Below are 115,343 nucleotides of genomic sequence, written 5' to 3' on the forward strand. Positions count from 1 at the left end.
GTCCGGATGTCAAGCCTGAAACCCCGAAGGGGCGGCCGCCAGGCCGGGCTTGACATCCGGACCACAGCCCCCACAATCCCCCAAACCACGGGGATGACCCCCACCACAACACAACAACATCAGTACCACGCACCTTGAAAACTCAACAACAGAGCCAAAAGGAGCCTCAGACCAACCGGCGACCAACCACACCCCCATCCGACTGACGCACCGGACACCGACTAGCGGTAGCACCCATCACGCCCCTCAGCGATGCTGGAGGCGAGATCCGCACAGGAGGTGGCTGTGAAGGTCATCATCGTCGGAGCCGGGATCGGCGGGCTGACCACCGCGCTCCGGCTGCACCGCGAAGGCATCGACTGCGTGGTCCACGAGCAGAGCGAGCAGACCACCGAGCTGGGCGTCGGGATCAACGCGCTGCCGCACGCGGTCAAGGAGCTCGCCGCGCTCGGCCTGCTCGACCCGCTGGACGAGGTCGGGATCCGCACCCGCGAGCTGCGCTACGCGCACCGGCTGGGACCGGTGATCCTGCGCAAGCCCTGCGGCCTGGATGCCGGGTTCGCGTTCCCCCAGTTCTGCCTGCACCGGGGCAGACTGCAGGGCGTGCTGCTGCGCGCCGTCCGGGCACGGCTCGGTGCCGAGGCGGTGCGGACCGGGCACCGGCTGACCGGGTTCGCCCAGGACGCGGACGGCGTCCGGGCGCGCTTCGCCGACCGGCGCGGTGGTGAGCCGGTCACCGAGCACGGCGATGTTCTGGTGGCCGCCGACGGTATCCACTCGACGGTGCGGTCCGTCCTGTTCCCGGCGGAAGGACCGCCTCGGTGGAACGGCGTCATGATGTGGCGCGGCGCCACCGACTGGCCGGAGTTCGACGGCGGCCGATCGATGATCGTCGCCGGCGGCACCGCGGCCAAGCTGGTGGTCTACCCGATCGCGGAAGGCCGGAGCATCGGCACCAAGCTCACCAACTGGGCGATCTGCATCCAGACCGGGCGACCTGGTGACCCGCCGCCGAAGCGCCAGGACTGGGCCAAGCCCGGCGACCGGGCGGAGCTGGCCCGGCACATCGGGCGGTTCCGGTCGCCCGCGGTCGACCACGCCGGGCTGGTCGAGGCCACCGAGGAGGTCTTCGAGTTCCCGATGTGCGACCGCGATCCGCTGCCGTCCTGGTCGCACGGCCGGGTGACTCTGCTGGGCGACGCGGCCCACCCGATGTACCCGATGGGCTCCAACGGAGCCGGTCAGGCGATCCTCGACGCCACCAGCCTCGGCCGCCACCTGGCGCAGTGCGCCGACCCGGTCGAGGCGCTGCTGGCGTACCAGGACGACCGCCTGGCGACCACCAGCGAGGTGGTGCTCCGAAACCGCCGAGGCGGCCCGGAGAACGTCATCGACGAGGTCGAACGCCTTGCGCCGAACGGTTTCTCCGACATCGACGACGTGATCGAGCCCGCGGAGCTGGAAGCGATCATCGCCAGCTACGCCCAGGTGACAGGGGCCTCCCAGCAGCAGGTGAACGACCCGCCGCGCAGCGAGGCCTAGCGCTGGGCGAGCGATCTTGATTCACTGGGCGGCGCCTCGAAGCACGACGACGGAGGAGGAACCGCGGAATTGACGGACAACGCGCCAGCTCAGCCCCGTGACACCGCCGAAGCCACTTCCGGGCTGGGTTTCGGACTGCACCACGTGCAGCTGTCGATTCCGCCGAACAGCGAGGACGACTGCCGCCGGTTCTGGGTGGACGTGCTGGGCATGATCGAGGTCCGGAAGCCGCCGGTGCTCGCCGCCCGCGGCGGCCTGTGGGTCCGGGCCGACGACCTGGAGATCCACCTCGGGGTGGAGGAGGACTTCCGCCCGGCGAAGAAGGCGCACCCCGGCATCCTGGTCGCCGACCTCGACGGCCTCGCGAAGCGACTGGAGAGCCGTGGAGTCGAGGTCACCTGGGACGACAGCTTCCCCGGTTACCGGAGGTTCTACGCGGCGGACAACCTCGGCAACCGCCTGGAATTCCTGTCACCCGACCCGGACGCCCGGTGACCCGTCAGTCGCGTGGCGTCAGGTAGCCGTGGGTGAACGCGGCGGCCACGGCCGCTGCCCGGTCGTTGACGCCGAGCTTCGCGTACACGTGCAGCAGGTGCGTCTTCACCGTCGCCTCGCTGATGAACAGCTGCTTGGCCGCCTCGCGGTTGGTCGATCCCCGGGAGATCAGCTCCAGGACCTCCAGTTCGCGCTGCGAGAGCGGTTCCGAGGCGGGCCGCCGCATCTGCCCCATCAGCCGGGTCGCGACGGCGGGGGAGAGCATCGTCTGCCCCTGCGCGGCCGCCTCCACCGCGCGGAACAGCTCCTCCCTCGGCGCGTCTTTCAGCAGGTAGCCGGTGGCGCCTGCCTGGATGGCCGGGAGCACGTCGCGGTCGGTGTCGTAGGTGGTGAGCACGAGGACCCGCGAGCGCACCCCGCGCTCGGCCAGCTCCTCGATGGCGGTGACGCCGTCGGTTCTGGGCATCCGCAGATCCATCAGGATCACGTCGGGCCGCAGCTTCATCGCCGCCGCGATGGCCTCCGCGCCGTCACCGGCCTCCCCGAGAACCTCGAAGCGCGGGTCGGCGCTGAACATGCCCCGCAACCCGTCCCGCACCACCGGGTGGTCGTCGACGATCAGCAGCGAGATCACCGGTCGCCTCCGGCCGGGATCGCGGGCACGGAAGCCGAGATCGCGGTACCGCCGCCCGGCTCGGACTCGATGTCGAGCCTGCCCGCGAGGCGCTGCACCCGCTGGCGCATGCCGGCCAGCCCGAACCCGCCGCTGCCGGGACCGCCTGCGCGCTTGGCGTCGGGCTCGAAGCCCACTCCGTCGTCGCGCACGTCCAGCGTCACGAGATCCTCCATGTAGGACAGGGTCAGGCCGACGCGGCCCGCCCTCGCGTGCTTGGCCACGTTGCTGAGCGCTTCCTGGGCGGCCCGCAGCAGCGTCACCTCCACGTCGGTGTGCATCGGCCGCGGGTCGCCGGTGGTGGTCAGCACCGCGTCGATGCGGTTCACCTCCGACCAGCGACTGGCCACATCGCTGATCGCGTCCGGGAGCCTGCTCTCGGCGAGCACCTCCGGCTGCACCGCGTGCACCGTCCGGCAGGCCTCGGTCAGGCTCTCCCTGGTCAGGTTCATCGCGTTCGCCACGTGCCGGTGCAGGACCGGCGGCCGGTCCATCGTCTGCTCGGCGGCCTGGAGCTGGGTGAGGATGCCTGCCAGGCCCTGGGCCAGGGTGTCGTGGATGTCCCGCGCGATCCGCTGCCGCTCGTCGAGCACCCCGGCCTCGCGCGCTTGGACCAGCAGCTGGGCGTGCAGTCCGGCGTTCTCCTCCAGCGCGGCCTCCAGCATGGCGTTGGCCTCGCGCAGCTCGACGAGCGCCTGCTTCTGCTTGAAGATGCGCCGGTCGGCCTGCTCGGCGATGTGGGAGAACGCGCTGGCCAGCACCGTGATGATCACGCTGAGCGCCAGCCACGCCCAGCCCATGTTCTCGTCCTGGACGCTGACCGCCCCGCCCAGGTAGCCCACCGCCGAGATCGTGGACGTGGCGGTGACTCCCGCGTACCGCCAGTGACCCGTCAGGTAGTGGAACGCCTGCGGGTAACCGATGAAGACGAACAGGGCGAACCAGGGCGCGACCGCGACCAGGCAGGCCGCCAGCACCATCAGGCCCGTGTAGTACACGCCCATCAGCGGGCGGTTGCGGTGCCACTCGGGGTGTCTCGTGTGGAACCAGAACAGCCAGGCCGCGACCGCGGTCGAGAGCCCGAGCACCGCAGGCAGGGACACCTGCACGTGCCAGATCGGCAGCATCAGCAGCGTGATGAGGACGCTGATCGCCAGGAGGACGTACGGGAGGAACTTGAAGACCGCCGTCTCCACCCGCTCCCAGCGGTCGAACTCCGCCCGCAGCTCCGCTTCGATGCTCACGTCCTACTCCCAGCGGAAGTACCGGGCGGCCAGCCCGCCGGCCACGATCGTCCACCCCAGCATCACGGTCACGTGCAGCAGTTGCGGCCAGTGACCGGCTGCGGCGTCCTGCAATGATTGCACGCCGGCGCCCAGCGGGGTGAAGTCGCTGATGGTCCGCAGGACGTCGTTCATCTCGGTGCGCGGGATCCAGAGACCGGCGAAGAACAGGAACGGGAAGAACAGCAGGGTTCCGATCGCGCCTGCGCTCTTGCCCGTCGGCGCGAGCGAGGCGACCAGCAGGCCGATCGCGAACATCGACAGCGCGGTCAGCAGGTAGGCGATCAGGTGGGCGGGCAGCTGCCGGGGCAGGTCGACGTCGAACGCCAGCCGGCCGATGGCCAGCACGACCAGCATCGTCACCGCGGACAGGACCGTGGACATCAGCAGCTGCGCGCCGAGCATCACCCGCGGTGTGACCGGGGTGGTGCGCATGCGCCGCAGCACGCCCTTCTCCCGGTAGGTGGCGAACAGCTGGGACAGGCTGTTGAGCGCGAACACGGTGACGCTCATCGCCACGATGATCGGCACGTACACGGTGATCGCCCGGGCGCCGCCGAGGTCTTCGCTGGGTTCCCGCATCGCGGGGATCGAGCCGAGGATGACGAGCAGGACCGGCGGGAGCGCTAGCGCGAAGAACACGAGCACCGGTTCGCGGAAGAAGAGCTTGGTCTCGGTGGCGGTGAGCCTGAACAGGGCGGACACGGGTGGTCTCCTCAGGAGTCGATGGGGCGGCCGGTGAGCGCGACGAACGCGTCGTCCAACGAGGCCTGCTCGACCCGCAGGTCGGCCGCGACGACCCGGTGGCGGGCCAGCACGGTGGTCACGGCGAGCAGCAGGTTCCCGGTTCCGGTCACCACCAGCCGGTCACCCGCCCGTTCGACCGACGCGACCTCGGGAATCGCGGCCAGCACGGCGTGGTCGAGCGGGGCGGACGGCCGGAACCGGATGCGCTGCCGGTCGTCGACGCTGGAGACCAGCCCGCTCGGGGTGTCGACCGCGACGACCCGGCCGGAGTCGATCACCGCGAGCCGATCGCACAGCCGTTCCGCTTCTTCCATGAAGTGCGTGACCAGCAGGATCGTGACGCCGCGGTCGCGGACGAGCTCGATGAGCTCCCACGCGTCGCGGCGGGCCTGCGGGTCGAGGCCGGTGGTGAGCTCGTCGAGCACGGCCACCTTCGGGTTGCCGATCAGCGCGAGCGCGATCGACAACCGCTGCTTCTGCCCACCGGAGAGCCTGCGGAACTGGGTGCCGATCTTGTCGGTCAGGTCGAGCAGGTCGAGCAGTGCTCGCCAGTCGGCCGGGTCGCGGTAGAAGGAGCTGTACAGCTCCATCGCCTCGCCGACCTCGATCTTGTCCGGCAGATCGCTCTGCTGGAGTTGCGCGCCGAGCAGTTGCCGCAGTTCGCCGGTGTCGTGCCGCGGGTCGATCCCGCAGACCCGGACGGTCCCGCCGTCCGGGGTGCGCAGTCCCTCGATGCACTCGACCGTGGTGGTCTTGCCCGCCCCGTTGGGGCCCAGGATGCCGAAGATCTCGCCCGGCTCGACGGCGAAGCCGACCCCGTTGACCGCGGTGTGGTCGCCGTAGCGCTTGACGAGGTTGTCGACCTCGATGATTGCCATGCCAGAAACCATGCCGCCCGGCGCGGGCGCGCAGTATCGACCGCGCAGTCAGGACCGGCGCGGAACGCGGTGGACCCGGCATCAACCGATCGGTGGATGCCGGTCAGGGACCGATGTGGATGTGGGACGTCCACAGGGCCGGGGTGTGCGGGTAGGCGTCGCGCAGTTCCCGGGCGACTTGGTGGAGCGCGCGGGCCACGCGGGTCAGGTCGAGTCGTCCTTCGCGCCGGGCGAGGTCGTAGATGCGCCGTGAGATCTCCGGCGCCGGCCGATCGGCGATCGTCCACAGCGTTGCCACGACGTGCCGGTAGCCGGCCAGTTGGAGGGCGCTGGCGAGGTGGATGCTCTCGTCCGGGAGGCTGGTGTCCCCGATCGCGGTCTGGCAGGCCGACAAGAACGCCAGTTCTGTGGTGTCCAGTCGCAGCCGGGCGATGTCGAGCACGCTGAGCGGGCCGTCGTGCAGGTAGAGGCAGCCGGTCGACGGCCGGTCCAGCGCCAGCCCGGCGTGGCCCGCGAAGTGGAAGTAGGCGTGCTCGCGCAGGTCGTCGACGACCTCCGCGCGGGTGGCCCGGGCACCGATCCGCCGGGTGTGGTCCGGGCCGAAGCACGCTCCGACGAGGTCGGCCTCCGTGCGGGCCGCGGGCAGCGGCGCGAATCCGTCCGTCTCGGGCATGGCCACGACGAGCGATCGCTCGTGCGCGGTGCCGGCCGCCGGTGTGGTGCGCGCGCGGACCAGCGTCTGCAGGGTGGGTGTGTACGACGAGATCACGCGGTCCAGCACGGTGCTTCCGGGGGGAGCGTCGGCCGGGTCGTGGTAGCCGGCCGCGTGCAGCGGCAGCAGGGTCAGCGGCCCGGTCGGGCACCAGTGCAGGTGCGGCCCCGGTTCGCCGGACGGCAGTTGCACGTCGTGGCCGAGGTGGCTGAGGACCGGCTCGGCGACGCTGTCCCACAGCCATTCCAGCGTCGCGTGCACGGTCTGCTCGGCGGCGGCGCGGTCGAGACCGGAGACGCGCTCGGACTGCGAGTCCAGAAGAGCGCGTGCGGACACGTATGCCTCGGCCCTGGTGTGCGCCTGCTCGTGCAGGTCGGCGTCCAGCGGCACGGTCCGCACCGAGCCGTCCGCGATGATCAGCGCATCGCAGCGCGTGGTGTGCAGGTTGACGATCACCACGGTGCTGGGCTCCAGCCCCCGGCGGAGCGCGTCGAAGGACGGTGTGCGCAAGAAGTCCGCCAGGCCGGGCAGTCGTCGTGCTTCGGCGAGCAGGGAGTCCCACTGGTCGGCGAGGCGGATGCGCCGCTCGCGGACCTCGTCCGTCGTGCTCGGCTCGCTGGGCACGACGTCGAGCGCCGCGGTCGTTTCCCGGAGCCGGTCGGCCAGCCGGGAGTCCTGGGCGCGCAGCCGGGAGTGGTCGTCGCGCAGCCCGAGCGTCTGGTTCCACAGCACGGATCTGCCCTGTTCCAGCAGTGTCACCGCGCGTTCCGGATCCCCGGCGGACAATGCGCACGCGGCCGCAGCGGAGGCCAGGCCCTGCCAGTCGCGCAAGGCGTGTTCTTGCGCCGTCCGGCTCGCACCGAGCCAGGCGAGGCGGGGGAGCAGCTCGATGGTCGCGGTGAATCCGGCCAGCGCCTGCGGATGCCGGTCCGCGCTCGCGGCGAGCAGGCCGAGGCGGAGTCCGGCCGTCGCGCGGATCCGGGCCTGTCCGGCCGTTTCCGCGACGACCTGCTGGTAGGCCTCGACGGCCGATTCCAGGTCGGCCTCGGACTCGCTGATCTCCCAGCGGAGCTCGTGCGACATCCCCAGGTGCAGCAGCGCGGTGCTGCGCAGCGGGTGACCGGGACGCGCCGCACCGGCGGCGGTGCGGGCGGCCGCGGTCGCTTCCACGAGGTCCTCGACCGATCGCGTTCGCAGGAAGCGATTCCTGAGCACCAGGCTGAGATTTCCCTGGCGTTGAACCAGTTCATCGCTCCCGACCGACATCGCTCGCACGGCTGAGCGGGTGATCTCGACGGCCTCGGCGAGCACGCCCGGATCGTCGGTGTGCTCCGACCACAGGGTCAAGCACCAGCCGAGATTGGCCGTTCGGCGGCCGAGATCCGCGTGGTCGGGGGGCGTTTCGCCGACGACCGACCTGGCGACATCGGTGGCCTCGACGATGTCGGGGAGTGCGCGGGTGCGGACGAATCGCTGGGTGAGCGCGAGTGCCAGGTAGGTCCGGAGGATCAGCAGCTGGGGATCGTCGGCGGAGGTCGCGGCGACCACTTCCCGGGTGGTGTCGACGGCTTCGGTGATGTCAGCGTCGTCTCCGGCGAGTTCGAACCGGAGCCGCAGGTAGTTGCCCAGGCCCCCGAGGCGGGCATTGCGGTCCGGGTGCTCCGGCGGCGTTGCCGCGCATGCCGCCCGTGCCAGCTCGATCGCCTCCGACAGGTCGGCGACCTGCCCCAGGCGCTGGAACCGCGTGCTGAGCGCGATCGCCAGGTTGTGCAGGGCCTGCCCGTTCTTGGTGTGCCGCTCCGGTAGCGCCTGCGCCACTCGTCGCCCGGCGGCGACCGCCTCCTCGAGATCTGCGAGGTCGTCGTGCAGACCGTGCCGGCTCAGCAGCGCATTGGCCAGCGTGCCCAGCCGGTGGACGAGGTCGGGGTGGCCGTCGGCGGTCGTCCGCACGGCCTGCCGGGCGAATTCGACCGACTCGTCCAGGTCGGCCGCCGTGCCCAGCCGCCCGAACCTGCTGTGGTGACCGACGGCGAGGTTGGACAGGTGCAACGCGTGCAGCGGGTTGTCGGCCGGGGTGTGGTCGAGCGCAGTCCGGCAGGAGGTGAGAGCCTCGTCCAGGTCCGCGAGCCGACCGTACCGCTCGAACCGGTGGCGCAGTGCGATGCTGAGATCACCCAGCCGCCGTGGCTGCTCCGGGTGACCGGCAGGAGTGGCGGTGACCAGCTCGCGGCAGAGCTCGATGATTTCGTCCAGGTCGGCGTCGTCGCCGGCGGCCTGGTACCGGCGGAACAGGGCTTTGTACAGGTTCGCCTGCCTGCGGGCTCGTTCCGGCGCGCCTGCGGGCATCCGCGACAGCACGAAGCGGTCGGTCTCCACGGCTTCGGTGAGGTCGGCGCGGTCGCCGGACCAGTCGTAGCGCAGGGTGAGGTCGGCGGCCAGGTTGGACAGGTGCCGGAGCAGCGCGGGATCGTCCGGCGGTGTGTCCGCCACCGCGGATCTGCCCAGTTCGATCGCCTCGTCCAGGAGAGCAGCGCCGCCACCGTGGGAGAACCTGGACGACAGCGCGTTCGCGAGGTTCGACAGGAATCCGGCGCGCCCGATGTGCCCCGGCGGGATCGCCGCCAGCGCGGCGCGCTTCGCGGCGATCGCTTCGTCGAGATCGCGCAGCTCGGCGTGGCGCGTGAAGCGGGTGTGCAGAGCGGCACCGAGATTTCCCTGGATCTGGCAGTGGTAAGGGTGTTCGGGCGGTACCGATCGCAGTGCGGTGCGCAGCGAACCGATGGCTTCGTCGAGCGCGGTGCGCTCATCGGTGAGTTCGTGGTGCTTGAGCAGGGCGAGCCCGAGGTTGGACAGCGCGGCGGCCCGGCTCGGATGGTCGGCGGGCACTCGCGCGAGCGCGGATCGCAGCACTTCGATCGACTCGGCGACGTCGCCGCGGTGCCCGGTGAGCTCGTAGCGCTCCCGCAGCGCGGTGCCGAGGTTGGACAGGTGCATGACCAGGGTCGCGCGCCCGTCGGAGCTGAGCGCGACGGCTTCCCGCGTCGCGTCGATCGCCCCGGCCAGCGCGGTGGGGTCGCCCGTCCGCTTGTACCGGGCTTGCAGGATCCCGGCCAGGTGGCCGTGGACCTGGTCGCGGCGCGGATCGTCGTCGGAGGTCAGCGCGAGGGCCTCTCGGGTGACGGTTTCGGCCGCCGCGAGATCGCTCTCGTCGCCGTCTCTGGTGAAGCGTTCGAGCAGGGATGCGCCGAGCATGGCGAGGCAGTCCCGCCGCTTCTCCTCCGATTCCGGCAGCGCTGGGAGTGCGCTGGTGAACAGGTGCACCGCGGTGTCGAGGTCCGCACCGTCGCCGCTGGTCTTGAACCTGCCCATCAGCGTGGTGGCGAGCTCGGACATGAAACCGGCGCGGTCCGGGTGGTGGGCAGGCGTGCGGTCGACGGCGGCTTGCAGCGCGCTCACCGCCTGGTCGATGTCGTCCGCTGATCCGGTCTGCTGCGCTCGGTGCACCAGTGCCGCGCCCAGGCAGGAGAAGTCGTTCGGATCGCCCGTTTCGCCTGCCGCGGCCGTGGTCAAGGCGACGGTGGCGGACAGCAGTTCCACGTTTCCGGTCGTCATCGCGATGGGGAGCAGGAAGTAGTGGTAGTAGAGCCACAACCGCCCGTCGAGCGGCCCGGGTTCGCGCATCGGCTCGTACCACGTGCGTGCCGGCGCGGGCAATTCCCGGTAGGCGTCCGGGGGCAGCAGCGCGAAGCACACCCGGGCGCACTCCACGTCCTCCGCGTTGAGCGGTGGTTGCAGCGCGTGCTGGCGGTGCCAGTGCAGCAACCCGACCGCGCGCAGCACCTCGACCGGGGTGTCACCTCGGCCCAGCACGGCGGTGCCCGCATCGACCAGCAGCGAGATGTCCATGATGGACGCGAGGACGGCCGGGTCGGCGAGACGATCCTGCAGGCGGCGCAAGGCCGGTTCTCGATCAGCGGGCAAGGTCCCTCCGGTGAATCCGCCGGAAACCTACTGGAAGCCACCGCGTGGCGTGGCAGTATCGGGGAGGCTTACCCGATCGGCGCACCAGGGGGACAGGTGGACCACAGCGACGAGCCCGGTGCCCTCGCCCTGTGGTGCGCGATGTTGCCCGTGCTGCGGGACCGAGCCGCCGCGGGCCTGTGGACCGGCAGGCTGGAACGCGCTGAGAACCGGGTGCGCAACGGCGCTTCGGCGCTCCGGGCGTGCGAGCAGTTCGGCTTGATCGCGCAGGACGGCGCGCCGGGCGATTCCACTCGCGGTGCCGGAAGCGGTGACGTGGTGGTCGTGCCGGGGCTCGACCCGGTGCCGCTGGCAGGGGGCGGCGACTACCGGTGCCCCGCTCGCCGTTGTCCGCGCCGCGATGAGCGCGACGCCACCGGGCGTCCGCCCCGGTGCACGCTGTTCGACGAGCCGATGCTGCCCGTGGCGAGAGCATGACCACGTTCCTGTCCTCGATCGGCAGCAAGCTGGCGGAGCGTTGGGCGTCGGCGTTGCTGCTGCCGGGAGCTTTGTACCTGGCGGCGGTGTGGTGTGCGATGCAGCTCGGTCACCGCCACGCGCTCGACCTCAACCTGCTGCGGCCGCCGTTCACCGGCTCCGGCAACCATCCCGGCGCGCAGGCCTCGATCGTCGTCGGCCTGGTCCTCGTGCTGCTCGGTGCCTCGGCCGCCGGTTTGAGCGCACAGGCGATCGGCCGGATCGTGCAGGCGGTGTGGTTCGGCCGGTGGCGCGGTCCGGCGGCCCTGCTGGCCCGGCCGCTGATCGCGCTGCGGGTCGCGGTGGCCGTACGCGCCGCGAGCCGTGCCGGGGTGACACCGGTGGCCGCGTACCTGCCCCGGCGGCCGACCGCGATCGGCGAGCAGTTCCGGTTGCTGGAAGCGCGGATCTCGGCGCAGTACCACGGTTTGCGGCTCGCGCTGGTGTGGCCCCGCCTGTGGGTTCTGCTGCCCGATGGTGCGCGTGCACCGATCCAGTCCACCAACAACAACTTCCACTCGGCAGCGGTGCTCACCGGGTGGGGGTTGCTCTACCTGGTGCTGGGCGCGTGGTGGTTCCCCGCCGCGGTGGCCGGGACGTGCGCGGTGATCGCCGGCTGGCTCCGCGGTCGCAATCACGCCGTCACCCTTGCCACGCTCATCGAAGCGACCGTCGACACGCACTTGGCGGTGCTGCTCGACGCCCTCAACCACGGACTGCCCGCCACCGGGATGACCGGCGACCTGGCCGAGAAGATCAACGACCAGCTGCACAAGGGCCGATGAGACCCGAGCGCGTGTCGGTGGCTGCTGGTAGCAATGGCGCCGTGCGGTTTGACATCGAAGGACGGCGGGCGCGGCTGGTCGCCCGGCAGCACCTCGCCGGGACGGCGCGCGATCCGGTGCAGGCGGCGGCCGACGTGGTGGTGCTGCACGCGACGGATCCGGCGACGGTCTTCCTGTCGGTGCTCGCCCGCTGCACGTCGGCGTCGGTCGAGGACGTCGCGAAGGTGATGTACGACGACCGCGAGCTGGTCCGGATGATGGCGATGCGCCGCACGTTGTTCGTGGTGCCGGCCGATCTGGTCGCCGTCGTGCACAACGCCGCGTCGCTGGAGATCGCCGACCGGCAGCGGAAGCGGCTGCTCCAGCAGCTCACCACGATTCCCACCGAGCCGGAACTGCCCGCCGACGCGGACGGCTGGCTGCGATCGGTGGAGTCGTCGGTCGAACGGGTGCTGGCCGAGCGCGGCTCGGCCACCGCGGCCCAGCTGTCCGCCGACGAGCCCCGGCTGCGGACCGCGCTGCTGCCGACGTCCGGCAAGAAGTGGGACGTCAAGCGCAACATCACCACGTACGTGCTGGTGCTGATGGCGGCCGAGGGCCGGATGGTGCGCGCGCAACCGCGCGGCTCGTGGACTTCCCGCGCGCACACCTGGGAACCGGCGTCGAGCTGGTGGCCGCGGGGAATCCCCGAGCTGCCGGACGCCAGGGCCCGACTGGTCGAGCAGTACCTGCGGCGCTTCGGCCCGGCCACCGTCGCCGACGTCCAGTGGTGGACGGGCTGGACGCTCGGCGCCACCAGGAAGGCCCTCGCCGCGCTGGAGACCGCCGACGTCGGCTGCGGGCTGGTCATGGCCGACGACACCGAGCCCGACGAGCCCGCCGCCCCGACCGCGGCGCTGCTGCCCGCCCTCGACCCCACGCCGATGGGCTGGAAGGAACGGGACTGGTACCTGCCCGAGGACTCCCGGCCCCTGTTCGACCGCAACGGCAACATCGGCCCGACGATCTGGTGGGGCGGCGAGGTCATCGGAGGCTGGGCGGTGCGCCCGGACGGGAAGATCGCCACCAGCTTGCTGACCGATCGCGGCGCGGCGGCGACCCGTGCGGTGCAGGAGGCCGCCGACGTGCTCCAGCCCCGCCTGGACGGAACTCCCGTGGTCCCGTCCTTCCCGACACCGCTGGAGAAGCAGCTCCGCACGGCGTGAACCGATGAGCCGGCGGGCTGGTCACGCGAGCGCCGGCTAGGCGGGCGAGGCGTTTCCCGTGCGCCACTGGTTCCAGCGGGTGCGGCCGCCGGGCTTGTAGATCGAGAGCCACGTGGCGGCGCCGATCGTCAGGACGTGGAACACGGCCATGCCGATGAGGTTGACCTGCGCGTCGAGGTGATCGCCGGTGAACGGAGTGCCGGAGGGCCGCAGGGCGGTGGCGATCCAGCCGGGCGTGAGGCTGGCGGTGATCGAGATCGTGACGACGACCAGGACCAGCTTGACCAGCGGCCAGTAGTGCTTCGCGATTCCCCACTTGGTGCCGGCGCAGAGGATGAGCCCGGTGCCCAGGGTGATCAGCGACGCGGGGCGGGCCAGGGAACCGATGAGCAGCTCGTGGAACTCGTAGCCCGCGCGCACGATCGCGGCGTCGGACGAGGTCAGTGCCGCGACGGTGAGCACGAACGTCACCGCGGCGATCCCGAACCAGCCGACACCGGCGACGATGTGCAGGAACAGCACCGCGCGCCGCGCACGTGCGGAGAGCCGGCGCCGGCCCCTGCCGGTCCGGGGCGGCGCAGGGCGGGTGGCCGGGCGGATTCCGTTGGTCTGCACGATGTCTCCAGCATTTGCGGGTGCGGATCTGCTGCTGGAGATGGTGCGCTGCGGACCTCGCGGCGTCGTCGGCGCGAGCGCGACACCTGGCGTACGCAGATCTGCGTACGCCAGGCCGAAAGCCCCATCGCTGCGCCGAAGGGGTGGTTGGCGGTGGCCGCACCGGATCGGGATCATCGGGTTGACCGGGTGGGCCGGGTGGCCGGGTCACCGCAGTCATGGCGAAGACGGGGAGGGCACGTGGTGGTCCGACGGATGTTGTGCGCGCGCTGTACAGGCTCCACGATTTCGACAGCATGGCAGGGGCTGCTGGCTGTGCCTGATCCGTGTCAGCACGCTGCGAGCCCGGGTTGCGACGCATGACGGAAGGCACAGGTGATCGCCGCGTGGTCGTCCTGCGCACGAAACGATTGCGGTTGACCACCTGGGCTCCCGGAGATGCCGACGACCTGCACCGCCTCCATTCCGATCCGGCCGTGATGAGCTACATGACGACCGGAACGCTGACGCGAGCACAGACCCGGGAGCGAATTCGCACCTGGAGCGCCGAGCACGTCGCACGCGGCTGGTCCAAATGGCGAGTCGAAGACGACGCCGGGCAGTTCTTGGGCCGAGCAGGGTTCGGACGGGCGCACCGCACCGGGCACCGCGAACTCGGGTACCTCTTGGCGTCGGACTGGTGGGGCGTCGGCTACGCCACCGAACTCGTGGCCGCGCTGGCGCACTGGCACTTCACCCACCTCGACCCGCAACTGGAGCCGGATCTCCTGGCCTACGTCTTCCCCCCGAACAAGGCCAGCCGCCGCGTCCTGGAGAAGAACCACTTCAGCTGCCTCGGCACGTCTCCGCACGCATCCGATCAACTGGTCTACAGCTGCACCAGCGGTCGTCGGTGCGGCTGCGGATCGCTACGGGAGGGCGTCGGCGGGGTCGGTGGTCAGGTCGGCGGTGTGGGTTTCGCGCATGAACCAGACGCACACGGCGCAGATCAGGGCGATCAGGACGAGGTAGGCCGAGATCGGGAGGGACGAACCGGTTGACGCGATCATCTGGGTGGCCAGGATGGGGCTGAGACCGCCGCCGACGATGCTGCTGGCGTTGTAGGCGACGGAGGATCCGGTGTACCGGTATCGCGTTGCGAACAGTTCGGGCAGGAAGGCGCCCATCGGGGCGAACAGCGCGGCGAACGCGATCATCCCGACCGACATGCCGATGGCGATGAGCAGCGGGTCCCCGGTGTTGATCAGCCCGAACAGCGGGAACGCCCACACAACGGCCAACCCCGCGGCGCCCAGGCACACCCGACGTCGACCGACCCGGTCGGAGAGCACCGCGAAGATCGGGGTGGCGACCCCCATCACCGCCGCGGCGACCATGGCGCAGACGATCAGCATGTTCTTGTCGAGGTCCAGCACCTCGGTGCCGTAGGAGAGCGAGAACGTGGTGATCGTGTAGAACAACGTGTGCGCGAGGATGAACGAGCAGGTGGCCAGCGCCAGGGTGCGGGGCTGGCGCCTGATCACCTCGACGATCGGGGCCTTGGACTTGTCGTGCTCCCGCATGGCCTTCTCGAACACCGGGGTCTCGGCGATCTTCATCCGGACGTAGTAGCCGACGACGAGCAGGAGCGCGCTGGCCAGGAACGGCACCCGCCACCCCCACGATTCGAACGCCGCGTCCGACAGCGTGCCGCCGAGCACCAGGAACGCCGTTCCCGCGACGACGAACCCGACCGCCGGTCCGACCTGCGGGAAGCTGGACCACAGCCCGCGGCGGTTCTCCGGGGCGTACTCGGTCGCCAGCAGCACCGCACCACCCCATTCGCCGCCGAGACCGAACCCCTGCAGGAACCGGCACAGCACCAGCAGGGCCGGGGCACCGATCCCGATCGTCTCGTAGGTGGGCAGCAAGCCGATCGCGACCGTCCCCGTTCCCATCGTCAGCAGGGAGACGATCAGCATCGTCTTGCGCCCGATCCGGTCGCCGAAATGACCGAACACCACTGCACCCACGGGGCGGGCCACGAACCCGACGCCGAACGTGGCGAACGCGGCCAGCGTTCCGGCGAGGGCCGAGAACGTGGGGAAGAACAGGTGCCCGAGAACGAGTGCGGCAGCTGTCCCGTAGATGTAGAAGTCGTAGAACTCGATGGCCGTGCCGATGAAGGTAGCGGCCGCGATTCGCGTTCTCGGCACCGAGGTCGACGGTGCGGCGGTGGTGGACATGGCTGCTCCTTCGTGGCCGGTCGAGCCGCGGCTGGGCGGCTCCGCTCCCTTCGTGGACCACCCGTGGTCCGTCCTCGGCCCAGGTGTCCAGGGAGTATGTTCCGGCCCCGGGCACGTCACGACCTCCTCGTGTCGAAGTCTCGCCCGACGGCTTCCTCCCGTTGTAGAAAACCGCAGGCCGAAGCGCTCAGCTCCGATCGTCGAGCAAGGCCATCAGCCGCACGCCGAGATGCAGGGCCAGGCGGTCGTCGCCGTTGCTGAGGCTGAGCCCGGTGATCTGCTCGATCTGGTGCAGCCGGTAGTACAACGAGGTCCGGTGGATGTGCAGGGCCGCGGCTGCATCCGGCCCGGAGCCGGCGTTGTCCAGGTAGACCGCGAGGGTTCTGACCAGCCGTCCGTGCGGATCGTTCGCGATCAGCCGGGTGAGCGCTGCCGGGAGCAGCAGGGGAGTGAGCCGGTCCTCCGGGATCTCCAGCAACGTCGCGTAAACCCCGAGCTCCTCCCAGAGCACGACGTCCGCCGCATCGGGCAGCATGCGCGCGCTGCGCGCCGCGGTGGCTGCTTGTTCCCGCGAGATCCATGCTTCGGCCAGACCGTCAGCGGTGGTCCCGATCCCGACGGCGCATCGCGCCGACTCGCCGAGGACCTCGCGGACCTGCTTGGCGACGACCGCGCCTTGATCCCGCAGGTGTTCCTTCGGTGCCGGTGCGCTCTGCAGCAAGAAGCCGCGGTTTCCCTCGACGGCGAGGGCGAATTCGGTGAAGCGGTTGCGCGCGACGGCCTCGAGCGCCACCCGGAGGGCCACCTCGACATGCGCGTTCTCCTTCTCCGGCGCGACGACGTCGGCCACGCTGACGGTCGCGTGGTGACCGTTGCGGAGCCACCCCTGCCTGCCCAGCGCCCGCTGTGCGGCCGTTCGTCGTTCCGCCGTTCCGCAGAGCAGTTCGAGCACAGCTGCTTCCCCCGCGACGCGCTGGGCGTCTTCGGCGACGAAGTCCCGGTACAGCAGCGCCGCTATCGCGGCAGCGGAGTCCTCGATGGCCGCGGTGTCGGCTTCGGCCAGCGATTCCGGATCGATCACCATCAGCAGGCCGAGCAGCTCGCTGCGGCATCGGATCGGCCTGCACAGGCGGGCCCGCATGTGCAGGTCCGGCCGGGCCGGGATGACGCCGGGCCCGGTCCACCCGGTGATGCCTTGCGCCAGCATGTGCCCGATGACCGCGCTGGCGCCCTCGCGCTGCAGCACCGCGTGGACGCGCACCTCGTCCTCGTCGCCGAAGTGCCTGCTCGCGCACTTCAAGTGGACCGAAGGGTCGTTGATCGCGACCGACCGACCGATCTTCTCGGCCAACGCGTCGACCACCCGTTGCAGATCACTACCGCTCATGTCCAGTGCGTGCGGCTCGTGGTCCGCACTGCTCCTCTCCGCTGCGTGGCAGGGGCGCAAAGGCGTTGACTGGGCATTTTCTACAGCGGAAGGAAGATTCGCGGCAAGGTCTCGACGACGTGTGGTGTCGGCGGCCCGGCCGTGGTGCCGATACTCGGCTCGCTGCGCCGGCGAATCCTGCGCGGCCACGAGAACACGAGGATGTGGATCATGGGAAACCGGCTGGCCGGAAAGGTCGCGCTCGTCTTCGGCGCTGGTTCCAGCGGCGCGGGGATGAGCAACGGAAAGGCAGCAGCGCTGACCTTCGCGCGAGAAGGGGCCGGTGTTGCCGCGATCGACATCAACCCGGAAGAAGCCGACCGCACCGCCAGCGCGATCCGCGACGAGGGCGGTGTTGCGGTCGCGATCGAGGCTGACGTCACCTCCGAAGAGCAGGTCGTCGCAGCTGTCATCGACGCCGAACGACAACTCGGCACGCCATCGGTCCTGCACAACAACGTGGGGTTCGCGCACACCGGCGACCTCGCCGATCTCGACCTGCGGACCTGGCAGGACGTCTTCGCGGTCAACGTGACCGGAGCGTTCCTGACCTGCAAGCACGTCCTGCCGCGCATGGTCGAAGCAGGAGGGGGTGCGGTCGTCAACGTCTCCTCGATCGCGGCCATCCGCGATACCGGCTACCCCTACCCCAGCTACAGCGCGGCCAAAGCCGCGGTCAATCAGCTCACCGTCGCACTGGCTCTGCGGCACGCAGCCGACGGTGTCCGGGTCAACGCGGTGGTCCCGGGGCTGATCGACACGCCTCTCGTCGCCCAGCAGGTGATCTCCGGATCCGCCGATGCGCGAGCCGCCCTCGACGAGCGGAACGCCACCAGCCCCACCGGCCGGGTCGGGACGCCGTGGGACGTCGCTTCCGCAGCGCTGTTCCTCGCCTCCGACGAATCCGCCTACGTCAACGGGGTTTGCCTCCCCGTCGACGGAGGGCTTTCAATGAGGTGCGCCTGAAGGAGTCCTGTTCGGCCGGTCGGGCAAGCCGAGTTCATCTGCAGGGGAGACAACGTGAACCTCCATCGTCTGCTGGTCGAGCGGAGCAGGAAGTCCGGGCCGATCAAGGTCGGCGTCATCGGGGCCGGGAAGTTCTCCTCGATGTTCCTCACCCAGGCACTGCACGTTCCGGGCCTGCACCTGGTGGGCGTCGCGGATCTCAGCCCGGATCGCGCCCGCGCTGCGCTCGCTCGAACCGGTTGGCCGTCCGAGCGGTACGCCGCCACGTCCTTCGACGAAGCGCTGCGCACCGGTGGCACGCACGTCTCCGACAGCGCGGACGACCTCATCGACGTTCCCGGTCTCGAGGTGGTGCTCGAGATCACCGGCGATCCGATCGTCGGCACCTACCACGCCGTCCGCGCCATTGATGCGGGACGTCACGTCGTCATGGTCAACGTCGAGGCGGACTGCCTGGTCGGCCCGCTGCTCGCCGAACGCGCCCACCGGGCAGGCGTCGTCTACACCATGGCCTACGGCGACCAGCCCGCCCTGATCTGCGAGCTCGTCGACTGGTGCCGCACGGTCGGCTTCGACGTGGTCGCCGCTGGTAAGGGCACCAAGTACCTGCCGGAGTACAGCGGCTCGACCCCGGACACGGTCTGGGACCACTACGGCTTCACCGCCGAGCAGCTGGCCAGCGGCGACTACAACCCCAAGATGTTCAACTCGTTCCTCGACGGAACCAAGTCGGCCATCGAGATGGCCGCCGTCGCCAACGGCACGGGCCTCCAGCCGCAGGAGGAGGGCCTGTTCTTCCCGCCGGTCGGGGTCGACGACCTGGCCACTGCGCTCCGGCCGGGGGAGCTGGGCGGTTCGCTGACCCGGCGCGGCACGGTCGAAGTGGTCTCCAGCCTCGAGCGCGACGGGACGGAGGTCGACCGCGACCTGCGCTGGGGCGTCTACGTCACGTTCGAGGCCCGCACCGACTACGCGGTCCAGTGCTTCGCCGAGTACGGCGTGCGCACTGATCCCACCGGCCGCTACGGGGCGCTGTACCGCCCGTACCACATGATCGGCCTGGAACTGGGCGTCTCGATCGCCTCCGCGGTGCTGCGCGGCGAGCCCACCGGCACCCCCGACGGTTTCCGCGGTGACGTCGTCGCCGTCGCCAAGCGCGACTTGAGGGCAGGCGAGGTGCTCGACGGTGAAGGCGGCTTCATGGTCTACGGCAAGCTCGCCCCCGCCCGCACCTCGCTGGCCGCTGAAGCGCTGCCGATCGGCTTGGCGCACGGCTGCCGACTGGTGAGCGACGTACCCGCGGGCGCGGTCCTCAGCTGGTCGGACGCCGATCTCGACGACTCAGTGCTCGCGGTCAAACTGCGCCGCGAACTCCAGGAGAGCTGACCTGGGTCGCGCTGCGGTCATCCGCATCCGGGGCGGCTTCGGCGGGGTCGCCGAAGCCGCCTCCGCCGCCGGATTCGCACCGCAGGACGTCACCTCTGCGAACTCTCAGGCTGTTGGCTTTGAGCATCTCGCGGGCGTGTTCGGTGCCGGGGTTGAGCACGACGCGCGGTGGTGCGCCCGCTTCACCGCCGAAGAGCCCCCACGCGGGAGTGATCGAGCGCTCCCACCATAGGGAGAGGTCCTGGTCGGCTTCCATGACGTATTCGCGCACAACGCCGTTGCCGCCGCGCCACCTGCCGGCTCCGCCGGAGTCGGCTCGGATGCGGTACTCCGTGACGCGCACGGGGTAGAGCGTTTCGAGGACCTCGACGGGCAGGTCGCACAGCGACCCGTTCACGTTGTTGATCAACGCGGTCTCCCCGTCGCCGCCGTGCCACGCGCCCCAGCCGCCGACGGTGGCCTCGAGGGTGACGAAGGGCTCGCCGGTGCGCGGGTTGTCGCCGGCGAACTGCACGATCATCGAGTCGCCGTAACTGGCGGCGGCGACCTCGTCGGGCATGGCGGGGGCGAGCGCCTTGACGATGAGGTCGATGAGCATGCCGAGGCTGGAGTAGTAGTACTGGCAGGCGGCGGGTTCGCGGGCACCGAGCATGGAGCCCTCGCGGACCTCGACGTGCAGCGGGGCGAACGAGCCACCGTTGAGGCTCACCGAGGGCGAGATCAGCAGCTTGTAGCCGACCCGCGCGGCTGAGATCGCTTGCGCGCGGCCGCAGTTGACCGGTCCGGTGGTCTGGTCGGCGCAGTCGGTCAGGTCGATCGTCATGCGATCACCGTCCACCGTGATCCGCACGGTGACCTTCAGCGGCGTGTCGAGGTCGATGGCGTCGTTGTCGAGGTGGCCGGTGGCTTCGTAGGTCCCGTCGGGAATGGCTTCCAGGCGTTGGCGCTCGAGCCGTTCGGTCTGGGCGAAGATCTCCTCCCGGGCCTCGTCGATCGTCGCCGCGCCGTACCTGGCGAACAGCTCGCCCAGGCGCTTCACGCCCATGCGGGCGCAGGCGATCTGCGCGCGCATGTCGCCGAGCGTCACGTAGGGGAAGCGGACGTTGGTCTCGATGAGGCGCAGGACGTCGGCGCACTCCTCGCCCGCCGCGACGATCCTGGTCGGCCCCATCCGCAGGCCTTCCTGGTAGATGGTGGTCGAGTCCATCGAACCACCCGGGTCCTTCGAGCCCATGTCGATCCAGTGGGCGCGCGAGGCGGCGAATCCGACGAGCTCGTCCAGCACGAAGATCGGTGCGTACACCGTGCAGTCGTTGAGGTGGGTGCCGCCGATGTAGGAGTCGTTGAGCACCCAGACGTCACCGGGCTGCCACACGTCGAGGCCGAACTCGGCCTCGGTGCGCCGGGAGCACTCCTCGAGGTTGCCGAGGAAGATCGGCAGTCCGGACGACTGGCCCAGCACGCGGTGCTGCCGGTCGAGCAGGGCGACCGCGCAGTCCTTGCCCTCGTAGATCGTCGGCGTGTACGAGGAGCGGATCAGGGTCGTGTTCATGTCGGTGGCGGCCTGGATCAGCGCCGAGCGGATGATCTCGGTGGTAACCGGGCTGATCGTCATGACAGCGCCTCCGTCTCCGGCCGCGGGGCCAGGGTGATGGTCAGGAATTCGTTGTCGTCGACCCGCAGTTCGGCGTCCGGGGGAACGACGGTGGTCGAGGTCTCCTCGTGGACGATGGCCGGTCCCGGGAGCCGGGTGCCGACCGGCAGCGCCGAGCGCGCGACGATCGTCGTGGGCAGTGCCGTCCCGTCGAACACGACGTCGCGGACGACGGGAGCCTCCGGGGCGGGCGCAGCCGCACCGACGTCGGCGACGGTCCGCTCCACCCGCCCGTGGCCTGTGGTCCGGATCGTGACGAACTGGACCGGCGCGCCCGGGGTCGCGTGCCCGTAGCGCTTGTGGTGCGCTTCGGCGAAGCGCTGCTCGAGGGTGCCGACGAAGTCGGGGGACACCACGTCGTCGGTGTCCCAGATCGGCACCGTGAGCGTGTAGTCCTGGCTCTCGTAGCGCATGTCGATGCTGTGGCTCACGGAACGCACGTCCTCGCTGATGCCCTGCTCGATCAGCGCATTGATCGCCTGGCCGCGCAGCGCGTCCAGTGCTGCCGACAGCGCTTCGGTGTCCAGAGTCCGGTTCGTCGCGAAGAACTGCATGGTGAAGTCGCGCCGCACGTCGGATTCGAGCATGCCCCACGCGGAGAACGCGCCGGGGAACCGGGGAACGATCACCTCCGTCACCCCGATCTCCCGCGCGATGAACGCCGCGTGCATGGGCCCGGCCCCGCCGAAGGCGAGCAGCGCGAACTGGCCGGGCTCGCGACCGTGCTCCACGGTCAGCGTGCGGATCGCCTGGGCCATCTTGGCGTTGCCCACGTCGCAGATGCCGGAGGCGAGTTCGACCGGGTCCATGTCCAGCTCGGCCGCCAGTGCGGCGACGGCGCGGTGGGCGGCGTCGAGGTCGAGCCGCATCCCGCCACCTGCGAACGAGTCCGGGTCGACTCTGCCGAGGACGCAGTTCGCGTCGGTGACCGTGGCCTGCGTGCCGCCGCGCCCGTAGCAGGCCGGGCCGGGAACGGCGCCCGCCGACTCCGGTCCGACGCGCAGTCCGGTGCCCTCGGCGTAGGCGAGCGACCCGCCGCCCGCGCCGATCGTGTGCAGGTTGACCAGCGGCATCAACAGCGGGAAGCCTTCGCACGAGCCGTCCGGCGACACGTCCGGTTCGTGGTCCATGACCAGCGAGACGTCGAACGAGGTGCCGCCCATGTCGATGCAGATGACGTTCGGCCGGCCGAGCAGCTTGCTGACCGCGACGCCGCCCATCGTGCCGCCGACGGGACCGGAGAGCAACGTCTGCAACGGGTGCGTTCGGGCGAAATCGGCGTTGACCAGGCCGCCGGACGACTGCATGACGTGCACGGGGACGTGCAGGCCGTTGTCGGCGAAGCGCGCCTCGATCTTGTCCAGGTAGCGGTGCACCGACGGCCCGGTGTAGGCCTCCATGACCGTCGTCGACGTCCGCTCGTACTCGCGCCACTCGGGCGCCACCTCGTGCGAGAGGACGACCAGGACGTCCTCGCCGAGCTCCTCGCGCAGGATCCGGCCCGCGCGGCGTTCGTGCTCGCCGTTGAGGTAGGCGAACAGGAAGCACACGGCGACGGCGTCGAACCCCTCCTCGCGCACCCGCTTGGCCACGAGCCGGACCGCGTCCTCGTCCAGCGGTTCCAGCTCCTCGCCCGCTGCGTCGAAGCGGCCGCCGACCTCGACGATCGCCTCGCGAGCGACGAGCGGCGCCGGTTTGCGGTAGTGCAGGTCGAACAGGCGCTCCCGGTTGCCGCGGGCGATCTGGTAGACGTCGCCGATCCCCCGCGTGGTCATGATCAGCACGTTCGCGCCCCGGCGCTCGAGCAGCGCGTTGAGGCCCTGCGTCGTGCCGTGCACGAAGAACCCGATCTCGTCGAAGGGGAGCTCGAACCCGGCGAGGGCGTCGAACACCCCGCGCGCGAGGTCGTCGGGCGTGGTCAGAACCTTGCCCGCCCGCACCTGCCGCGACGCTCCGTCGAAGGTGACGACGTCGGTGAACGTGCCGCCGATGTCCATGGCGACCCGGTATGTCATGGGGAACTCCTTGCCGTTGCGGATGTCAGTCGAGGGCGCGCCCCTCGGTCTCCGGGAGGGGGAGGACGGCGATCAGCGCGAGGACCAGGAAAGCGCTGATCGAACCGATGGTGATCGAGGACGCCACGCCGAGGTCCATCAGCGAGCCGATGACGGGGACCGAGACGGTGTTGGCCAGCAGGATCGCCGAGGTGGACCACGAGTAGCCGAGACCGCGCAGGCTGGTCGGCAGGATCTCGCCGGACCACGTGTTCCAGATGCCCCACGCGCCGAGCGAGAAGAAGGCCAGGACGAGGTTGCCCGCGTACATCTGGGTCGATCCGGTCGCGAAGCCGAACAGCGCACCGCCCGCGGCCGAGGCGAAGACGAACACCAGGAAGATCTTCTTGCGGCCGTATCGCCTGGTCAGCACCGCCGCGAGGAGATATCCGGGGATCGACACCAGCTGGGTGACCGCGACGAACCACAGCGCGTCGGACACGCTGAGCCCCTTGCTCTGCAGCAGCACCGGCAGCCACGTCTGCAAACCCCAGTAACCCCAGCTGAAGGTGAACGAGACGACGAGCAGGAGCAGGAACCGGCGCCGGACCTTCGCGCCGAAAAGGCTTCGCATGGCGCCGTTCCGGCCGTCCGCGTCGACCGCGAACCGGGTGTCCTCGGCAACCGGGCTGCCCAGCCAGCGCAGCACCCGCGCGGCCTCGGCGTGCCGCTGCTGCTTGGCGAGCCAGTACGGCGACTCGGGCACCCACCGCAGGATCGCGAACGCCCAGAGCCCGGCGACCGCGGCCACGATCGCGACTGCGCGCCAGCTCACCGCGCCCAGCGTCTGGCTGACGCCGATGCACAGAAGTGTTCCGATCGGAAACCCGATCGACAGCGCGACCGCACCCTGGCCGCGCCACTTGGTCGGCAGCAGCTCCAGGAAGTACGGGAACGTCACGGTGTAGACGCCGGCGAACGCGACCCCGGAGAGGAAGCGCAGCACCAGAAACGCCCAGTACGCGGGGGACAACGCCGCCAGCAGCGCCAGCGCCGCGTAGAGCAGCAAGCTGAACACCGCCACCTTGCGGCGCCCGAGCCTGTCGATGAACGCGCCCCACAGCAGTGCGCCGGGCACCATCCCGAACGCCACGGCCGACAACGCCCACCCGAGCTGGGCGTCGCTGATGCCGAGCTCCGCGGCGATCCCGTCCGAGACGTAGACGAGGCCGACCTGCTCCCACGCTTCGACGACGAACGTGACGAACAGGACCGAACCGGCGACGAGGTGCGCCCGGCTCAGCGGCATCTCGTCGAAGACCTGACCGACCGATCTGCGCGCGGTGGCTCGACCGGCCTCGGCCGAACCCGCGTCGCCTGATGAGGGAGTCATGCCGCCTCCGGTCATCGAAACGTTTTGACGATTCGTGACATACAACGCCCGCGGCCGTTCGGTGTCAATAGCCCGGCCCGGCCGACCTCGGACCCGGGTGCGGGATACTGGGCGTGCCAGCCGGGTGAACGAAGGGAGCGGGCACCGTTGAACGGCAGCACCGCCCGCCGTGTCACGATTCGCGACGTCGCTGAACGGGCCCAGGTCTCGATCAGCACCGTCTCGCACGCGTTCTCCGGCAGCCGGCCGATCTCCCAGGCGACCCGGGACCGCATCTTCCGCGCAGCCGCCGAACTCGGCTACGACCCGAACCCGAGCGCTCGATCACTGCGCACCGGGCGCTCGGGCATCATCGGGCTGATCCTGCGGCCGCGCTTCGCGCTCTGCGGCACCCCGGACCGCGCGGAGACCTTCAACCGGTTGGTGGGCTCGGTCGCCACCGAGATGCTGCGCCGCAAGGTCGGCCTGATCCACGTGCCCGACCTCAACGACCCGTCGGTGTCCAGCGTGCCGATGGACGGCTGCATCGTCGCCCACCCCTACGGTGCCGACGAGGTGCTGGCCGAGCTGCTCCGCAGGGGAGTACCGGTGGTCACCATCGAGGAGGACCCGGAACGGCCCGAGTTCACGTGGACGGTCCGGCTCGACTACACCACCGTGGTCACGGCCCTGCTGGACCACCTCCGCGATCAAGGTGCGGGCAGCGTCGCGCTGCTGACCGGATCCGAGGACAACGCGTGGAACCGGCGCACCCGCGAGACGTACCTAGCCTGGTGCGAACGGCACGGCCACGCGGCGCGCGTCGAGCTGCTCAGCGAAGGCCTCAGCGTCGATGACGCCGCCGCGACGATCCGGCCACTGCTCGCCAGCCCCGAGCGCCCGGACGCCGTGGTTGTCGACACCAGCGACTTCGCCGCGATCACCGCGGAGATCGCCACGACCCGGGGACTCCGCGTGCCCGAAGACCTCATGATCGCCTCCCTGACCGACACCGAGCATTCGCGGAGCGCGGTCCCCCCGATCACCGCGATGGACCTCAACCACGAGCGCCTCGCCGAGAACGCCGTCGAACTCATGCTTTCCAGGCTCGCCGGACTGGAAACACCGCCCGAAGCGGTGGTCATCGCGCCCGCCCTCCGCGTGCGCCCCTCGACGCAGCGGTCCGCCGGATAGCGGTGTTCCCCGCGGCCGCGCTGGTCCTTCTGACCGGGCCGTCGAATCGCAGATCGTGGAGCCGATCCGCACCACCGCCTTCCTCGACGGCGTCGCGGCCCGGACGCGGTCCTAGCCGGAGGTTCCTTCGCTGCGCTGGTGCAGGGAGGCCATCTGGGCGTCGAGCCCGGCTGCGGTCTCGGCCGCGGACTTGAGCTCGGCGGCGAAGTGCTCCGGCACCTCGCCGCCGCTCTTGTAGAGCAGCTCGTGCTCGACGGCGGCCCAGAAGTCCATCGCGATGGTGCGCAGCTGGAGCTCGACGGCGACCAGCTCGGTGCGGTTGGACAGGTGCACGGGCATCTTGATGATCAGGTGCAGGCTGCGGTAGCCGTTCGGCTTCGGCTCGGCGATGTAGTCCTTGGTCTGCACGATCTCGATCTCGTGCTGGCGGATGACGTCGCGGAGCAGGTAGACGTCGGAGATGAACGGGCACACCACGCGCACGCCGGCGATGTCGGTGAGGTTCGCCCTGGCCGACTCGGGGCTGACCGGCAGCCCGCGCCGCGCGAGCTTGGCCGCGATCGCCTCCGGGCGCTTGATCCGCGAGGTGATGTGCTCGATCGGATCGTGCTCGTGGGCGTAGTCGAACTCCTCGCGCCAGATCCGCAGCTTGGTCATGAGCTCGTCGACGCCGAACTTGTGCATCATCAGCAGATCACCGGTGCGCCGCATGAACGCCAGCGCGTCGTCGCGATCCGCGTCGCTGAGCTGTTCGAGAGCGCTGAGCTGCGGGTAGGGCCACTGCCGGGAGCCGCCGCGCGCTGATCTGACCTCGGAACTCATCGACGCTCCCACTCCTCCCGGTCCGCTCGACTCCAGACTAGGCCGAACGGACCTGCGCTCCGACTCAGGGTGCGGCCGGAACCCGTGGGCGGGGCCCGCCCGGGCAGGCCGGGTGCGGGTGCCCGGCGACCGCGGACCGGAGCCGTCGCCGGTGGTCGCGGCGACGGCTCCGGCCGGTCAGAGGACCTTGTCCAGGAAGGTGCGGATGCGGGGGTGGGTGTTGCCGTCGGCGAAGAACTCGTCCGGTGGGAGGTCGGCGACGATGCGCCCGCCGTCGACGAAGACGACGCGGTCGGCGACCTTGCGGGCGAAGCCCATCTCGTGCGTGACGACGACCATGGTCATGCCGTCCTCGGCGAGCTCGGACATGATGTCGAGCACGTCCTGGACGACCTCGGGGTCCAGCGCGGAGGTCGGTTCGTCGAAGAGCATCAGCTTCGGGTCCATCGCGGCGGCGCGGACGATCGCAACGCGCTGCTTCTGCCCGCCGGACAGCCGGTTCGGATAGGCCTCGGCGCGTTCGAGCATGCCGACGCGCTCCAGCAGGTCGCGCGCCTTCGCCTCGGCCTCGGACTTCGACCTCTTGAGCACGTTCACCTGCGGCAGCACGACGTTGCGCAGCGCGGTCATGTTCGGGAACAGGTTGAAGTGCTGGAACACCATGCCCATCCGGGACCGCAGCCGGTCGAGGTCGACACCGCTGCCGGTCAGCTCCTCGCCGTCGAAGCGCACGCTGCCGGAGGTCGGGGTCTCCAGCAGGTTGAGGCAGCGCAGGAAGGTGGACTTGCCGCCGCCGCTGGGGCCGATCACGGCGACCACCTGGCCGGGTTCGACGGTGAAGTCGATCCCGCGCAGCACCTCGACGTCGCCGTAGCTCTTGGTCAGGTCCTTGACTTCGAGTAGTGCCATCAGATGTACACCGCCATCTTCTTCTCGATGGTGCTCGTCGCGAAACCGATGAGGTTGGTGATCAGGTAGTAGAGCAGGCCGATGAACAGGTAGACCGTCAGCGCGTCGAACGTGCGGGAGATGATGGTCTGCCCGACCAGGAAGAGCTCGTGGATGGTCACGAAGGACACCAGCGCCGAGTTCTTCGTCATCGAGACGAACTCGTTGCCCAGCGGCGGGAGCATGCGCAGGAACGCCTGCGGGATGACCACGTGGCGCATGGCCGCGGCGTGCGACATCCCGCACGATCGCGACGCCTCCAGCTGACCGCGATCGACGGACTGCACGGCACCGCGGAAGATCTCGGTCACGTACGAACCGCTGTAGAGCCCGAGGGCGATGATTCCGGCCGCCATCGGGGGAAGTTGCAGACCGAGCTGGGGGAGTCCGAAGTAGATGAAGAACAGCTGGACCACGAACGGCGTGCCGCGGATCACCGAGACGTAGGCGGTGCCCAGCCACCTGAGCGGTGCGATCCGGCTGAGCTTGGCGAAGCCGCCGATGGTGCCGAGCAGCAGGCTCAGCACCAGTGCGCTGAGGATGACCTGGAGGCTGACGAGCAGACCCTGCCAGATCTGCCCCGAGGACTCGACGATGGTGGCGACGTTGAACAGGGGACGGTCGGCGGGCTTGGCCGCGGTGGCCTCCGCACCGAACCACTTGTCGGTGGTCTGCTGGTACGAGCCGTCCTCGTGCATCTGCTTGAGCGCGGCGTTGAACGCGTTCCGCAGCTCCGCATCGGCCTTCTGGAAGGCGTAGCCGTAGTTCTCCTCGGTCAAGCGGTCACCGACCTGCTTGAGGCCGCCCTGCTGGGCGATGAAGTACTTCCCGCCAGGAGCACCGGTCACGACGGCGTCGGCCTGTCCCAGCCGCGCCGAGGAGAACATCTGCTCGTTGGTCTGCACGGTGATCAGCTGGGCGGCGGGTTGGTGCTGCTTGAGCCACTCGACGGACTTCGTGCCCACTTGGACGGCGACCCGCTTGCCCGCCAGGTCGTCGAGCGAGGAGATCGAGTCGTCCTCCTCGTCGACGAAGATGGCGAGGCCGCCGGGGTAGTAGACGTCGGTGAAGTCAACGGCTTTGGCGCGTTCGGCGCTGATGTAGATCGCCGAGGCGCCCACGTCGATCTGGTCGGCCTGCAACGCGGGAACGATGTTGCCGAACGGCATCTGGACGAACTCGACGTTCTTGATCCCGGTCCGCGCGGCCAGCGCCCGGACCAGGTCGACGTCGAAACCGAGCTGATCTCCCGCGGCGTCGGTGAACTCGAACGGCGGGAAGGTGGCGTCGGTGCCGACCCGCAGCGCGAGCTGACCGGACCGCAGCGCTGCGAGCTTGTCGGAGGGGGGAGGTTCTTGCGCGGTCGCCGCGTTCGCGGGCGCGAGCACGAGCAGGCAGGCGGCCAGACCGGCGAGGAGCGCGGTCGTCAGCCGCCTCCGGATCCGCTGACGGGGCATCTCAGCGTCCTTCCAGGACAGATCGGTCGGCAGCGCTCGTCGCGATCGTGTGCACGAGGCGGGCCGCGACCCGAGCGGTGCGGTTGTCGATGTCGTAGGTGGGGTTCAGCTCGGTGATGTCGGCCAGGACGAGCTTCGGGTCGTTGCCGACCAGCCGGCACACCTCGATGACGACACCGGCGGGTACGCCGAGGGTCGAGGGGGCGCTGACTCCGGGCGCCTGCGCGGCGGGGAGCACGTCGAGATCGATCGACAGGTACAGCGCGTCGACGTCCGCGGTGAAGGCCCGGACGAATTCCACGACGTCCTCGACGTGCCGTTCCTGGCAGTCGAGGTCCGGCAGGTGGCGGACGCCGAGCTCGGCCGCCGTGGTGAACAGCGCGGCGGTGTTGCTCGGCTGGCTGATTCCGACGACCGCGTAGGTGAAGTCGGCGCCGCGCTCGGCCTCCCCGGCGGCGATCTGCCGGAACGGGGTGCCGGACGTCGCGCGATCGGCTTGCCGGAGGTCGAAGTGCGCATCGAGGTTGAGCACGCCCAGGCGCCGCCCCTCCAGCAGGCCGCTGCGCGCGAGCCCGAGGTAGGAACCGTAGGCCGTTTCGTGCCCACCGCCGAGCACGAACGGGAGGTTCCCGGCGCCCAGCTGCGCCGCGACAGCTTCGGCGAGGCCGTCCTGCGCCGCTTCGAGGGCATCACCGGCGACCGCGACGTCGCCGGCGTCGTGCACGACGACCTCCGGCTGGATCGCGAAGGAACCCAGCGCAGCGCGGATCGCGCCCGGGCCTGCTTGCGCCCCCGGCCGGCCACCGTTGCGGCGGACTCCGATGTCGCTGGGAAAGCCGATCAGCGAAACCCCGGTGGCGCCGGGTGATTCGTTGATCGCGCTGTGCCACCTGCGATGTTCTGGTCCGGGTCCGTCAATGCGCCCGGTCCACTCGGGAGCGGATGTGCTCACGTGTGCGCCTCCAGTCTGCTGATGTCCTGCGCTGCGGCGTGGGTGAGCGTGATGAGGGATTCACGCCGCGCTCGGACGCGGAAATCGGGGGCCATCGTGCTGACCACGCCGACGAGGTCGCGGTTGCGGCCCAGCACGGGCACGCTCACACCCCACACGCCTGGATCGACCTGGCCGACGCTCACCGCGAAGCCCTGGTCCCGCACGCGTCGCAGGTCGCTGTCCAACTTCTCGGCCTGCGCGGTGGTCAGCCCGTGCGCCGCGGCGGCCCGCGCGACCCGGTCCCCGGGCAGGTGCGCCAGCAGGGCTTGGGCGCTCGCGCCGAAGGTGAGCGGCTTGCTCAGGCCGGGCGAGAAGCTGCACCGGATGACCCGCGTTCCCTCAGCGGCTTCGATGCAGAGCACGTCGTTGTCGCGGGCGATGAGGAACGCGGCGAGTTCGTCGGTGTCGCTCGCCAGCCGCCGGAGGCGGGCCCGCACCCCGCCCTGGTTGAGCACTTCCCGCCGGTAGTTCTCGGCCATCTGCACCGTCAGCGATCCAGCGCAGTAGCGGCCGCGCGTGCGTCCCTGGTGCACCAGGCCGATTTCGACGAAGGCCGTCAGGTGCCGGTACACGGCGCTCGGGGGAATGCCGGTGCTGGCGGAGATCTCCTCCGCCGTCGCGCTCTCCTGCTCGGCGAACACCGCCAGGATCCGCGCTGCCCGCCCACCGGCTCTCCGGTTCGTTTCCGCGCTGGTCACGGCGGGGACAGTACGTCGGCGACGTGCGGCTGCCCAGTCCGTTCTCCCAGTGAATGGGAATGTAATTCCCAGTGTTCGGGCGGATGCGGAGAGAAGCGGTCGATGGTGGCGAAGCGAGCTGGCCGACGGTGCCGACTCGACTACGGACGGCAGCGCTCTCGGGACTCATCCGCTGGCCACAGTGGACGCATCCGGGCCGGTGGTTGCGACAGGACTGGGACGCGACGTGGACGGTGCTTCGACATGGGGGCGCCAAAGTCGGCTCCATGACGCAGGTTCAGCCGATCAAGGCCACTGGGGTGAGCGGGGCGCATCTGCCCGCGCTGGACGGGTTGCGGGGGATCTCGATCCTCGGGGTGCTGTTGTTCCACACCGGCCACCTGTCCGGTGGTTTCCTCGGGGTGGACCTGTTCTTCGCGCTGTCCGGCTACCTCATCACCGGTCTGCTGCTGCGGGAGATCGCGACGACCGGTGCGGTGTCGCTGGTCGCCTTCTGGGGACGGCGGATCCGCCGGTTGCTGCCTGCGCTGGTGGTGGTGCTGGTGGTGGTCACGGTGCTCGTGTGGGCGGTGGGCCCGCCGGACGTGGTGCGGACGACGCTCTCGGACGGCCCGTGGGTGCAGTTGAACCTGATCAACTGGCACTTGCTCGCGGAGTCGGCCGGCTACTGGGACCGGTTCGGGCCCGGCCGGGTCTTCGAGCACCTGTGGAGCATCGCGGTCGAGGAGCAGTTCTACCTGCTCTGGCCGGTGCTGGTGCTGGCCGTCGCCAGGCGCGGGCGGGTCGGCCGCCGGGTCGCGGTGGCCGCGGCCTCGATCTCCGCCGTCTCGCTGGTGCTGATGGTCGTGCTCGCCGACCCGGCTGATCCGACCCGCGTCTACACCGGCACCGACACCAGGGCGTTCTCCTTGCTGCTGGGCGCCTTGGTCGCCACCCCACCGGTGCAAGCCGCGCTGGCCCGCGCGGTCGGTCGATCAGCGGGCGTCGTGATGGCGCTGCTGCTGATCGTGATCGGTGCGATGTGGTTCCTCGCCGACGGGGTGGATTCGCCGTGGCTGTTCACCGGTGGGATCTTCGCGCACTCGCTGGCCGCCGCACTGCTGATCAGGCTGTGCGCGCAGGCACCGCACGCGCTGGTCGGCAAAGCGCTCGCCTGGCGGCCGCTGCGCTGGCTCGGGCTGATCTCCTACAGCCTCTACCTGTGGCACTGGCCCGTCATCGTGCTGCTCCGACCGCAGTTGGCCGGACTCGGAGCGTGGGCGCAGACGGTGCTGGTGTGCGCGGTGTCGATCGGCTTGGCCGCGCTGTCGAAGCACCTGGTCGAGGACCCGGTCCGGTTCCGCGCCAGGTGGGCCCGGGGGCGGAGCGGCTTGCTCGTGTTCGCAGCGGTCATGACCGGCCTCGCCGCGCTGTGGCTGGCGCTGCCCGCACCGGCTCCGGCCACCATCGACATCACGGAGCTGGGCTGATCAGCGGGCAGGTCCGCCGCTCGTCGGACTCCGGGGTGGGCTGGACGAAGCGGACCTGCACCGTCGTGCTCCTCGGCCCGCCGCTCTGCACGTGGACGCCCAGCGCCGTGCACACGAGCTGGTCGATGCCCCGCGGAGTCACCTCGTCGATCGTCAACGGCACGCCGAGCTGGATCACGCCCGGCGTGGTGACCACCTGGACCCGCGTCACCCCGGTCGTCGCGATCTCGGTGTGCAGGTCCGATCCGCCGGGTCCCACCAGCAGCAGCGACATGGCCTCGGAGATCGTGCCCAGCCGTTCGGTGCGCCGCAGGTCCGGGCGGAGCTCGCCCCGCGAATCGACGAAGTACAGCGTCACCCCGGGTGCCACCCCTGTCGGGGCTTGCCCGCCGGTGGTGACCTCGGAGGGCTGGACGCCGCAGCCCGCGAGCAGCAAGACCGCTGCTGCCAACCAGATCCGCTTCACAGCTCCTCCAGGTCGCGCGGCAGTCGCAGCACGAACCGCGCACCGCCACCGTCGGCGTTGGCCGCGCTGAGATCGCCGCCGTGCAGGCGGGCGTTCTCCAGCGCGATCGCCAGTCCGAGCCCGCTGCCCGGCGTGCGGGTGCGCGCGGCGTCGGCCTTGTAGAAGCGGTCGAACACGTGCGGCAACGCGCTTTCGGGCAGCCCCGGCCCGGCGTCGGTGACCTCGATCCGCACCTGCTCGGGGGACGCCGAGATGCGCACGTGCACCGGCGGTTCACCGTGCCGCAGCGCGTTTCCGACCAGGTTGGCCACGACGACGTCCAGCCGCCGCCGGTCCACCCGCAGCAGGAGCTCCTCGGGCGCCACCAGGTCGACCTGCTCCAGCCAGCCGCGGGCGCGCAGGCAGTCCCGCACGGCGCCGACCACGTCGACCTCCTCCACCCGCAGGTGCGCGGTTCCGGCGTCGAAGCGGGAGACCTCCATCAGGTCCTCCACGAGCTGGACCAGCCGGTGCGTTTCGGTGATCGCCAGCTGAGCGGACTCCCGGGCGTCGGCGTCCATCCCGCCGGTGGTCGTCGCCAGCACCTCCACCACCGCTGTCAGCGTGGTCAACGGGGTGCGCAGCTCGTGCGAGACGTCGGCGGCGAACCTCTTGGCGTCGGCCTGCATGCGCTGCATCGCCGCCATCGACGTCTGCACCGACTCGGCCATCTCGTTGATGGTGACGGTGAGCTCGGCCAGCTCGTCGGCGCCCTGGGGCGAGGTCCGCGCATCGAGCTCGCCGTCGGCCAGCCGGCGTGCGGTGTCGCGGAGCTCGCGCACCGGGCGCAGCACGCTGCCCGCCGCCAGCACCGCCAGCAGCACCGCCAGCGGCAGCGCCAGCGCTGCGGTGATGACCGCCTGCCGGGCGAGGGCGTCGATCTGCCGGTCGACGTCGGTGAGGTCGCGAGCGGTGTAGACCTCGATGCCCGACGGGGTGCGCGCCCCATCGGCAGCGGTGATCACGATCGGCGTGCCGACCAGCAGCCACGGCCTGCCCTCGGCGGTGATCCGCTGCGTGACCAGCCGGTTCTGGACGCGTACCGCGGTGCGCAGCGCATCGGTGACCAGCTCGGGTCCGGCACCGTCGGCGGACCGCAGGTCCTGGTAGGTCACCAGCGCGTTCGCGCCGACGGCCGCGCGCAGCCGGTCCAGCGCGCCCTGGTCCGGCGGATAGGTCAGCTGGGGCGCGATCGGAGCGATCTGGCCGACGACGGCCTCGGTGAGCCGCTGCTCGGTGGAGGTGACCAGCGCGGTGCTCGCCGATCCGGCGCTGGACCAGGCCGCCGCGGCGGCACCGAGCACGGTCACCAGCGCGAAGGCGGCCAGCAGCCGGGCGCGCAGCCCGCGCGGCCACAGCCGCCGGGTCACACCGGTCCGAACCGGTAGCCGAACCCGCGCACGGTCTGCACGTACTCCGGGGTCGCCGGACTGGCCTCGATCTTCGCCCGCAGCCGCTGCACGCAGTTGTCGACCAGCCGGGAGTCACCGAGGTAGTCGTGCTCCCACACCTGCTCCAGCAGCTGTTGCCTGCTGAACACCTGGCCAGGGGCCTGGGACAGGGTCAGCAGCAGGCGCAGCTCGGTCGGCGTCAGCGCCACCGGTTCGCCGTGCAACGACACCGTCAGCGAGGAGGTGTCGATGCGGAGGGCGCGGTGCACCCGCACGCCGTCCGGGGTGCTGGTGCTGCGGCGCAGCACCGCGCGGATCCGCGCGTCGAGCACGGTGGGCTGCACCGGCTTGACGACGTAGTCGTCCGCACCCGCCTCCAAGCCGCTGACGACGTCGAAGTCGTCACCACGTGCCGTCAGCACGATCACCGGTACGTCACCGGCGGCCCGGATGCGACGGCACACCTCGAACCCGTCGACGACCGGCAACATCAGGTCGAGCACCACCAGGTCGGGCGCGGCCGAGCCGAACTCGCGCAGCCCGTCCTCGCCGGTGTCCGCGGTGCGGACGTCGTGACCGTGCCTGGACAGCGCGAGCTGGAGCCCCCGCCGGACCAGGGGGTCGTCTTCGATCAGCAGAATCGACGCCACCGGTCCATTATCGACAATCCCGGCACCCACCGGCGGCTGCGGCGGGATCCTGCGACACGACCGCGACATGGCGGCGGAGGTGCTGGGACACGGCGACGGCATCGTCGGAGCCATGAGCAAGACGCGAAACCTCGCCCTCGGCCTGACCGGGCTGTTCCTGCTGACCACCGCCTGCGCCACCACGACCGGAGCGCCTGCCGGTGCGGGCGACCGGGCACTGCCCAAGGTGGTCCTCCTCGGCGACTCCGTCGCGGCGGGGGAGGCGTTGCCCCTGGCCGCGGCGTTCGAGGCCAGCGGCGTCGAGTTCCAGTCGCTGGCCTCCGACGGTGGCGGGAACGTCGTCGGACCGTTCGCCGAGGAGCAGTGGGAGGAGCTGCCCGGCAAGCTCCGTTCCGCCGCACCCGGCGTGGTCGTCTACCAGATCACGTCCTACGACTGGGGCAGCCCGCAGGAGCAGCAGGCCGCCTACGACAGGCTGCTGACCACCGTGACCGGGATCGGCGCGAAGCTGGTCTTCGTCACGATGCCGCCGATCAAGCCCGACGACTTCTACGCGCCGCACGTGGCCGAACTGGAGCGCGCCCCCGAGGCCGCCCGAGCGGTCGCGGCGGGTTCGGCGGGCCGGGCCGGCGTGCTCGACGCCGGCGAGGTGTGGGGCAGCACCTACCAGCAGATCAAGGACGGCAAACCCGACCGCAGCGACGACGGCATCCACACCTGCCCGCAGGGCGCGGCCCGCTTCAGCAACTGGCTGCTCGGCGAGCTGGCCGAGCAGTACCCGGGCTTCACCCCGGCGGACCCGCAGACCTGGGCCAACACCGGCTGGGCGGCGGACACCCGCTTCAAGGGCTGCTGACCGCTCAGCCCCGCTGCGCGCTCCCCGTGCCGTGCGCGAACGAGCTGTGCTCGGCGCCGCGCACCGGTTCGGGCTGGTGCCGCAGCTCCGCGAGGGAGCGTTCGAGGTCTTCGACCAGGAGATCGGCGAGGTCGTGGGTGAAGCCGTTGCGGACCACGAACCTCAGCACCGCCAGGTCGGTGCGGTTGGCCGGGAACGCGTAGGCCGGGACCAGCCAACCGCGTTCCCGCAGGTGAGCCGACACGTCGTAGACCGAGTAGCCGGTGACCTCCTCGCGCAGCGCGCAGGCGAACACCGGCAGCTGGTCTCCCCGGGTGAGCAGCCGGAACGGCCCGAGCCCCGCGATCCGGCCGGCCAGCGAGGTCGCCACGTCCCGGCAGTTCTGCTGGACCCGGCGGAAGCCGTCGAAGCCCAACCGCAGGAACGCGTAGTACTGCGCGACCACCTGCCCGCCCGGCCGGGAGAAGTTCAGCGCGAAGGTCGGCATGCTGCCGCCGAGGTAGTCGACGTCGAAGACGAGGTCCGGCGGCAGCATGGCCGCCTCCCGCCACACCACCCAGCCCACGCCCGGGTAGACCAGCCCGTACTTGTGCCCGGAGGTGTTGATCGAGGCGACCCGGGGCAGCCGGAAGTCCCAGTGCAGGTCCGGGTCGCAGAACGGGGCGATCATCGCGCCGGAGGCGCCGTCGACGTGCACCGGGACGTCCCAGCCGCGCTCGGCGGACAACTCCTCCAGCGCGGCGCAGATCTCGGCGACCGGTTCGTAGCTGCCGTCGAAGGTGGAGCCCAGCACCGCCACCACCCCGATGGTGTTCTCGTCGCAGCGGGCGACGGCTTCGGCGGCGTCGAGGTGGAAGCGCTCTCCGTCCATCGGCACCAGCCGCGCCTCGACGTCCCAGTAGTTCGCGAACTTCTCCCAGCAGACCTGGACGTTGGCGCCCATCACGACGTTCGGCCGGTCGGCCGGACGCCCGGCCGCGCGCCGGGCGTGCTGCCAGCGGCGCTTGAGCGCCAGCCCGGCCAGCATGCACGCCTCGCTGGAACCGGTGGTGGAGCAGCCGATGGTGGCCTCGGGATCGGGGGCGTGCCAGAGCTCGGCGAGCATCCGCACGCAGCGCTGCTCCAGCGCGGCCGTGCGCGGGTACTCGTCCTTGTCGATCATGTTCTTGTCGAAGCACTCCGCCATCAACCGGTCGGCCTGCGGTTCCATCCAGCTGGTGACGAAGGTGGCGAGGTTGAGCCGCGCGTTGCCGTCCAGCATCAGCTCGTCGTGCACGATCTGGTAGGCCACGTCGGGATCGAGTTCCCGCTCGGGCAGCCGGTTGCGCGGCACGTGCGCCGGTTCGGCGACGAACACCGGGTTGATCGACAGCTGCTCGCGGCGGGAATCCCGGCTGCGTCGGTGCCCCCGGTTCCGTGCGGTCATGAACCCCAACGCTAGGACAGCCGACCACCACCCGCAGGACGCGAACCACGACCGCGGCGGCGGCGTTGGAGACCGCACCGGGCCCGGGGTCAGCGGGTTCGCGGGGTGGCGAGGGCGAGGATGGTGCGGGCTTGTTCGAGCATCGCCACGTCGAGGAAGGTGCCGTCCGGGAGGGCGAGGGCGCCGACTCCTGCTGCCGTCGCTCCGTTCAGGCGGGCTACGACCTCGCGCGCTCGCCGCACCTCCTCGGTGGTCGGGAGGAAGGCCGTTCGGATCGGGTTCAGCTGTGCCGGGTGGATCGCGGTGCGGCCGCGGAAGCCGAGGGCGCGGCCGGTCCGGCACGATTCCGCCAGGCCGTCCAGGTCGCGCACGTTCGGGTAGGCCGACATGACCGGCGGCGGCAGGCGCGCGGCGCGGGCCGCGACGACCACTCGGCTGCGCGCCCACGAGAGGCCCGTCTCGTCGACCACGCGCAGATCCGAGCGCAGGTCCGCTTCGCCGAGCCCGATCGATGCCACCTGCGGCGCGGCCGTGGCGATGTCCATGGCGTGTTCGACGCCGAGCGCCGACTCGATGAGCAGGTGCAGTGCCCGCTGCGGCAGCGCGGCTGCGAGCTTCCGGACTTCCGCGGTCGCCTCGACCTTGGGGATCCGGGCGCCCACTGCGAGCGGCAGTCCGGCGAGCGCGGCGACGTCGGCTTCGTGCCACGGCGTGCTCGGGTGGTTGATGCGCACCTGCACCGGGCGGGCCGGGGACGCATCGGCGAGCAGCCGCACCGCGTTCGCGCGGGCTTCGTCCTTGCGCGCCGGGGCGACCGCGTCTTCGAGGTCCACGAGCACCACGTCGGCGTCCGACGTGAGCGCCTTGCGCACCCGGTCCGGCCGGTCGGCGGGCACGTACAGCAGCGTCAGCGGGGGAGGTGGTTGGCTCATACCGCTCCCTGCGCGCGCAGTTCGGCGATCCGGTCCGGGGTGAACCCGAGTTCGCCGAGCACCTCGTCGGTGTCGGCGCCGTGCGGGCGGCCGGTGAACCGGATGACGCCGTCGTTGCCGGACAGCCTGAACAGCGGGCCCTGCACCAGCGTCGGCCCCAGCTCGGGGTCGGCGATCTCGTGGATCGTGCCCAGGGCGCGGAACTGCGGGTCGGCCACGATGTCGGCGGCGTCGTAGATCGGTGCGATCGCGGCCTGCGCCTCCTCGAACGCGGCCACCACGTCCTCGCGCGTGCGCTGCGCGATCCACGCGCCCACGGCTTCGTCGAGCTCGTCGGCGTGGCGGGCGCGGTCGGCGCCGCTGGCGAACCACGGCTGCTCGACGAGGTCGGGTCGGCCGACGAGCCGCACGACGCGCTCGGCGACCGATTGCGCCGAAGTGGAGACGGCGACCCAGTGGCCGTCGCTGGTGCGGTAGGTGTTGCGCGGCGCGTTGTTGGTCGAGCGGTTGCCCGTGCGGGGCTGGACGGTGCGCAGCTGGTCCCAGCGGGTGATCTGCGGGCCGAGCATCGCGAGGATCGGTTCGATGATCGCCACGTCCACGACCTGGCCCCGTCCGCGCTGCTCGCGGGTGGACAGCGCCACCATGATCGCGAAAGCGGTGGCCAGCGAGGCGACGCCGTCGGCGAGGCCGAACGGCGGCAGCGTCGGCGGGCCGTCGGGTTCACCGGTCGTCGCGGCGAACCCGCTCATCGCCTCGGCGAGCGTGCCGAAGCCGGGCCGCGTCCGGTAGGGGCCGAACTGCCCGAACCCCGTGACGCGGGCGAGCACCAGCCCTGGATTCCGCGCGGAGAGCTCCTCGTAGCCGAGGCCCCACCGTTCGAGGGTGCCGGGCCGGAAGTTCTCGATCACCACGTCCGCCGTCGCGGCGAGCGCGAGGAACACCTCGCGGCCGCCCTCGTCGGCGAGGTCGGCGGTGACGGTGCGCTTGTTCCGGCCGAGCGTCTTCCACCAGAGGTTGACGTCGTCCTTCGCGACGCCGTGCGTGCGCGACGGATCGGGCTTGGCCGGGTGCTCGACCTTGATCACCTCGGCGCCCATGTCGCCGAGGTGCATGGCCGCCATCGGCCCGGCGAAGAGCGTGGCGGCGTCGACGACGCGCAGGCCGGCGAGGGCGCCCGCCGAAGGATCCCGGGACACGGTCATCGGCAGTCCCGCCTCTCCCTGTCCCGCCTCTCCGAGATTTTCAGTGGTGGTTGCGTTTGGGAGTGATCTTGCGTTGTGGGGGTTTCTTGTGGCTGGGTTGCGTCACGGTCCCCTGAGGTGCGGTTGCGCAGGACTCCGGTTGACGCAGGGGGTTTCATCGTACCTCCTCTACAGTGGACACATCCCAGGCGCAGCGGAAGCTGACCGTCGCGCTGCGCGCCAGTCCCAGCCCGGGGAGCAGCAGCTTCACGCTGAAGTCCGGGTCTTGGCGGCCGCCCTCCAGGTACCAGTCGGCGCCCTCGGCGCGGTGGTCGCAGCCGCCCTTGAGCATGACGAACCGCGTCCGGCCGTCGGAGTGCTCGCTCTCGGTCCAGTTCCACACGGCCGGTTCGCCGCGCCGCAACCGGCCCGACTCGCCGGCGAGCTGCCACTCGTCCTCGGTGGGCAGCCTGCCGCCGCGCCAGGCGCAGTAGGCGCGGGCGTCGTCGAGATCGACGAAGCTCACCGGAGCGTCCGGTGTGGACGGACGGCCGTCCGTCCAGTGCGCGAGGAACCGGTGCGGCTCGGCGGGCCGGTAGCCCGTCGCTTCGAGGAACTCGGCGAACTGCGCGTTCGTCACCTCGCTCGCGGCGACCGCGACGGGCGCGGCGAGTTCGCCGTCCCGTTGCAGCGTCCGCGCATCGTGCAGCCTGGGCGGCAGGGGCTTCCACTCGTCGACGTAGGGTGCGCCCTGGTACATGCCCGTCTCACGCGCGCGGTAGCGCACGGTCAGCACGTACCGCCCGGCGGGCACGACGACGGCGTCCGGTTCGGCCGCACCGGTGCTCGGGCCCGGCGTGCGGCGAATCGCCAGGCGGTGCGGGAAGCGCGCATCCGAGTCGTGGCGCATGCCGCGCAGCACTTCGAGCAGTTCGGGCAGCCACACCGGCTCCGCGGCGCCCGGTGCGATGTGCAGCAGCGCGCCGATGCCTCGACCCGGCACGACGCCGTCACCGAAGAGGTCGACCAGCCTGCCGCCGGAATCGGGGATCACGGCGCCCGCGTAGTCCTGCTCGCCGCGGTTGACCACCGTCCACAGCGTCAGGCCGTCCAGTTCCCAGCGCGACGCGTACACCCCGGCGGCCTCGGCCTGGCCGGTGAGCTCCGCCAGCGGCGTCCACTCGCCGGTGAGCAGCAGGTCGCCGACCGCGCGCTGGACGGTGACCATGCGGCGCACGGTCGCCGCGTCCCGGCGCGACCAGCCCACCCAGACGCCGAACACCACCTCCCACACCATGACCCCGACGCCGTTGAGCCACGCCGAGTGCAGCTCCTCGGTGTGGTCGCGGTGCCAGCGGCGAACGTGGTGCTGCATGTGCCGCCGCTCGTACCAGCGGGCGCGCAGCACCCCGGGCACGGGCGAATCCGCGAAGAACTGCGCCCACGAGCACGAGTGGTCCTCGATGCGCTCGACGGGCAGCTTGGACTCGCCTTCCAGCACGATCCCGGGCCGGGCCCGTTCGAGGCGCGCGACGAACTCCGGTTCCGCCTTCTTGAGGGTGTCGAGGAAGACGCCGTCGACGTCGAAGTCCGCGACCAGCGCGGCGAGCTCGGTCAGGTCGTCCGCGCCCCGCCGGGTGCCGACGTCCCACGGGTTGTAGTCGACGAACACCCGCAGCCCCGCGTCGTGCAGGGCCTCGACGAGCCGGGACAGGCCCGGCACGTCGCGGTAGAAGTCCCACTGGTTGCGGTCGTCGAGCCCGATGACGGGGTAGGCGTGCCACAGCACGACCGCGTCCAAGCCGCCGAAGCGCTCGCGCGCGTCGGCGATGAAGCGGTCGGGCGTGAACCGCTTCTCCTCGAAGGAGTAGAGCAGCTCGTCCCACAGCCACACCTGGGCGACGCTGTAGCAGCGCATCGCCCAGGCCGCGGCGGGCCGGTCGTAGGCAGCGCCGGTGTAGTCGTGGCGGCTGCGGGCGTCCTCGCGCCACTCGTGCAGGATCCGCCGCCACGCGGGCCGGTCGGCGGGATCGGACGGCCCGGCGAAGATCTTCGCCTCGTCGAGCACGGCGGCATCCGGCGTTCCGGTCACCGGCACTTCGGTCTGCCGGTCGATCGGGCGGGGGACGAGCGGGTCGAACGCGTAGTTCATCGTGCCTCTCCTCCGGTCGAGAGCGCGGCGGTGCGTTCGGCGAGGTCGGCGATGCGCTGTTCGCCGCCGGGCAGCGAGGTCGCGATGCGCCCGTCGAGCGGTGCGGTCCACTGCTCGCCGATGCCGTCCACGCCGCGCAGGGCGCCGACGACTCCGCCGACCGTCGCCGCAGCGGAGTCGGTGTCCCAGCCCGCCAGCACCGCGAGCGACACGCTCGGCCCGAACTCGCCCCGTCCCTTGGCCAGCGCGTAGGCGATGACCGCTGCGTTGTTGAGCACGTGGACCCAGTGCAGGTGCCCGTACTCCGCGTGCAGGCGGTCGAGCCCGGTGCGCACGTCGGACTCGGCCGCCGCCGCGCGGCCGGACCGGATCGCGCGGGCGAGGCGGCTGCCCGGCGGGACGACCGCCTCGGCCGCGTCCAGGACGTCCTCCGCGGAGCCGCACACCATCGCCGCGGACGCGAGGCCCGCCGCCCACATCGCTCCGTAGACGCCGTTGCGCGTGTGGCTCAGCCGCGCGTCGGTCCAGGCCAGCCGAGCGGCGGCTCGCACATCGCCCGGCGACACCCAGCCGAAGACGTCGGTCCGGATCAGCGCGCCGATCCACTCTCGGAAGGGGTTGTGGTGCGTGGCCGTCCGCGGAACGGGCCGGGCGTCGAGGATGTTGCGGTAGGCGGCGCGTTCCGCGGTGAACACCCGTCCGGCGGGGAGGTTGTCCAGCCACAGCTGCGCGACGTCGTCGGTGGTGAACGCGCGGTCGTGCCGTTCGAGCAGGGCGAGCGCCAGCATCGGGTAGTTGAGGTCGTCGTCCTCCGGCATCCCGGCGATGTTCTCCTCCAGCGAGGTGCCCGCGGAGCGCCGGTTCCACGGCCAGCGCGCCGCGACGTCGCGGGGGAGGCCGACCGCGGTGAAGTACCGGTCCAGCGGCCAGCGCCCGGTCGCGCGCAGGATCTCCTCGATGCCCTGCCGCGGGATCTTCTCGACCGGTTTGCCGAGCAGGCAGCCCGCCGCGCGGCCGGTCCACGCCCCGAGCACCCGTTCCCGCGTCGGGAGCGGCAGATCCGGTGCGGGCGGGAGCAGCGCGGCGATCGCCTCCCAGTCGTCGGGCTCCTCCGGCGCCGGTGCGGCGGCGATCGCGTCGAGCTCGTCGAGCAACGTGCGCGCCAGCGAACGCATCGCCGGCGTGGCCGGGTCGGGGCTGGCGCCGCTCACCGCCGGAACCGGGTCACCACCGGCGGCCACCCACCGGTCGCGGATCCCGGTGACGTCCTTGCCCTCCGCCGCGGACTGCACCAGCTCGTGGGCGAGCAGGTCCTCCGGCTGCGCCCAGGTGAGCCTCATGCGCCTTCCCCGATCGCGGCGCCGATGCCGGCGACGCGGGCGAGCGCCCGTTCCCGGTCGGCCCGGAGGATGTCGGCCGCGGCCGAAGCCATCAGCCGCCCGGTCGCGCGCAGATCCGTGCGACTGGCCTCGTCGATCGCGTCCACCCACTCGGCGGGCACGACGGCGGTGCCGCCGAGGCCCGCGCAGATCGCGCCCGCCATCGAGGCGATCGAGTCGGCGTCGCGGCCGTAGTTGACCGAGGCCAGCACCGAACCCCGGTAGTCGCCGCGGTGGCCGAGCAGGAGCCCGAGCGCGGCGGGCAGCTCCTCGATCGACTTCGTCCGGGACGGCCGCCGGGCGTCCATCGACATCTGCCGGTAGTGCGGGCCCACCGAGTCGAACGGTGCGACGACCTCGCGGACGCGGCGCGCGAGCGCGCGTTCCTGCTCGTCGGTGCTCGGCGGGGTGGCGTCGGCGAAGGCGTCGACGACGGCGCGCAGGGCCCCGGCAGTCCCGTCGTGCGCGACCGAGAGAGCCGCGTCGACCACGTCGTCGAGCCCCGCGCCGGGCGCGACCGAGGCCGCCACCATCGCGGCCAGCACTCCGGCGGCCTCCCGGCCGTAGCTCGACTGGTGCGCGCCGGTGAGGTCGATCGCCTCCGCGTACGCACCGCGCGGGTCGCCCGCGTTCGCGATGCCGACCGGCGCGATGTACATCGCCGCCCCGCAGTTGACGACGTTGCCCGCGCCCGCCTCGCGCGGGTCCGCGTGTCCATAGTGGAGCTTGGTGACGATCCACTTCTCCGCGAGGAAGACCCGCTGCAGCAGCAGGGCCGAGGCCTCCAGCTCCGGCACCCAGCGGGGCTCGCCGATCATCAGCGGGACGAGGTCCTCGGCCATCGCGTAGGCGTCGAGGTGGGCGCGGCGCTTGGCGTAGACCTCGACGAGCGCGCAGGTCATCAAGGTGTCGTCGGTGATGTGCCCGTCGCCCTTGTGGTACGGGGCGATGGGCCGCGCGTCGCGCCAGTTCGGGTACCACGGGCCGACGATGCCGGTCACCCGGCCGCCGTGCCGCTCCTCGATCTGCTCCGGCGTCCACCCCTCCGTGGCGCCGCCGAGGGCATCGCCCACCGCCGCGCCGGTGATCACCGCGACCGCGCGGTCCTCCAGCCAGGTCACCGGATCCGGCCCCTTCCTCGTCCCGCGCGGGCCGCTCGCCCGCGCTCGATCGTCCGAAGTGGACTGGCGGCGGAGCTGCCGCCGGTCCGCCTGCGACTGCTAGCGCGTGATGTTCTGCCAGCCGTCGGTGAGTTCCTTGGCCAGCCCGGCGGAATCGGTCTGCTGCGCGAGGAACCGCTGGTAGGCCGGTGTGGCGACGGTGTCCTTCCACTGCGCGTACTTGTCCGCGAACAGGTAGGGCGCCGAGGTCAGGTGCTCACCGGTGGCCAGGATGGCGTCCCAGCCGTTCTGCGCGCCGAGCTTCTCGGCCAGCGCGTTGCGCGCCGAGGTGGTCGGCGGGATCAGCGCGTCCGCCTCGTTGAGCGCCACCAGGTTCTCGGTGCTGGTGAAGAACTCGATGAACTGGGCGGCCTGCTCGACGTGCTCGGAGTCGACGTTCACCGAGAGGGTCTGCGGGTTGGCCGCCTGCGCGGGCCCGGCCGGTCCGGCCAGCGGCGGCAGCACGATCCAGTCGAGGCCGGCCGGGGCGTCCTTCGCGATGTTCGCCGCCTGGAACGAGCCCTGCACCGTCATGGCGACCTGTCCCGCGTAGAACGGGGCGAGCGCATTGGCGCCGGTCTGCGTGAGGGTGACCGGGAGGATCGACTTGTCCTGGAAGGCCATCTGGCCGACGAGCTCGGGCAGCGCCATCTCGCCCTGGCCGATCTGGGCCGTGGTGGCCTCACCGCTGCCCTGGAAGTACTGCCCGCCGAAACCGGGTGCCAGCGCCACGAACGCCGCCGTCGGGCTCTTCAGGCCCCAGCCGAGGCCGTAGGTGCCGTCCTTGGTGGTGGCCTTGGCGATCTCCCGCAGCTGCTCCCAGGACATCGTCGGACCGGTGGGGATCTCGACGCCCGCCTGCTGGAGCAGGGTCTTGTTCGCGAAGACCACGTAGGACTGCATCTCGGTCGGGTAGCCGATCACCTTGCCGTCGGCGGTGACGGAGTCGAGCACGCCCTTCGGGATGTCCGCGCGCTTGGCCTCCGACAGGTGCGGGGTGAGGTCGGCGAGGTAGCCGTCCTTGGCGAACGGGACGATCCCGGCGGCCTCGTAGTGCACGATGTCGGGTGCGCTGCCCGAGTTGAACTGGGTGATGAGCTTGTCGTAGACCCCGTCCCAGCCCGCGGGCACGACCTCCACCCGCGCGTCGGGGTGCTGCTGGTTCCAGGCCTCGACGATCTTGTTCGTGGCTTCGATCGCGGCCGGCTGGTCGGACAGGGACTGGAAGGTCATGGTGACCGGTCCCGACTGGTCGCCACCGCTGCCGCAGGCGGTCAGCAGCAGGCTCGCGGTCAGCAGGCAAGAGCCGATTAACGTGCGTCTGGACCTCATCTGAATCCAATCTGCGGGTACCTCGGCCTTCAGGCCGGGGAGGGGCAGGTCTCGGGTGTTCTTCGGTGACCACCCGAGATCACTACTTTCAAGTTGACGTAATAGTGTGTGGACGATGTCCGGGACGCAGGTGAAGCGGGCGTATAAGTACCGTTTCTATCCGACTGATGCGCAGCGAGGGGAGTTGCTGCGCACGTTCGGCTGTGTCCGGAAGGTCTACAACCTCGCTTTGGATGCGAGGACCCGCGCGTGGTTCACCGAGCAGCGCCGGGTGAACTACAACGAAACCTCGACCATGCTCACTGCGTGGAAGAAGTCCGAGGACTTGGCGTTTTTGGGTGAGGTGTCGTCGGTGCCGTTGCAGCAGGCGTTGCGGCATCTTCAGGGCGCGTTCACGGCGTTTTTCGACAAGCGCGCGAAGTACCCGCGGTTCAAGTCCCGCAAGCGTTCCCGCGCATCGGCGGAGTACACCCGCTCGGCGTTCAGGTATCGCGACGGGCAACTCACGCTGGCGAAGATGCCCGAGCCACTGAATATCGTGTGGTCTCGTCCGCTGCCGGAGGGCACCGATCCCTCGACGGTGACGGTTTCGCGCGATTCGGCAGACCGGTGGTTCGTGTCCATGCTGGTGGAAACCGCTGTCGAGCACCACGAACCCACCACCAGCATGGTCGGCGTGGACGCGGGGATTTCTTCGCTGGTCACCTTGTCGACCGGCGAGAAGATCACCAACCCCAGACACTCCGACCGGGAACGAACCCGCCTCGCGAAAGCGCAGCGGAGCCTTGCCCGGAAGGACAAGGGCAGCAACAACCGCGACAAGGCCCGCCTCAAGGTCGCCCGGATTCAAGCGAAGATCACTGACCGCAGGCGGGACAACCTGCACAAGGTCACCACTCGACTCGTCCGTGACAACCAAACGGTCGTGATCGAAGACCTCTCCGTGCGCAATTTGATGAAGAACCGGAAACTCGCGCGTGCTATCGGTGATGCGTCGTGGAGCGAGTTTCGTTCGATGCTGGAGTACAAGTGCGCCTGGTATGGGCGGGACCTGGTCGTGATCGACCGCTGGTTTCCCTCGTCGAAGATGTGCTCCGCGTGCGGCGAGCTCGCCGGGAGCATGCCGCTCAAAGTCCGTGAATGGACCTGCGAAGGCTGCGGAGTACGGCATGACCGGGACATCAACGCCGCGCGCAACATTGTGGCCGCCGGGCTGGCGGTGTCGGCCTGTGGAGCAGGTGTAAGACCTCAACGGGAGACCTCCCGGACGGGGCGACCGGCTGTGAAGCAGGAACTTTCCGGCGCGAGCCGGAAGGGAATCCCCGCCCTTCAGGGCAGGGTGCAGTCAACGTCCACCTTTCACGGCTGGTGCGGGTGACACTCATCCCTTCACCGCCCCCGCCATGAGCCCACTGGTGAGCCTGCGGCGCAGGAGGGTGAAGAAGACGATGCTGGGGATCGCCGCGAGCACCGCTCCCGCGGCCAGCGGCCCGAGCGCGACCTTGCCCTCGCCCCCGATGAACATCTTCAGGGTGATCGGCAGCGTGTAGTTCTCCGGCGACTGCAGCAGGACCAGGGCGAAGAAGAACTCGTTCCACGAGGCGACGAAGCTGAACATCGCCGTGGCGACGATGCCCGGCGTCAGCAGCGGGAACACGATCGAGCGGAGCACGGTGAACCGGCTCGCGCCGTCCACCGACCCGGCCTCTTCGAGCTCGACCGGCACCGACGCGACGTAGCCCTGCAGCATCCACAGCGCGAACGGCAGCATGTATGTCGTGTGCACCAGCACCAGCCCGACCAGGCTGTCGGTCAGCCCGAACGTCCGCAGCACGAGGAACAGCGGCAGGACCACGAGGACGACCGGGAACACCTGGCTCACCAGGATCCAGGTCACGCCGGCCATCCGGACCTTGCCCCGCACCCTGGCGAGCACGTACGAGGCGGGCAGCGCGATCACGATCACCAGCGCGGTCGACACCAGCGCCACCACGAGGCTGTTCGACGCGGAGCGGACCAGCCCCTGCCGGTCGAGGGCCTGCGAGTAGTTCTCCCAGTGCCACTGCTGCGGCAGCAGGCTCACCGACAGCGAGTTGAGCTCGGCGGAGGACTTCACCGAGGCCGAGATCAGCCACAGCAGGGGGAACCCGAGGAACAGCAGGTAGGCGGCGAGCGCCGCGTACTGGGCGGGGCGGATCAGGAGGCGCATGGCTCACCGCGCTTTCTCGGTGCGGTCGTGGCGGAACTGCGCCCGCAGGTACAGCGCGAGCACGGCCACGATGACGATGACGAGCACGACGCCCATCGCGGCGGCGTAGCCGATGTTGCGGTTCTTGAACGCCTCCAGGTACACGAACAGCACCGGGACCATCGTCCGCCCGCCGGGGCCGCCCTCGGTGAGCACGTAGACCAGGGCGAAGGAGTTGAAGTTCCAGATGAAGTTCAGCGAGGTGATCGAGGTGACGATCGGGCGCAGGCTCGGCCAGGTCACGGCGGTGAACCGGCGCCAGGCCCCGGCGCCGTCCACGGCGGCCGCCTCGTGCAGGTCGGCGGGGATCTGCTGGAGCCCGGCCAGCAGCGTGATGGTGGTCTGCGGCATCCCGACCCACACGCCGACGACGATCACGGCGGGCAGCGCGGTGGAGAAGTCGCCGAGCCAGTTGATGTCGCCGGGCAGGCCGATGCCGTCGAGGAACGCGTTGAGCGGGCCCCCGTTGGCCGAGTAGATCATCTGCCACATGATCGCCACGACCACGGGCGGCATCGCCCACGGGACGAGCGCGAGCACCCGGGTGAGGCCCTGCAGGCGCAGGCCCGAGTTGAGCAGCAGCGCCAGGCCCATGGCGGCCGCGAGCTGGAGCAGCGTGACGCTGACCGTCCAGATCAGCCCGATCCGCAGCGAGTCCCAGAACAGCGAGTTGCCCGCCAGGAGCGCGAAGTTGTCCAGCCCCACCACGTCGTAGTCGGGCTTGCGGACCAGCCGCGCGTCGGTGAAGGCCAGCGCGATCCCGACGACCAGCGGCGCGATGCTGAGCACCAGGATCGGGATCAGCGACGGCATGACCAGCGCGGCGACCTCGCGCCGCCGGGCGCGCACCATGGGCGTGCTCATGACTCCGGTCCGTCCGTTGTGGACTCCCGCACGATGAGCTCGGGTCCCACGGCCACCTGCCGCGCCGCCCGGTCCGGGTCGTCGGTGAGGCCGAGCACGAGCTCGGCCGCCGCGCGCCCGCGCTCGGTCGAGCCGAGGGACACGCTCGTCAGGCCCGGCAGGAAGACCCGGCCGAGCTCGGTGTCGTCCATCCCGGTCATGGCCACGTCCCCGGGCACCGCCAGCCCGAACTCGCGCGCGGCCCGGATCGCCCCGATGGCGAGCAGGTCGTTGGCCGCCACGACGGCGTCGAGCTGCTCGGCGGGGCCGGACGCGCGGGCGAAGAGCCGCCGCGCGGCGTCGAGCCCGGCCGCGACGGTGAAGTCGTCGGCGATCTCGGTCTCGACGCGCTCGAACCCACCGGCGGCCGCGTCGAAGCCGCGTTGCCGGGACGCGCCCGGCGTCGTGTCGAGCGGGCCGTTGAGGAAGCCGATGCGGCGGCGACCGCACGAGCGCACGTGCTCGACGGCCGCGCCGATCCCGGCCGCGGAGTCGGTGGAGACCGAGCTGACGCCGTGGTCGCCCATCGCGCGCCCGATGACCACGACGGGCACCGGCGCCTGCTGGATCTCCGCGATCAACCGGTCGTCGGTGCGCAGCGGGACGATGATCATCCCGTCGACGAAGCCGCTGTTCAGGCTGCGCACCAGCTCGGCGGCGGAGTCGGCGGTGTCGCCGGTGGTCATGACCACGACCCGGAAGCCGTGCGGGGCGAGCACCTCGTGGATGCCGCGCATCATCTCCACGTAGACCGGGTTGCCGATGTCGGCGATGGCGAAGGCGATCTGGAAGGTCTTCTTCATCCGCAGCGAGCGCCCGATCGCGTCCACGCTGTAGCCGAGCTCGGCGGCCGCCGCCCGGACCCGCTCGACCATCGCCTTGCTCGCGCCGGTCCCGTGGAGGGCGCGGGAGGTGGACGCCAGCGAAACCCCCGCACGTTCGGCCACCTGCAAGAGCGTGGCCCGCGTCGACGTCATCGTCCCCTCCATGTCGTGCGCGGCAGGGCCGCGGAAACGTTTCCAGCCCGAGTCCGAGGAAGACCTGAAAACGTTTCCAGACTGTGTGGCGGCGATAGTGCCACCCGCTCCGGTGCGGTGTCAATCACAGTCCGGGGCGGCCTCGCGGACCGGCCGGGGACTCGGAACGGCCTCGCACCGGAGCAGTCCGAGGGCTGCGCACCGCATGGGAAGATCACGTCCGTGACGCACGGCGAAACCGAGCGGCACGGCGCGCCGCCGGACGGAACCGCACTCTTCCGCTGCATCGAAGGCAGTTTCCGGTCGATCGTCGGTGGTGAGCTGGTGCCGCTGGAGCGCGACGACGACTCCCGGCGGCGGTGGCTCTACGAGCGGGCGCCGTTCGGCGTCCTCGCCCACGAAAGCGGTTCCGACCTGATCAGGCAGTGGCGCGACGTCACGTGATCCGATCGGAGGACACTGTGGACTGTCCGGGCTGATCTCGGCGACAGTTCGACTGAACTGCGGATTTCTTTTTGCGGACAAGGTGTTTCAGAGAGCGCTGTTGATATCGAGGGGGTAACGCTTGGCGGGATCGGTGAACCGCCGCGGGGTGGGCCGCATCTGAGCAACTGCCGCACCGAGAGCTCGAACCGGATTCTCCGGCGCGGCGCCCGGCACCGCACCACCAAGAGGAGACACGCCGATCATGACCTACGCCCCCGTCGCCGCGCCCGCGCCCGTGCAGGCGCCGAAGCGCCCGGTGCTGCTGTTCGTCCTGCAGATCTTCGCCGGACTGTCCGGACTGCTGCCGATCGTCGCCGGAATCCTGAACCTCGCAGGCGGCCGCCAGCTGGCCGAGGACGAGCTGGTCAACAACATCAACCGCATCGAGCCCGGGCTGATGGACGAAGCGGGCCTGAGCGAGGACTCGTTCGTCGAGCTGATGCGCAGCACCGGCCAGTGGGAAGGATTCGTCGCCGACTTCCAGGGCGCCATGGCCACCTGGGCGGGCATCGAGCTCGGGTTCGGCGTCCTGCTGCTGGTGTGGACGTTCTTCGCGCGCACGATCTGGGCCCGAGTGCTGCTCACGGTGTTCTCGGTGCTCGCCTTCATCGTCCACTTCGCCGCGATCGGCACCTCGGCGATGGGATCGGACCTGGTCGGCGGCATGCTCGTGGCCGCATGGCCCTGCGGCCTGCTGACGCTCGTGTTCTGCTGGCTCCCGCCGGTCAACCGCTACGCCAGGGCGCTGAAGCAGGTCCGCTGATCGCGGCGCCGCTTCCCGTCGGCTGCTCGATGCCCGCACCTCGCGGTCGGGTGTATCGCGGGCGTATCGGAAATCGCATACGCCACCGCAACAGTCCGGGGTCTTCGGTGAAGCCACGGACCGCGACCCATCCGCACGCGGGTGGTGCGTGCGTCGGCTTGTCGATCGGGAGGGGATTGTGCTCGTGGGTTCGGATTCCGCACGTGGTGTCGACCGGCGGCGGCTGCTCGGGTGGAGCGGGTTGGCAGCCGCCGGTGCGGCGGCCGGTGCGCCGCTGGTGAACCGCGCGGCCTCCGCCGCGCCGGAGCGGTCGCGGCGCGACCAGATCCCTCCGGACACCCTGCCCGGCGGGGCCTACGACCGGTACGTGGCGGAACTGGCCGCGGCGGACAAGTTCTCCGGCGTGGTGCTGCTGGCGCACCAGGGCCGGACGGTGCTGTCGCGCAGCTACGGCATGGCCGACAAGGAAAGGGGCATCCGCAACCACGAGGATGTCGCGTTCAACCTGTCCTCGGGGAGCCAGCCCTTCTTGTCGGTGGCGATCCTGCAGCTGGTGCAGCAGGGCCGGGTGGCGCTGTCGGACGCGGTGGGCACCCATCTCACGGGCTTCGCCGAGGAGATCGCCGAGCAGGTGACCATCCACCACCTGCTCACCCCGCTCTCCGGGCTGGACGCCCCGATGCCGGACTGGCAACGCGTCTTCCACAGCAGGGAGGAAGTGCACGAGCACCACGAGCGGTGGACCCGGCAGGCCGAACTGGTCGCCGTTCCCGGTTCGGGCGACAACAGCCACCGCCCCGGCGGCGGTGCCGCCCTGGCCATCGCCGCGCAGATCGTGGAGGCCGTGACCGGCACGACGTTCTGGGACTACGTGCACCAGCACGTCTTCGGGCGCTGCGGCATGACCGGCTCGGCGTTCTACACCAGGGAGCAGTGGCTCACCGACGAGCACATCGCGCACCCGTACCTGCTCCAGGCGGACGGCAGCCGGCTGGACGCCGTCCACAACCTGGACGAGGGCGACCGGAACCCGGGCCGCGGCTTCATCGGCCACGCCTCGGGCGACGGTTTCGCCACCGCGCCGGACCTGGTCCGGTTCGCCACCGCGCTGCGCGACGGCACGGTGCTGGACGGACCCCACGCCGACCTGTTCGCCGGGCCCAAGCTCCCCGGTCCCGGCCCCTCGTCGTACGAGGCGTACACGATGCCGGTCTCGGTCATCGGCGGCCAGTGGGTGATCGGGCGCGGCGGCGGCACCGGCGGCGGGTCCGCCAACTGGACCATCTACCCGGACAGCGGTTGGGTCGGCGTCGTCCTCAGCAACTACGACGAGGTACCGGTTCAGGAGATCTGCCTGCAGGAGATCAAGGCCATCACCGGTGTGGCGCTCGACCCGCCGGGCGGCGGCTGAGGGGCGCCGGTTCGGGCATCCCATCGGGCGTCAAACGTCACTCGTCGGCGCGCGGTTCGCCAGTTGTCCCTGTTGTGCCGGATGTCGCGTTCTACGTTGGTGCGCGGTGACGTTCGGCGGAGGGGAAGGCGGATCCCTCCCGTTGCTCCACGGAGGGTTCGCATGACCGCATCAGAGGCAGAGGTTCTTCCGTACGAGGCGGAGCTGGCGAACGGCGCTGTCCCGGCGCAGCGCCGGGACAGCGTGACCGTCGGTGAGATGCCCGCCCTGGACGACCTGGACAACCCGCACTACCGGGACGAGCGGCGGTGGGTGGCCGGGTGCGTGGCCCGGATCCGGGCGATGCCGCGCCCGGCGACCCCGCTGCACGAGATCGCGCTCCCGGCGCAGCTGAACGGGCTGAAGCTGTACGTCAAGGACGAGACGGCCCATCCCACGAAGAGCCACAAGCACCGGCTCGCCGAGGCGTTGTTCCTCAACGCCTTCGCCAACGGCTGGCTGCGCAGCGACGGTCCGGTCGTGGAGGCCTCCAGCGGATCCACGGCCATCTCCGAGGCGTGGTTCTGCCGCGAGCTCGGGATGCGGTTCCTGGCCGTCGTGCCCGCGGGCACCGCTGCCCGGAAGAAGAAGGCGATCACCGAGCTGGGCGGTGAGATCAAGGAGGCGTCCGGCGCGGCGATCTCGGCGGTGGCCCGCAAGACGGCGCAGGAGACCAACGGGCACTTCATGGACCAGTTCACCTACGCCGAGCGGGCCTACGACTGGCGCGCCGAGCACGGGATCGCCGCCGAGGTGATCGAGGCCGTGGACCCGGACTGGTTCGTCATGGGCGCCGGCACCGGCGGGACCGCGGCCTCCGTGGCCCGCTACGCCCGGTACACCGACCGGAAGGTCAAGGTCTGCGTCACCGACCCGGAGAACTCCGCCTTCTTCCCCGGCTGGCGGGACAACGATCGCGCGGCGACCGCCCCGGGCTCCCGCATCGAGGGCATCGGCCGCCCCCTGGTCGAGCCGTCGTTCCTCTTCCCGCTGGTCAACCGGATGATCCAGGTGCCGGACCCGGCGTCGATCGCCGCGATGCGGGTGGCCGCCGACCGCCTGGGAGTCCGGCCCGGTGCGTCGACCGGAACCGCGCTGTACGGGGCGCTGAAGATCCTCCACGGCATGCACGAGCGGGGCGAGACCGGCACGGTCGTCACCGTGCTGTGCGATCCGGGTGAACGCTACCTCGACACCTACTACGACGACGACTGGCTGCTGCAGCGCGGCATCGATCACGCCCCGTGGGTGCCGGTCGTCGAGGACTTCCTCGACCACGGCACGTGGAACCCGCCGACGAGCTGGGCGGCGCCGCCGGTTCCGGCGACCGTCCTGTGGAACATGTGATCGGCCGGGGCGTCGTGCAGCTCGACGACGAGCTGCACGACACCACCGCTGGTCAGGCAGGGCCGAAGTTCCAGATCACCCGCTGACCGGCATCGCCCCGCAGCGCACCGGTCCGGCCGGTCGCGCTGATGTCGACCTCGGTCATGTCGGGAAGATCCGGGTCGGTGAGGACCTCCACGACGTAGGGCTTGCCCGCGTCGACCTCCTGGACCGCGCGGGTCAGCACCTCTTCGAGGTCGTCCGCGGATTCGACCAGGCAGCCGTCGACGCCGAACCCCGCGGCCAGCTCCACGAACGACAGCTGGGGGTTCCCGTCGAGTTCGAGGTACTCGGCCGGGCCGCTGGGCTCCCAGGCGTAGGACTTGCGCAGCACGTCCAGCCCGACCCGGAGCGTCTTGTACTGCTTGTTGTTCGTGATCAGGTACAGCACCGGGAGCTGGAACTTGGCCGCGGTCCACCAGGTGTTCAGGTAGAACAGCGCCGAACCGTCGCCCACCGCGTTGACCACGATGGGCCGCTCGCCCGCCGGCTCCCCGGCTCCGCGCACCGCACCGGCGACGCCGAGGCTGGCGGGCATCGAGTACCCCAGCGAGCCTCCCTCGGACGACGTGTAGCCGGTCGGGGAGTCGAAGCGCAGCCCCTGCTGGAAGTCCAGGGTGTCCGAGCAGGCCTCGTTGATCAGGCGGATCGAGTGGTTGCTCAGAACCCCGTTGAGCACGTCCACCAGCATCGCGGGAGCGACGCCCCGCTCCGGGACCTCCTTCGCCCGCTGCCGGAATTCGCCGGCGAGTTCCCGGTCCTCCTGCGCCAGCTCCTCGTTCAGGCGGTCCACGTGCCCCTGGTCGTAGCGGGGATGGGTCTTGACCGCCGCGGTGATCTTGGGCAGGGCGTCCCTGATGTCGCCCAGCGGCGCCGCCGCCCCGTAGTGGTTCTTGCCGATCTGCCACGGGTCGTTGTGCAGGTAGACCTGGGTCAGGTGCGCGGGGATCAGCGGCCCCTCGTCCCAGTTGTAGATCACGAGCTGCGCCTGCGCGTTGAAGCCGCACAGGAACACGGTGTCCCGCACCGCTTCCTCGTCCTTGCGCCCCAGGACCTGCCGGACCTGCTGCTGGACGCTCGGCAGCTCGCCCCGCGCGTGCGCCAGGTGGTACGGGTAGTTGAGGTAGCTGCTGAGCTGCTCGGTGTACACCGGGGCGCCGATGGCCGTGGCCAGGTCCTGGAGTTCGCGCCACGCCCCGGCTTCGCCGACCCCGTCGCCGGCGACGATGACCGGGTACCGGGACCTGGCCAGGAGATCGGCGGCCTTGTCCAGCTCGGAGGGCTGCGCCTGGAACTCGCCTGCGATCCGGGTGAACCGGCCGCGCTGCGGATCGGCCCCCGGCTGCACCAGGAACTCCCACGGGATCGACAGGAACACCGGCCCCATCGGCGGCGCGAGCGCGGTCTTCAGCGCGCGCTGCATGGCCATGCCGATCTCGTCGGGACCGCGCACCTCGTAGGCCCACTTGGTGTACTGCTGGGCGACCTGGACCAGGTCCGACCCCAGCAGCGGTTCCTGGATGAGGAGGTTGCTGTGCTGCTGGCCGCACAGCACCAGCAGCGGGACGTGCGACCGGGACGCGTTGAAGAGGTTCCCGATCGCGTGGCCGACTCCCGGCGTGACGTGCAACCCGACCACGCCGGGCACGACTTCGCCGCTGCCGGTCCGCCGGTGGCGCGCGTACCCCATCGCGGCGCCGAGGGCGATGTTCTCGTGCAGGCAGGGCACGTACTCGATCCGGTTCTCCGGAACGTCGGTGCCGTCGATGAGCGGGATCTCGTTGGTACCGGGAACTCCGTAGAGCCGGTCGACACCTGCGGTCCTGAGGTAGTCGAAGATGATGTCCCGGCCCAGCCGGGGGTTGTTCTCCTGCTCGATCGGGAGCCACTGCGCGGACTGCCCGTGCTCGGTCTCGGTCACCTCGTTCTCCTCCTCGGTCATCGAGTCGTGAACCCGGCGGTGCTGTGCGGCGCTGCGATCGCAGCCAGGATCCCGTTGCGGGATCAGAGGATTCACCCGCGCGTCGGCACTGCCACCGCACCTGCTGCCGCAGCTCGTGCGAGCTGTCCGCGGCGGTGCGGTTCCCCAGCGAGCACCGGCACGCTTCGTCCCCGGTCGTCGAGCGTTCGTCGTATCCGTCCCCAGCCCGCTCGTGCACGCCGGCGATCACCTGCCGACTGCGACCCGAAGGTAACAGGACCCCCCGGTGCCGCAGGGCGGATCGCGACAACCGGGGAAATCCCTCGCGTGTCGGTGGGGTGGGGCATGATCACCGACCTGTCCCGCACTTCTCGAAGGAGGAACGTGGTTACTGCCGATGGATCCGGCTGGGCCGGTCTGGGTTTCCGCGACTGGATGGACTACGACCTGATCCGGGCGCGGCTCGATGCCGGCGCGGATCCGAACGCCCCCGCGTGGGGGAGCAGGCCCCTGCACGCGGCGGCCGAGCGCGGTTCACCGGAGGTCGTCGCGGAGCTGGCGCGTCGCGTCGACGATCTCGACGCGGAGCACGAGGGCGCCACGGCGCTCTGGCTCGCCGTCTACGCCGACCGCCCGGACAACGCACGGGTCCTGGCCGCCGCCGGAGCCGATCCGCGGCTGCCGATGATGGCCGGCTGGTCACCTGCCCGCCTCAGCCTCGCCGGGCCGACCCCCGACCTGTTCGACCTCGAACCCGGGGAGTTCGAGCTGTCCCGGGAAGAAGCCCTCGCGGCGGCCGAAGGGCAGCGGTTGACCGCGGTCCTCGACGGCCTGGGGTTCGCCGACGGGCTCGGCCTGGCCGCGGTCGCGGGAATCAGCGCCGCCGAGGCGGCACGGCGGCTGGAGGCCGTGCCCGTCGAGGGAATCGACCCCGACCCTCACGCCTTCGACCAGGACCTGGACCTCATCGGGGCCACCGATGTGCCCGGTGGCTGCGTCATCAGCCAGCCGTGGGGCTACGCGCCGCAGATGCCGGGTGTGACGAGCCGGCTGTCCGCGGGCACCGTCTGCTACGGCCTCTACGCCAACCCCAAGAGCGGCAACCAGGGGAGCATCGCGCGCGATGGCGCCATCGAAGGCTGGGACCTGCACCCCGGCGGTGACCCCTTTCCCGGTGATCCCGCCGAAGAAGTCCTCGCCGCCTACCTCTACCAGCACAACGCCGTCGCCTACAGCTGCGCCTACGCAGGTCTGCGGCTGACCGACACCCGGGCGATCAACGGCAAACCCGACCGCTGGCTGCGGCTGCCCGAGCGCGACCACTGGGAGTGGCCCTAGGCTGGACTCCGCGCCGCGCCGTGCGGCCTCGGGCCGATGGCCGGACCGCGATCACCGGTGACCAATGTGGACGGTAATGCTGCGGTGCCGTGCGGCCCCTGGCGCGGCGCCGTCGGCACAGCTGGCAGGTTCCGCCGCCGCAACTGCGGACGTCGGATCTCCTGAAAAGCCAACCGGGGCAGCGCTTGCCGGTCATACTGTGGTGGTGTCTCAACCCCAGGATCACATCGGCAACGTCTTCGGCGGTCACCCGCACATCGTCGTTCGGACCGGGGGCGTCGGACGTAGCGCTGGTCTCGGCCATGGCTGCTGACAGGCCCGCGAACTCGGGGCACGACCTGGGGCTGATGCTCCGCGAGGTGACGCAGCCGAACGGTGTGCGCCGCTTGCTGAAGTCGCTGGCGAGCCAGGTCGGCGGCTGGGCGATGTTGCTCGATCAGACCGGTGAACCGGTCGCGGCCGCTCCCGCACCGCCGAAGGACCTGCTGCCGGAGATCGAGGACGCGATCGGCTCCGTCGTCGCCTGCCGACGCCAGTCGGCCTCGATCGAACTCGGCTCGCACTCGGTGTGGATTATCGCCGTCGGCCAGGTGCAACCGTGCCCGATCCTCGTGGTGGCCAAGCACGGCTCGTTTCCCGCGGATGCCGTCGGAACGGTCATGGACGCCGTCCGGTTGCTCGGCCTGCGGGTCTGGGGCGACGGCATCGAACGCAAGCAGGGCGAGGTCAAGCGCGCGGAAGCCCTGACCCGGGAAGCGGTGCTCCACCTGCTCATGGCCGGACATCTCGACGGGGCCCGGCGCGTGGCGGGCGCACTGCGACCGGAACTGCCGGACCGGCTCCGGGTCTGCGTCGTCGAATGCGGTGCCGGCGAGCGGGACGAGTACGCCGATCGTTGTTTCGAAGCGTCTGGTCGAACCGCGTGGATCGTCCGATGTCCCGTCTACGACCAGCAGCTCATCGTGCTGGCGCCGGCGGTGCAGGACCGGCCGGAGTCCGCCGAGTTCGACGCAGTGCTTCAGGAGCTGATCGCGAGCGGACGCGATGTTCACGTGGGAGTGGGCCCGCCTGTGGCGTTGCGCGACACGGCATCCGGCTACGAGCAGGCGTTCCACGCGGTCGCGATGGCGAAGCACGATGCCACCCGGTTCGCCACCTTCGGCCCCGCGACCGCGCTCTCGGCGTTGTTCGGCCGGGCAGGCCAGGAATGGGCGGCGAGCGTGCTCGAGCCGTTGCTCGACTTCACCCCGGAACGCAGCCAGGACCCCGATGGCGACGAGCTGTTGTCGACCTTGCGCTCGTGGCTGAGCTTCTACGGCAAGGCGGCGGCCCAGCTGAAGGTCCACCGCAACACGGTGTCCATCCGGTTGCGCCGCATCGAGCGGATCCTGGGTCGCGACCTCGACGACGTCACCGCGCAGGCGATCCTGGATCTGGCGTTGCGGCTGCTCAACCGCTCGATCCGGCCGCGCAGCGGGCAAGTGCCCGAACTCGACGACCTGCTCGACGCCGCGCCGGTGCGGCAGTGGGCGCGGACGCTGCTCTCGCCCGTGCTCGACAACGATTCACGGCTGGCCCTGACGACGCTGCGCACTTGGCTGGGCTGCGACGCGCGGTTGGAGGAGACCGCCGTTGCACTGGGAATTTCTGTTCCGGGCGCGCGCAAGCGCCTGCTGCGCATCGAAGGAATCCTCGGCAGATCGCTGCTGAACGGGCCGTCGGCCCGGTACGACGTGGTGTTGGCCCTTCGGGCGCTGGACGGCCGGGTGAGCGCGGGCGGTGACACCGGTGCTGCCGGGCACGTCCCCGGTGCGCCCTAGGACGTGGTGTACTCGCCCCGTTCGATCCTGGAGACCAGCTGGGCCGCCATCCGCTTGATGATCTCCAGGCCTTCCCGGCCCCACTCCCGCGGGACCTGATCCACAACGCAGATCGTTCCCAGAGCGGTGCCCGTGCGGTCGATCAGCGGGGCGCCGAGGTAGGCGCGGACGCCGATCTCGTCCGCCACGGGGTTTCCGGAGAAGGGCGCGTAATCGCGGATGTTGTGCAGGACCAGCGCTCGGCGGCGAGCGGCTACGTAGACGCAGTAGCCGTGGTCGCGGTCCATGGTCCGCATCGGATCGTCCGCCGGCAGCGGGGGCGCGGGCTCCGTCTCCGATGCGGTGCCGCTGCGCGTCACGTGCAGGCCCGCGAAGTACTGCCGGTCGTCGTCCATGAAGTTGACCATGGCGAACGGGGCTTCGAGAGTGGCCGCCAGTTCACCGGCGAACTCGTCGAACTCCGGTATTGGCCGACTGCTGATCCCGAGTTCGCGCAGTCGCCGCGAGCGGGCGGCTGCCTCGACGTCCTCGGGTGGGAGGAGCAGGCGATGTCCGTCGACTTTCGGGTACTTCCTCGAAGCAGGGTCGTGCGGGAGGGACAAGGGAACTCCTTGCGGTGATCTGATGTGCGACGGTCGAAAGGGAACTCGATCGCCGGAACCGGTCGTGACGACTCGGAGAACGTCGTCGGACGCCGTTCTCGGGCAGCATGAAGATGCCGATGTGCCATTGCTTTCCCGCCGAAGCGGACGCTGGCGGGCGCGGATCAGTCCCAGGCGAACATGACGTGCCCGAATTCCACGGCTATGTCATGTTCGGCCGAGCGGCGATGGAACATCGGCATCCTGCGAGCGGTGATGTTCTCGTCCATCACCGGAATTGAGCTGAGCGGCGTGTTCCGGCGAGTGGGAAGAACTCTCGGAAACCGTTGCGCCACTTCTCTCAGATCAGGCCGGCTCCGTCGCCTGGACGGGAAGGGAGAGGTACGGGAACTCATCGCGCAGCCGGCCCGATGCCGCCCGGCTGTCCAAGCCCAGCGGCACCGCCTTGTTCAGCACGACACCGAACATGACCTCAGGACCGCACTCGGTCAGGCCGCGTCCGTTGCGCTTGGCGAAGCCGAAGTTCGCCGGCGTGCCGATCTCGTAGCGCAGCAGGTCCGGGAAGATGGTCTCGCTGACCTGCCGGGCGTAGTCGGCCGGGTCGGCCGCGGTGCGCAGCTCGGCGACGACCCGGGCGACGAGCTCCCGGACGGCCGGACCGTAGATCTCCTGGTCCTGGCTGGGCTGGGTGGTGTTGTACTGGCTGGCCCGGTCCGAGTCGTCCGGGTGGAAGATCGTGTTGATCAGCGGCTGCGCGCAGCGGTTGATCTGGCGCCATCCGCCGGCATCGGTCGGCAGCACCGTGACTCCCCAGAACCCGATGGTGTCCGCACCGAACGCGTCGTTCGGGACCTCGAGCACGATCGCGCTGACGTTGGTCCCGGCGAAGAGGTTCGCGGCCTCGCTGCTGTCCCAGTCGCCGAGGTCGATGGTCCCGCCTCCGGCGACCGCGTTCTTGACCGCGGTGATCACGGTGGGCTCGATGTAGAACGGATCCGCCGCCGGGCCCGCCCAGATGCGGGTGCCGCCCGTTCCGGAGATCTCCGCACCGGTCGTCCCGCTGAGGACGAGCACTCCGGCGGCGTCGCGATCGCGAGCATCCGCCCCGTCGAGCCGACGCAGTTCCAAGGGCTGCCTGCCGTCGGCGTCCTGCTCGCCGAAGGTCACCCGGAACGTGATGTCCTCGATCGCGTCGTCGTCGGTGTCCACTTTGAATTCGTAGACGCCCTCGGGGTGGAATGCGCCCGCACCCGACAGCGGATTCACGTTGATGACGAACGCGGTCCCGCCGGTTCCTCGAAACAGGTACACATCGCTGATGTCCAGGCGCGGATCCTGCCGGGCCAGCGGGGAATCAAGGTGGTGCGACATTGACGCTCCGTCGAGTAGCCGAATGATCAACCCGAAGATATGAAGCGGCGTCAACAACGTCCAGGTTCTGTTTGCACAGTCGCCGCGCGACTCGGTACCGGTTTGCTGCGTCAACCCGCCGAGCGCCGCGGTGCCCGTGCGGGAAGGCGGAGGTCAGGCCTCGCCGACGTGCGTCGAGCGAGTGCCGGTCGGGCGTGCTTTCGCGACGCACCAGTTGTTCCGCCCGTTTTCAGGAGTTCATCCCGGATCGGTCGCGAATGCTGTCACGGGTTGGCTCCTCGGGGCTCGACGGGGGTCAGCGTGCCGAGCGCGTGCTCGACGGCCTGCGCCGCGTCGAGCACGGCGTCCTCCCGGAACATCGGCCCGATCAGCTGCACTCCGACCGGGTGGCCGTCGACGAGGCCGGTGGGAACGGCGACCGCGGGTGCGCCGACCGCGGTCGACCACACCGAGAGCGCCATCGAACGTCCGTACCGCCGTTTCTCCTCCGCGGACGAGGATTCCTGCCCTGGTGCGAACCGGGCGCGCGTGCTGACGGGACCGAGCAGGAGCGGAGTCACCGCTGCCCGCTGCGCCCATGCCCGGCGCACGGTCAGGAGCCGGGCGGCACGGTCGAGGTACTGCTCGAGGTCCAGCGGCGGGTGCTCGTCGAGGTCGAAGTCGATGTAGCGGGACGCTTCGGGGCCGACGAGCGCGCTGATCGCCGGCCAGTTCCCGGCGAACTCGGTGAGAACCATGCCCGTGTACACCGCCAGGGCGTCGTCGAGCGCGGGGACGTCGGCCTCGGCGACCGCGTAGCCGGCGTCGGCGAGCGCGTCGGCCGCGGCCTCCACGGCAGCCATCACGGCGGGGTCCACCCCGTGACCGCCGGGATCGCGGACGACGCCGACGGCGCGCGCAAGCCGCGGGCCGCACGTGGGCACCGGAACGGCGCGGGGGTCCCGGGGATCGGTGACCGCGAGCACCTCGAACGCGGTGCGCAGATCGGACACGCTCCGCGCGAGCGGTCCGTCGACGGGGAACAGCGCGGAGGCCGGTGCCGGGTCGGCCGGGCCGATCCGGTGGTCGGCGGGAAAGCGTCCTGGCGTGGGCTTCAAACCGGCGATTCCGCACATCTGCGCGGGCAGTCGCGTGGAACCCCCGGAATCGTTGCCCAGGCCGATCGCCGCCATCCCGGTGGCCACCGCGACGGCGTCCCCGCCGCTGCTCCCGCCGGGCGTGGCATCCGGGTCCCAGGGGCTGACCGTGTCACCGAAGAGCTCGCTGCGCGGATGCATTCCGGTCAGCGTCAAGGTCGGCATGTTGGTGTGGCCGACGATGACGGCACCGGTGCGGCGCATCGCTTCGACGGGCGGGGCGTCGGTGCCGGCGACGCGGTCGGCGAAGGCCCGCAGCCCGTGCGTCGTCGCGAGCCCGCGCACGTCGGTGGTCTCCTTCACGGTGATCGGCACCCCCGCCAGCGGTCCGACCTCCTCGCCGCGCGCGACGGCTTCGTCGATGGCCGCCGCGTCCCTCCGCGCGTCGTCGTCTCGCCGCGAGGTGACCGCCGTGAGGTGCGGGTTGTACCGGTCGATGCGGTCCAGGTGCGCGTCCAGGACCTCGACCGCGCGCGTCCGGCCCGAGGAGACCTCCGCCGCGATGCGGGTCGCTGACCAGCTCGTGACCTCGTGCGCGCTCGTACCCATGCCACTAAGATACACACCTGTATCTGGATGCATAATCGGATGTGAACAGCGGTCACGTGCGCCGTCCGGGCAGCAGGACCGGTGGCGAACTCGTAAGGAGCGGTGATGTCCCGTCAACGGCTCTCACGCAGCGAGTCGCAGGCGCTGACCCGCATGCGACTGCTCGACGCGGCCGCCGAGGTGTTCGCCGAGCACGGTGTCGCCGGAGCCTCGGTCGAGCGGATCGCCGACCGCGCCGGGTACACCCGAGGGGCGTTCTACGGGCACTTCGCCGACAAGGACGCCGTCGTCGCGGCACTGCTGGAAGAACGCACCCGACGCGAACGGGAGGAAGTGGCGCAGCTCGCTGCGAGCGAGGGCGACACCTGGGAAGCTCTGCGCTCCTGGCACCGCGAGCGATCCGCTCACCTGGAGGACTGGCTGGCGTTGCGCCTGGAACTCGTGCGCCACGCGCTGCGGCGCCCACCCGGTGAACGGTCGGTCCTCGCCCAGCGAGAGGCCTATGCCCGTGAGGCGCTCACCGGTGCTGTGGCGCGCGAGCTCGGAACCGGTACCGCGGAAGCGGCGTTCACCGCCCTCATCGTGCACGCGCTCGAAGACGGCTTGGCCATCCAGCGCGCCATCGACCCCGGCTCGGTGCCTGCTGATGCCGTCGTCACCGCCACCGAGATCGTCCTCCGCGGCGCGCGGACGGCCGATGAACCGTGATCGCCACCAGCGCCGGACCGTCGCCTAGGGGAGCAGGTCCGGCCTGACCCTGGCTATCGCCTCGGTCAACTGCTTGACCGTGGCGCTGTTCGGCAGTCTCAGCTCCACTTCCGGATTGGGAGTGAGCGGGCCTGGCAGCAGCGCCCGGTGGTGGGTGATGAAGCGGCGGTCCACGGGGGTGAACACCAGGGCCGGCCGCAGCAGCTTCGAGTTCGGGTCGTCCTTGACCGGCGGACGCAGTTCCTGGCCGCGCACGGCGCGCAGCTCCTCCCACGCGATCAGGTCCGATTTGCGGCCGGCCCGCCACCACAGGCCGCGTTCGTCGACGGCGAAGCGGTGCGTGCGCGGGATGGTGCCGACCATCAGCAGCAGGCCGCCCAGCGAGAACGCGGCCATCATGAACACCCCGAAGCCCGGGGCGTAGTCGAATCGCGGAGTGCGCGATGGGGTCCCGATGTCCGGGAAGAGGGCGGCGAACCCGAAGAAGACGAACATGGCCAGCCCGCCGATGAACAACGTCCGACCGGACCGGTACTCGACCACAGGCGTCCCCGGACCGGGCGACCACGTCTGTTCCGTCACGGCAGGCAGCGTAGCCGACGACGCCCCCAGCGGCGCGCACCTTCTGCGCCCGCGCCCGCCCCGGTACCGGCCGGCACGGAGATCGGGCAATGCGCGCAGCCGGGCAGCGTCGTACTCGGAGGTGGCAACGAGTAGCGCGACGCGCCGCCCGGCACGGCCCTGCTCATTCATCGCCTGGCTCGGCTCCCGGGTGCTCGGGTATCGCAGTGACATCACGCGGTAACCGATCGAGCACTGGCCGCGGACGGGGTTCCCGGATCACCGTGACCTCGAGCCCGGCAGCAAAGAGCGCAGCAGGCCGCGCCCAGGGCCATCGAGGAGTGCGTTCGTCCATGCGGATACCGGATGCGACAGGTGGTCAGTCACCTCCGCCACCCCCGTCTCCGCCTCCACCGCCCCAGTCACCGCCACCGGCGTCCCAGCCGGAGCCAGGGTCCCCGCCACCGCCGGCGGAACTCGTTGAACCGCTCCGAGAACGGCCCCGGGAGACGCGCTTTCCGAATGCCCGCCGGAGGGACCACGTGCGCCAGAGCCAGACGGCAACGAGCGCGGCAGCGGGCAGCAGCAGCGAGCCCGACACGACCAGCAGCAAGCCCGTCACACCGTCCACCGCGCCCAACCCTTCCGCAGTCGATGCCGCCGGCCGTAGTCGATACGCGCGAGCCGGGCACGAGGTTGCCGGGTCGAACGCGGAAGATACGCGCCGGACCCGCACCGCAGCCGTGCGCGCACTGCGTTCAGCGATACCGGAGCCCGGCGCGCCGTTCAGCGGATGAAGGAGTCGCGGTCGACTGCCGGGGATGCGAAACACCCGATTCGCGGATATCGGGAGAACCGGGCGGCCGGTATACCGAGGTGACGCGTCGCTTCGAGCGAGTTGGAAGCGGCCGGGATGGGCGGGGGTCGACGATGATCGGTGCGTCCGGTAAAGGATTGTTGCGCTCGGTGGTCGCTCTGCTCGTCGTGACCCACGTGGTCGCGGTCGGCACCGCGTCCGCTTCGGTGGCCGATTCGGTGTCGGCAGGCGAGTTCGTCCACGTCTACGACCCGTCGGTCGGCGAGACCGAGCAGTGGTACTACAACGATCACACGATGATCCGGGACGCGGCCACCGGTGTGTGGCACGTGTACGCCATCACCCACGCCGAACCGGCCGATCCGCTGGACGAGAAGCAGTTCGGGCACGCCACGGCACCCTCACCGCGAGGCCCCTGGACGAAACAGCCGTTCGCGCTGACCGCGGATCCGGGATCGGGCGAGAGCCACATCTGGGCGCCGCACGTGGTCTTCGCCAACGGCGTCTACCACATGTTCTACGCGGCGGGCACTCCCGACCACACGGCCTACCGGATGCACCTCGCGACCTCCACCGACCTGCGGACCTGGACCCGCAGCGCGGCCAACCCGCTGTTCACCGACGGATTCGACGCCAGAGACCCCATGGTCACCAGGATCGGCGTCCAGTGGGTCATGTACTACACCGCGACCAGCGCCCCCGCCGGGGGAAACCACCAGGTGGCCTACCGGACCAGCCTGGACCTGGTGCACTGGAGCGAAAAGCGGGTCGCCTTCGAGCATCCCGCCTCGGGCACCTTCGGAGGTCCCACCGAATCCCCGTTCGTCGTGCGGCGCCCGGACGGCTGGTACCTGTTCGTGTGCTGCGATCCCGGCTACAAGGACACCCGGGTGTACTCCAGTGCGAACCCGTTCCGCTTCACAGTGGACAGTCCGGCCGGTCACATCGACGCCCACGCCGCCGAGATCATCACCGAGCCCGGCGGACGCACCTCGATCACCAGCGCCGGCTGGGGAGAAGGCGGGCTGCACCTCGCGCCGGTGCGGTGGTCGAACCCCTGACCCGGCCGCACCCGGACCCCACCTCGGCCGGCTCGATCACCCGGCGGTCAGGACCTGGCGCAGCACGCCGTGCGGGTGGCCGTGCCGGCGCCACTCCCTGGGGTAGCCGATGGAGACCTCGTGGAAGGGAACTCCGTCGTGGTGCGTGATCCGGGGGATGTGCAGGTGCCCGTACACCACGCAGCGGGCGCGGAACCGCCGGTGCCAGTCGGCGGTGCGCTCGGTGCCGCACCACTGGGCGAACTCCGGGTGGTGGAGCACGTCCGTCGGCGCGCGGACCAGCGGGTAGTGGTTGACCAGCACGGTCGGCAGTTCGTCGTCGAGCGCGGTGAGCCGGGCCTCGGTCTCGGTGATGCGGGCGTGGCACCAGGCCTCCCGGCTCGGGTGCGGGTCGGGGTGCAGCAGGAACTCGTCGCTGCACACCACGCCTTCGCGGTACGCCCGGCGCAGCGCCTCGTCCTTGGTGCGGGTGCCGGGCGGCCGGAAGCTGTAGTCGTACAGCAGGAACAGCGGCACGATCCGGACCGGGCCGCCGACGCCGCGCCAGACCGGGTACGGGTCCTCCGGGGTCAGCACGCCGAGCGTCCGGCAGATCTCCACCAGGAGGTGGTAGCGCTGCTCGCCGCGGGCCTGGACCGGGTCGTGCTCGGGCGTCCACAGCTCGTGGTTGCCGGGAACCCAGACGACCTGCGCGAACCGGCGGCTGAGCAGCCCGAGGGTGTTCTCGACGGCCTCGACCTGCTCGGCCACGTCGCCCGCCACGATCAGCCAGTCGGCCTCGGCCGCGGGCCGGATCCGGTCCACGATGGACTTGTTGTCGGCGTAGCCGACGTGCAGGTCGCTGACCGCGAGCAGTCGGCCGGTGCGCTCATCCGGCATTCGCGTTCTCCCCGACGACGTCGCGGTGGGAGCGCAGGACGTTCAGCGATTCCAGCGCGTCGACGACGGAGCGGCAGAACTCCGGCTTCTGCACCGCCATGTGCCCGCCGGACACCGTCCTGGAGGCGGTTCGCGCGGTGGTCGCGGCCGACCACTCGGCCAAGCCCGGCGCATCGGTCATCGGGTCGTCCTCGGCTCCGATGACCGCGATGGGGCACTCCACCCGGACGCCGGGGCGCGGCTGGTAGGTCTCGGCGATCCGCAGGTCGGTGCGCAGCGCGGGCAGGAACAGCTCCAGCAGATCGCGGTTGTGCTCCACCACCGGCGGAATGCCGTCCAGCTCGCGAAGCGCGACCACGAGGTCGTCGTCCGGCAGGCCGGCCATGTGGGCCGTGCCGTGCGGGGTGCGCGGCGCCCGGTGCGGGACGCTCGGGGCGTTGCGGCCGGAGACCACGAGCGCCGCCGGCCTGGGCTCGGGTCGGAGCCGCAGCGCGGTCTCGAAGGCCAGGAGCGAACCCAGGCTGTGCCCGAACAGCGCGTAGCGCGACACGTTGTGGTCGGCGATCTGGACCAGCATCTCGCGGACCAGGTGCGAGACCAGGTCGCCGATGTTCTCCAGCAGGGGCTGCGACATCAGCGCGCCGTGACCGGGCAGCTCCAACGGGCGCAGCTCGACCCGGTCGTCGAACAGCGCGCGCCAGGGGCGGTAAGCGGTCGCGCTGCCTCCTGCGTGCGGGAAGCAGAACAGCGTGAGCGGTTGCACGACGATCACCTCGGTTCGATGAGTGGGGGAGAGCTCAGGCAAGCGATCGCAACGTCTCGCCGGCCCGGCCGCGGTCCTGGGTCACCAGCTCCGCCTCGATGTCGGTGAGCTCGCCGACCATGGTCAGCCGCATCGGCAGTTCGGCGCGCCCGTTGATGGCGAGCTTGCGGTACACCCGTGTCAGGTGCTGTTCCACCGTGCTCACGGTCACGTTGAGCTTGTGGCCGATGTCGCGGTTCGTGTGCCCCAAGGACGCGAGCGCGGCCACTCGCCACTCCGCCCGGCTCAGCGCCGCCACCCCGGTCGGCTCGCTGGCCACCGGGACTTCGTCGGCGTCGAGGGCCAGCGCGGCCCGCCCGGCCAGCAGGTTCTGGTAGAGCGCGACGGCGTGCGTGCCCCGGGCCATGTCGAGCGCGCGCCGGGCCACCCTGCGGGCTTCGTGGTGGTTGCCGCGGACGTGGTGGACGTTGAGCACGTCCACCAGCGCGTTCGCCAATTCGATGCGGTCCCCGCAGGCCGTGAGGTGCTCGACCGCCTCGGAGAGGAGCGCCAACCGCTCTTCGAAGGGACTCGCCGCCGCCAGGATGCGCAGGGAGATGCCGCGAGTTCGCGAGCCGATCCCGGGCAGCTCCAGCTGGGTGGCGGCGAGCTTCCTGGCCTGCTCCCGCTTGCCCAGCTGCAGGTGCACCTGCGCGGAATCGGTGCGCCAGGGCGCGACCGTGGCGTTGTCGATGCCCCACTTGGTCATCAGCGCTCCGCAGTGCTGGAAGTCGCTGAGCGCCGCGTACGGGCGGTCGGTGGCGAGGAAGAAGTGCCCGCGCGCGTGCAGGTACTGCGGACCGAACCAGGTCTGGAACATGCCGTCGGGCATGGTCCGCCGGACCAGCTTCGCCGCCTCGTCGAAATCGCCCATGATGGTGGCGCTGCGCAACTGGACCGCCAGCAGGCCGCCGATGCCGACACCCCACCCCTGGAACGAGATCTTGTCCAGGGCCAGCCGGCAGTGCTCGGCAGCGGTGAGCGGATCTCCTTGCCGCAGCGCGATGTCGGCGCGCACGTTGTTCAGCAGCGCTTCCCAGGCATCGGCCTGGCGCGATCTGGCTTCCGCTATCAGGGCGTTGCAGTGGTCCAGCGCGTCGTTGGTCTTGTCCGCGTAGATGAGCGTGAGCAGCGCGGTGAGCAGTGCGTCGATGGTCTCGTCGGACAGCAGGGTGCGCTGCAGGAGGTGCACGGCCGCCTGGACGCCGGCTTCGAGGCGGTCGTCGCCGTTGCCCGGGGACATCACCAGCGCGAGCGCCACGGCCGCCTGGCCCCAGGGCTTGCTCGTGCTGGCGACCAGTTCCGCGAGCTGCTCCGTGGTGGAATCGAGCTGATCCACCGGGAAGAACGGGGGGTGCGAGATGGACAGCAGCCGGTAGGTCAGCTGCAGCTCGGCGCGGAACGACGGATCTGCGGATTCCATCAGCGTCCGCAGCGTCTCGGCGGCCTGCGCGGGCATTCCCTGCCACAGCAGGTACTTGACCAGCTCCAGGGTGCGCTCCTCGGACAGGTGCCCCTTGTGCAGGGAGTCCAGCAGTCCCGCTACCCGCGGATTGGCGCGACCGGGCCGGGTGCGCCATTCGATCTGGGTCAGCGAAGCGGTGATCGTCGCGCGTTCGCGCTCGTCGTCGGTGCCGTCGCGCGCGACCTCCAGACAAGCCATCGCCAGCTGCGGGTCGTCCTCCATCAGCGCTTGTTCCGCGGTCTCCCGCAGCAGGTCCACCGCCCACCGGCCGTCCACCCGGCCGGCGGCGATCAGGTGTTCGCTGATGGCCGCCGGTGCGGCTCCCTCGTGGAAGAGGAGTTCGCCGGTTCGCGCGTGCAGCGAGATCCGTTCTTGCGGCGTGATGTCCTGCAGCACCGCTGAATGCGCCGCCGGGTGCCGGAAGGTGCAGTCGGCGATCAGCCCGGAGGCCTCGAGCTCGCCGAGCGCCCGCTCGACCTCCGCCAGCTGGATCTCGGTCAGCCGGGCGATCAGGGCGGGCCTGCTGAACTCGCCCAGCACCGAGATCGCGCGGCCGACTTGGAGCAGCGGTGCCTCGCAGCGGTGCAGGCACATGAGGACGGTCCGGGCGAAGGCGGCGCCGACCACGGGTTCGGTGCCGCCGAGGCCCGAGGTGGTGACGTGGTCTTCCAGAAGCGCTTGCAGCAGAAGCGGATTGCCGCCGCTGAGCTGGTGGTAGGTCGTGGACAACCGGTCCGCGGTGGTGGCGTCCAGCTGCTGCGAGAGGGCTTCGACCACGTCGACCCGGGACAGCGGAGCCAGTGGCACGTGGCTGAAGAAGGGTAATCGCGCGAACTCGGTCTGCAGCGGCATCTCGGCCAGCCGGGGACGGGTGGAACTCGTCATCAGCACCATGATTCGCGCGGAGCGGAGGCGGCGGAAGAGGTGCCGCATGATCTGCAGCGACGCGTGATCGATGAACTGCAGGTCGTCGATGCAGATCAGCACGGGCCGGTGGTGGGCCAGGTCGAGGAGCGCGGTGGACAACCGGTGGGTGAACCACACGTCGATGTCCCGGGAGGTGCGCTCGTCGGTCGACGCCTGCGCGAGGGCGTGCTCGTTGAGCAGCTCGGCCAGTTTGTCCTCGACCGGCGGGAGCGTCACGCCGTGCAGGAGCTGGCCGACGACGCCGAGTTGGAGCTCTTGTTCGTCCCTGGAGCCGATGGCGGTGAGCAGCAGTGCGTTGGTGTCCGTGGCCTGGTCGGCGAAGGTGTTGAGCAAGTGCGTCTTTCCGCTCGCGACGCCACCGGTGATCAGGGCGATCTGGCCGCGGCTCTGCTGGCAGTGCGCGAAGAGCCTGGTGAGGAGGTCCAATTCCCTGCGTCGCTCTGCCAACTCCATATGTCGCCCTCCGGTTGTGCACGCAACTAACGCATTGGATCGGCAGAACGGCAGCTCAAGATGCGGTACCCCAGATGCCCAGATGCCTTCTCGCCGCACGGGTCACTCTAGTTCCTCTTTTCCGAGATGTGAAGAACCGCGGAGCTCCCGGAGGGATTTGCATTGTACGCGATTGGGTGGTGTGGTAATGGGGTGCGACTTCGACGTATTGGTCGTCTCGCATCGAGAAGGTTGCACAAACGTTCTTCCCGGTATTGCCACATTGCGACGTTCGCCGCAGTAAATTCGCGGCGAACGGGCCACTGCGCGCTGGCGAACAGCGAATGTTTCCGTGCCCAATCGGTCCAATAGGGTTAGTGGCGATGATTGAAGCTGTGACTTGCTCTTGGTCGGGGCTCGCCTTCTCCGCGGCTCCAGGGGGACCCCTAACTTTTCGATATACGTTGGATTTCAGGTCTACGATCGGTGGTCATGGCGAATCAGATAGCGGCAACTCCCGAGCTGCTCGAGTACGTTCGGAACGTGTCATTGCGCGATGACGAGATTCTTCGCGAGCTCCGGTCCGAAACCGCGCAACTGCCCGCCGGTGAAGCCATGCAGGTGATGGCGGAAGAGGCGCAACTCCTCGGATTTCTGGTAGGCCTGACAGGTGCGCGCGCTGTGCTGGAGATCGGTACGTTCACCGGTTACAGCACGCTTTGCATGGCGCGTGCGCTGCCCGCCGATGGCCGGGTGCTCACCTGCGACATCACCGACCGGTGGCCGCGGATCGCCGCGGAGTACTGGAAGCGGGCGGGCGTGGCCGACCGAATCGAGGTGCGAGTGGGCGATGCGCACGACACGCTGGCGGAATTGCTCGACACCGGTGCGGCCGGATCGTTCGACCTCGCTTTCATCGACGCGGACAAGAAGGGCTACCGGGCCTACTACGAGGCGGCGCTCTCCCTGGTTCGGCCCGGTGGGCTGATCGTCGTCGACAACACGCTGTTCTTCGGCAGGGTCGTGGACGCGAACGCCGACGACGCGGACACCGTCGCGATCCGCGAGTTGAACTCCGCGCTCCGCGACGACGACCGCGTCGAGCTGTGCATGCTGCCGATGGCCGACGGGATCTCCTTGCTGAGGCGGAAGATCTGATCGGCCGGCGGCGTCGGCTACACCACCGCGCCCGCACTGCTCAGTTCGGGCGCGGTCAGCCGCATGGTGGTCGGTGCCGGGCGGCGAGCCGGAACCAGGTGCAGGCGCTGCACGTCCGGCTCGGCCGCGTCGAGCACCGCGCGGCAGTCGCACGCCTCGTCGGTGTAGCCCGCGAAGCGGTAGGCGACGTCCATCATGCGATTGCGCTCGGTGCGGCGGAAGTCGGCCAGCAGGTGGACTCCGCTCCGGGCCGCCTGGTCGGCGAGCCAGTTGAGGATCGCCGCCCCCACCCCGAAGGAAACCACCCGGCACGAGGTCGCGAGCAGCTTCAGGTGCCACGCGCCCGGGTGGAACTCCAGCAGCAGCACGCCGATCGCGCCGTGCGGGCCGAAGCGGTCGGTGAGGCCGGCGACCAGCACCGCGTGCTTGGGATCGGTTCGCAGTGAGCGCAACGCCGCATCGGAGTAGTGCACGCCGGTCGCGTTCATCTGACTCGTGCGCAGGGTCAGCTCCTCGACCCTGGACAGCTCCTCCTCGCCGGCCCGGCCGATCTGCAGCCGCAGGTCCAGCGAGCGCAGGAAGTCCTCGTCCGGCCCGGCGAACTCGGCCTGCGCGGCCTCGCGGCGGAACCCGGCCTGGTACATCTCGCGGCGCCGTCGCGAGTCCGCGGTGACCGTGCGCGGGCTGAACTCGGGCAGGTCCGGTAGCCGCAACGCGTCCTCGGCCGGGTAGCAGCGGACCTGCGGCAGGTGGAAGGACACCTCGGCGCGCTCGGCGGGCTGGTCGTCGATGAAGGCGATGGTGTCCAAGGAGAACTTCAGCTCGTCGGCGATCCGGCGCACCGATTCGGACTTGGGACCCCAGCCGATGCGGGGCAGCACGAAGTACTCCGCGATCCCGAGCTCCTCCAGCCGGGACCACGCCGGATCGTGGTCGTTCTTGCTGGCGATGGACTGCAGGACGCCCCGCTCGTCGAGCGCGCGCACCACGTCGACCACCGGTGCCGGGAGCTCGACCTGCCCGTCCTCCACGAGCGTGCCCCGCCACAGCGTGTTGTCGAGGTCCCAGACCAGACACTTCGCGATCTTCGCCGGCTCGGTCACCGCATCCTCCGGGTTCAGCACGCCGTCGCGACGGCGTGGTCGGCCAGGATCATCTGGCAGATCTCGTTGCTGCCCTCGATGATCTCCATCAACTTCGAATCGCGGTACGCCCGGGCGACCAGCTGCTGGTCGGTCGCCCCGGCGGAGGCCAGGACCTGCACCGCGGCTGCCGCGCCCCGCGCGGCGTGCGCGGCGGCGACGTACTTCGCCAGCACCGCGGCGGTCACCGCCTCCGGCGAACCCGCGTCCCAGCAGCGGCTGGCGTGTTCGCAGGCCCGTCTGCTGATCTGCTCGGCGGCCAGCAGGTCGGCGAGATGCCGCTGGACGAGCTGGTGGTCGGCCAGCGGTTTGCCGAACTGCTCGCGCGACCTCGCGTGGTGCGCCGCCGCGGACAGGCAGCCCCGCAGGATTCCCGCGCAACCCCAGGCCACCGACATCCGGCCGTAGGCCAGCGCCGCCGTGACCAGCAGCGGCAACGAGAATCCCGTGCCGCCCAGCACGTTCTCCGCGGGGACGCGCACCGCGTCGAAGGTCAGGTTCGCGTGCCCCGCCGCCCGGCAACCGAGCGGGTTCTCCACCGGAGCCACGTGCACGCCGGGTGCCGAGGCCGGTACGACGACGGCACCGGCGCCGTCGCCGTACCTGCCGAACACGACGATCACATCGGCGTAGACCGCGGCGGTGGTCCACTTCTTCCGGCCGGTCACCACGGCCGTGCGCCCGCTGGAGGTGATCTCGGTCGAGACCGCCGAGAGGTCGCTGCCCGCCTCCGGCTCGCTGAAGGCGACGGCCGCCAGCCCGCCGCTGGTCAGCTGCGGCAGGAACGCTCGGCGCTGCTGCGCGTCCGCCAGGCGCTGGATGCTCCACGCCGCCATGCCCTGCGAGGTCATGACGCTGCGCACCGAGCTGCAGATGCTTCCCACGTGAGCGGTGAACTCGCCGTTGTCCAGGCTGCTCGCGCCGAGGCCGCCGAACTCGGCGGGCACCTGCGCGCACAGCAGGCCGCGGGCGCCGAGGTCGCGCAGCAGCTCCGCGGGCAACCGGCCCGCGACGTCCCACGCCCCGGCCTCGTCGCCGATGAGGGAGGCGACCAGTTCGCGCCCATCGGCCAGCGGCTCAGACACCTGTGGTCGTCCGCAGCCGCAGGACCAGGTCGGTCATCGCCCGGACGGACCGGAAGTTGTCCAGCTTCAGGTCGGGGCCCGCGATCGCGACGCCGTAGGCCTGTTCCAGGTGCACCACCAGTTCCATCGCGAACATGGAGTTGACCAGTCCGGAGGCGAAGAGGTCCTGATCGGCGGCCACGGTGGCGCGCGTCCGGCCCTGCACGTGGTCGAGCAGCTCGGTGGTGATGTCCTCTGCAGTCACGACAGCAATGCCCTTTCGTACTCGTAGAATCCGCGGCCGCTCTTGCGGCCGAGGTGGCCGTCTCGGACCTTCGCCCGCAGCGCCGCGCAGGGGCGGCAGTTCTCGTCCCCGGTCCGCTCGTGCAGCACCTCGAGGGAGTCGACGAGGTTGTCGATCCCGATCAGGTCCGCGGTGCGCAGCGGACCGGTGGGGTGCCCGAGGCAGCCCTGCATCAACGCGTCCACGTCCTCGGCCGGAGCGACGCCGTCGCCGACCAGCCGCGCCGCGGCGTTGATCATGGGGTGCAGCAGGCGGCTGGTCACGAACCCGGGCGAATCCCGGACGACGACGCGACGCCTGCCCATCGCGGCGAGCAGCGCGTCGGCCGCGGCCAGCGCGCTGCCGGTGGTGCGGGGTCCGGCGATGACCTCGACCATGTCGATGAGGTAGGTCGGGTTCATGAAGTGGGTGCCGAGCAGGGTGCCGGGATCGCGGACGGAGTCGGCGAGTTCGTCGATCGGAATGCCCGAGGTGTTGGAGATCAGCGGCGTGCCGGGGGCAATCGCGGCGGACACCTCGCCGAGCACCGCGTCCTTGATCTTCGGGGCCTCGGTGACGGCCTCGATGACGGCGGTGCTGCCGGCGGCTTCGGCAATGGTGGTCGTGGTGACCAGTTCGCCTTCGTCGTGCTCGGGGAGCGCGGTCAGCAGCCGGGCGTGGCGCAGCTGGGCCGCGATGCTGCTGCGCGCCCGGTCGAGGGTCGGCCGGTCGACGTCGATCAGCCGCACCGGGACGCCGTGGCCGATGGCCAGGGTCGCGATTCCGGTGCCCATCACACCGGCACCGACCACGGTCAGCCGGTGGGGCGTCGGGTCAGTCGTCATGGAGGTCCTCCGTACCAGAGCCCGCGGTGCGGGCTGCGCAGGTGGGCTGAGCTTCGAAGACGAGCGAGAACGAGCCCCTCAGGTTCCCGTCCACTCGGGCGGGCGCTTCTCCACGAAGGCGCGAGGACCTTCCACGGCGTCGTTGCTGCGCATCCGTTCCTCCTCCCAGCGGTAGCGGGTGGCGAACGCTCGGTCGAGCGGGAGGGTGGCGGAGGTCGTCGCCGCCTCCTTCACCGCGCGCACGGCCAGCGGCGCGCAGCGCAGGACGTCCTGGACCCAGCCGTCGACGCATTCGTCCAGCTCGTCGACCGGCGCGACGTCGTTGGCCAGCCCCAGCTCGAAAGCGCGGGCGGCGCTGAGCCGCCGGCCGGTCATCAGGTGGCCCAGCGCGGTTTTGAACGGGAGCTGCTTGGTGAGCCGGAAGACGCCGCCGGCGCCGGCGACCAGCCCCAGCCTCGCCTCCGGCAGGGCGAAGGTCGCGTGTTCGGCCGCGACGATGATGTCGCAGGCCAGCGCCAGCTCGAAGCCCCCGCCGAGCGCGTAGCCGTTGACCCGCGCGATCACCGGCTTGGACAGCTCGAACCGTTCGGTCAACCGCGGCCACCCGGGCAACCCCCGGCTGCCGAAGGTGGACGGGGCGGAGCCGCCCGCCACCCGCTCCTTCAGGTCCTGCCCGACGGAGAACGCCCGGTTCCCCTCCCCGGTGAGGACGCCGACCCAGATCTCGTCGTCCTGCTCGAAATCGTCCCAGATCTCGGCGAGTTCGGCGTGCATGCGCAGGTCCATCGCGTTGAGCACCTGCGGTCGGTCCAGCGTCACGCGAGCGACGCGACCTCGCTTCTCGTAGCGGACTCTCGGTCGCGCCGATGTCATGGCAGACTCCTCGGACGGTCGCGCAAGCTCATCCGGCCCACTTCCCGCCGACCTTGTCCAGCACGTCCCCGCCGTAGAGCCGCATCGACTGCTCGGCGGCGAATTCCGCCATGTACGACCGGAATTCGGCGAGCGGCTCCTCGGCGAAGTTGAGCATCCGCCGGTTGGCCAGCACCGCGGGATTGCTGAGCATCGCCACGTTCGCCTCCACCGCCGCGTCCAGCTCGCGCGGGTCCACCACCTCGTCGCACAGCAGCCGGGCGTCGGGTTCGGGCGCCCAGATCTTGCGTCCCCGCAGGATGATCTGGCGGGCCAGTCGCGGGCCGGCGATCCGGCTGAGCCGGAGGTTCGCCGCGCCCGGCACGATGCCCTCCTGCGCCGCGGGCAGGCTGAAGTAGGCGTCCGCGCCCGCGATCACCCGGTCGAAGACCAGGAGCAGCTGGGCGCCGCCGCCGATGGCGAAGGTGTCCACGGCCGCGATCCAGGGCTTGGCGGCCGACGACCGCTGCCAGGGCCGGTCGTCGCCCAGGAACAGGCCGTGCGCCAGCTTCGCGATGTAGCCGAGCTCGCGGCGCAGCAGGAAGTCCACGAACGAGATCTGGCCGGCGTGCAGCTTGCTCAGGTTGATGCCGGCGCTGAACACGCGCTTGCCCAGGTAGCGGGGATGGGTCATCGCCGAGCCGCGCAGCACGCCGACCTGGACCTGCTCGTCCAGCAGCGCCAGGTCGACCGCGATCTCCATGTCGTGGATGAGCTCGTTGTCCTCGGCGTTGAGGCAATCCGGGTTGTGCACGGTCAGGTGCGCGGCACCTGCGCGGCGCTCGACGTGCACGGTGTCCAGCCGGACCTCTCCGCTCTCGGCGAAGGCCGGGAGCAGCTGCACGGCCCGTTCGGTCGGTTGCCGCATCGTTTCGAGGAGGTGGTCACCGGTCGCGGCGTTGCCCAGCACCTCGCGGAAGAACAGGCCCTGGTCGATCTCCCGCCCTTCCTTGGCCGCCTGGATGTGCTGGAGCTCTTCGGTGAGCTGCTTCTCGTCGGGCACCAGACCGGGAAAGGCATCGGCCGCCGCCAGGCTCAGCTCGCGCAGCCGCGGCCGCTCGGTCCGCTGCGCGGTCAACCGGTCGTAGATCTCCACCACGTTGGCGCGCAGGAACTTCACCCGCAGCCGACGGTTCCGGTCGTGCACCTGGTCGGCCGCGGCCTGCTGCTCGGGCGTCCGCCCGGAACGCGGCGGCAGCTGCGCCAGCTCGGCTTCGCCGATCGCGACTTCCCTGCTGAACCCGATCGCTTCATCGTCCAACATGGACAGGCCTCTCATCGGCTGCGCGGCGCAGGGTCCGGTCGCTCGCGGCGAGGTGCACGCCCAACGCGTCCTCGAAGGACGTCGTCGTGGCGTCGAGCAGCAGCCGCCGCCGGATGGCGAACTCGGCCGCGTCCACCGAGCCCAGGGCGGCTACCGCGGTGTCCAGCGCCGCAGGCAGGTTCACCGCGGTCTCGTCGACCAAGCCGAACTCGGCGGCCTTGGCCGCGCTGATCACCGGGTCGGAGATGAGCAGTCGCCGGGTGCGCGCGACGCCGATCTGGTTGGCCAGCCGGTACAGCACCATGCCGGGCCAGAACCGGCCCGCCCCGGTCGGCAGCGCCAGCTGCGCGTCGTTGGCCGCGATCCGGTGGTCGGCGACCATCAGCACTTCCACCGCTGGATTGCCGCAGTGACCTTCGGCGACGGCGATGGTGACCGCGCGCAGCCGCTCCATCCGGCGCAGAGCTCGTTCCCAGCGGTTGACGCGGTGGATGTCGATCTCACCCGGCCACTGCTCGCCACCGGGTTCGCCGTTGCCGAGCTGGACGATCGCCAGGACGTCGTCGCTGGCGTCCTCGACCCGGTCGCAGAACTCGTTCACCGCTCGGATCAACTCATCGGAGAGCGTTCCGCCGCCGGTGATCTCCAGGACGGGAAGCCCGCCTGTGGACATGGTGTCGCCCCAATCTGTCAGCGCCATTGGACGAGAGCGGTCTCGATGGTGGAACCCGGTCCCATCGTCATCAGCACCCCGTGGTCACCGGGGCGGACCACCGCCTCTTCCGCGAGCGCGGCGTAGGAGAACAGGAAGGAACCGCTGGAGAGGTTGCCGTAGTCGCGGAGCACACCGGAGGTGTGCCGGACGTCCCAGCGGGTCAGGCCGAGGTTGACCATCACCGAGTCGATCACCTTCTTGCCCCCGGAGTGGATCAACCAGTGCGCTATGTCGCTGCGGCGCAGCGAAGTGCCGGCCAGCAGCCGGTCCACCACCAGCTCGGCGTGCGCGCCGACCACGTACGGCACTTCCCGGTCGAGGAAGAAGCTGAACTTGCCGTGGTCGTCGTCCCAGTCGAAGCGCATCGCGTCGATGGCATCGGGCATGATGCAGCTGGCGAACTTCAGGACGGTCGGACCGCCGCGGGGGCCGGTGTCGTCGGCGAGCACGGCCACCGCCGCCGAGCCGTCCCCGAACAGGCTGTTGACCACCGACGTCCGCATCGTGCCGTCGAAGGCGTACGCCGCCGAGCACGCCTCGATGCACAGCATCACGGCCAGCTTTCCGGGATGGGCCTCGGCCCAGCCCGAGACCGCCGTCAGGCCGTTGAGACCGGCGTTGCACCCCATCCCGACCACGTCCAACCGGCTGGTGTGGACGTCCAGGCCCAGCTCGCGGATCAGCAGCGCGCTCAGGCCGGGGGTGAGGAATCCGGTCGAGGTCACGCAGCACAGGTAGGCGACGTCGTCGAGGTCGGCGTCGGCGTCCTTCAGGCACGCCTGCAGCGCGCGCACGCCCATCTCGATGCCCTGCGTGCGGTGCTTGGCCAGCAGTTCGCCTTGCGTCTCGTCGCGGCGAGTGCCGTCGTCGCGCTCCGGCGGCAGGTTCAGGAACCGCCGGTCGATCGCGCTGTTGAGGAAGACCGACCGGACCCGCTGGTCGGTGATCTGGAAGATGTCGAGCAGTTCCTCCTGGGTGTAGGAGAACGCCGGGACGGCCGTCCCGACCCCGATGATCCTCGGTCGCCCGGCGGTGCGGACCGCGCCGCTGTTCGCGGCCGGATCGGCGGCCGGAACGGTATGGGGTAACTCCGCTAATTGTGTCATCAGGACCCCACAATAATTTCGATCTGACTTTGAAAGTCTGCGCTATGGGAGGCGTTGTCGCCTAAACCCGACTGGATATTAGGTGTCCGCGAGCGTCATTCGCAAGGTTGACGCCGATCGGGTGAGCGGTATTGGTTCCGGCGGTGGTCTGAGTTTGGGTTCGCCGCTGAATGAGGGGGCTATAAGCACAGGTAGGGGAGCCGGTAGGGGGTGTCCCTTGAAGCGGTAGGGGGTGCGGCAAGGGTCATCCTGCGGACGTATAGAGGATTTTGCGCTGGGGTTGTTATCCGGGTTGGTGCTGGTTAGTTTTGGTCGGCGAGCCGGGGGAGAACTGGAAAGACTCCGGTGTGCATGTTTTCGGATATTTCATCGCCGTAAGGATTCGTTGCGCTCGTGTGACGAGTTGAATCGGGAGGCGCCTTTATGTTGCGATCCGAGCTGATCCGGCCGCTGCCTGAGCTGCTGCGCGCGCACGCGCTGCGCCGCGGCGAGAAGGTGGCGTTCGCGGACGCCGACCGCAGCGTCACCTACGCGGACCTGGAGCGCCGCACGGCGCGGCTCGCCGGGCACCTGGTCGCGGCCGGGTTGCCGCGCGGAGCGCGGATCCTGATTTGGCTGAACAACAGCGTCGAAGCGATCGAGGGCTACCTGACCGCGGTGCGGGCCGGCGGGGTCGGGGTGCCGGTGCACCCCCGCACCTCCGCGGACGAACTCGAACACCTGCTGCGCGACAGCGGTGCCCGAGCGGTGTTGACCGATGCGGCGCACCTGCCGCAGTTGCGCGAAGTCACCGCGGGCCGCGCCGACCTGGTCGTGGTCGCCACGGGTGCGGCGGACGAAGCGGTCCTGTCCTTCGAAGAACTCGCCGAGTCCGAGCCCGCGCAGGCGGCGCGGGACGACCTCGGGCTCGACGACCTGGCTTGGATGCTCTACACCTCCGGGACCACCGGCCGCCCGAAGGGCGTGCTGTCCACCCAGGGGAACTGCCTCTGGTCGGTCGCGGCCTGCTACGCGCCGGTGCTCGGGCTTCGAAGCGACGACCACGTGCTGTGGCCCCTGCCCCTGTCGCACTCGCTGGCGCACGTGCTGTGCCTGCACGGTGTCATCGCGGTCGGCGCGACCGCGCGCATCGCCGAAGGCTTCACCAGCGATGAGGTCGTCGAGCTGCTGCGCCGGGAACCCGTCACGTTCCTGGTCGGCGTGCCCACGATGTACCACGACCTGCTCGCGGCGGCGCGCAGCACCGGCCTCGACGCGTACGCGCTGCGCACCTGCATGGTCACCGGCGCGGTCACCTCGGCGACGCTGAGCACGTCCTTCGAGGACACCTTCGGCGTGCGGCTGATCGACAGCTACGGCAGCACCGAGACCAGCGGTGCCATCACGATGAACCGGCCCAACGGCGCCGTGGTTCCCGGCTCCTGCGGTCTGCCCGTGCCGGGGCTGGACATCCGGATCGCCGACGTCGAGACCGGGGCGGAGCTGCCCCCGGGGGTGGAAGGCGAGGTCTGGGTCAGCGGGCCGAACGTGATGGCCGGCTACCACGGCCAGCCCGACGCCACCGCCGCGGCACTGGTCGACGGGTGGTACCGCACCGGGGACCTGGCCGTCCGGGACGGGCTCGGCTACCTGACGATCACCGGACGGATCAAGGAACTGATCATCCGCGGCGGCGAGAACATCCACCCGGCCGAGATCGAGGAGGTGGTGCGCGCGGTCCCCGGCCTGGTGGACGTGGCGGTGGCGGGCCGTCCACATGAGACGCTCGGAGAGGTGCCGGTGGCCTTCGTCGTCGCCGAGCGCACGGGCGAGGTCGATGTGGACCGCATCATCGCGACCTGCCGGGAGCGGCTGGCCTACTTCAAGGTGCCCGCCGAGGTCTACGAGGTCACCGCGATCCCGCGCACCACGTCGGGAAAGGTGGCGCGGCGCAGGCTGCTCGACCTGCCCGCCCGGTTGCACACCGGCAGCGAGCAGCTGCACGAGCTGCTGCACCGCATCGACTGGGTCCCGGTGCCCGGCGGGCCGGATGAGATCGCCGGGTCCCAGCGGTGGGCCGTGGTGGGCGAGGACGATCTCGGGCTCCCGGCGGAGGTCCGGAGGTGCCCGGACCTGACCGCGATCGGGCCCGACGTTCCCGACGTGCTCATCGCCCGAGCCGACGAGCAGCTGCTCGCGGCGTGGTCCGGTGATGACCGCTTCGCCGCGACCAGGCTGGTTCTGGTCACCGAGGGCGCGGTGTCCGTGCGCGGCGAGGCGCCGGATCTGCTGCAGGCGCCGTTCTGGGGCCTGGCCCGGGCCGCGGGCGACGACCGCGTGATCTCGGTGGACGTCGGAGAAGCCACCGGCGGCGAACTCGTTTCCGCGGTGCGCTCCGGCGAACCGCGCTCGGCGATCCGCGACGGGATCCTGCGCGCGCCTCGTCCGAGCCGGGTGCGGTCGGCGAGCGCGGACGTGCTCACCGCGGCGGACGCGGTTCTGGTGATCGGAGATGCCGGTGACCTCGGGCTCGACGGCCGGGTGCTCCGGTGCGGCATCGATGACGCCGCCGAGGTGCTGGCGCGGGAACGGGTGTCGGCCGTGGTGTTCGCCGGTGGTGGCGATCCGCGGTCCGCGGTCGACGGTGCGCTGCGGTTGCACGAGCTGACCGAGGACCTCGACCTGCGGGCGTTCGTCCTGCTCTCGACCGCGGATCCCTCGCGCGACCCGGATCGCGCCGCGGCGAACGCGCTGCTCGGCGCGCTGGCGCAGCACCGGCGCGCGCTCGGCCTGGCCGGAACTTCCCTGGCCTGGGGAAAGCTGCCCGCATCGGAGCGCAGCGCGTTGTTCCGGCTGGCCCTGGCGACCGGTGAACCCCTGTTGATCGCCGGTGAGGTGGACGACGCCGATCCGGCCGGGGAAGCGCGCCCGACGGCGGGTGCACCGGGGTTGCGGCACCGGATCGCCCGGCTCCCGGTCGCGGAGCAGCAGCGGCGGCTGGTCGACCTGGTGCGCGCGGAGGCAGCCGGTGTGCTGGGGCTCGCCGACACCGCTCGACTGCCCGGCACCCGCGCGTTCAAGGAACTCGGGTTCGACTCGAAGACGGCGGTCGAGCTGCGCAACCGGGTGGTGGCCGCCACCGGGATCGCGCTGCCTCCCACGGTCGTGTTCGACCGGCCCACACCGGCCGCGCTGGCCGAGTTGCTGCGGACCGAGCTGATCGGCGGAACCGCGCGAGCGCAGGTCCGCGCCGAGGGGGCGGTGGACGAGCCGATCGCCATCGTCGGGATGTCGTGCCGGCTGCCGGGAGGGGTGAACTCGCCGGAGGACCTGTGGCAGCTGCTGGCGGACTCCGCCGAGGCGCTGTCGGACTTCCCCGCCGACCGCGGCTGGGACCTCGACGGGCTGTTCGCCGACGACCCGGACACCCCCGGCACTTCCTACGTGCGCCGCGGTGGCTTCCTCCCCGGCGCGGCGGAGTTCGACGCGGACTTCTTCGGGATCTCGCCCCGGGAAGCGCTGGCGATGGATCCGCAGCAGCGGCTGCTGCTGGAAACGTCCTGGGAGGCCTTCGAACGGGCCGGCATCGACCCCACCTCCGTCCGCGGCAGCCGCACCGGGGTCTTCGTGGGCGTGATGTTCCACGACTACGCCGCCCGTGCCGAGCAGCTCCCCGAAGGGGTCGAGGGCTACCTGGGCATCGGCAGCGCGGGCAGCGTCGCCTCCGGCCGCATCGCCTACACCTTGGGCCTGGAGGGCCCGGCCGTGACGATCGACACGGCCTGCTCGTCTTCGCTGGTGGCACTGCATCAAGCAAGCTCGGCGCTGCGGTCGGGTGAGTGCTCGCTGGCGTTGGCCGGGGGCGTGGCCGTGATGGCCACGCCTTCGGTGTTCGTCGAGTTCAGCCGCCAGCGCGGACTGGCGCCCGACGGCCGGTGCAAGCCGTTCGCGGCGAGCGCGGACGGCACCGGCTGGAGCGAGGGCGCCGGGCTGCTCGTCCTGGAGCGGCTGTCCGACGCGCGTCGCAACGGTCACGAGGTGCTGGCCGTGCTGCGCGGGTCCGCGGTCAACCAGGACGGTGCCAGCAACGGGCTGACGGCTCCCAACGGCCAGGCCCAGGAACGGGTGATCCGGCAGGCGCTGGCCAACGCGGCCCTGCACCCGTCCGAAGTGGACGCCGTCGAAGCGCACGGCACGGGTACCGCCCTGGGCGACCCGATCGAGGCCGGGGCGCTGCTGGCGACCTACGGCCAGGACCGCGAACATCCGCTGCTGCTGGGGTCGGTCAAGTCCAACATCGGTCACACCCAGGCGGCCTCCGGGGTGACCGGCGTGATCAAGATGGTGCTGTCGATGCGGCACGGGGTGCTGCCGAAGACCCTGCACCTGGACTCGCCGACGCCGCACGTGGACTGGTCGGCCGGGAAGGCCGAGCTGCTGACCTCGGCGGTGGACTGGCCGGAGACCGGCCGTCCGCGGCGTGCCGGGGTGTCCTCGTTCGGGGTCAGCGGCACCAACGCGCACGTGATCGTCGAACAACCGCCGCAGCAGGACGAACCGGCGCCAGAAGCGGCGTCGGCCCCGGTCCCGTGGCTGCTGTCGGCGCGCTCCGAAGCGGCGTTGCGGGACACCGCGGAACGACTGCTGCCGCTGGTCGATTCCCCGGTGGGCGTCGGACGAGCCCTGGCCACCACGCGGGCGGCGCTCGAGCACCGCGCGGTCGTGGTCGGCAGCGATCCCGCCGAGCTCGCTGCCGGGCTGCGCGCGGTGGTCGACGGTGACCAACCGGCCGGACTGGCCGACGTCGAAGGACAACCCGTCTTCGTCTTCCCCGGTCAGGGGTCGCAGTGGGCGGGCATGGCGCTGGAGCTGCTGGACTCGGAACCGGAGTTCGCCGCTGCGTGGCGGGACTGCGCCGCAGCGGTGGAGGCCCACGCCGACTGGTCGGCGACCGACGCGCTGCGCGGCCCGCTGGACCGGGTCGACGTGGTGCAGCCGGTGCTGTTCGCGGTGCTCGTGTCGCTGGCCCGGCTGTGGCGGGCGCACGGGGTCGAACCCGCTGCGGTGGTCGGTCATTCGCAGGGCGAGATCGCGGCCGCCTGCGTCTCGGGTGCGTTGTCGCTGGACGATGCCGCGAAGGCGGTGGTGCTGCGGTCCCGGCTGATCGGGGAGACCCTGACCGGCCGCGGCGGCATGGTCTCGGTGGCGCTGCCCGCCGCCGAGGTCCGCGACCTGATCAGCCGCTGGGGCGGGCAGATCTCCGTCGCCGCGGTGAACGGGCCGTCCGCGACCGTGGTGTCGGGCGAGCCCGGAGCGCTGGCCGAGCTGACCGCCCTGAGCGAGGTGCGGACCAAGACGATCCCGGTCGACTACGCGTCGCACTCGGCGCAGGTCGAGGGCATCCGCGACCGGTTGCTGGCGGAGCTGTCCTCGATCGCGCCGCGGGAACCCGGAATCCCGTTCTTCTCGACGGTGACCGGCGACTGGATCGACGGGCCGGTGCTGGACGCCGAGTACTGGTACACCAACCTCAGGCGACCGGTGCTGTTCGAAGACGCGATCCGGGCGTTGGCGGAGCAGGGCCATCGCGCCTTCATCGAGACCAGCCCGCACCCGGTGCTCACCGCGAGCATCGAGGAGGTCGTCGTCGACGGGGCGGTGCTGGGAACCCTGCGCCGCGACGAGGGCGGCCTGCGGCGGTTCCGGACGGCGCTCGGCGATGCGCACGTCCGGGGCATCGCGGTGGACTGGTCGGTGACGTTCGGTGCGAGTGACCGGCGGGTGGCCCTGCCGACGTATCCGTTCCAGCGGCAGCGCTTCTGGTTGTCCTCGGCGGCGCGGGGCGATGCGACCGCGCTCGGCCTCGGTGCGTCCGACCACCCGCTGCTCGGCGCGGTCGTGCGCCCGGCCGAAGGTGACGGGCTGGTGCTCACCGGCAGGTTGTCGGCCACCGCCCAGCCCTGGCTCGCCGATCACGTCGTGCTGGACCAGGTGATCGCGCCGGGCTCGCTGTTCGCCGAACTCGCGGTGCGCGCGGGCGACGAGGTGGGCAACCCGCACCTGCGGGAACTGACCCTGCAAGCCCCGCTGATCCTCGCCGGGGAGGTGCAGGTCCAGGTCGTGGTGGGCCCCGACGGGCAGTCGGTGAGCATCCACTCCCGGCAGTGCCCCGAAGACCCCTGGACCCGGCACGCGGCCGGGGTGCTGGCCGACAGCGGCGAGACCGAGCCGACCGCGCTGCAGGCCTGGCCGCCACCGGGTGCCGAGCAGATCCCGATCGCCGACCTCTACGCCGGACTGGCCGATTCCGGCCTGCGCTACGGGCCCGCGTTCCAGGGCGTGACGGCCGCCTGGCGGCGGGCCGGCGAGGTCTTCGCCGAGGTGCGGCTGCCCGACGAGATCGCCGCGGACGCGGGCGGGTTCGGCGTCCACCCGGCGCTGCTGGACGCGGCGCTGCACGCAGCGGACCTCGGCGTGCTCGAACCGGGGGAGCGGAAGCTGGCGTTCGCCTGGAGCGGTGTGGAGCTGCACGCCACCGGAGCCACCGCGCTCAGGGTGCGGTTGGCCGCTGCGGGTGCGGACGAGATCTCCCTGCTGGCGGCGGACGAGTCGGGAGCCCCGGTGCTCTCGGTGCGAAGCCTCGCGTTCCGGGCACCGGAGGCGGGGCGCGCTCGCGCGGTGCACCGCGACTCGTTGTTCCGGGTGGCGTGGCAGCCGCTCGCCGCGCCGGACGCTGCGCCCGGGAACTGGGCCGTGGTCGGCGCCGACGAACTGCGCCTCGGCGACTGGCTCGCGGCCACCGGGGCGCAGGTCGACCACGTCGCCGCCCTGCCGGAGATCTCGGCAGGTGTTCCGGATGCCGTTGTCATCACCTGCCCCGCGGGAGACGCCCGCGAGGTGCTCCACGACGTGACGGCCCTGCTGCGGTCCTGGCTGGGCGACGACCGGTTCGCGGAATCGCACCTGATCCTGGTGACCCGGCGCGCGGTGGCCGTGGACGGCGAGTCCCCGGCGCTGGACCAGGCCGCCATCTGGGGCTTGGTGCGCTCCGCCCAGTCCGAACATCCCGGTCGCATCTCGCTGGTCGACGTCGACGGCGAGGACGGCTGCTGGGTGGGGCTGTCCGCGCCCTCGGCCACCGGTGAGCCGCAGATCGCCGTGCGGGCCGGACGGGTGCTCGTGCCGCGCCTGGAACGGGTGGTTGCAGAGGACCGGCTGGAGCTGCCCACCGGCGGAACCGTGCTGGTCACCGGCGCGACCGGCGGGCTCGGCCGGTTGGTGGCACGTCATCTCGTCGCCGAGCACGGCGTGCGGCGGCTCCTGCTGCTCTCCCGCCGGGGCGAGGACGAGGAACTGGCCGGGCTCGACGCCGAGATCACCTTCGCGGCCTGCGACGTGGCCGACCGGGAAGCGCTGGCCGGAGTGCTCGCCGAAATACCCGCCGAACACCCGCTGACGGCCGTGGTGCACACCGCCGGGGTCGTCGACGACGGCCTGGCCGACTCGCTCGGCGACGAGCAGTTCGACCGGGTGCTGCGCCCCAAGGCGGACGGGGCCTGGCACCTGCACGAGCTGACCGAGGACCTGGACCTGGCCGCGTTCGTGCTGTTCTCCTCCGCTGCGACGACGTTCGGCGCGCCGGGGCAGGGCAACTACGCGGCCGCCAACGCCTTCCTGGACGCGCTCGCCCAGCACCGGCGGAGCCAGGGGCTCCCGGCCGTGTCCCTGGCGTGGGGCCTGTGGGCCGAAGAAGGCGGCATGGGCGGACGGCTCAGCGAGGCCGACCGCACCCGGATGAAGCGCGGCGGCACCGTGGCCATGCCCGCGGAGGAGGCGCTCGGGCTCTTCGACGCGGCAGCAGCGCTGGACCACCCGGCGCTGGTGCCGGTCCACCTGGACGTCAAAGCACTGCGACGCGGTGAGATTCCCGCGCTGCTGCGCGATCTCGTTCCCGCACCGTCGCGCCGGGTCGCCGACAGCGGTGCCCGGGACACGACGCTGGGCGCGCTTCCCGGCGACCAGCTGCGGACCGTCCTGTCCGGACTGATCGGCAAGCACGTCGCGGCCGTGCTGGGGCACGCGCCGGGCACCGCGCTGGAGGAGACCCGGAGCTTCAAGGAGCTCGGCTTCGACTCGCTGACCGCGGTGGAACTGCGCAACCGGCTCAACAGGGCGACCGGGCTCCGGCTGCCCCCGACGGTCATCTTCAACTACCCGACCTCGGCCGCGCTGACCGAGCACTTGGCGGCCGAACTCGGCGGCGGCGCGGCACCGGCGCGACCCGCCGAGCCCGCTCGGACCGCGGAGGTGGCCGACGATCCGATCGCGATCGTGGCGCTGAGCTGCCGCTACCCGGGCGGGATCGACTCGCCGGAGGCGTTGTGGCGGGTGGTGGCCGAGGAGCAGGACACGATCGGCCCGGTGCCCGCCGACCGCGGGTGGGACCTGGAAGGCCTCTACGACCCCGATCCGGACCAGCCGGGCAAGACCTACCTCCTGGAAGGCGGATTCCTGACCGGGCTGGGAGATTTCGACGCGGAGTTCTTCGGGATCAACCCGCGCGAGGCCCTGGCGATGGACCCGCAGCAGCGGCTGCTGCTGGAAACCGCTTGGGAGGCGTTCGAACGCGCCGGGATCGACCCGGCGACCCTGCGCGGTCAGCAGGTCGGCGTGTTCACCGGAACGCACGGGCAGGACTACGGGGCGCTGCTGGTCGGCGCGCCGCCGGACCTGGAGGGCTACCGGGCCACCGGAACCGCGGGCAGCGTGTTCTCCGGCCGGCTGTCCTACACCTTCGGGCTGGAGGGGCCTGCGGTCACCGTCGACACCGCGTGCTCGGCGTCGCTGGTGGCCCTGCACCAAGCAGTCCTGGCGCTGCGCAACGGTGAATGCGGCATGGCGCTGGTCGGTGCGGCATCGGTGATGTCCACCCCGGACCCGTTCGTGACGTTCAGCAGGCAGCGGGTGCTGGCCACCGACGGTCGCTGCAAGGCGTTCTCGGCCGCCGCGAACGGCACCGGGATGGCCGAGGGCGTGGGAATGCTGCTGGTGGAGCGCCTTTCCGATGCCCAGCGCGCGGGCCGCCAGGTGCTGGCGGTGATCCGCGGCTCCGCGGTGAACCAGGACGGGGCGAGCAACGGCCTCACCGCGCCGAACGGCCCGGCTCAGGAGCGCGTGATCCGGCAGGCCCTGGCCAGCGCCGGGCTGGCCGGGCGGGACGTCGACGTCGTGGAGGCGCACGGCACCGGCACCGCGCTGGGCGACCCGATCGAGGCGCAGGCGGTGCTGGCGACCTACGGCGCGGACCGGGACGACCCGGTGTGGCTGGGTTCGGTCAAGTCGAACCTGGGGCACACGCAGTCGGCAGCGGGCATCGCCGGTGTCATCAAGATGGTGATGGCCATGCGCCACGGCGTGCTCCCGCGCACCCTGCACGTCGACGACGTCTCCCCGAACGTCGACTGGTCGGCGGGTTCGGCGCGGGTGCTCGCCGAGGCGCGCCCGTGGGTCGCCGACCGGCACCCGCGCCGGGCGGGGATCTCCGCGTTCGGCATCAGCGGAACCAACGCGCACGTCATCATCGAACAACCGGCCGCGGTCGACGGCGAAGCGCCCGGAGCACCGGAGCCCGCCGGGCGGTTGCCGCTGGTGCTCTCCGCCAAGTCCGAAGGCGCGCTCCAGGCCCAGGCGTCCCGTCTCCTCGACCACCTGGCGGCCGACACCGATCTGATCGACCTCGGGTTCTCCGCGGCGACCACCAGAACCGCGTTCGCGCACCGGGCGGCGGTGCTCGGCACGACCGGCGAGGAGTTCCGCGCCGGGCTGGCCGCGCTGGCCGACGGCGCGTCGGCGCCGAACCTGGTCCGGGGCACCGCGGCCGAGCAGCGCAAGGTCGCACTGGTCTTCCCCGGCCAGGGCTCGCAGTGGCCGGAGATGGCCGGGCACCTGCTGGCGGAATCCCCGGTGTTCGCCGACCGGCTGGGCGAGTGCGAGGAAGCCCTCCGGCCGTTCGTGCCGTGGTCGCTGCACGACGCGCTCCGAGGCGCACCCGGAGCGCCGGAGCTCGACCGGCTGAGCGTGGTGCAGCCGGTGCTGTTCTCGGTCATGGTGTCGCTGGCCGAGGTGTGGCGCGCGCACGGCGTGCGGCCCACCGCCGTGGTCGGCCACTCCCAGGGCGAGGTCGCCGCGGCCTGCGTCGCCGGGGCGCTGTCGCTTCCCGATGCGGCCCGCGTGGTCGCCATCCGCTCCAGGCTGATCGATTCGGAGCTGTCCGGACGTGGCGGCGTGGTGTCGGTGGCGCTTCCCGCCACCGAGGTGGCACCGCGGCTGGAGCGGTGGGGCGACAGGTTGTCGCTGGCCGCGGTGAACGGGCCCGCCGCGGTCGCGGTGGCCGGTGAACCGGCGGCGCTCGACGAGCTGATGGCCGAGCTCGAAGCCGAGGACGTCCGCGCCCGCCGGATCCGCGGCGCGCACGCCGCCGGGCACACCGCCCAGGTCGAGGTGCTGCGGGAGCAGCTGCTCGCGGAGCTCGCCGGCATCGCCCCGCGCGAGTCGGAGCTCGCGGTGTACTCCACCGTCGCAGGCGGCCGGATCGAGTCGGCGACGATGGACGCCGAGTACTGGTACCGCAACGCGCGCGAGCCGGTGCTCTTCGAACCCGCGGTGCGGGCGCTGGCCGAGGACGGGTACGGCGCGTTCATCGAGTCCAGCCCGCACCCGGTGCTGGCTTCGGCGATCCAGGAATCCGTCGAGGGGACCGCCGTCGTCGGCACGCTGCGGCGGGACGAGGGCGATCGGTTCCCCACCTCGCTGGCCGAGGCGTTCGTGCGCGGCATCGCACCGGACTGGTCGGCGGTGTTCCCGGAAACCGCGCGACGGGTCGAGCTGCCCACCTACGCCTTCCAGCGCAAGACCTTCTGGCCCACCACCCAGTCCGGGGGCGGCAGCGTCGCCGCGGCGGGGCTCAGCGATACCGGGCACCCGCTGCTCGGTGCGGCGGTCGCCGTGCCGGAGGTCGGCCTGCTGCTGACCGGTCGGCTCGCCGCGCGCGGCCAGGACTGGCTGGCCGGCACCGTGCCGACCGCGACCTTCGTCGAGCTCGCCCTGCGCGCCGGTGCCGAGGTCGGCTGCGACCGGCTGGTCGAGCTGACCGCGCACAGCCCGGTGGAGCTGTCCGGACAGGGATCGGTCGACGTCCAGGTGCTCGTCGGCGAGCGGGACGACCAGGGCCGCCACGCGGTGACCGTGCGCTCCAGGTCCGGTGCGGAGCAGGAGTGGGTCCGCCGCGCCGGCGGGATTCTCGCCGCGGGCAGCGGCCCGGCACCCGGCATCGGCACCTGGCCGCCGGAGGGCGCCGCCGAGGTGGACGGCATGCCGGGCACCTGGCAGCGGGGCGAGGAGCTGTTCGCCGAAACCGAACTGCCCGAGGGCGATGCCGAGGACTACGAGCTGCACCCGGTGCTGCTGGACAACGCCGTTCTCGCGGCGGGGCTGGACACCCCGACGCACTGGCAGGACGTCCGCCTGCACGCGACCGGGGCGAGCCGGTTGCGGGTGCGCCTGACCCGGCCGGACCCGGAATCGGTCGCGCTGACCGCGGTGGACGGAACCGGCGCTCCGGTCGTGTCGATCGGCAAGGTCGAAGCCCGCCCGTTCGACACCGGTGCGGCGCCGACCCGGCACCACGACGCGCTGTTCCGCGTGGAGTGGCCGGAGGTCGCCGTCGATTCCACCGCTCCCAGCGGGCACTGGGTGGCGCTGGGCGAGGACTGCGCGGGGCTCCCCGCGCTGCAGGAAGCGATCGCCGCGGGCGGGCAGGTGCCCGAATTCGTGAGCGTGTCGCTCGAACCGGGAGACGAGCGGGAGCCGGTCGCCGCCGCGGCGGCCCGCACCGGCGCAACGCTCGACCTCCTCCAGACGTGGCTGGCCGATGACCAGCTGCGATCGGCTCGGCTGGTGGTGCTGACCCGGGAAGCCATCAGCACCCGAGCCGGCGACGGCGGACCGGATCTCGCGCAGGCCCCGACCTGGGGCCTGGTGCGCGCAGCCCAGTCCGAGAACCCGGATCGGTTCATCCTGGTCGACGTGGACGCCCACGAGGCGTCCCACCGGCAGGTACCGGCCGCCGTCGCCACCGGGGAGCCGCAGGTCGCGATACGGGCGGGCATCGTCCGCGCGCCGCGCCTGGCCCGGGCCGCCGCGCCGACCGAGCCCACCGGCCTGAAGACCGACGGCACCGCGCTGATCACCGGCGGAACCGGTGCGCTGGGCCGGCTGCTGGCCCGGCACCTGGTCGTCGAGCACGGCGTCCGGCACCTGCTGCTCACCAGCCGCCGGGGCGGCGCCGATGACCTGGTCGCGGAGCTGGCCGAGCACGGCGCCTCGGTCACGGTCGCGGCCTGCGACGTAGCGGACCGGGCCGCGCTGGCCGCGCAGCTGGCCGACATCCCCGCCGAACACCCGCTGACCTGCGTGGTGCACGCGGCCGGGGTCATCGATGACGCGTTGATCTCCTCGCTCACCTCCGAGCAGCTCGACGCGGTGCTGCGGCCGAAGGTCGCCGGTGCGGTCAACCTGCACGAGCTGACGGCCGAGCTCGATCTCGACGCGTTCGTGCTCTTCTCCTCCGGCGCGGCGACGTTCGGCGCGCCGGGCCAGGGCAACTACGCCGCCGCCAACGCGTTCCTCGACGCGCTGGCCCACCAGCGCCGCGCCGCTGGACTGCCCGCGGTGTCGCTGGCCTGGGGCCTGTGGTCGGATCGCAGCGGCAGCGCCCGCCAGCTGACCGACGTGGACCTGCGGCGGATGTCCCGCAGCGGCACCCGCGAGATGACCGCCGAGCTCGGGCTCGCGCTCTTCGACGCCGCGATCGGCGTGGACGACGCGTTCCTGGTGCCGACGAAGCTCGACTTCGCGGCACTGCGCGGGCAGGCGAGGGCCGGTGACCTGCCCGCCCTGTTCCGCGGTCTGGTGCGGGTGCCCGCGCGCAGGACCGCCGCGGGAACCTCGTCGCTGGCAACCGAGATCGCCGGTAGAACCGCTGCAGCGCAACGAGAACTGGTCCTGGATCTCGTTCGCGGCAACGCCGCCTCCGTGCTCGGGCATTCCGATGTGGACGCGGTCGGTGCGGGCCGGGCGTTCCGCGAGCTCGGCTTCGACTCGCTGACCGCGGTCGAGCTGCGCAACCGGCTGCAGACCGCCACCGGGCTCACCCTGCCCGCGACCCTGGTGTTCGACCACCCGACGCCCGACGCGGTGACGGAACGACTGCTGGACCTGCTGCTGGGCCGGACGCGGACGTCCGGGGAACCCGTCGCGGCAGTGGCCTCCGCCGAACCGATCGCGGTGGTGGCGATCGGCTGCCGCTATCCCGGCGGGGTGCGCTCACCGGAGGACTTCTGGGAGCTGCTGGCCGACGGGCGCGATGCGATCGGCGGACTGCCCACCGACCGGGGCTGGGCGCTGGACGAGCTCTACCACCCGGACCCCGACGTGCCCGGGCGCAGCTACGTCCGGGGCGGCGGATTCCTCCCCGACGCCGCGGAGTTCGACGCCGCGTTCTTCGGCATCAGCCCGCGCGAGGCCACCGCGATGGACCCGCAGCAGCGGTTGGTGCTGGAAGTCTCCTGGGAGGCGCTGGAACGCGCGGGGATCGACCCGCTGTCGCTGCGGGGCAGCCGGACCGGGATCTTCACCGGGACCAGCGGCCAGGACTACGCGGCGCTGGCGGCGCGCGTGCCCGACGCCGATCAGGGCTACCTGGTCACCAGCACCGGTGCCAGCGTGCTGTCCGGGCGCGTGTCCTACACGCTCGGGCTGGAAGGCCCGGCGATGACCGTCGACACCGCCTGCTCGTCGTCGCTGGTCGCGATCCACCTCGCGGCGCAGGCGCTGCGCAACGGCGAGTGCTCCCTGGCGCTGGCGGGCGGTGCGGCGGTGCTGGCCACCCCGCAGACCCTCATCGCGGCGAGCAGGCAGCGCGGGTTGTCGCCGGACGGGCGGTGCAAGGCGTTCTCCGAGGGCGCCGACGGGTTCGGCATGGCCGAAGGCGCGGGAATGCTGGTGCTGGAACGGCTTTCCGACGCTCAGCGGCACGGGCACCCGGTGCTCGCGGTCCTGCGCGGCTCGGCGGTGAACCAGGACGGCGCGTCCAACGGCCTCACCGCACCGAACGGGCCGTCCCAGGAGCGGGTGATCCGCCAGGCGCTGGCCAACGCGGGCTTGGCTACCGGCGAGGTCGACGCCGTCGAAGCGCACGGCACCGGCACGCGGCTGGGCGACCCCATCGAGGCGCAGGCCCTGCTGGCGACCTACGGGCAGGACCGCGAACGCCCGGTGTGGCTGGGCTCGGTGAAGTCCAACATCGGCCACACCCTGGGCGCCGCGGGCGTGGCCGGGGTGATCAAGATGGTGCTGGCGGTCCGCAACGGGCTGCTGCCGCGGACCCTGCACGCCGAGCAGCCGACCTCGGAGGTCGACTGGACCGCCGGCGACGTGCGGCTGCTCGAAGCCGCGACGCCGTGGCCGGAGACGGGCGCACCGCGCCGGGCGGGGATCTCGTCCTTCGGCATCAGCGGCACCAACGCGCACGCGATCGTCGAACAGGCGCCCGCAGCGCCCGAGGCCGGTGCGGGGCGGGCGGATCTCGGTCCCGTCGTGCTCTCGGCGCGCAGCGCCGCGGCCCTCAGCGGCCAAGCCGACCGGCTGCGGTCGTTCGTCGCGGCCGACCCGGACCTGGACCTCGCCGGACTCGGCTTCTCGCTGGCCACGACCCGAGCCGCGCTCGAGCACCGCGCCGCGATCGTCGCCGCGGACCGCGACGAGCTGCTCCACGGCCTGGAGGCGCTGGCCGGGAACGGGGTGGCCGCGAACCTGGTGCGCGGAACGGCCCGGGACGGGCTCAAGACCGCGTTCGTGTTCTCCGGGCAGGGCTCGCAGCGCGCCGGGATGGGGCGCGAGCTGCACGCCGCCCACCCGGTGTTCGCGGCGGCGTTCGACGAGGTCTGCGCCCGCCTGGACGCACACCTCGACGGGCACGTGGCGCAGCGGGTCCGGGACGTGGTGTTCGCCGATGCGCCCGGCGGCGATCTGCTGGACCAGACGCTGTTCGCGCAGACCGGCCTGTTCGCCTTCCAGGTGGCGCTGTTCAGGCTGCTGGAGCACTGGGGGCTCGCGCCGGACTTCGTGCTGGGGCACTCCATCGGCGAGCTGGCGGCAGCGCACGTCGCCGGCGTGCTCGACCTCCCCGACGCGTGCGCGCTGGTCGCAGCCCGGGCCCGGCTGATGCAGGCCCTGCCGACGGGGGCGATGGTCTCGGTGCAGGCGCCGGAAGCGGAGGTCGCCGCGCTGCTGACCGAACAGGTCTCCATCGCGGCGGTGAACGGGCCTCGCTCGACGGTGATCTCCGGGGAGGAGGACGCCGTCCTGGCGCTCGCCGACGACCTGGCGGCTGCCGGGTTCACGACCCGCCGCCTGCGGGTGAGCCACGCCTTCCACTCGCCGCTGATGGACGGCATGCTCGACGACTTCGCGAAGGTCGCCGAGGGCCTGACCTACCACCCGCCCGCGGCGCCGATCGTCTCCAACCTGACCGGCGAGCCGGTCGAGTCCACGACCGCGGAGTACTGGGTGCGGCACGTCCGGCACGCAGTCCGGTTCGCCGACGGCATCCGCTGGCTCGCCGACCACGGTGCCGGCGCGCTGCTGGAGCTGGGACCCAGCGGCGTGTCGACGGCGATGGCGCGGGACTGCGTCGGCGACGAGGTGGTGCTCGTGCCCGCGTCCAGGAAGGACCGCCCCGAGGTGGCCGCGCTGCTGAGCGCCGTCGGGCGCCTGCACGTCAGCGGTCGCAGCCCGGACTGGACGGCGATCTTCGGGGCGGCCCGGCGGATCGACCTGCCCACGTACGCCTTCCAGCGGCAGCGGTACTGGCTGGACGCCCCCGGAGCCGAAGAGTCCAGTGTGGACGAATGGCGGTACCGGGAGAGCTGGGAACCGCTGCCCGCGGCATCGGGCGAGCTCGACGGCCGCTGGCTGGTCGTGGTGCCACCGGGGCCGGAGGACGAGAGCTGGGCCGCGGACGCGCTGGAGCGGGCGGGCGCCACTCCCGTGGTTCTGGCGCTGACCGGTGCCGAAGACCGCGCGCAACTGGCGGAGCGGATCGGCGCGGTCGGTGCCCTCGACGGTGTGCTCTCGCTGCTGGGACTGGACGATCGACCGCTGCCGGACCACCCGTCGGCGTCCGCTGGGCTGGCCCGCACCGCGCTGCTGCTGCAGGCCACCGCCGATGCGGGAGTGGAAGCACCGCTGTGGTGCGCGACCCGCTCGGCGGTGTCGACCGGGGACGCCGACCGGGAAGTCGACCCGATCGCGGCCCAGCTGTGGGGATTCGGGCGGGTGGCCGCCCTCGAGTACCCGGCCAGGTGGGGTGGGCTGGTCGACCTGCCCGCCGACGTCGACGGATCGAGCTCCGCGCTCACCGCGGTGCTGTCCGGGCGCACGGGCGAGGACCAGATCGCCGTCCGCGGCACTGCGGTGCTCGGCAGGCGGCTGGTCCGCGACCCGATCGGCACCACCTCCGCCACGTGGCAGCCCACCGGCACGGTGCTGATCACCGGCGGGACGGGAGCCCTCGGCGGGCACGTCGCCCGCAGGCTCGCCCAGGCCGGGGCGGACCACCTGCTGCTGGCCAGCCGTCGCGGACCCGCCGCGCCAGGAGCCGATGCGCTGGCCGCCGAGCTGCGCGAACTCGGGGCCGAGGTGTCGGTCGCGGCCTGCGACATGGCCGACCGCGACAGCGTGGCCGAGCTGCTGGCGTCGGTGCCCGCCGAGCACCCGCTCACCGCCGTCGTGCACACCGCGGGAGTCGTCGCCGACGGGATCATCGATTCGATGACGCCGGAGCGCATCGAGGAGGTGATGCGGCCGAAGGCCGACGCGGCGTGGCACCTGCACGAGCTGACGAAGGACCTCGGCCTCTCCGCGTTCGTCCTGTACGCCGCGATGGCCGGTGCCGTGGGAAGCCCGGGCCAGGGCAACTACGCGGCCGCCAACACGTTCCTGGACGCGCTCGCCGAACTGCGCCGGGCGCAGGGACTTCCGGCCACCTCGATCTCCTGGGGCTGGTGGGAAGGAGAGGGCATGGCCGAGCTCGACGGCGTCGACCACACCCGGCTGCGGCGCAACGGCCTGCTGCCGATGGCGCCGCAGCGGGCGGTGCGCGCGCTGGAGCAGGCCATCGACCACGGCGACGCGACGTTGTTGATCACCAACGTCGACTGGGACGCCTTCGTGCCGAACTTCACCACCAGCCGCGGCAGCAGGCTGCTCTCGGCGCTGGCGGCACCGGCACCGGAAGCGGCGGGTTCGACGGCACCGGACCTCGCCCAGCAGCTCATCGGAGCCGCCCCGGACGAGCGGGACCGGATCGTGCTCGACGTCGTCTGCGCGCACGTCGCCGAAGTGCTGGGCTACGGCGCCGCGGACACCGTGGAGGTCGACCGGGGCTTCCTGGAACTGGGCTTCGACTCGCTGACCGCGGTCGAACTGCGCAACCAGCTGGTCGGCCGCACCGGCCTGCAACTGCCCTCGACGCTGATCTTCGACTACCCGACCCCGGCGGCGCTGGCCGCTCGACTGGGCGAGGAGCTCGCCGCGCAACCGGGCGCCGACCCGCGGGAGGCCGAGGTCCGCGCACTGCTGGCGACCATCCCGCTCAACCGCCTCGCGGATGCCGGACTGCTGGACGTGCTGCTCGGCCTCGGCCCGGCCCGGCCCAGCGACGGCGAGGACGTGGCGGGCGCGATCGACGAGCTGGACGCATCCGACCTGGTCCGGATGGCCCGGGAAACCCTCGACTCATGACGGAGAGCACCGTGACCACATCGTCGCAGGAGGTCGTGGAAGCACTGCGGGACTCGCTGAAGGAGGTGAACCGCCTCCGACAGCACAACCAGCAGCTGCTCGCCGCGGCCCGCGAACCCATCGCGATCATCGGCATGAGCTGCCGCTTCCCGGGCGGTGTCCGCTCACCCGAGCAGCTGTGGCAGCTGGTCGCCGACGGGCGCGATGCGCTGACCGGCTTCCCGGCCGACCGCGGCTGGGACCTGGCGAACCTGTTCCACCCCGACCCGGACCACCCCGGCACCTCCTACGTCCGGGAGGGCGGATTCCTCGACGGCGCGGGTGATTTCGACGCCGACTTCTTCGGGATCTCGCCGCGCGAGGCGCTCGCGACCGACCCGCAGCACCGGCTGCTGCTGGAGCTCACCTGGGAGGTCGTGGAACGGGCCGGGATCGCACCGGACTCGCTGCGCGGCAGCCGGACCGGCGTCTACCTGGGAACCAACGGCCGCGACTACCCGATGCTGCTGCTGGACGCGCCGGAGGAGATCCAGGGCCACGTCGGCACCGGCAACGCCGCGAGCGTGGCGTCCGGGCGGGTTTCCTACTCCTTCGGGCTGGAGGGGCCGGCCATCACCGTCGACACCGCGTGCTCGGCGTCGTTGGTGGCGCTGCACCTGGCGTGCCAGGCGCTGCGCAACGACGAGTGCTCCCTGGCGCTGGTGGGCGGCGTGTCGGTGATGTCCACACCGGACGGTTTCATCGGCTTCAGCAGGCAGCGCGGGCTCGCCGCCGACGGCCGGTGCAAGGCGTTCGCCGCGGCCGCGGACGGCACGGGCTGGGGCGAGGGGATCGGGATGCTCGCCGTCGAGCGGCTCTCGGACGCGGTGCGCAACGGGCACCGCGTGCTGGCGGTCGTGCGCGGCTCGGCGGTGAACCAGGACGGCGCCAGCAGCGGGCTGACCGCGCCGAACGGGCCGTCGCAGGAGCGCGTGATCAGGCAGGCGCTGGCCAACGCCAGGCTCGCCGCGGCCGATGTCGATCTGGTCGAGGCGCACGGCACCGGCACCAGGTTGGGCGATCCGATCGAGGCGCAGGCACTGCTGACGACCTACGGCCGGGACCGGGAGCGGCCGCTGCTGCTGGGTTCGGTGAAGTCCAACATCGGGCACACCCAGGCCGCCGCGGGCGTCGCCGGGGTGATCAAGACGGTGCTGGGCATGCAGCACGGCGTCGCCCCCGCCAGCCTGCACGTCGACGCGCCCACCCCGCAGGTCGACTGGTCTTCGGGGAACGTGGAGCTGCTGACGACCGCGGTGGACTGGCCGGAGACCGGCCGCCCTCGGCGCGCCGGGGTGTCCTCGTTCGGCGTCAGCGGCACCAATGCGCACGTCATCCTGGAGCAGGCGCCCGCCGAGGAGGAGCCGGAAACGACGGCGATCGCCGGTCCGGTGCCGTGGGTGCTGTCGGCCAAGTCCGAGGCGGCGCTGCGCGCCCAGGCGGGACAGCTGGCCGGGACCACCGCCAGCCCCGCGGACGTCGGGCGTTCGCTGGTGACGGGGCGGTCGGTGTTCGACCACCGGGCTGTTGCGGTGGCAACCGACCCGCGCTCCGCCCTCGCCGCGTTCGCCGCCGGTGACGAGACGGCGGAGCTGGTCCACGGCAGCGCGCCGCGCCGAGCGGAGCGCCCGGTGTTCGTCTTCCCCGGACAGGGCTCGCAGTGGCCCGGGATGGCTCTGGAACTGCTCGACTCCGCCCCGGTCTTCGCCGGCACCTGGGAGAGGTGCTGCGCCGCGATCGAGGCGGTCGCGGACTTCTCGGTCACCGAGGAGCTGCGCGGCCCGTTGGAACGCGTGGACGTGGTGCAGCCGGTGCTGTTCGCCGTGCTGGTGTCGTTGGCTGAGCTCTGGCGCTCCTACGGCGTCGAACCGGCGGCCGTGGTCGGGCACTCCCAAGGTGAGATCGCCGCCGCGCACGTCGCCGGGGCGTTGTCGCTGGAGGACGCGGCGCGCATCGTGGTGCTGCGCTCCAGGCTGATCCACCAGGAGCTCGCCGGCAGCGGCGGGATGGTCTCGGTGTCGGCGACCGCCGATGACGTGGCGCGGCGGATCCGGCGGTGGGCGGGCGAGATCTCGGTCGCCGCCATCAACGGTCCACTGTCGACAGTGGTGGCGGGCGAACCGGCGGCGCTGACCGAGTTCGTCGCCGCCTGCACCGAGGACGACGTCCGGGCCAAGGTCGTCCCCGTCGACTACGCGTCGCACTCGGCCCAGGTCGAGCAGATCCGCGACCAGCTGATCGGCGCTCTGGAGGGCATCCGGCCCCGACCCGCCAGCACCCCGCTGTTCTCGACCGTCATCGGGGACTGGATCGACTCCGAGCGGTTGACACCGGAGTACTGGTTCACCAACCTGCGCGAAACCGTGCGGTTCGCCTCGGCCGTGCGCAGCCTCGCCGAGCAGGGCCACCGCGCGTTCGTCGAGATCAGCCCGCACCCCGTGCTCACCCCGGCCATCGAGCAGTCGGTGCCCGACGAGATCGTCGTGGGCACCCTGCGCCGGGACGACGGCGGCCTGGACCGCTTCCAGCGCTCGGCCGCCGAGGCCCACGTCCGCGGAGTCCCGGTGGACTGGGGCGCCGCCTTCGACGGGACCGGGGCCCGGATCGTCGACCTGCCGACCTACCCCTTCCAGCACACCCGCTACTGGCCGGAGCCGGGGACCGGGCGGACGGGCGACCCGGCGGACTGGGGACTGGCCGCCGCCGACCACCCGCTGCTGCCGACGAAGGTGCACCGCGCCGACGACGGGACCCTGCTGCTCACCGGCTCGGTGTCCACCCGCACCCACCGGTGGCTGGCGGACCACAGCGTGCTCGGGCAGGTGATCGCGCCCGGCTCGCTGTTCGTGGAGCTGGCCGCGCGGGCCGCCGCCGAGCTCGGGACGCACGCGCTCGAAGAACTCGTCCTGGAAACACCCCTCGTGCTCACCGACGAGACCACCCACCACCTCCAGGTGGTCGCCGGCGGTTCCTCGGTGAGCATCCACTCCCGCCCGGCCGACGCCGCGCCGGACGAGCCGTGGACGCGGCACGCCAGCGGCGTGACCGGCGGGCCCGCGCCGGTGCCCGGGGGACTGGTGGAATGGCCGCCTCCCGGGGCGGCACCGCTGGAGGTCACCGGGATGTACGAGCGCCTGGCCGAGTCCGGCATCGAATACGGTCCGCACTTCCAGGGGTTGCGGGCGGCGTGGCAGCGCGGCACCGAGATCTTCGCCGACGTCCGGCTCCCGCACGACGCGCGCTTCGGGGTGCACCCGGCGCTGCTGGACGCCGCCCTGCACGGGATGGGAGTGGGCGATGTCTTCGCCCGCGGCGACGACGACCAGGGGCGGGTCGCGTTCAACTGGAGCGGCGTGGCCCTGCACACCTCCGGTGCGTCCGCGCTGCGCGTGCGGCTGAGCCCGACCGAATCCGGCGGGGTGTCGCTGCTGGCGTGCGACGAGGCGGGCATGCCGGTGATCGCGGTCGACTCGGTGGTGATGCGCCCGGTCTCGGCCGACCGGTTGGCCGGAGCGGGGCGCAATTCGCTGTTCCGCATCAACTGGTCGCCGGTGTCGCCGGAAACCGGCGACGAGCCCGGCTGGGTGCAGCTCGGGGACTGGACGGGAATCGAGCCTGCGGAGCAACCCTCGGGTGCGTTCGGCACGCTCGCCGAGCTCGGTGCGGCGATCGATCGCGGTCTCGCCGTCCCGGAGGTCGTGGCGATGCGCTGCCCGCAGAGCTCGGCGGCGCTGCCGGAAGCGGTGCGCGCGGCGCTCGGCGACATCGCGGAGACGCTGCGGACGTGGCTGGCGGACGGCCGGTTCGCCGATTCCCGCCTGGCCGTCGTGACGCGGGGCGCGATGTCCTCGGCGGACGCGCCGGAACTGGTCGACGCCGCTGCGTGGGGTTTGCTGCGCAGCGCGCAGTCCGAGCACCCGGACCGGTTCGTGCTGGTCGACCTGGACGACGGTGCGGCTCCGCAGCTGGGACGCGTGTTCGCGCTGGACGAGCCGCAGATCGCGGTGCGCGGCGAGCAGCTGGTGGCGCCCCGGCTGGAGCGGGTGGCGGCCACCGGGGGCGACGGGTTCGGGTTCCACCCGGACGGCACCGTGCTGATCACCGGCGCGACCGGCGGTCTCGGCAGGCTGGTGGCCCGCCACCTGGCCGCCGAGCACGGGGTGCGCCACCTGGTGCTGCTGTCCCGCAGCGGCGCCGCGGCCCGCGGTGCGGCGGAGCTGACCGCCGAGCTCGCCGAGCTGGGCGCGCGGGCCGAGCTCATCGCTTGCGACATCGCCGACCGGGACGCCCTGGCCGCGATCGTCGGAGTCATCCCGCCCGAGCACCCGCTGACCGGGGTGGTGCACACCGCCGGGGTGGTCGCCGACGCCACCGTGGAATCGCTCACCGCCGAGCAGCTCGCCGAGGTGCTCGCGCCCAAAGTGGACGGTGGGTGGGCGTTGCACGAGCTCACCGCCGACCTGGATCTCGCGGCGTTCGTGGTGTTCTCCTCGGGCGCGACGACCTTCGGCGGGCCCGGGCAGGGCAGCTACGCCGCGGCCAACGCCTTCCTGGACGGGCTGGCCCGCCACCGGAGGGCAGCCGGTCTCCCCGCGGTCTCGCTGGCGTGGGGGATGTGGGCGGAGGCCAACGGCATGGGCTCCCGGCTCGACGACGTCGCGCTGGCCCGCATGGCTCGCAACGGAGCGCTGCCGCTCTCGGTGCCCGAGGGCCTCGCCCTGTTCGACGCCGCGCACGGTGCCGCCGATCCGAACCTGGTGCCGGTCCGGCTGGACATCGCCGCCATCCGCGGGCAAGCCGACTCGGCGCCTCCGCTGATGCGCGCCCTGGTGCCCGCCGCGGGCGGGCGGGACGCCGAGCAGGCCGGTGCCTCCCTGGCGGACCGGCTCGCCGGGATGTCCGAGGAGGACCGCGGCCGGGCGCTGCTCGACCTGGTGCGGGCCAACGCGGCCGTCGTGCTCGGCCACGGATCGGCTGCGGACGTCGACCCGGATCGCGGCTTCATGGCGATGGGCTTCGACTCGCTGACGGCCGTCGAGCTGCGCAACCGGCTGACCCGCGCGGCGGGCGTGCGGTTGCGGCCGACGCTGGTGTTCGACTTCCCGACACCGGCGGGGCTGGCCGCGCACCTGCGCGAGCAGCTCAGCTTCCCCGAGGTCTCACCGGCGGCACCGGTGCTGGCGAAGCTGGACGAGGTCCGGGCCGCCCTGGCAGCCGAAGCGGGCGTGCGGGACGAAGTCGTACCGGTGCTGCGGGAATTGCTGGCGTCGTGCGACGACGACGCCGCGGCACCGGATCTGGACTCGGCAACCGATGACGAGCTCTTCGCGCTCGTCGACGAGGGGCTCGACCGAGGAGTGGAGATCGCGTGACCGATCAGGACAAGCTCCGCGACTACCTGAAGCGGGCGATCAACGACGCTCGCAGGGCGAGCAAGAAGCTCCGCCTGCTGGAGGACCAGCAGCACGAACCGATCGCCATCGTCGGCATGGGCTGCAGGTACCCGGGCGGCGTCGCCTCGCCCGACGACCTGTGGCGGCTGGTGGCCGCCGGTGGCGACGCGATCTCCGGCTTCCCCGCCGATCGCGGCTGGGACGTCGACGGGCTCTTCCACCCCGATCCGGACCACCCCGGGACCACCTACGTCACCGCGGGCGGTTTCCTCACCGGCGCCGGGCACTTCGACCCGGAGTTCTTCGGGATCTCGCCCCGCGAGGCGCTCGGCATGGACCCGCAGCAGCGGCTCCTGCTGGAGGTGTCCTGGGAGGCCCTGGAGCACGCCCGCCTCGACCCGAGCTCGCTGCGGGGCAGCCGCACCGGGGTGTTCGCCGGCATCAGCAGCCTGGACTACGCGAACCTGCTGGCGGCCACCGCGGCCGGGCGCGGCGGCACGCTGTCGATGAGCACCGGTGGGAGCCTGGTCTCCGGCCGCGTCGCCTACACCCTCGGCCTGGAGGGACCGGCGGTCACCGTGGACACCGCGTGCTCCTCCTCGCTGGTCGCGCTGCACCAGGCGATCCGGGCGCTGAGAGCCGGCGAGTGCGAGCTCGCGCTGGCCGGCGGCGTGACGGTGATCTCCGAGCCGGGGCCGTTCGTCACCTTCAGCAGGCAACGCGGACTCGCCAGGGACGGCCGGTGCAAGGCGTTCGCGGCGAGCGCGGACGGCTTCAGCCTCGCCGAAGGCGTCGGCGTGCTGGTGGTGGAGCGGCTGTCCGACGCGACGCGCCTCGGCCACCCGGTGCTGGCGGTCGTGCGCGGCTCCGCGGTGAACCAGGACGGCGCGAGCAGCGGCTTCAGCGTCCCCAACGGTCCCGCGCAGGAGCGGGTCATCCGGGACGCGCTGGCCGACGCCCGGCTCCAGGCGTCCGATGTGGACGCGGTCGAAGCGCACGGGACCGGGACGTCGCTGGGCGACCCCATCGAGGCCAGCGCGCTGCTGGCGACCTACGGGCAGGAGCGGGAGCACCCGCTGCTGCTCGGGTCGGTGAAGTCCAACATCGCGCACACCCAGGCGGCGGCCGGGGTGGCCGGGGTGATCAAGGTCGTGCAGGCGATGCGCCGCGGCGTGCTGCCCGAGACGCTGCACGTGGACGAACCCTCGCCGCACGTCGACTGGTCGGCTGGTGCGGTGCGGCTGCTGACCTCGGCGCAGGAGTGGCCGCGGACCGGTCGGCCCTCGCGCGCCGGGGTGTCGTCGTTCGGCATCAGCGGAACCAACGCGCACGTCGTCCTGGAGCACGTCCCCGCGGACGATCCCGAGCCGACCGCGGAACCGGGCCCGGTCCCGTGGGTGCTGTCGGCCCGCACCGACCGGGCGCTGCGGGATCAGGCGAGCAGGCTGCTGAAGCACCTGGAAACGACGGCCGACCCGATCGCGGACATCGGCCTGTCGCTGGCGACCACCCGCCCGGCGCTGCGGCGTCGCGCCGCCGTCGTCGGTGCCGACCGCGACGAGCTGGCCGCGGGGCTGCTCGATCTCGTTCGCGCCGAGCCGCCCGGAAGCCCGGCCGACGCCGACGGCAAGGTCGTCTTCGTCTTCCCCGGCCAGGGATCGCAGTGGCCGGGCATGGCCGTGGAACTGCTGACCACCTCGCCGGTGTTCGCCAGGAAGATGGCCGAGTGCGCGACCGCGCTGCAACCGCACGTGGACTGGTCCCTGCCGGAGGTCCTGAGCGGTCCGCTCGACGAGGTCGACGTCGTGCAACCGGCGCTGTTCGCGGTGCTGGTGTCGCTCGCCGAGCTGTGGCGCTCCTGCGGCGTGGAACCGGCGGCCGTGGTCGGCCACTCGCAAGGCGAGATCGCCGCCGCGCACGTCGCGGGCGCGCTGTCGCTGGAGGACGCGGCGCGGGTGGTCGCGTTGCGCTCCGGCCTGATCCGCGAGCACCTCGCCGGTCGCGGCGGGATGGCTTCGATCGCCCTGCCGGAGACCGAGGTGCTCGACCGGATCGCGAGCAGGCCCGGGCTGTCGGTGGCGGCGGTCAACGGCCCGTCCGCGGTCGTCGTCTCCGGCGCTCCGGACGCGTTGGCCGAGCTGGTCGCCGAGTGCGAGCGCGACGAGGTGCGGGCCAAGCTCGTCCCCGTCGACTACGCCTCGCACTCGCCGCAGGTGGAGGAGATCCGCGAGGAGCTGCTCGCCGCGCTCGGCGGGATCACCCCGGGCAGCGCGGAGATCCCGTTCTTCTCCACGGTGACCGGTGACTGGCTGGACACCACCGAGCTGGACGCGCGCTACTGGTACGAGAACCTCCGCCGGCCGGTCCGCTTCGACACCGCCGTCACCGGGCTCGCCGCCGGCGGCCACGGGATCTTCGTCGAGACCAGCCCGCACCCGGTGCTGACCATGCCCGTCCAGGACGGTGCCGTCGACTGCGTCGCGCTGGGAACGCTGCGCCGCGACGACGGCGGGTTGCCGCGCTTCCTCGCCTCGCTGGGAGAGCTGCACTCCCGCGGGGTGTCCCCGGACTGGCGAGCCGTGTTCCCGACCGCTCGCCGGGTCGACCTGCCCACGTACGCCTTCCAGCACGAGCGGTTCTGGCCGGAACCGGAGCCCGCGGGCGCGGGCGACCTGGGGTCGGCCGGTCTCACGGCCACCGATCACCCGCTGGTCGCGGCCGCCGTGGAGCTGCCGGACTCCGCCGGTTTCGTGCTCACCGGGCAGGTGTCGCCGCGCACCCACCCGTGGCTGGGCGAGCACGTGGTGCTGGGGCGGGCGATCCTGCCGGGCACCGCGTTCCTGGAACTCGCACTGCGCGCCGCCGGTGCGGCCGGGATGGACCGCGTGGAGGAGCTGACCCTGCGGACCCCGCTGGTGCTGCCCGACGACGGGGTGCAGATCCAGGTCGCGGTGGGCGCCGACGACGCGGGGACCAGACCGATCACCATCCACTCCCGCCAGGGCGACGGGCCGTGGACCCGGCACGCGGAAGGCTCGCTGTCCGGCGACGCCGCCCCCGGGGTGGCGGTGGAGTGGCCGCCTGCCGGGGCGGAACCCGTTGCCGTCGACCAGGTCTACGCCGAGCTGGCCGCGGCCGGGATCGACTACGGCGGCGCGTTCCGCGGGCTGCGCGCGGCCTGGGTGCGCGACGGCGAGGTGTTCGCCGAGATCCGGCTGCCGGACTCCGGTGGTGCGGACGGTTTCGGGATCCACCCCGCGCTGCTGGACGCCGCGCTGCACCCGGCGGATCCGGCGCTGGAACGCGCCGACGACGCGGCGCGACTGCCCTTCTCCTGGCGCGGTGTGTCCCTGCACCGCTCCGGCGCCGCGGCGCTGCGGGTGCGGCTGGCCTCGGCAGGCGCCGATGCGCTGTCGTTGCAGGCCACCGACGACGCCGGTGTTCCGGTCCTGTCCGTCGGTTCCCTGGTGCTCCGACCGGTCAGCGCCGAGCAGTTCGCGCGCGAGGACGCCCTGTTCGGCATCGAGTGGACCGACCAGCCCGTCAGCGGTGGCGCGGACGTCGTCGCGGTGCCGTGCCCGTCCGGTGCGGACACCCGGGACGTGCTGGTGAAGGTGCTGGAACTGCTGCGGTCGTGGCTCGCCGACGAGCGCAGCGAGCACAGCAGGCTCGCGGTGGTGACGCGGGGCGCGGTCGCCATCGGCGACGGCGAAGTGCCGGACCTGACCCAGGCCGCGGTGTGCGGACTGGTCCGCACCGCGCAGTCCGAGCATCCCGGGCGCTTCGTGCTGGTCGACGTGGACGACCCGGCGTCGGACGTCCCGCGCTGCGACGAGCCGCAACTCGCGATCCGCAACGGCGTGGCGCACGCACCGCGGTTGGCCCGCGCCAGCGCCGACCCGGGCACCAGCGCACCGTTCGACCCCGACGGCACCGTGCTGATCACCGGCGGGTCCGGCACGCTGGCCGGGCTGATCGCCCGCCACCTGGTGGCCGAGCACGGCGCGCGGCACCTCCTGCTGGCCAGCCGATCCGGATCGGTGAGCCCCGCCGCCGGTGATCTCGACGCCTCGGTGACCGGGGTGGCCTGCGACGTCGCCGACCGCGACTCGGTGGCGAAGCTGCTGGCCGGGATCGACGACGCGCACCCGTTGCGGGCGGTCGTGCACACCGCGGGCGTGGTCGACGACGGGGTCGTCGAATCGCTGACGCCCGAGCAGATCGACCGCGTGCTGAGGCCCAAGCTCGACGGTGCGCGGAACCTGCACGAGCTCACCCGGGAGCTGGAGCTCGACGCGTTCGTGCTCTTCTCCTCCGCTGCGACCACCTTCGGTGCGCCCGGGCAGGGCAACTACGCCGCGGCCAACGCCGCGCTCGACGCCCTGGCCCAGCAGCGGCACCGCGACGGGCTGCCCGCGGTGTCCCTGGCGTGGGGCCTGTGGGCCGAGCGCAGCGGCCTGACCAGCGATCTCGGTGAAGCCGACCTGGCCAGGATGTCCCGCAGCGGATCCGCTCCGATGTCCACACCGGACGCGGTGGCGCTCTTCGACCGGGCGCTGCGAATCGGTTCCCCGGTGCTCGTCCCGGTGCACCTGGACAGCGCGGTGCTCAGCGAGCAGGCGCGTTCCGGTGCGCTGCCCGCGGTGCTGCGAGGTCTGGTGCGCACGCCGGTCAGCACGGCGGACGACTCGATCGCTCGCGACGAGCTCGGCGCACTGCCCGCACCGGAGCGGGAAGCGCGCTTGCTCGCCATCGTGCGCAGCTACGCGGCAGCGGTGCTGGCGTACGGCTCGACGTCGGCGGTCGAACCGGCGAAACCCTTCAAGGAACTGGGCTTCGACTCGCTGACCGCGGTGGAACTGCGCAACAGGCTCGCGGCGGCGACCGGCCTGCGGCTGCGGGCGACGTTGGTGTTCGACCACCCGACCCCGGCGCAGCTCGCGGCCTTCCTCACCGCGCAGTTCGCCGAGCCGGACGCCGCGGCCGGCGCCGATGCGGTCCTCGCCGACGTCGAGGAGCTGGCCCGCCGCCTGGCCGGGCTGGCCGAAGCCGACCGCGGCCGCGTCCTCGACCGGCTCCGGGACCTGATGCCGCGGCACAGCACCACCGAGGCGGCGGCGCGGCTGAGCACAGCCGACGACGAGGAGATGTTCGCCTTCATCGACCAGGAACTTGGCGCCTGACCGGGAGAACCAGATGTCCAACGAAGACAGGCTCCGCGACTACCTGCGCCGGGTGACCGCCGACCTGCACGACACCAAGCAGCGCCTCAGCGCCGTCGAGGAGAGCCGCCACGAGCCGATCGCCGTGGTCGGCATGAGCTGCCGCTATCCGGGCGGCGTCGGCAACCCCGACCAGCTGTGGCGGTTGGTGGCCGAGGGGCGCGACGCGATCACCGAGTTCCCGTCCGACCGCGGCTGGGACACCGCCGGGCTCTACGACCCGGATCCGGAGCACCCGGGCACCACCTACGCCAAGGAGGGCGGCTTCCTCGGCGGAGCTGGCGATTTCGACGCCGAGTTCTTCGGGATCAGCCCGCGCGAGGCGCTCACCATGGACCCGCAGCAGCGGTTGCTGCTGGAATCGGCGTGGGAGGCCGTCGAGAGCGCCCGCATCGATCCGGCGGCGCTGCGCGGCAGCCGGACCGGCGTGTTCGCCGGGGCCATGTACCACGACTACGGAATCCGCATCTCCCGCACGCCCAAGGGAACCGGGCGGTACCTGACCAACGACAGCATCGGCAGCCTGATCTCCGGCCGGATCTCCTACGCCCTGGGGCTGTCCGGCCCGGCGCTGACGGTGGACACCGCGTGCTCCTCGTCGCTCGTGGCGCTGCACCTGGCCAGGGAGTCGCTGCTGTCGGGCGAGTGCGCGCTGGCCCTCGCCGGTGGTGTCGCGGTGATGGCCTCGCCGTGGCTGTTCGTCGAGCTGAGCCGGCAGCGCGGGCTGGCCGGTGACGGCCGGTGCAAGGCGTTCTCGGCCGCTGCCGACGGGGCCGGGTTCTCCGAGGGTGTGGGAATGCTGGTGCTGGAGCGCCTTTCCGATGCGCAGCGCAACGGGCACCGAGTGCTCGCCGTCGTGCGCGGCAGCGCGGTCAACCAGGACGGCGCCAGCAACGGCTTCAGCGCACCGCACGGCCCCGCGCAGGAGGCCGTGATCAACCAGGCGCTGGCCGCGTCCCGGCTCAGCGCCGCGGAGATCGACGCCGTCGAAGGGCACGGCACCGGGACCGCGCTGGGCGACCCGATCGAGGCGCACGCCCTGCTGGCCACCTACGGCCGGCACCGGGACCGGCCGCTGTGGCTCGGCTCGATCAAGTCCAACATCGCCCACGCCCAGGCCGCGGCCGGGGTGGCCGGGGTGATCAAGGTGGTGCAGTCGATGCGCCACGGCGTGCTGCCCGCGACGCTGCACGTCGACGAGCCGTCGCCGAACATCGACTGGGCGTCGGGCTCCGTCGCCCTGCTGACCGAGCGGACGCCGTGGCCGGAGACGGGGCACCCGCGCCGCGCCGGGGTGTCCTCCTTCGGCATCAGCGGCACCAACGCCCACGTGATCCTGGAACAAGCCCCGGACACCGCCGAGCCCGACCGGGCCGAACTGGCCGCGGGCCCGGTGCCGCTGGTGCTGTCCGGTCGCACCAAGAGCGCGCTGCGGGCGCAAGCGCAGAACTTGCTGACCCACCTCGACGAGAACCCGGGCCTGCGATCCGCGGACGTCGCGCGCTCGCTGGCAGAGACCCGGGCGACGTTCGACCACCGCGCCGTCGTGGTCGCAGGCGATCCCGGGGCGCAGCGCGCCGCGCTCGCGGCACTGGCCGAGGACTCCCCGGCGCCGAACCTGGTGGCGGGGCGCGCTCGGCCCGAGCCGAAGACGGTGTTCGTCTTCCCCGGCCAGGGCACGCAGTGGCCCGGCATGGCCGCCGAACTGCTGGATTCCGCTCCGGTGTTCGCCGCGAAGATGACCGACTGCGCACAAGCCCTCGCCGACTTCGTCGAGTGGGACCTGATCGAGGTGCTGCGCTCCGGACGGGAACTGGACCGGGTCGACGTCGTGCAACCGGCCACCTTCGCCGTGATGGTCTCGCTCGCCGCGCTGTGGCAGTCCACGGGCGTGCAGCCGGCCGCGGTGGTCGGCCATTCGCAGGGCGAGATCGCCGCCGCGCACGTGGCCGGGGTGCTGAGCCTCACCGACGCGTGCCGGATCGTCGCGCTGCGCAGCCGGGAACTGCGCGCGATCTGCGGGCGGGGCTCGATGGTCTCCGTCGAGCGCCCGGCCGCGGAGGTCGAAGCCTGGCTGGAGCCCTGGCGGGACCGGTTGGCCATCGCCGCGGTCAACGGCCCGTCGTCGGTCGTGGTCTCCGGTGACGACGACGCGCTCGCCGAATTCGGCAAGGTGCTCTCGGCGGAGGGGGCGCTGCGGTGGCAGCTGCCGGTGGACTTCGCGGCGCACTCCCCGCACATCGACGAGCTGGCCGACGGCATCCGGCGCGCCCTCGCGCCGGTCGTGCCCCAGCGGGCGCGGATCCCCGTCTTCTCCGCCACCGACGCCGACTGGGTCGACGGGACCGGCATGGACGGCGAGTACTGGTTGCGCAACCTCCGGCAGACCGTTCGCTTCCACGATGCCGCAGCCGCCCTGCTGGGCGCCGACCACGACGTGTTCGTCGAGGTCAGCGCGCACCCGGTGCTCACCATGTCGATCGAGGACGCCGCCGACGAGCTCGGCGTGCAGGTGCGGACGACCGGATCGTTGCGCCGCGAGGAAGGCGGTCTGCACCGCTTCCTGCTCTCGGCCGGGCAGGCGCACGTCCACGGCGTCGCCCTGGCCTTGTCCTCGTTCGACGGAGCATCCGTGGTGGACCTGCCCACCTACGCCTTCCAGCACGAGCGGTACTGGGCGGAGTCGGCGGCGGGTGCCCCCGACGCGGTCGGCCTCGGCCTGGCGGAAACCGATCACCCGCTGCTCGGGGCCGCGGTGGCACTGCCCGAGTCCGACGGGTTCCTCCTGACCGGAGCGCTGTCCCGCCACACCCACCCGTGGACCGCCGATCACGCGGTGGGCGGCGCGGTGATCCTGCCCGGCACCGCCTTCCTGGAGATGGCGATGCGGGCGGGCGACGAAGTGGACTGCCCGCGAGTGGCGGAGCTGACCATCGAGGCACCGCTGGTGCTGCCCGAGAACGGCGAAGCCGCGGTGCAGGTGCTCGTCGGCGGCCCCGACGACAGCGGAACGCGCCAGGTGAGCATCTACGCCAAGGCGGATTCGTGGGTGCGCCACGCGGTCGGCTACCTCGACGGGGCCGAGCCCGAGCCCGGTCCTGCGGAGCCGTCCGAATGGCCCCCGGCCGGTGCCGAACCGGTGGACGTCGAGGACTTCTACGCCGACGTCAACGCGACGGCGCTGCACTACGGCCCGGCTTTCCAGGGCATGCGCGCGGCTTGGCGCCGGGGCCGGGAGGTCTTCGCCGAGGTCGAACTGCCGCAGTCGGCGGACGCAGGCGGTTTCGGGATCCACCCGGCGCTGCTGGACGCCGCGCTGCACGGCTTGGGAGTGGGGTCGCTGCTGGACACCGCCCGCGATGCCGAACGGGTTCCGCTGCCGTTCTCGTGGGAGGGGGTGACCCTCCACGCGTCGAGCGCGCGGAAGGTCCGGGTGCGGCTCGCCCCGGCAGGCGCGGACGGCATCTCGGTGTCGGTCGCCGACGAGACCGGGCAGCCGGTGGCGACGGTGGATTCCCTGGTCGTCCGGCCGGTCTCCGCGCAGCAGCTGCGCAGCGCCCGAGCGGCGGGCGGAGCCATGCACGTCGTGGAGTGGGTACCGGTGACCGGCGGTGCGGTCGGCTCCGGGCAGTGGGCGGAACTGGGACCGGACCGGGACCTGTCGAGCATTTCCGGCGCTCCGGACGTGGTCGTGGCCGAATACCCGTCCACCGAGCCGGATTCCGTCGTGGACGGCGTAACGCGAGCGGTGGGCTCGGCGCTGGCGCTGGTGCAGGACTGGCTGGCCGACGACCGGTTCGCCGGCGCGAAGCTGGTGATCGTGACCGGCGGCGCGGTCAGCACGAACCCGGACGAGCCCGCACCGGATCTCGTGCACGCACCGCTGTGGGGTCTGCTGCGCTCCGCGCAATCGGAGAACCCCGGCCGGTTCGTGCTGGTGGACGCCGACAGCGCGGACCGGCAGCTGCTCGCCGCGGCGGTGGCCACCGGTGAGCCGCAGCTGGTGATCCGCGGCGGAGAGGTCCTGGCCGCGCGGCTGGCCCGCCACGACGCGGCCGGCGGCCTGACGCCGCCCGACGCGGCGGCCTGGCGGCTGGACATCCCGACCACCGGCACCTTCGACAACCTGGTGCTGGCCGAGTGCCCCGAGGTGCTGGCACCGCTGGGCCCGGGCCAGGTCCGGGTCGCGGTGCGGGCCGCGGGCTTGAACTTCCGCGACGTGCTCTTCGGGCTCGGCCTCTCGCTGGGCGAGGGGGACTTCGGCGGCGAAGCCTCCGGCGTCGTGCTGGAGGTCGGCCCGGACGTGCCGCACCTGGCGCCCGGGGACCGGGTGATGGGCGCGCTCGGCGGCGCGTTCGGCCCGATCGCGGTCGCCGACCACCGGATGATGACGCACATCCCGAGCGGGCTGACCTTCGCCGAGGCGGCCACGATCCCGATCGCCTTCCTGACCGCCTACTACGGCCTGGTGGACCTCGGCGGCCTGCGGGCGGGGGAGAAGGTGCTGGTGCACGCGGCCGCCGGTGGCGTCGGCACGGCCGCGGTCCAGCTGGCCCGGCACCTGGGGGCCGAGATCTTCGCCACCGCCAGCGAGCCGAAGTGGGACGTGCTGCGCGGCAACGGGATCGCGGAGGACCACCTCGCCTCGTCCAGGTCCCTGGACTTCGCCGGGAAGTTCGCCGCGACGACCGGTGGGCGCGGTGTGGACGTCGTGCTGAACTCGCTGGCGGGCAAGTACGTCGACGCCTCCCTCGAAGTGCTCGCCGCGGGCGGCCGCTTCCTGGAGATGGGCAAGACCGACAAGCGCGACCAGCGGCAGATCGCCGCCGACCACTCCGGCGTCGCCTACCAGGCCTACGACCTGCAGGAGGCCGGGCTGGACCGGATCCAGCAGATGCTGCGCGAGCTGTGCGAGCTGTTCGAGCGCGGCGCGCTGAAGCCGCTCCCGCTGCACAACTGGGACCTGCGCCGGGCGCCGGATGCGTTCCGCTTCCTCAGCCAGGCCAAGCACACCGGCAAGCTGGTGCTCACCTGCCCGCATCCGCCGGAGAAGTCCGGAACCGTGCTGATCACCGGCGGATCCGGGACGCTCGCCGGGCTCGTCGCCCGCCACCTGGCCACCGAGCACGGCGTCGCGCACCTCGTCCTGGCCAGCCGGTCCGGCACCGGTTCGGCGGAACTCGCCGCCGAGCTCGCCGAGCTGGGCACCGACGTCAGCTTCGCGGCCTGCGACGTGGCGGACCGCGAGGCGCTGGCCGCGCTGCTGTCCGAGATCCCACCGGAGCGGCCGCTGACCGGGGTGGTGCACACCGCCGGGGTGCTGGCCGACGGCGTCATCGACTCGATGACCCCGGAGCAGGTGGCGCAGGTGCTGCGACCGAAGGTGCTCGGGGCGGTGAACCTGCACGAGCTCACCAGGGACGCGGACCTGTCCATGTTCGTGCTGTTCTCCTCCGGGGCCGCGACCTTCGGCTCGCCGGGGCAGGGCAACTACGCCGCGGCCAACGCCTTCCTGGACGCGCTGGCGCAGCACCGCAGGTGCCACGGCCAGCCCGCGGTTTCCCTGGCCTGGGGCCTGTGGGCGGCTCGCAGCGGGCTGACCGCCCAGCTCGCCGACGGGGACGTGGCGAGGATGACCCGCAGCGGCGCGATCGCCCTGTCCACCGAGGAAGCCCTGGAGCTGTTCGACCTCGGCGTGCGGGACGCCGAACCCGTCCTGGTCCCGGTGCGCGTGGACGTCTCCGCGATGCGGCGGCAAGGGGATTCGCTGCCCGCGCTGTTCCAGGGCCTGGTCCGGACCCGCCCCAGGCGAGCGGCCGCGGCCCGGCACGGGGCCGAGCAGCTCGTGTCGAAGCTGCCCGGCATGTCCGATGTGGAGCGGCAGCGCGCGGTGCTGGAAGTGGTGTGCGCGCACGCTGCCGCGGTGCTGGGCCACTCCTCGGCGGGCGGCATCGAGCCCGGGCGGGCGTTCAAGGAGCTGGGCTTCGACTCGCTGACCTCGCTGGAGCTGCGCAACCGGCTCAACGACGCGGTCGGCCTGAAGCTGCGGGCCACGTTGATCTTCGACTACCCGACGCCGCAGGAACTGGCCGAGCGCCTGGTGGCGGACCTCGTCCCGACCGCGCCCGCGGCAGAAGGCGATGGGCATGGAGATGCGGAGATCCAGCGCCTGGTCGCGGCGATCCCGGTGAGCCGGCTCCGGCAGGCCGGTCTCCTCGACCCGCTCATCAGGCTGGCCGATCCCGGCACCGCGCCGCAGCCGGAGCAGAGCAGTGCCATCGACGACATGGACGTGCAGGCGCTGTTGCGCAAGGCGCAGGGCCTCGGTTCGTGAGCGGTTCGGAGAACGTGGGAGGAATGTGATGGAGGCGTCCACCGGACAGCTCGTCGCGGCGCTGCGGGATTCGCTCAAGGAGGTCGAGCGGCTGAAGCAGCAGGTCGACGGCCCGGGCGAGCAGATAGCGATCGTGGGGATGGCCTGCCGGTTTCCCGGCGGGGTGCGCAGCCCCGAGGACCTGTGGCGGCTGGTCGACTCCGAGGCGGACGCCATCGCGCCGGTCCCGGAGGAACGCGGCTGGCCGCACCCGGTCAGCGGCGGATTCCTGCGCGAGCCGGGCGGTTTCGACGCGGCGTTCTTCGGGATCAGCCCGCGCGAAGCACTGGCGATGGACCCGCAGCAGCGGCTGCTGCTGGAGATCACCTGGGAGACCTTCGAGCGGGCCGGTCTCGACCCGACCGCGTTGCGCGGCAGCCGGACCGGGGTGTTCACCGGCACGCACGGCCAGGACTACCTCGGCCTGATCACCAGCGGCGGCGGGGGCGATGGCTACCTCGCGACCAGCACGAGCGCCAGCATCCTCTCCGGACGCATCGCCTACACCTTCGGGCTCGAAGGACCGGCGGTCACGGTGGACACCGCGTGCTCGTCGTCCTTGGTGGCGATGCACCTGGCCGCGCAGGCGCTGCGCGGCGGGGAGTGCTCGTTGGCGCTCGCCGGCGGTGTTTCGGTGATCTGCATGCCCGACGGCCTGGTCGCGTTCCAGCAGCAGGGCGGGATGGCCCCGGACTTCCGCTGCAAGGCGTTCTCCTCGGCGGCCGACGGGACCGGCTTCGCCGAGGGCGTGGGAATGCTGCTGCTGGAGCGCTTGTCCGATGCGCGGCGCAACGACCACCGCGTGCTGGCGGTGCTGCGGGGCTCGGCGGTCAACCAGGACGGCGCGTCCAACGGGCTGACGGCGCCCAACGGCCCGTCGCAGGAGGCGGTCATCCGCCAGGCGCTGACCGGCGCCGGGCTCGCACCGTCCGATGTGGACTACGTCGAGGCGCACGGCACCGGGACCTCGCTGGGCGACCCGATCGAGGCCCACGCGGTGCTGGCCACCTACGGGCAGGACCGGCAGCGGCCGCTGCTGCTGGGCTCGCTGAAGTCCAACATCGGCCACGCCCAGGCGGCCGCCGGGGTGGCGGGCGTGATCAAGTCGGTGCTGGCCATGCGGCACGGCACGCTGCCCCGGACCCTGCACGTCGACCAGCCGTCCCGGCACGTCGACTGGAGCACCGGTGCGGTGGAGGTGCTGACCGGAGCGCGGCCCTGGCCGGAGACCGGGCGACCGCGCCGGGCAGGCGTGTCGTCCTTCGGGATCAGCGGCACCAACGCGCACGTGATCATCGAGCAGGGCCCGGAGCCGGAGCCCCCGTCCGCGGTGGATGCGGACGGCGTGGTCCCGTGGGTGCTGTCGGCGCGCAGCGGCGCAGCACTGCGGGAACAGGCGGCCGATCTGGCCGCGCACGCGGCCGGTCTGGGTACCGCCGACGTGGCGCTGTCCCTGCTGCGGACCCGGGCGCTCCACGAGCACCGAGCGGTGGTGCTCGGGCGGACGGCAGCCGAGCTGACCGACGGGCTGACCGCCCTGGCCCGCGCCGAACCGGCGCAGTCGGTGGTCCGGGGTGTCGCGGGAGCGCCCGGACAGGTCGGGTTCCTGTTCTCCGGCCAAGGCTCCCAGCGCATCGGGATGGGTCGTGAGCTCGCTGCCGAGTTCCCGGCGTTCGCGAGGGCCTTCGACGCGGTCTGCTACGAACTGGACCGGCACCTGGACGTCCCCGTCCGGGAAGCGGTGGGGTCGGAGCTGATCGAGCGGACGGCCTGCACCCAGGTCGGGCTGTTCGCCTTCGAAGTCGCGCTGTTCCGGTTGCTGGAGCACTGGGGAGTGCATCCCGCCGTGCTCCTCGGACATTCCGTCGGCGAGTTCGCCGCGGCCCACGTCAGCGGCGCCCTGACGCTCGGCGACGCGGCGAAGCTGATCGCCGCCAGGGGACGGCTGATGCAGGCCCTGCCCACCGGTGGCGCGATGGTGTCGGTCCAGGCACCGGCCGCGGAAGTGCTTCCGCTGCTGACCGAACGCGTCTCGCTCGCGGCCGTCAACGGCCCGGACGCCGCGGTCATCTCCGGCGATGCCGAGGAGGTGCTCGGCATCGCGGAGGTGCTCGCCGAGCGCGGCCGCAAGACCAGGCGGCTGCGGGTCAGCCACGCGTTCCACTCGCCGCTGGTGGAACCGGTGCTGGCGGAGTTCCGGGAGGTCGCCGAGTCGGTGACCTACTTCCCGCCGCGACTGCCGGTGGTGTCCAACGTGACCGGCTCGCCGGTCACCGCGTTCACCCCGGACCACTGGGTGGACCACGCGCGCAACGCCGTGCGCTTCGCCGACGGCGTGCGGTGGATGCAGGACAACGGGGTCCGCTGCTTCGTGGAGGTC

68 protein-coding genes and 3 pseudogenes (1 of these 71 running past the window's edge) are annotated in these 115,343 nt (G+C 71.7%); 26 read left to right on the forward strand and 45 right to left on the reverse strand.

Annotation, left to right across the window (positions count from 1 at the left end; translation table 11 throughout):
• The first annotated feature begins 285 nt into the window (after window positions 1–285).
• Both OU416_RS27605 and OU416_RS27610 read left to right on the forward strand, forming a co-directional pair.
• Window positions 286–1,542 carry a flavin-dependent oxidoreductase gene (locus OU416_RS27605; protein ID WP_270929947.1) on the forward strand — a complete coding sequence of 419 codons (1,257 nt, stop codon included), beginning with the start codon at window positions 286–288 and terminating at the stop codon, window positions 1,540–1,542.
• Between the two features lie 69 nt (window positions 1,543–1,611).
• Window positions 1,612–2,037: a VOC family protein gene (locus OU416_RS27610; RefSeq protein WP_270929948.1), complete on the forward strand. Its 426-nt coding sequence runs from the start codon at window positions 1,612–1,614 to the stop codon at window positions 2,035–2,037.
• A gap of 4 nt (window positions 2,038–2,041) precedes the next feature.
• Here the strand turns inward: OU416_RS27610 and OU416_RS27615 are convergent, their stop codons facing one another.
• The 5 genes from OU416_RS27615 to OU416_RS27635 all read right to left on the reverse strand — a co-directional run bounded on the left by OU416_RS27615 (window position 2,042) and on the right by OU416_RS27635 (window position 10,311).
• Window positions 2,042–2,671 (reverse strand): response regulator, encoded by a 630-nt coding sequence (locus tag OU416_RS27615; protein ID WP_270929949.1) that lies wholly within the window; start codon window positions 2,669–2,671, stop codon window positions 2,042–2,044.
• Entirely contained in the window at window positions 2,668–3,954 is a 1,287-nt protein-coding gene (locus tag OU416_RS27620) for a sensor histidine kinase (RefSeq protein ID WP_270929950.1), read from the reverse strand. Before OU416_RS27620 ends, OU416_RS27615 begins: the two co-directional genes overlap by 4 nt.
• Window positions 3,955–3,957: 3 nt before the next feature.
• The gene (locus OU416_RS27625) at window positions 3,958–4,698 is read right to left on the reverse strand and encodes an ABC transporter permease (protein WP_270929951.1); all 741 of its coding nucleotides are present in this window, start codon (window positions 4,696–4,698) and stop codon (window positions 3,958–3,960) included.
• A gap of 11 nt (window positions 4,699–4,709) precedes the next feature.
• Complete coding sequence (locus OU416_RS27630; protein WP_270929952.1) at window positions 4,710–5,618, reverse strand: ABC transporter ATP-binding protein; 909 nt, start codon at window positions 5,616–5,618, stop codon at window positions 4,710–4,712.
• 103 nt (window positions 5,619–5,721) lie between these two features.
• Window positions 5,722–10,311 carry a CHAT domain-containing protein gene (locus OU416_RS27635; RefSeq protein ID WP_270929953.1) on the reverse strand — a complete coding sequence of 1,530 codons (4,590 nt, stop codon included), beginning with the start codon at window positions 10,309–10,311 and terminating at the stop codon, window positions 5,722–5,724.
• Between the two features lie 96 nt (window positions 10,312–10,407).
• On the opposite strand from OU416_RS27635, the gene OU416_RS27640 reads away from it, so the two are divergent.
• From OU416_RS27640 to OU416_RS27650, 3 genes are read left to right on the forward strand one after another with little or no spacing between them, the layout of a single operon-like run.
• On the forward strand, window positions 10,408–10,788 hold the full coding sequence (locus tag OU416_RS27640; RefSeq protein WP_270929954.1) for a hypothetical protein: 381 nt from the start codon (window positions 10,408–10,410) through the stop codon (window positions 10,786–10,788).
• Window positions 10,785–11,612: a hypothetical protein gene (locus OU416_RS27645; RefSeq protein ID WP_270929955.1), complete on the forward strand. Its 828-nt coding sequence runs from the start codon at window positions 10,785–10,787 to the stop codon at window positions 11,610–11,612. Before OU416_RS27640 ends, OU416_RS27645 begins: the two co-directional genes overlap by 4 nt.
• 41 nt (window positions 11,613–11,653) lie before the next feature.
• Entirely contained in the window at window positions 11,654–12,817 is a 1,164-nt protein-coding gene (locus OU416_RS27650) for a winged helix DNA-binding domain-containing protein (RefSeq protein WP_270929956.1), read from the forward strand.
• Window positions 12,818–12,853: 36 nt separating this feature from the next.
• Here the strand turns inward: OU416_RS27650 and OU416_RS27655 are convergent, their stop codons facing one another.
• Complete coding sequence (locus OU416_RS27655; protein ID WP_270929957.1) at window positions 12,854–13,432, reverse strand: hypothetical protein; 579 nt, start codon at window positions 13,430–13,432, stop codon at window positions 12,854–12,856.
• Window positions 13,433–13,791: 359 nt separating this feature from the next.
• Here OU416_RS27655 and OU416_RS27660 point away from each other — a divergent pair.
• Window positions 13,792–14,247 (forward strand): annotated as a pseudogene (locus OU416_RS27660) (GNAT family N-acetyltransferase); the annotation flags it as partial.
• A 93-nt stretch (window positions 14,248–14,340) separates the two neighbouring features.
• On the opposite strand, the gene OU416_RS27665 reads toward OU416_RS27660, so the two are convergent.
• Both OU416_RS27665 and OU416_RS27670 read right to left on the reverse strand, forming a co-directional pair.
• Window positions 14,341–15,657 carry an MFS transporter gene (locus OU416_RS27665; RefSeq protein WP_270929958.1) on the reverse strand — a complete coding sequence of 439 codons (1,317 nt, stop codon included), beginning with the start codon at window positions 15,655–15,657 and terminating at the stop codon, window positions 14,341–14,343.
• A 187-nt stretch (window positions 15,658–15,844) separates the two neighbouring features.
• A complete protein-coding gene (locus OU416_RS27670; protein WP_270929959.1) occupies window positions 15,845–17,044 on the reverse strand; it encodes a PucR family transcriptional regulator in 1,200 nt (399 codons plus the stop codon).
• Window positions 17,045–17,254: 210 nt separating this feature from the next.
• Here OU416_RS27670 and OU416_RS27675 point away from each other — a divergent pair, with 210 nt between their 5' ends.
• Both OU416_RS27675 and OU416_RS27680 read left to right on the forward strand, forming a co-directional pair.
• Window positions 17,255–18,049, forward strand: a complete 795-nt coding sequence (locus tag OU416_RS27675; protein ID WP_270929960.1) for an SDR family NAD(P)-dependent oxidoreductase — start codon at window positions 17,255–17,257, stop codon at window positions 18,047–18,049.
• A 54-nt stretch (window positions 18,050–18,103) separates the two neighbouring features.
• Window positions 18,104–19,435 (forward strand): NAD(P)H-dependent oxidoreductase, encoded by a 1,332-nt coding sequence (locus OU416_RS27680; RefSeq protein WP_270929961.1) that lies wholly within the window; start codon window positions 18,104–18,106, stop codon window positions 19,433–19,435.
• Here OU416_RS27680 and OU416_RS27685 read toward each other — a convergent pair.
• Genes OU416_RS27685 through OU416_RS27695 form a run of 3 tightly spaced genes read right to left on the reverse strand, consistent with a single transcriptional unit; the run spans window position 19,404 to window position 24,476 of the window.
• Window positions 19,404–21,050, reverse strand: coding sequence for a hydantoinase B/oxoprolinase family protein (locus OU416_RS27685; RefSeq protein ID WP_270929962.1), 1,647 nt, complete (start codon window positions 21,048–21,050; stop codon window positions 19,404–19,406). The genes OU416_RS27680 and OU416_RS27685 overlap by 32 nt on opposite strands.
• Window positions 21,047–23,104, reverse strand: coding sequence for a hydantoinase/oxoprolinase family protein (locus tag OU416_RS27690; RefSeq protein ID WP_270929963.1), 2,058 nt, complete (start codon window positions 23,102–23,104; stop codon window positions 21,047–21,049). The genes OU416_RS27685 and OU416_RS27690 overlap by 4 nt, the downstream gene beginning before the upstream one ends.
• A 25-nt stretch (window positions 23,105–23,129) precedes the next feature.
• The gene (locus tag OU416_RS27695; RefSeq protein WP_270929964.1) at window positions 23,130–24,476 is read right to left on the reverse strand and encodes an MFS transporter; all 1,347 of its coding nucleotides are present in this window, start codon (window positions 24,474–24,476) and stop codon (window positions 23,130–23,132) included.
• A 147-nt stretch (window positions 24,477–24,623) separates the two neighbouring features.
• Here OU416_RS27695 and OU416_RS27700 point away from each other — a divergent pair, with 147 nt between their 5' ends.
• Window positions 24,624–25,649: a LacI family DNA-binding transcriptional regulator gene (locus OU416_RS27700; RefSeq protein ID WP_270929965.1), complete on the forward strand. Its 1,026-nt coding sequence runs from the start codon at window positions 24,624–24,626 to the stop codon at window positions 25,647–25,649.
• Between the two features lie 111 nt (window positions 25,650–25,760).
• On the opposite strand, the gene OU416_RS27705 is transcribed toward OU416_RS27700, so the two are convergent.
• The 5 genes from OU416_RS27705 to OU416_RS27725 all read right to left on the reverse strand — a co-directional run bounded on the left by OU416_RS27705 (window position 25,761) and on the right by OU416_RS27725 (window position 30,568).
• Entirely contained in the window at window positions 25,761–26,471 is a 711-nt protein-coding gene (locus OU416_RS27705) for a GTP pyrophosphokinase (RefSeq protein WP_270929966.1), read from the reverse strand.
• Window positions 26,472–26,648: 177 nt separating this feature from the next.
• Window positions 26,649–27,380 (reverse strand): amino acid ABC transporter ATP-binding protein, encoded by a 732-nt coding sequence (locus OU416_RS27710; protein ID WP_270929967.1) that lies wholly within the window; start codon window positions 27,378–27,380, stop codon window positions 26,649–26,651.
• Window positions 27,380–28,876, reverse strand: a complete 1,497-nt coding sequence (locus tag OU416_RS27715) for an ABC transporter substrate-binding protein/permease (protein ID WP_270929968.1) — start codon at window positions 28,874–28,876, stop codon at window positions 27,380–27,382. Before OU416_RS27715 ends, OU416_RS27710 begins: the two co-directional genes overlap by 1 nt.
• Window position 28,877: 1 nt before the next feature.
• Window positions 28,878–29,828 carry a formimidoylglutamase gene (hutG, locus tag OU416_RS27720; RefSeq protein ID WP_270929969.1) on the reverse strand — a complete coding sequence of 317 codons (951 nt, stop codon included), beginning with the start codon at window positions 29,826–29,828 and terminating at the stop codon, window positions 28,878–28,880.
• Window positions 29,825–30,568: an IclR family transcriptional regulator gene (locus OU416_RS27725; protein ID WP_270929970.1), complete on the reverse strand. Its 744-nt coding sequence runs from the start codon at window positions 30,566–30,568 to the stop codon at window positions 29,825–29,827. Before OU416_RS27725 ends, hutG begins: the two co-directional genes overlap by 4 nt.
• Before the next feature lie 266 nt (window positions 30,569–30,834).
• On the opposite strand from OU416_RS27725, the gene OU416_RS27730 reads away from it, so the two are divergent.
• Window positions 30,835–32,037 (forward strand): acyltransferase family protein, encoded by a 1,203-nt coding sequence (locus OU416_RS27730; RefSeq protein WP_270929971.1) that lies wholly within the window; start codon window positions 30,835–30,837, stop codon window positions 32,035–32,037.
• Here OU416_RS27730 and OU416_RS27735 read toward each other — a convergent pair.
• Genes OU416_RS27735 through OU416_RS27745 form a run of 3 tightly spaced genes read right to left on the reverse strand, consistent with a single transcriptional unit; the run spans window position 32,021 to window position 34,583 of the window.
• A complete protein-coding gene (locus OU416_RS27735; RefSeq protein WP_270929972.1) occupies window positions 32,021–32,503 on the reverse strand; it encodes a hypothetical protein in 483 nt (160 codons plus the stop codon). The two genes, OU416_RS27730 and OU416_RS27735, sit on opposite strands and share 17 nt — an antisense overlap.
• Window positions 32,500–33,912 (reverse strand): sensor histidine kinase, encoded by a 1,413-nt coding sequence (locus tag OU416_RS27740; protein ID WP_270929973.1) that lies wholly within the window; start codon window positions 33,910–33,912, stop codon window positions 32,500–32,502. Before OU416_RS27740 ends, OU416_RS27735 begins: the two co-directional genes overlap by 4 nt.
• Entirely contained in the window at window positions 33,909–34,583 is a 675-nt protein-coding gene (locus tag OU416_RS27745) for a response regulator transcription factor (protein ID WP_270929974.1), read from the reverse strand. The genes OU416_RS27740 and OU416_RS27745 overlap by 4 nt, the downstream gene beginning before the upstream one ends.
• A gap of 112 nt (window positions 34,584–34,695) precedes the next feature.
• Between OU416_RS27745 and OU416_RS27750 the strand changes: the two genes are divergently transcribed.
• Window positions 34,696–35,439 carry an SGNH/GDSL hydrolase family protein gene (locus OU416_RS27750; RefSeq protein WP_270929975.1) on the forward strand — a complete coding sequence of 248 codons (744 nt, stop codon included), beginning with the start codon at window positions 34,696–34,698 and terminating at the stop codon, window positions 35,437–35,439.
• Window positions 35,440–35,443: 4 nt separating this feature from the next.
• On the opposite strand, the gene OU416_RS27755 is transcribed toward OU416_RS27750, so the two are convergent.
• The 7 genes from OU416_RS27755 to OU416_RS27785 form a co-directional block, all read right to left on the reverse strand.
• Window positions 35,444–36,865 (reverse strand): glutamate decarboxylase, encoded by a 1,422-nt coding sequence (locus OU416_RS27755; RefSeq protein ID WP_270929976.1) that lies wholly within the window; start codon window positions 36,863–36,865, stop codon window positions 35,444–35,446.
• 89 nt (window positions 36,866–36,954) lie between these two features.
• A complete protein-coding gene (locus OU416_RS27760) occupies window positions 36,955–37,797 on the reverse strand; it encodes an HpcH/HpaI aldolase/citrate lyase family protein (protein WP_270929977.1) in 843 nt (280 codons plus the stop codon).
• Window positions 37,794–39,002, reverse strand: coding sequence for a CaiB/BaiF CoA transferase family protein (locus OU416_RS27765; protein WP_270929978.1), 1,209 nt, complete (start codon window positions 39,000–39,002; stop codon window positions 37,794–37,796). Before OU416_RS27765 ends, OU416_RS27760 begins: the two co-directional genes overlap by 4 nt.
• Window positions 39,003–39,156: 154 nt before the next feature.
• The gene (locus OU416_RS27770; protein WP_270929979.1) at window positions 39,157–41,133 is read right to left on the reverse strand and encodes an SUMF1/EgtB/PvdO family nonheme iron enzyme; all 1,977 of its coding nucleotides are present in this window, start codon (window positions 41,131–41,133) and stop codon (window positions 39,157–39,159) included.
• The gene (locus OU416_RS27775; RefSeq protein WP_270929980.1) at window positions 41,130–42,473 is read right to left on the reverse strand and encodes an ADP-ribosylglycohydrolase family protein; all 1,344 of its coding nucleotides are present in this window, start codon (window positions 42,471–42,473) and stop codon (window positions 41,130–41,132) included. The genes OU416_RS27770 and OU416_RS27775 overlap by 4 nt, the downstream gene beginning before the upstream one ends.
• Window positions 42,470–43,633 (reverse strand): ADP-ribosylglycohydrolase family protein, encoded by a 1,164-nt coding sequence (locus OU416_RS27780; RefSeq protein ID WP_270929981.1) that lies wholly within the window; start codon window positions 43,631–43,633, stop codon window positions 42,470–42,472. Before OU416_RS27780 ends, OU416_RS27775 begins: the two co-directional genes overlap by 4 nt.
• A gap of 99 nt (window positions 43,634–43,732) precedes the next feature.
• Complete coding sequence (locus tag OU416_RS27785) at window positions 43,733–45,004, reverse strand: ABC transporter substrate-binding protein (protein WP_270929982.1); 1,272 nt, start codon at window positions 45,002–45,004, stop codon at window positions 43,733–43,735.
• Window positions 45,005–45,119: 115 nt separating this feature from the next.
• Here OU416_RS27785 and OU416_RS27790 point away from each other — a divergent pair, with 115 nt between their 5' ends.
• Entirely contained in the window at window positions 45,120–46,382 is a 1,263-nt protein-coding gene (locus tag OU416_RS27790) for an RNA-guided endonuclease InsQ/TnpB family protein (protein ID WP_270929983.1), read from the forward strand.
• A 3-nt stretch (window positions 46,383–46,385) separates the two neighbouring features.
• Here the strand turns inward: OU416_RS27790 and OU416_RS27795 are convergent, their stop codons facing one another.
• From OU416_RS27795 to OU416_RS27805, 3 genes are read right to left on the reverse strand one after another with little or no spacing between them, the layout of a single operon-like run.
• Window positions 46,386–47,213 (reverse strand): carbohydrate ABC transporter permease, encoded by an 828-nt coding sequence (locus OU416_RS27795; RefSeq protein ID WP_270929984.1) that lies wholly within the window; start codon window positions 47,211–47,213, stop codon window positions 46,386–46,388.
• Window positions 47,214–47,216: 3 nt separating this feature from the next.
• On the reverse strand, window positions 47,217–48,116 hold the full coding sequence (locus OU416_RS27800; protein ID WP_270929985.1) for a carbohydrate ABC transporter permease: 900 nt from the start codon (window positions 48,114–48,116) through the stop codon (window positions 47,217–47,219).
• Complete coding sequence (locus tag OU416_RS27805; protein ID WP_270929986.1) at window positions 48,113–49,132, reverse strand: LacI family DNA-binding transcriptional regulator; 1,020 nt, start codon at window positions 49,130–49,132, stop codon at window positions 48,113–48,115. Before OU416_RS27805 ends, OU416_RS27800 begins: the two co-directional genes overlap by 4 nt.
• Window positions 49,133–49,354: 222 nt before the next feature.
• Between OU416_RS27805 and OU416_RS27810 the strand changes: the two genes are divergently transcribed.
• The 4 genes from OU416_RS27810 to OU416_RS27825 all read left to right on the forward strand — a co-directional run bounded on the left by OU416_RS27810 (window position 49,355) and on the right by OU416_RS27825 (window position 53,178).
• Window positions 49,355–49,576 (forward strand): PAS domain-containing protein, encoded by a 222-nt coding sequence (locus tag OU416_RS27810; RefSeq protein ID WP_270929987.1) that lies wholly within the window; start codon window positions 49,355–49,357, stop codon window positions 49,574–49,576.
• A 244-nt stretch (window positions 49,577–49,820) separates the two neighbouring features.
• Complete coding sequence (locus tag OU416_RS27815) at window positions 49,821–50,381, forward strand: hypothetical protein (RefSeq protein WP_270929988.1); 561 nt, start codon at window positions 49,821–49,823, stop codon at window positions 50,379–50,381.
• 184 nt (window positions 50,382–50,565) lie between these two features.
• Window positions 50,566–51,792, forward strand: a complete 1,227-nt coding sequence (locus OU416_RS27820) for a serine hydrolase domain-containing protein (RefSeq protein WP_270929989.1) — start codon at window positions 50,566–50,568, stop codon at window positions 51,790–51,792.
• A 162-nt stretch (window positions 51,793–51,954) separates the two neighbouring features.
• The gene (locus OU416_RS27825; RefSeq protein ID WP_270929990.1) at window positions 51,955–53,178 is read left to right on the forward strand and encodes a PLP-dependent cysteine synthase family protein; all 1,224 of its coding nucleotides are present in this window, start codon (window positions 51,955–51,957) and stop codon (window positions 53,176–53,178) included.
• Between the two features lie 52 nt (window positions 53,179–53,230).
• On the opposite strand, the gene OU416_RS27830 is transcribed toward OU416_RS27825, so the two are convergent.
• Entirely contained in the window at window positions 53,231–55,159 is a 1,929-nt protein-coding gene (locus tag OU416_RS27830) for a thiamine pyrophosphate-binding protein (RefSeq protein ID WP_270929991.1), read from the reverse strand.
• 363 nt (window positions 55,160–55,522) lie between these two features.
• Between OU416_RS27830 and OU416_RS27835 the strand changes: the two genes are divergently transcribed.
• Window positions 55,523–56,476: an ankyrin repeat domain-containing protein gene (locus tag OU416_RS27835; protein ID WP_270929992.1), complete on the forward strand. Its 954-nt coding sequence runs from the start codon at window positions 55,523–55,525 to the stop codon at window positions 56,474–56,476.
• 89 nt (window positions 56,477–56,565) lie between these two features.
• A complete protein-coding gene (locus OU416_RS27840) occupies window positions 56,566–58,296 on the forward strand; it encodes a PucR family transcriptional regulator (RefSeq protein ID WP_270929993.1) in 1,731 nt (576 codons plus the stop codon).
• On the opposite strand, the gene OU416_RS27845 is transcribed toward OU416_RS27840, so the two are convergent.
• The 3 genes from OU416_RS27845 to OU416_RS27855 form a co-directional block, all read right to left on the reverse strand.
• Window positions 58,293–58,898 carry a GAF domain-containing protein gene (locus tag OU416_RS27845; RefSeq protein WP_270929994.1) on the reverse strand — a complete coding sequence of 202 codons (606 nt, stop codon included), beginning with the start codon at window positions 58,896–58,898 and terminating at the stop codon, window positions 58,293–58,295. The two genes, OU416_RS27840 and OU416_RS27845, sit on opposite strands and share 4 nt — an antisense overlap.
• 345 nt (window positions 58,899–59,243) lie before the next feature.
• Window positions 59,244–60,269, reverse strand: coding sequence for a DUF4331 family protein (locus OU416_RS27850; RefSeq protein ID WP_270929995.1), 1,026 nt, complete (start codon window positions 60,267–60,269; stop codon window positions 59,244–59,246).
• 263 nt (window positions 60,270–60,532) lie between these two features.
• Complete coding sequence (locus tag OU416_RS27855) at window positions 60,533–61,954, reverse strand: amidase family protein (protein WP_270929996.1); 1,422 nt, start codon at window positions 61,952–61,954, stop codon at window positions 60,533–60,535.
• A gap of 105 nt (window positions 61,955–62,059) precedes the next feature.
• On the opposite strand from OU416_RS27855, the gene OU416_RS27860 reads away from it, so the two are divergent.
• A complete protein-coding gene (locus OU416_RS27860; RefSeq protein WP_270929997.1) occupies window positions 62,060–62,662 on the forward strand; it encodes a TetR/AcrR family transcriptional regulator in 603 nt (200 codons plus the stop codon).
• Between the two features lie 24 nt (window positions 62,663–62,686).
• Here the strand turns inward: OU416_RS27860 and OU416_RS27865 are convergent, their stop codons facing one another.
• A complete protein-coding gene (locus OU416_RS27865; RefSeq protein WP_270929998.1) occupies window positions 62,687–63,244 on the reverse strand; it encodes a hypothetical protein in 558 nt (185 codons plus the stop codon).
• 945 nt (window positions 63,245–64,189) lie between these two features.
• On the opposite strand from OU416_RS27865, the gene OU416_RS27870 reads away from it, so the two are divergent.
• Entirely contained in the window at window positions 64,190–65,101 is a 912-nt protein-coding gene (locus OU416_RS27870) for a glycoside hydrolase family protein (RefSeq protein ID WP_270929999.1), read from the forward strand.
• A 36-nt stretch (window positions 65,102–65,137) separates the two neighbouring features.
• Here the strand turns inward: OU416_RS27870 and OU416_RS27875 are convergent, their stop codons facing one another.
• The 3 genes from OU416_RS27875 to OU416_RS27885 are packed head-to-tail and all read right to left on the reverse strand — an operon-like array spanning window position 65,138 to window position 69,627.
• Complete coding sequence (locus tag OU416_RS27875; RefSeq protein ID WP_270930000.1) at window positions 65,138–65,980, reverse strand: metallophosphoesterase family protein; 843 nt, start codon at window positions 65,978–65,980, stop codon at window positions 65,138–65,140.
• Window positions 65,970–66,743, reverse strand: coding sequence for a thioesterase II family protein (locus OU416_RS27880; RefSeq protein WP_270930001.1), 774 nt, complete (start codon window positions 66,741–66,743; stop codon window positions 65,970–65,972). The genes OU416_RS27875 and OU416_RS27880 overlap by 11 nt, the downstream gene beginning before the upstream one ends.
• Before the next feature lie 34 nt (window positions 66,744–66,777).
• Window positions 66,778–69,627: a helix-turn-helix transcriptional regulator gene (locus OU416_RS27885; RefSeq protein WP_270930002.1), complete on the reverse strand. Its 2,850-nt coding sequence runs from the start codon at window positions 69,625–69,627 to the stop codon at window positions 66,778–66,780.
• 522 nt (window positions 69,628–70,149) lie between these two features.
• Between OU416_RS27885 and OU416_RS27890 the strand changes: the two genes are divergently transcribed.
• Window positions 70,150–70,764 (forward strand): O-methyltransferase, encoded by a 615-nt coding sequence (locus tag OU416_RS27890; protein WP_270930003.1) that lies wholly within the window; start codon window positions 70,150–70,152, stop codon window positions 70,762–70,764.
• A 17-nt stretch (window positions 70,765–70,781) separates the two neighbouring features.
• Here OU416_RS27890 and OU416_RS27895 read toward each other — a convergent pair whose 3' ends face one another.
• From OU416_RS27895 to dpgA, 8 genes are all read right to left on the reverse strand, one after another.
• Entirely contained in the window at window positions 70,782–71,867 is a 1,086-nt protein-coding gene (locus OU416_RS27895) for an HAD-IIIC family phosphatase (protein WP_270930004.1), read from the reverse strand.
• 14 nt (window positions 71,868–71,881) lie between these two features.
• Entirely contained in the window at window positions 71,882–72,991 is a 1,110-nt protein-coding gene (locus OU416_RS27900) for an acyl-CoA dehydrogenase family protein (RefSeq protein ID WP_270930005.1), read from the reverse strand.
• Window positions 72,984–73,235 (reverse strand): acyl carrier protein, encoded by a 252-nt coding sequence (locus tag OU416_RS27905; RefSeq protein ID WP_270930006.1) that lies wholly within the window; start codon window positions 73,233–73,235, stop codon window positions 72,984–72,986. The genes OU416_RS27900 and OU416_RS27905 overlap by 8 nt, the downstream gene beginning before the upstream one ends.
• Entirely contained in the window at window positions 73,232–74,098 is an 867-nt protein-coding gene (locus tag OU416_RS27910; protein WP_270930007.1) for a 3-hydroxyacyl-CoA dehydrogenase family protein, read from the reverse strand. Before OU416_RS27910 ends, OU416_RS27905 begins: the two co-directional genes overlap by 4 nt.
• Window positions 74,099–74,176: 78 nt before the next feature.
• Window positions 74,177–74,971 carry an enoyl-CoA-hydratase DpgD gene (gene dpgD, locus OU416_RS27915; protein WP_270930008.1) on the reverse strand — a complete coding sequence of 265 codons (795 nt, stop codon included), beginning with the start codon at window positions 74,969–74,971 and terminating at the stop codon, window positions 74,177–74,179.
• A 28-nt stretch (window positions 74,972–74,999) separates the two neighbouring features.
• Window positions 75,000–76,274, reverse strand: coding sequence for a (3,5-dihydroxyphenyl)acetyl-CoA 1,2-dioxygenase DpgC (gene dpgC, locus OU416_RS27920; RefSeq protein WP_270930009.1), 1,275 nt, complete (start codon window positions 76,272–76,274; stop codon window positions 75,000–75,002).
• Window positions 76,261–76,974: an enoyl-CoA-hydratase DpgB gene (gene dpgB, locus OU416_RS27925; RefSeq protein ID WP_270930010.1), complete on the reverse strand. Its 714-nt coding sequence runs from the start codon at window positions 76,972–76,974 to the stop codon at window positions 76,261–76,263. The genes dpgC and dpgB overlap by 14 nt, the downstream gene beginning before the upstream one ends.
• Window positions 76,965–78,095 carry a 3,5-dihydroxyphenylacetyl-CoA synthase DpgA gene (gene dpgA / locus OU416_RS27930; RefSeq protein ID WP_270930011.1) on the reverse strand — a complete coding sequence of 377 codons (1,131 nt, stop codon included), beginning with the start codon at window positions 78,093–78,095 and terminating at the stop codon, window positions 76,965–76,967. The genes dpgB and dpgA overlap by 10 nt, the downstream gene beginning before the upstream one ends.
• Window positions 78,096–78,518: 423 nt before the next feature.
• Here dpgA and OU416_RS27935 point away from each other — a divergent pair, with 423 nt between their 5' ends.
• The 5 genes and pseudogenes from OU416_RS27935 to OU416_RS40330 all read left to right on the forward strand — a co-directional run.
• Entirely contained in the window at window positions 78,519–95,936 is a 17,418-nt protein-coding gene (locus tag OU416_RS27935; protein ID WP_270930012.1) for a type I polyketide synthase, read from the forward strand.
• Window positions 95,933–101,347, forward strand: coding sequence for a type I polyketide synthase (locus tag OU416_RS27940; RefSeq protein ID WP_270930013.1), 5,415 nt, complete (start codon window positions 95,933–95,935; stop codon window positions 101,345–101,347). Before OU416_RS27935 ends, OU416_RS27940 begins: the two co-directional genes overlap by 4 nt.
• A 95-nt stretch (window positions 101,348–101,442) precedes the next feature.
• Window positions 101,443–106,551, forward strand: a pseudogene (locus OU416_RS27945) (SDR family NAD(P)-dependent oxidoreductase); the annotation flags it as partial.
• A 13-nt stretch (window positions 106,552–106,564) separates the two neighbouring features.
• Entirely contained in the window at window positions 106,565–112,924 is a 6,360-nt protein-coding gene (locus tag OU416_RS27950; RefSeq protein WP_270930015.1) for a type I polyketide synthase, read from the forward strand.
• 25 nt (window positions 112,925–112,949) lie between these two features.
• A pseudogene (locus OU416_RS40330) lies at window positions 112,950–115,343 on the forward strand (type I polyketide synthase) (its annotated part continues 3,021 nt past the right edge of the window); the annotation flags it as partial.

It is taken from the genome of Saccharopolyspora indica, assembly GCF_027853965.1.
Classification (GTDB): domain Bacteria; phylum Actinomycetota; class Actinomycetes; order Mycobacteriales; family Pseudonocardiaceae; genus Saccharopolyspora; species Saccharopolyspora indica.

Coding starts and splice junctions, on each gene's coding strand:
- OU416_RS27860 (WP_270929997.1), top strand. CDS start 62,060: ATGTCCCGTCAACGGCTCTCACGCAGCGAGTCGCAGGCGCTGACCCGC.
- OU416_RS27665 (WP_270929958.1), bottom strand. CDS start 15,657: ATGTCCACCACCGCCGCACCGTCGACCTCGGTGCCGAGAACGCGAATC.
- OU416_RS27715 (WP_270929968.1), bottom strand. CDS start 28,876: ATGCCCCGTCAGCGGATCCGGAGGCGGCTGACGACCGCGCTCCTCGCC.
- OU416_RS27850 (WP_270929995.1), bottom strand. CDS start 60,269: ATGTCGCACCACCTTGATTCCCCGCTGGCCCGGCAGGATCCGCGCCTG.
- OU416_RS27790 (WP_270929983.1), top strand. CDS start 45,120: ATGTCCGGGACGCAGGTGAAGCGGGCGTATAAGTACCGTTTCTATCCG.
- OU416_RS27830 (WP_270929991.1), bottom strand. CDS start 55,159: ATGACCGAGGAGGAGAACGAGGTGACCGAGACCGAGCACGGGCAGTCC.
- OU416_RS27785 (WP_270929982.1), bottom strand. CDS start 45,004: ATGAGGTCCAGACGCACGTTAATCGGCTCTTGCCTGCTGACCGCGAGC.
- OU416_RS27825 (WP_270929990.1), top strand. CDS start 51,955: ATGACCGCATCAGAGGCAGAGGTTCTTCCGTACGAGGCGGAGCTGGCG.
- OU416_RS27695 (WP_270929964.1), bottom strand. CDS start 24,476: ATGACTCCCTCATCAGGCGACGCGGGTTCGGCCGAGGCCGGTCGAGCC.
- OU416_RS27795 (WP_270929984.1), bottom strand. CDS start 47,213: ATGCGCCTCCTGATCCGCCCCGCCCAGTACGCGGCGCTCGCCGCCTAC.
- OU416_RS27645 (WP_270929955.1), top strand. CDS start 10,785: ATGACCACGTTCCTGTCCTCGATCGGCAGCAAGCTGGCGGAGCGTTGG.
- OU416_RS27755 (WP_270929976.1), bottom strand. CDS start 36,865: ATGACCGCACGGAACCGGGGGCACCGACGCAGCCGGGATTCCCGCCGC.
- OU416_RS27855 (WP_270929996.1), bottom strand. CDS start 61,954: ATGGGTACGAGCGCGCACGAGGTCACGAGCTGGTCAGCGACCCGCATC.
- OU416_RS27815 (WP_270929988.1), top strand. CDS start 49,821: ATGACCTACGCCCCCGTCGCCGCGCCCGCGCCCGTGCAGGCGCCGAAG.
- OU416_RS27950 (WP_270930015.1), top strand. CDS start 106,565: ATGTCCAACGAAGACAGGCTCCGCGACTACCTGCGCCGGGTGACCGCC.
- OU416_RS27760 (WP_270929977.1), bottom strand. CDS start 37,797: ATGAGCCAACCACCTCCCCCGCTGACGCTGCTGTACGTGCCCGCCGAC.
- OU416_RS27875 (WP_270930000.1), bottom strand. CDS start 65,980: ATGCCGGATGAGCGCACCGGCCGACTGCTCGCGGTCAGCGACCTGCAC.
- OU416_RS27910 (WP_270930007.1), bottom strand. CDS start 74,098: ATGACGACTGACCCGACGCCCCACCGGCTGACCGTGGTCGGTGCCGGT.
- OU416_RS27630 (WP_270929952.1), bottom strand. CDS start 5,618: ATGGCAATCATCGAGGTCGACAACCTCGTCAAGCGCTACGGCGACCAC.
- OU416_RS27690 (WP_270929963.1), bottom strand. CDS start 23,104: ATGACATACCGGGTCGCCATGGACATCGGCGGCACGTTCACCGACGTC.
- OU416_RS27675 (WP_270929960.1), top strand. CDS start 17,255: ATGGGAAACCGGCTGGCCGGAAAGGTCGCGCTCGTCTTCGGCGCTGGT.
- OU416_RS27805 (WP_270929986.1), bottom strand. CDS start 49,132: ATGACGTCGACGCGGGCCACGCTCTTGCAGGTGGCCGAACGTGCGGGG.
- OU416_RS27710 (WP_270929967.1), bottom strand. CDS start 27,380: ATGGCACTACTCGAAGTCAAGGACCTGACCAAGAGCTACGGCGACGTC.
- dpgB (WP_270930010.1), bottom strand. CDS start 76,974: ATGGCGCTGACAGATTGGGGCGACACCATGTCCACAGGCGGGCTTCCC.
- OU416_RS27730 (WP_270929971.1), top strand. CDS start 30,835: ATGACGCAGGTTCAGCCGATCAAGGCCACTGGGGTGAGCGGGGCGCAT.
- dpgA (WP_270930011.1), bottom strand. CDS start 78,095: ATGACACAATTAGCGGAGTTACCCCATACCGTTCCGGCCGCCGATCCG.
- OU416_RS27685 (WP_270929962.1), bottom strand. CDS start 21,050: ATGACGATCAGCCCGGTTACCACCGAGATCATCCGCTCGGCGCTGATC.
- OU416_RS27885 (WP_270930002.1), bottom strand. CDS start 69,627: ATGGAGTTGGCAGAGCGACGCAGGGAATTGGACCTCCTCACCAGGCTC.
- OU416_RS27940 (WP_270930013.1), top strand. CDS start 95,933: ATGACGGAGAGCACCGTGACCACATCGTCGCAGGAGGTCGTGGAAGCA.
- OU416_RS27800 (WP_270929985.1), bottom strand. CDS start 48,116: ATGAGCACGCCCATGGTGCGCGCCCGGCGGCGCGAGGTCGCCGCGCTG.
- OU416_RS27775 (WP_270929980.1), bottom strand. CDS start 42,473: ATGAGGCTCACCTGGGCGCAGCCGGAGGACCTGCTCGCCCACGAGCTG.
- OU416_RS27670 (WP_270929959.1), bottom strand. CDS start 17,044: ATGAGCGGTAGTGATCTGCAACGGGTGGTCGACGCGTTGGCCGAGAAG.
- OU416_RS27705 (WP_270929966.1), bottom strand. CDS start 26,471: ATGAGTTCCGAGGTCAGATCAGCGCGCGGCGGCTCCCGGCAGTGGCCC.
- dpgC (WP_270930009.1), bottom strand. CDS start 76,274: ATGTTGGACGATGAAGCGATCGGGTTCAGCAGGGAAGTCGCGATCGGC.
- OU416_RS27935 (WP_270930012.1), top strand. CDS start 78,519: ATGTTGCGATCCGAGCTGATCCGGCCGCTGCCTGAGCTGCTGCGCGCG.
- dpgD (WP_270930008.1), bottom strand. CDS start 74,971: ATGACATCGGCGCGACCGAGAGTCCGCTACGAGAAGCGAGGTCGCGTC.
- OU416_RS27770 (WP_270929979.1), bottom strand. CDS start 41,133: ATGAACTACGCGTTCGACCCGCTCGTCCCCCGCCCGATCGACCGGCAG.
- OU416_RS27765 (WP_270929978.1), bottom strand. CDS start 39,002: ATGACCGTGTCCCGGGATCCTTCGGCGGGCGCCCTCGCCGGCCTGCGC.
- OU416_RS27750 (WP_270929975.1), top strand. CDS start 34,696: ATGAGCAAGACGCGAAACCTCGCCCTCGGCCTGACCGGGCTGTTCCTG.